The following is a 94,292-nucleotide window of genomic DNA, read 5'->3' on the forward strand; positions in this document are numbered from 1 at the left end:
CGCTCATTCCGGTCAGCCCGGCGGCTGCGACAGCGCCGGCGCCGACGAGCAGGGCGGCCTTGCGGAGGCTTGTGCTGTAGAGGTTCACTGTGTCTTCTCCAAAGTACGACTGCATTTCGGCTCTGTAACCCGGTCGTTACCAAGCCGTTATACACCGTAACGAATCAACTGCCGCATTTGAACCCGAGACCGTGAATTCAGCATCCGAATCGCCTCCGCGCTCTCTGAGCGAAGTGTGAAAAGCAGCGGCTCCCCCGGTCAGGCGGGTCAGGCATTCACATATGCGGCCAGATGTTCGGCGGTCAGCGAACCGTTCGTCTTCTCTCCTGCGACCAGGTCGGCTGGGCTGCCTTCGAACACGATGGAACCTCCGTCGTGTCCGGCACCGGGTCCGAGGTCGATGATGTGATCGGCATGAGCCATCACGGCCTGGTGGTGTTCGATGACGATGACGGTCCGACCTGAGTCGACAAGTCCGTCGAGCAGACGCAGCAGGTTCTCGACATCGGCCAGGTGCAGTCCGGTCGTCGGTTCATCGAGGATGATCACCTGCGCCGCCTCGGCGACCTTCGCCGACAAGTGCACCGCCAGTTTCAGTCTCTGACGCTCTCCCCCGGACAGCGTCGTCAGCGGCTGGCCGAGACTGACATAGCCGAGTCCCACCTCGGCGAGGATCTTCAGAATCTTCACGACCGCCGGAATGCGCGACTCCCCCGCACCGAAATGCGCGATAGCCGAATCCACCGGCAGGTCGAGGACCTCACGGATATTCAGTCCGCCCAAGGTGAATTCGAGCACCTCGGCTTGGAACCCCTTGCCCTCACACTCGTCGCACGGTGCCGACACACCGCCCATGAGCGCCATATCCGAATAGATGATCCCGGCGCCGTTGCACACCGGGCACGCGCCTTCGGAATTCGCGCTGAACAGGGCGGGTTTGACCCCGTTGGCCTTCGCGAACGCCTTCCGGATGGGCTCGAGCATCCCCGTATACGTGGCCGGGTTGCTGCGCCGGGACCCCTTGATCGGTGCCTGGTCGATCATCACGACTCCATCGCGTCCCCGCAGGGACCCTTCGATGAGGCTGCTCTTGCCCGAACCGGCGACTCCGGTGACGACGGTGAGCACGCCGAGGGGCACATCGACATCGACGTCGCGCAGATTGTGCGATCCGGCACCCCGGATCTCCAGTGCCCCCGCCGACTCCCGCACCGTGTCCTTGAGTGCGGCGGTGTATCCGAGGTGGCGACCGGTGAGAGTATCCGATTCCCGGAGACCGTCGACGGTGCCGGTGAAGGTGACCTCTCCCCCGGTGCTGCCCGCGCCGGGACCGAGGTCGACGATGTGGTCGGCGATGAGGATCGTCTCGGGCTTGTGTTCGACGACGAGGACCGTGTTGCCTTTGTCCCGCAGCGCCAGCAGCAGGTCGTTCATCGCTCGGATGTCGTGCGGATGCAGGCCGATCGTCGGTTCGTCGAAGACATAGGTGACGTCCGTAAGCGACGAGCCCAGGTGGCGGACCAGTTTGATCCGCTGCGCCTCTCCCCCGGACAGCGATCCCGCCGATCGGTCCAGGGACAGATATCCGAGGCCGATGTCGTTGAAGGCGCGCACGTCCGCACGCAGTGACTTCAGCAGCGCCGAGGCGGCCCCCGGCGTGATCTGATCGAGCCATTTCGTGATGTCCGAGATCTGCAGGGCACACACATCGGCGATGGACCGACCGGCGATCAGGGAGGACCGCGCGGCCGCATTGAGACGAGTGCCCTCGCAGTCGGGACAGGTGGTGAAGACGACGGCCCGGTTCACGAATTCCCGGATGTGCTTCTGCATCGAGTCACGATCCTTGGACAGGAACGACCGTTGGATCCGCGGGATCAGCCCGTCGAAGGTGATGTTCGTGCCGTTGATCCTGACCTTCTCGCCTTCGGCGTAGAGAAGGTAGTGTCGCTCCTTCTCATCGAAGTCGGCGATGGGTTTGTCCGGGTCGAAGTAGCCGGATTCGGAGAACATGCGCACGGACCAACCGCCGGGTTTGTACCCGGGGACCGTGATGGCTCCGTCGTTCAAGGATTTCGACTCATCGACCACCTCGGCGATGGAGATGTCCGTCGCGGTGCCCATTCCCTCGCATTGCGGGCACATTCCGCCGTTGACGGAGAAGGACCTGCGTTCGACCTGCTTGCCCTCGCCCTTGTCGATACTCACCGCGCCTTTCCCGCTCAGCGTGGCCACGTTGAAGGAGTAGGCGTTGGTCGACCCGAGGTTCGGTTCTGCCAGACGAGCGAAGAGGGTGCGCAGCTTCGCATTGATGTCCGAGACCGTACCCACGGTGGATCGCGGGTTCGCTCCGATCCGCTCCTGATCGACGAGGATGGCCGTCGTCAGTCCTTCGAGGACATCGACTTCGGGTCGGGCCATCGCAGGCATGAAGCCTTGGACGAACGCGGAATAGGTCTCATTGATCATCCGCTGGGACTCGGCGGCGATGGTGTGGAAGACCAGCGAACTCTTGCCGGAACCGGAAACGCCGGTGAAGACCGTCAGGCGACGTTTGGGGATCTCGACGCTTAAGTTCTTGAGATTGTTCTCCCGGGCTCCGCTGACGCGGATGAGGTCATGGCTGTCTGCGGTGTGCACAGGTCTCAGCCTCTCTGCTGGATGCGGATCATGTTTCCGGCGGGATCCCGCAGGGCACAGTCGCGCAGACCATAGGGCTGGTCCATCGGCTCCTGCACGATATCGGCGCCCTTGGCCTCCACCTCGGCGAAGGCCTCATCGACGTTCGGGCTCGCCAGCACGATCGCGGCATAGCTGCCCTTGGCGATGAGACCTTCGATGGTCTCCCGTTCGGTGTCGCTGATCGTCGGGTCGGTCACGGGCGGGGTGAGCACGATCGATGTGTCGGGTTGGCCGACCGGTCCCACCGTCAGCCAGCGCATGCGTCCGGCACCGACGTCGAGGCGCAGCTCGAAGCCGAGGATGTCACGGTAGAAGGTCAGGGATTCGTCCGCATCGATGTGCGGCAGGAAGCTGGCGTTGATCGAGATGTCCATGTCAGCAATCGTAGACTGCTCAGTCAGGTGGGACTTCTCGATTCCTGACCGGTCGCAGGGCATTCTTCACCACGATCGTCGGCAGCCGGTGCTCGCCTGCGGCGACACCGTCGCGGTAGCGCGTCGGTGAGAGTCCGACGAGTTCACTGAAGCGGGTGCTGAAGGTGCCCAGGGAGGAAAAGCCGACGGTGAAGCAGATCTCGGTGATCGTGAGATCACCGCGACGGATGAGGGCCATGGCGCGTTCGATCCTGCGCGTCATGAGATACGAATACGGCGATTCGCCGAAGGCCGCTCTGAACTGACGGCTGAGGTGCCCGGCGGACATGTGCACGCCTGTGGCCAGGGCCTCCACGCTCAAGGGCTGGTCGAACTCGCGGTCGATGCGGTCCCGGACTCGGCGCAGAGCCACTAGTTGCTCATTCACCCCTCGTCGACTCCCTGTTTCAGGGTGTGTCCACGGAAGAAGTCGGGATGGCAGAGAGATTGGATGATCATGATGACCACGCCCAGGGCCAGCACTCCGATGCCGAGGACGAAGACGAGTCCGATGCCGAAGACCGAAGATCCCGATCCGTAGTCGGGATCGAGGGAATCGATCGCGGTGGTGACGAAGATGACCAGCAGGGTCACTCCGCCGATGAGCGGGAACAGGAACCGGAAGAAGAACGTGCGGGTCGAGGCGAACAGGCTGCGGCGGAAGTACCAGATGCAGGCCAGACCCGTGATGCCGTAGTAGAAGCAGACCATGAGTCCCAGAGCGGTGATCGTGTCCCACAGGGCGTTCTCTGACAGCAGACGCATGACGACGTAGAAGATGATCGCCGCTCCCGCCGAGGTGACGGTGGCCACGGACGGCGATTTGTACCGCGGGGAGACACGGCCGTACTTCTCCGGCAGCGCTCCGTAGTGGCCCATCGCCAGGATCGTCCGGGAGGGCGAGACCATCGTCGCCTGCAGCGACGACAGAGACGAGGAGAGCACCGCAATGGATATGAGAACCGCGAAGGGGCCCATGACCGGGCCGGCGAGTGAGGCGAAGATCGATTCCTGGTTGTCCGGATTGCCCGCCCCGAGCCCCTCGGTGCCGATGCCCGCGAACGAGATGACGGCGATCGTGCAGGCGATGTAGATGATGACGATCGCGATGATCGTGAGCATGGCGGCTCGGCCCGGGGTCTTCTCCGGATCCTTCGCCTCTTCGTTCATCGTGATCACCGTGTCCCAGCCCCAGAACAGGAAGATCGACAGTGACACCGCTGCCGCGACGGTGGAGAAGTCGCCGGCCGACAGCGGATTGAACCAGTCGAATGAGACCGGGGTCGGGTCGAAGGCGGTGCCGTTCGCCACCTGCACGATCGCGGCGATGACGAACCATCCCAGCGCCAGCACTTGGAAAGCGACCAGCCACACCTGCAGCTTCTCCGTGGCTTCGACTCCCCGATACGACACCCAGGCTGCGGCGGCGGTGAGAATGATCGTGACGGGGATGTTGATCCACAGAACCCGTGTGAGTTCGGCGATGGACGGATCGGAGAACACCTGCGACAGGAGGAGGAAGAGGAAGTCGACGGCCACGGCCGCGAGATTGGACAGCACGAGGACGGTGGCAGCGACGAGTCCCCAGCCGCCCATCCATCCGAGCCAGGGCCCGAATGCTCTGGTCGCCCAGGTGAAGGTGGTTCCCGAGTCCGGCATCGCCGTGTTCAGTTCCCGGTAGCCGAATACGACCAGGAGCATCGGCACGAAGCCGATGAGCAGCACAGCCGGGGTGTGCACCCCGACCTCGGAGATCGTCGGGCCCAATCCTGAAGTCAGCGTATAGGCCGGGGCGATGCAGGAGATGCCGATGACGGCTCCCCCGATGGCTCCGATCTTGCCGGCGGAGAGCCCCTTGGCGCTCAGTCCGCTCGTGTTCGTCGACGGTGACGGCTGTGTGCTGCTCATGGTCAGGAGATCTCGCCGAGGATCCTCTCGGCGGTGGCGGTGCCGATGCGCACGGCTCCGTCGACGTGCTGGTAGCCTTCGGCGGCGATATCGGAGCTGGCGAAGTGGATCGGTCCGACCGGGTCGTTCTGGAACGGCCCCCACCGGTGCAGACCGCCGAGGTCGTAGCTGGTCGCATAGGCACCGCGGGTCCATTCCTCCGCACCGAAGTCGGAGAGGTAGAACACGCGCGGGTCGAGAGCCTTCGGGCCGAGGAATTCGGCCAGCGCCTCGAGGATCGTCGCCCGGCGGGTCTCCTCGTCCAGGGCCCACATGGCGTCGGCGTTGACATCGGAGATGAACCCGACGAGGGTGCCCTGCTCTTCGCCGTGGTTCGTGTTGTCGTAGACCTCCTGCACGAGACGGGAGGCACCGAACCCGGTTCCGCACAGTCCGTCCTCGCGCCAGAACGGAGTGTCGTAGGTGGCATGGACCTTGATGACGAGCCCCATGGACTGGTGTTGGTGGAAGATCTGCTGGAGCCGCGGCAGAGGTGGGTCGTAGCTGATGCGCGAGTAGAGGTTCGGCGGAACGGCGACGATCGCCTGGTCTGCGCTGACGCTCAGATCGTCGGTCGAGACGTGGACTCCGGTCTCCGACCATTCGATCCGGCGGACCGGCTGCTGCAAGCGCACGATGTCCCCGCCGAGTTGCTCGGCCATCTGCACGGAGACCGACTGCATTCCGCCGACGACGCGACGATCGAGGATGAAATGATCGTCGACGAGGTTCGAGAATGATCCCGCCGAGGCGGCCATGAGGATGGCCTGGAGCGTTGAGAAGGTGGTGGCGGGCTTGGTCAGCATGCCGCCGGCGACGAACAGTCCGATGTTCTCGCAGGCGAGTTCGTCCTCGGACTGCTCTCGCAGCCAGTGGTGGAAGGAGATCGAGTCGAGTTCGGCAGCGTCCTCGGCATCCCAGGGGGTCTTCGGTCCGATTCGGGCGGCGAGCTCGTCGAGGAGGCCGATGAGACGTTCCATCTCGGCCTGGGTCGACTCCCCCACGGGGAACATCTCGCCCGAGTAGACGGTGCGGGTTCCGTCGGGTGCGATGTAGACGCTGTCGCCGTCGCGGTAGCGGGGGTAGGTCTCTTTGCCGAGTTCGTCGAGGAGAGCCAGCAGCGCGGTCTGATCTGGAGAGATCCACTGTCCGCCGAGTTCGAACATCTGCCCGTCGATGTGTTCGGTCCAGGTACGTCCGCCCACACGATCACGAGCTTCGAGGACGATGACGCTGCGTCCGGACTTCCGCAGCCGACGGGCCGCGCTCAGGCCCGATGGGCCTGCTCCGATGATGACGACGTCACGAGCTACTTCGGACACGTGGAACTCCTCGACAGACTGTGTGATGGTGGCTTCAGGTTAGCTACCCCACAGTCGAAAACCAAGGTCGAAGAGACGAATACGAATTTCGCAGCGACAGAGCAATCCGTAGCCCTAGGCTCGAATCAGCGACTGATTACCTTTGCCTATAGGGTCAAAAAGTTCGAAACTCGCATTTGCGTCGCTGAACCTGCGGATTCCGCAATCAGCGGCTGCCGCAGACGGCGTCACTGCACTTCGTACTTGCCGTTGATCTGTCCGGCGCCGACGCCGCCGACTGCCTCCATGGCGGCCTTCGACAGGTCGAAGCAGCGGCTGCCGTGGTAGGGACCGCGATCGTTGACGCGAACGGTCACGGACTTGCCATTGGCGGTGTTCGTGATCTTCACCTTGGAGCCGAACGGCAGAGTCTTGTGGGCGGCGGTGAGCTTATTGGCATCGAAGATCTCGCCGTTGGCAGTCTGCCTGCCGTCGAATCCGTCACCGCCGCCGTAGTAGGACATCGGGCAGCTGCCCGATACGCCGGTCGACTTCCCGGAATTCGACGGTCCGTCGTTCTCGTCCGCGGCTCCGCCGGACGATCCCTCGTCGCCAGAGGATTCTCCGCCGCCGGACGTCTCTCCGCCACCGGGCGATCCTTCGTCCTTCGTCTCGGCAGTCTTCGACGGCTTGGGGCTCGGCGTCTCGATATGAGTGTCGATCGTGACCTCTGCCGGCTTCTCCTTGGCCTGTTTCTTCGCTTTGGCCAGGAATTCGTCGGTGGCCTGCGTCGGCTCGGAGACGGCGACGGCCGGCGCTTCGGCCACGACCTGGCCGCTCGTGGAAGAGTCGTTGGGAACCATTGCGAGGCTCGAGGCGACGACGGCTGCCGTTGCGGCGGTCGGCACGATGAACGCGGAGAGCACCGGGCGGGTGCGGACCGCTGCCAGCACTCCCCCGGCGGTGTTCTGCCGGTCGGCGGGTGCGTGGCGTCCGGTCTTCTTCTTCGCTGACAGCGCAGAGAAGATCGAGCCGGTCTTCTTGGTGTTCGGAGCTGAGTGTCTGCCCACAGTCGTGTTCCTCGTCATCGTCACAGAGTGTCTCGGCAACTCGGAGATGCAGGGGGAAGACCTCTCGCAGCCGTGTGCTTGAGGATTGGCTCCAAGTTATCTGATCGTTATCTCCACAGATTCTAGTTAAGGAACTGTTACAAAAGCAATGTGGCACACCGTTTCGGTGTGCCACATTGCTGAGACTCTGTTCACGGGCAGCGTCGGCCCACTGCCGATTCGCTGATCCGTCGAGCCGGTTCGCGGACGGAACCGATCAGGGACGACGAGGTTTGCGCGTCACCAGTTTCCGGACACCGTCGGCTCCGGTCGTCACGGTCTCCTGTGCTCGGTCGAAGGCCCGTTCGACCTTGCCGCTGCGCACAGCGTCATCGATGGCGTGCGAAATGCTTCCCAATGCGCGGTTGACGCCGTTCTCGCCGACTTCGATGAGGCGAGAGGTCGATGTCGCTTCACGCACATTCCTCACACCGGTGCTCGCTGCACTGTACGCGCGTCCGGCGACCCGGCGTGCGCGTTCGGTCGGAGTCTTCGCGGTTGCGTCGATGACATCGTCGGGTTCGAGGGGTTCGCGGTGTGAGCTCATGACTCCATCCTTGAACAGCGCCTCGGTGAAATCAACACCCTGACTAGGATTGGAGCATGAATTCCCAGCGGGAGGTCATCGCAGACCCAGAGATCATCGCGCACCGAGGCGGACTGTGGCCCGGGATGAGCGAAAACACCCTCGAGGCATTCGCCGCGGCCGCCGCTGCCGGGGTGCGGTGGATGGAGACCGACGTCCACGCCTCCGCGGACGGCATCCTCTTCGCCGCTCATGACGCCGACCTCAACCGCATCGCCGGGATGTCCAGTTCCATCCGCGAACTCCCTGCTGACGAACTCGACGAAGTCGACCTTCTCGCAGGCGGCCGACTCCCTCGTCTCGAGGCTCTGTTGGCCGCGCTGCCCGAGGTGCAGTGGAATATCGATGTCAAGGCCGCTCACAGCATCGGTCCGATGATCCGGTTGGTGCATAATCTCCATGCCGCTGACAGGATCCGCCTCGCGTCCTTCGACTCAGGAACCCTGCGACGGCTGCGCACCGCCCTGCCTGGGGTGCGCACGTCGACAGGCACGACAGAGACAGCGCTGTTCGCCCTCGGTCGACTGCCGGGTCTCCCCGATCACGGGGCCGCTGCCCTGCCTCCGGGAGTCGACGCGCTGCAAGTGCCGGCGTCGTTCAAGAAGATTCCCGTGGTCACTGCCGATTTCGTCGCCCGAGCTCACCGGACGGGCCTGCTCGTTCATGTCTGGACGATCAATGATGCGCCGACGATGCAGTCGCTGCTCGACCTCGGAGTCGACGGAATCGTCACCGATGATGTCGAACTCGGCCTCGAGGTTCTGGCGCATCACCGGGGTTGACTGCCCGTTCCTCCCCGTCGATTGGCGCGTGCCGCCCCGGGGCTGTCGGCGAGGAATATCCGGGCACGGTAGACTGTTGCATTGCGTCCAAGGTGTGCAGTCGAGTCGGAAGGTCTTAGATATGAGCGAACGCAGTCTCCGCGGAACACAGTTGGGCTCGCGCAGCCTCGAAACCGAAGAGGGCGTCGAGCCGGCACCCCGCCAGATGGTCGAATTCGAATGCGAAGACGGGACCCGTTTCAAGGTGCCGTTCTCGATCGAAGCCGAAGTCCCTTCGACCTGGGATTCCGGAATGCACGGCATCGGCGTCCGCGTCGGAGTCAACGAGCCCGACGGCGATCCCGTCAAGCATGTGCGTTCCCACTGGGACATGCTTCTGGAACGCCGGTCCTTCGACGAACTCCAGGTGCTCCTCGACGAACGCCTCGCGATCCGTCGCGGTGAGGTGCCGGCCCAGAGCTGAACCAGCCGCAACAGGGACCCACGAGGGGTGCAGGTCAACGGACCCGCACCCCTTATTGCTACCTGACGGCGGCCTAGCAACCTCGCGCGAGGTTGCTAGGCCGCCGTCAGGTAGCAATTGAGGGGGTTAGGGGGTGCGGGTGAGGAGACGACGCAGCTGATTGCGACGGCGAGTCAGGCCCCAACCGGCGACCTTCGTGAACGCTTCGGTGATGATCGAGCCGCTCATCTTCGATTCGCCGAGCTCGCGTTCGACGAAGACGATGGGCACCTCGGCGACCCGGAACCCGGCCTCGACGGTGCGGTAGGTCATGTCGATCTGGAAGCAGTATCCCTGCGACTGGACGTCGGAGAGATCGAGCGCCTCGAGCACGGGACGTCTGTAGGCACGGAATCCTGCCGTTGCGTCCTTGACTCCCAATCCCATGACCGTGTTGACATAGACGTTCGCGCCGCGGGAGAGGAAGAACCGGGATCTGGGCCAGTCGACGATCTCTCCGCCCGGAACCCACCGGGATCCGATGATGAGGTCTCCTCGCCCCTCCGCGGCAGCGTCGAGCAGCTGCCCCAGGTCGAGGGAACGGTGCGAGCCGTCGGCGTCGAACTCGCAGATGATCTCGTAGTCGCGTTCCAGCGCCCATTGGAATCCGGCGATATAGGCCATGCCGAGTCCGGACTTCTCGGTGCGGTGGAGGACGTTGATCCGGGGATCTGCCGCAGCCTGCTCATCGGCCCACTCCCCCGTTCCGTCCGGGGAGCTGTCATCGACGATGAGAACGTCGATATCAGGCTGCTGTTCGAACAGTCCGGCCAGAGTCACGGGGAGGGCGAGACGTTCGTTGAAGGTGGGGATGACGACAAGAATCTTGGAAAGCACGCACTCCACGATACGCGGTCGTCGCCTCAGACAATGAGTCGACACCCCCGCCTTCGGACCACGCTGCCGTGGCAGCGAGTTATCTATTGACGGGAGTGCCGACTCCATCCCGCATCAAGCGGAATGCTCACCTCGAATCTAGTGGCCCATCGAGACTTCGCAAAATCGCCGTGACCTGGGCTGATACCTGAAACCGCAGGTCACAGGCCCAACCGGAAGAACGAAAATTTCGAGTTATCGGCGTGTCGGCTGGACACGCCTGACCCGGCTGAGGCGTCAGCGGGCCCTCCCGCGTCTGCAGGTCCGGATCAGAGTTCCACCCGGGTGGGCAGAGCCACGTCCGGAGACAGCTCGGGCAGTCCCGGAGTCCCGGACCGCGGATCGGTGCTCCAGGCGGCGACGCGCGGGTCGGCGACCTGGACGACGAGACGGTCGACCTTCCACCGCACGATATCGGCATCGGCTCCGGGCGCGAGCACTCCCCCTTCCGGGTGTCCGGCCGCGCGATGAGCGAAGCGGGTCGCCGCGTTGAACGCAGCGCGGGCACCGATGCCCCCGTCGCCGACGACGGCGCTGCGCACTCCTGCCCAGGGTGAGGTCTCGGAATGGCTGAAGGACACCTGTGCCCCGGCCGAGAGCAGCTGAGCCAGGGGCTGCGGCTGCGCGGGGTCGAGCGTGATGGCGATTCCGCTGCGGCCGAGGGACTGCACCTGCTCGTCCGAAACGGCGAAGTCCAGCCGCAGACGGTAACCGTGACGCTGGGCATGAGCGGCATCGGCACGCAGGACCTCGAGCACGGCGGTGAGCTGGTCGTTCGAATCGACGAGGATGAACAGGCTCAGCGCCGGAAGATCCTCGAGCGTGAGGAGATCGGCCGCGGAGATCGAAGCACGTCCGGCTTCGACGGAGCCGGAGCCCAGCTGCGGGTAGTCGACGATCGACAGACCGTCCGGGGCGTCGGCAGCGAACTGCGCAATCTGCTCGGCGCTGCCGATCGCGTGCACATGGGTGAACCCCTGCGCGTACAGGTCGGCCGCCGTCGGGACTGATTCGTCGACGATCAGACCGGCGTGGACGAACCCGGGTGTGAGGAAGTCCTCACCGAGGTCGATCGCCTCCGGGTCCAGGGCCTTGGCCGCTTCATCGGAACCGATGAACGAGACCTTTCCGTCCGCATGCCCCAGTGCCGTCGCAAAAGGGTCGACACTGCTGTAAACATCTCCACCAAAGTACATAGTCACAGCCGACAGGCTACACCGTCGGCCGTGGCGGCTACACCTGTGTCAGGAGGGTCGGGTATCGTCACCTGATGTGAAGCCCTTGGTTCTGCTCGACACGCCAGCTCTGTACTATCGCGCCTTCTATTCGGTGCCGGATTCGATCGTCAATGCCGACGGTCATCCGGTCAACGCCGTGCGCGGGGTGCTCGACACCGTTGCCCAGATGGTGCGCCGCTTCGGCACCGATCGTGTCATTGCGACGATGGACGCCGATTGGCGTCCGGCCTTCCGCACCGCGATCATGCCCGAATACAAGGCCGCACGCGTCAAAGATGAGGAGGCCGGCACGGAGATCCCTCCCGAGCTGGCAGTGCAGCTGCCGATCATGAATCGCGTCCTCACCGCTGCCGGAATCCCCATCGCCGAGGTGGCCGGAACCGAAGCCGATGACGTCATCGCCACGATGGCCGCCCAATCGACGACCCCCGTGATCATCGTCTCCCCCGATCGGGACCTGCTGGCGCTGCTCGACTCGTCCGCCGACGTCAGTGTTCTGCGGCCCCGCAAGGGCGGCGAGTGGGAGGCCCTGACCCAGGCGGATCTGCCGAACGCCTACGGAGTGCCCGACGGCACCCGCTACCGTGAGCTGGCAGCTCTGCGCGGCGACCCGTCCGACGGGCTGCCCGGAGCCCCCGGGATCGGGGAGAAGACTGCGGCGACCCTGCTGGAGAACTTCGGTTCCCTCGAATCGATCATCAAGGCCGCCAAAGCCGGCGTGAAGACCGGTGGCCTCAGCCCGAAGCGGGCCGCAACGATCATCGAGGTCGAAGAGACCCTGCACAAGACGCTCGAGGTGATGCGCTGTCTGACCGACGTCGACCACGGCATCGACCTCGACAGCGTCCCGAACGGCCTTGACCGCGCCGCGGTCGAGGACGCCGCTGACGGGCAGAACATCCGCCGTTCCGTCGACAACCTCACCAGTGCGCTCGAATCCGTGTCGGGAGCCGACGCTGCCGCAGCCTCGCACGAGGCCGCCTCCCAGGCGGCCGCACAGTCCGACGCGGTCGCGCAGCCCAAGTCGACCGAGTCCGCCGAATCGGCGCCACGGTCGGCCGGGACCGCGTCGTGGGTGCAGTCACGGCTCGTCGGCTTCGACCTCGAGACCACCGGAGTCGAACCGGCCACCGCACGCATCGTCACCGCCGCCTTCGTCGACTCGCCTGCTCAGGTGCGCACATGGCTGGCGGATCCGGGCATCGAGATCCCGGAGTCGGCGCGTGCCGTCCACGGCATCACCACCGAATTCGCACGCGCCAACGGTTCGGCCGCCGCCCAGGTCGTCAGTGAACTGTGTGCAGAATTCGCCGCACTCCGAGAAGAAGGCGCCGTCGTCGTCGGGCACAACGTCGTCTACGACCTCAGTGTGATGGCAGCGGAAGTCGCCCGCCATCGACCGGACATCGATTTCGCCTCGATCATCCCGACGATCGTCGACACATTCGTCGTCGACAAACAGATCGACCCCTATCGCAGGGGAAAACGGACGCTCATCGAGACGGCGAAGACCTACCGCATCGAACTCCTCGACGCCCACGATGCCGCCGCCGACGCCCTGGCCGCTCTGGACATTTCCCGAGCATTGGCCGAAAAGTCCACGGAAATCTCCGCGCTGAGCAACGATGAGATCATGGCCGCACAGGCCGATTGGAAGCGCTCACAGGCGGCAGGACTGCAGGCCTGGCTGCGGAAGAAGGGCAACGCCGAGGCCGTCGTCGACGGTTCGTGGCCCATGTCCTGAACGCTAGACTCGACACCGACGCACCAACGACGAAGGACGACAATGGGATTCTTTTCTCGCCTGCTCAACCGACCCGGCTCTCATGCGGAGAAGACGACAGGTTGGTTCGAGCGCGCCGCCGACGATCTGGACGCGGCCGGGCGCGAATTCTCCGAACTCAGCGATTCCGAACTCACAGAGGCCGCCGGTGAGGTCTTCGCATCGGGCAGCCAGCAGCAGACACTCATCCGCTACTGTGCTCTGGCACGCGAAGCCGGTGAGCGGGTCCTCGACGAACGAGCCTACGACACTCAGCTGCGAGGGCTCGTCGGACTCCTGCAGGGCAGCATCGTGCAGATGGCCACCGGTGAGGGCAAGACCCTCGTCGGCGCGCTGGCGGCAGCCGGCTACGCACTGCAGGGACGACGCGTGCACGTCGTCAGCGTCAACGACTACCTCGCCGTTCGAGACCGCAATTGGATGAAACCGCTGTTCGACCTCCTCGGCGTGAAATCCGCTTCGATCTCGGGCGCACAGGCCGACGATGAACGACGTGGGGCCTACCGTGCCGAAGTCGTCTATGCGTCGGTGACCGAGGTCGGTTTCGATGTCCTCCGCGACCGGTTCCTCACCGAGGATGCCGATCAGCGGGTGCCCGAACGCGACGTCGTCATCGTCGACGAGGCCGATTCCGTGCTCATCGATGAGGCACGTGTGCCGCTGGTCCTCGCCGGTTCGGCCAGCGTCCAGGACACCGATACCGCGATCGCAGCGCTCGTGTCCCGACTCAGCCCGGACACCGACTTCGAAGTCAGTGCCGACCGACATGCCGTCTCACTCACCGATGCCGGAGTCGATAGGGTCGAGGACGAACTCGACGTCGAACTCTTCGGAGAGGATTCCGAGACGCTCGCCGCCGTCAATCTCGCTCTCCACGCCCGGGCGCTGGTCAAACGCGATGTCGATTACCTCGTCGTCGACGGACGCGTCAAACTCATCTCCTCCTCCCGAGGCCGCGTCGCCGAACTCCAGCGCTGGCCCGACGGGCTCCAGGCCGCAGTCGAAGCCAAGGAGAGCCTCGACGCCACCGACAGCGGGGAGATTCTCGACCAGATGACGGTCGAAGAGCTCATCCACGGCTATGAGACCGTGTGCGGTATGACCGGCACCGCCTTGGCCGTCGGTGACGATCTGCGCGAATTCTATGGGCTGGAGATCGTGCCCATCGACACACATCTGCCAGTGATCCGCAGCGACGAACCCGATCGCCTGTTCACTTATCAGGAGTCGAAGGAACGCGCGATCGTCGAAGAAGTCGTCGACAATCACGCCCGCAGACGTCCCGTACTCATCGGCACCTCATCGGTGGCAGAGAGCGAGTCCCTGGCCGAACGGCTCACCGAACGCGGAATCGACGTCGCCGTCCTCAACGCGAAGGACGATTCCCGGGAAGCCGAGATCATCGCGAAGGCCGGCGCGCCGGGCGCCGTGACGGTGTCGACGCAGATGGCCGGTCGCGGCACGGATATCCGACTGGCCGATGACGACGTCGCCGAGGCCGGCGGCCTCCTCGTCATCGGTGCCGGTCGCTATCCGTCATCCCGACTCGATGACCAGCTGCGCGGGCGCGCAGGTCGTCAGGGCGATCCCGGCACGTCCGTGTTCTTCACCAGCCTCGAAGACGAACTGGTCACCAGGGTTCCCGAGATCCAACGCTTCGTCTCCGAGGGAGATGAGACCGGGCTCATCGAATCCAAGCGCGCACTCGGCCTCGTCGAACACGCTCAGCGCATCGCCGAAGGCCAGAACACCGCTCTGCATCGTGACACCTGGCGCTTCAATGAGCTCATGGCCAAACAGCGTGAGCTCGTCCTCGAACGCCGAGCCGAGATCCGCAAGGCCGACGAACCCGTCGAGCAGCTGCGCAAGGAACTCGGCGACCGTGCCGATGAGATCGCGCAGGAGCACTCGGAGGAGCTGCTCGACTCGGTTCTCCGCGAGGTCATGCTCTTCCACCTCGACGCACGCTGGGTCGATCACCTCGCCTTCCTCAACGACCTGCGAGAGGGCATCCACCTGCGCACCTTCGCCAGGGAGAAGCCGCACGAAGCGTTCAACACCGAATCGATCCGCGTCTTCTCATCCTTCTGGTCCGATGTCATCGACGATTCGACGGCGACGATCAAGGAGGCGACGATCACCGAGGAGGGAATCGACCTCGAATCGCACGGGCTGAAGCGTCCGTCGTCGACGTGGACCTACCTGACGACGGAGAACGCCTTCGGCTCCGATATCGAGAACATCGTCAAGAAGGTCCGTCGCTGAGACGATGACGCTCAGGAGTCGGCGACGACTCCGCGCCGGATCGCTTCGACCGTACGACGCACGCGCACCGCGGTCTGCGGGTCGATGACCTCAGCGACCTGACCGAGGAGATCGAGACTCTGCTTGGCCCATCTGACGAAGTCTCCGGCGGCGATATCGCTGCCCCGCAGTGACTCCGACAGCGTTTTGCCTTCGGTCCACCGGTACATCGGTCTGATCAGCCCGCGATCCGGTTCGTCCGTCGTATTCAGTGCGTGCTGCTCTTCCAGGTGGAAGAGTCGACGCCAGATCGTCTCGGACTCATCGCAGACGGCCTTGAGATCGGCGCTCGGCGCCCGATGCGCGGTCAGGGTGTCTCTGCGCGATTGGAAGACGAAGATCGATGCGAACGCTGCGAGCTCCGGCTCATTGAGACTGTCCCACAGCCCGGCCCGGATCGTCAGCGCCACCAGAAGATCCCGTTCGCCGTAGATCCGACGCAACATCGTCGAATGCTCGGGGTCGAACCCGAGTCCCCGCAGCACGTCCTGGACCCGGTCGAAGACCAGAGCGATCGAGGTGGTGCGTCCTTCGATGCGGGCGATGAGCGATTCGTTCTCCCGGATGAGCTTGTCCGCGCGGTTGGCCCAACGGGCGTGGAGCTCCCGATCCGGGCAGTCGTGGCACGGGTGTGCCCGCATCTGCGCCTGGAGCTCGGCCACTGTGGTGCTCTCGCCATGATGCTGTCGGCTCGATTCCCAGTGGGCTTCGGAATCAACTCGGCCATCGTGAATGGCGGACTCGAGGATGGACAGCAGCTGCCTGCGGTCGCCTGCCTGCCGATGGTTGAATTTCTTCGGCACCCGGACTCGCCCCTGCGAGGCGACGGGTTCGGTCACCTCGTGCGGGCGCAGGTGCCACACCTTGCCCTGTTCGGTGAGGACGGTGGGAAGTCGGGAGATACCGTCTTTGTTGCTCATCGGAGCGATGATGACCGCGCGACCACCGACCCGCTTGGCCGGCATCGTCACCACATCGCCGATCTTGAGTGCGGTGAGGGACTCGACGATATCGCGCTGCCTGTTCCGCGATTTCGTCCTGGTCTCCTGCTTCTGCGTGTCCGAGATCGCCCGACGCAGCCCGGCGTATTCCGAGAAGTCACCCAGGTCGCAGTGCATCGATTTCTCATACGCCTCGATCGTGGCTTCGTTCTTGCGCACCTTCCGCGCCAGGCCGACCACGGCCTTATCGGCCTGGAACTGGGCGAACGAGGTCTCGAGCACCTTGGCCGCTTCCTCGGAGCTCATCCGCGACAGCAGATTCGCCGTCATGTTGTACGTCGGTCCGAACGCCGAGTTCAGCGCGTAGGAACGGTTCGACGCCAGGGCCGCCAGCTCGCTGACCTCGATGGTCGGGTGCCACACCACGACGGAATGGCCGATGCGGTCGATTCCGCGGCGACCGGCACGTCCGGTCAGCTGGGTGTACTCCCCCGGAGTGATCATCACATGCGCTTCGCCGTTGAATTTCACGAGCTTCTCGAGCACGACGGTGCGAGCGGGCATGTTGATGCCCAACGCCAGGGTCTCGGTGGCGAAGACGACCTTGATGATTCCCTGCGAGAACAGCTCTTCGACGAGCTGTTTGAACTGCGGGATCATCCCCGCATGGTGCGCGGCCACTCCGAGCAGCAGACCTTCCCGGAAGGTGTGATAGCCGAGGATGCCGAGATCCTCGTCGGCGAGATCATCGCGCAGCGACTCGAGAGCAGCGTTGACGATCGTCTTCTCTTCGCGGGAGTTGAGGTCGGTGCCCGTGCTCAGATACTGTTCGACGGCTTCATCGCAGCCGTTGCGGGAGAAGATGAACATGATCGCCGGCAGCATCGCCGCCTCGGCGAGTGATGCCACCACCTGGGTGCGGCTGGGGCGGCGGAAACGCGCCCGGGTGGCACGTGCCCGTTTCGACCGTGGGCCCCCGTGCGTGCGGGTGGCGTGGTTGAGAGCCGGGTCGATCCGGTCGGAATCGCTGTGCGTGAATAGGTCGTACATCCGGTGGCCGACCAGGACATGGTTGACCAGCGGCACCGGCCGGTGACTCGTCGAGACGATCGTCGTCGGTCCTCTGACCTCACGCAGCCAGGCTCCGAACTCTTCGACATTGGACACCGTCGCCGACAGCGACACCATCTGCACACGGTCGGGAAGATGGATGATGACCTCTTCCCACACCGGCCCACGGAACCGGTCGGCGAGGTAGTGAACTTCGTCGAGGACGACGAAGCCGAGATCCGACAGACCCGCCACGTCATTGTAGAGCATATTGCGCAGCACTTCGGTGGTCATGACGATGATCGGCGCATCGCGGCGGATCGACGTGTCACCGGTGAGCAGCCCGACATTGTCTGCCCCATGGACCTCGGCGAGGTCGTTGAACTTCTGATTGCTCAGCGCCTTGATCGGCGTGGTGTAGAAGACCCGTTTGCCCTCGCCCCGGGCCAGTTCCACGGCGAACTCCGCGATGAGCGTCTTGCCTGCGCCGGTCGGCGCCGTGACCAGCACGTCCTCCCCTTCCTGCAGGTGACTGCAGGCTTCGACCTGGAAGTCGTCGAGGGCGAACTCGGTGCGCTCCATGAACTGTCCCAAGGGGGTGCGGGCGAAATCCGCACGCGCCTTGAAGTCGGCATAGGCGGCGGAGGGACTCAGTGACTCCTCCGCAGGAGTCTCGGTCGAAAGCGGTGTGGGATCAGTCATTCTTCTCTTCGTCGGTCAGTTCGTCCTCGTCGACCCACAGACCCTGCGCGATGAGGCGCTTCTTACGTCGGCGATCATTGAGCACACAGATCACCCAGGCCAGGCAGAACAGGGTCATCATGGGGATGACGAGGAAGAACATGGACATTGCGTCCGGAGTCGGGGTGGCGATCGCGGCGAACAGGAACACGAGCAAGACGATGATCCGCCATGACTTCATGATCCTCTCCGCCGACAGGATTCCGAGCATGTTCAGTCCCACCATGAGCACCGGCAGGACGAAGGCGAGCCCGAAGACCACGATGATGATCATCACGAAGCTCAGGTAGTCCTGCGCCGGGATGATGTTCGTGCCGCCCTCGGGAGTGAACGAGGTCAGAGCCTTCACGGCATTGGGCAATGCGAAGAACGCCATCGTCGACCCTGCCAGGAACAGCGGAATCGCTGCCCCGAGGAAACCGAGGGAGTACAGCTTCTCCTTGCGCTTCAGCCCCGGGACGATGAAGGCCCAGACCTCGTAGAGCCAGATCGGGCAGGAAAGGAAGAGCCCGATGAAGAACGAGAGTTTGATCTTCAGATCGAAGGGTGAGGCGACTCCGGCGAAGTTGATCTCGGCCATCCGTCCGCCGTTGTCGCGGATCGTGCGGATCGGCTCTTGGAGGATGTCGAGGACGGGGTCGTAGAGGAACCAGCCTGCCACCGCACCCAGAGCGATGGCCATTGCGGAGATGATGACGCGGTTGCGCAACTCGACGAGGTGCCCGACGACGGGCATCTTCTTCTCAGGATTGTTCTTCCGTGATCGAGAGGGCTTGCGCTGACGGTTCTCTTTCACTTCTCGTGAGACTGCGGGTCCTGCTTCTCTCGCCGCGACTCCTCGGTGCCGGTGGTCTCACCGGCGGACGTGGAGGAATCGGTCGAGGAGTTCTGGTTGAGCGCTCCCGGCTCGGTGCTCTTGCCGGATTCGTCCTCGTCGCCGCGCAGATCCTTGACCTCGGACTTGAAGATCTTCATCGACTGTCCCAGGCTTCGGGCCAGCTGCGGCAGTTTGGGTGCGCCGAAGATGATCACGATGATGAGGATCACGATCGCGATCTGCACGAAACTTGGTCTCATGGGGAGCTCCTTGGATTGTTGATGCTGTGGAAGAGTCTACGCGCTGCGGCTGAGCCTTTCATCCATGTCCGGACGCGGTCTTCTTCTCAGCCGAGCCTGTTCAGGGCGCCCGCAACGGCTTCGGTGTCGTCGATCTCGGTGATGACATCGGCATGACAGAGCAGGAACCGGCTGAGCCAATCCACAGAATGCACGAGCAGGCGGATGCGCACGCTCGTGTCACCACCGTCGAGGTACTCCCGATTCGTCACGTCGAGTTCATCTGCCAGCCATGCTCCCGCGGCTGCGAGGCCGAGGGTGACCTCATAGGAGTTCGTTGTGGCAACGCTGACCGCCATCGGCGGATGCGCGGCCGACTCCCAGGACCGGATGCGACCCAGCGCGAAACGGCGAGGCGCTCCGGCCGAATAGCACCACGCATCGACGTACCAGTCAGCACCGGGGACGAGCCGGGTCGGGGCGATGGTCCGCGTGGTGAGTTCGTCACGGGAGCCCACATAGTAGTCGATCCGCAGCGCAGTGCCGTCTTCCACCGCTTTTCGCAGAGCGGCCAGAAGCTCTTCGTCGGCGTCGATGGGGCTGACGTCGACCGCGGTGCGCAGGTTCTCTCCTGCCGCTGCGCGTAATTTGGCCGCGGCGGTGGCCACCGCCGCGGAATCGAGCCTTGGCAGGGACGAGAGCATGTCGAGAGCGAGCACGAGGATTCCGGCCTCCTCGGCGCTGAGCCGAACGGGCACGGAAACTTCTTCGGCGTTGGAGATGAAGATCTGCCCGCCCTCCCACGACGCATCGATGAGGTCATCGGGCATATGGCCGGGTCGACCGGTGACGAAGAGCAGCTGGAGATCGTCGATGAGGGTGGCGGAGTCGATGCCGAAATAGGCAGCGGTCTCTTCGAGATCCGCGCCCGGATGGGCGTCGAGGTACGGGACGAGGCTGAGCAGTCGGGTGAGGCGTTCACGCGCTGAGGACACTGGTGCCTCCCAAACGGTTGAGCGATCGGCGAATCGTTTCGCGTCTGCGGTCGACGGCGCGCACGAGTTCGGGCGGATCGACCACGTCCACGGCGTCCCCGAAGCCGACGATCTCGGCGGCGAGGGCATCGACATCGGAATAGCCGATGACCACCTCGTCGCCGTCGCTGCGGATCCGTCGACGGCGCAGCGGATCGGCCCGGTGAGCACGGATGTGCAGCGTCGCCTCGGCGACGACGGCCATCTCGGAACTCGACTGCAGCGCCAGCTGCGGGGAGAAGTCCTCGGGGATCTCATAGTCTCCGGGTTCGCGGCCGCTGAGCTTCGCGATCCCACCCTCGACGCGGGAGAGCCGGAAGGTGCGTCGGGCCTCGCGGTCGAGGTCGAAGCCGAAGAGGTAGACACGGTCGCCGCGGCTGAGCAGCGCATAGGGTTCCAGCTTCACCTTCCGCACGCTCTGACCGGGCTTGTGATACCGGAAGCCGATGGCTTCGCGGGCGTTGATGTGGTGGAGGGCGGTGGCGAAGTTCGCGCTGGCCAGCCGGTGTGCGGCGGTGCCCGGATCGACGTTTCCCGGCCCGTCGGCGGACTGGTCGAGGTCGATGCCGAGTGCGCGCAGCTTCGTCAGCGCCTGAGACGAGGACTCCCCGAGTTCGGTCTCGGACCAGAATGCGGCGGCCACGGTCACAGCGGCCACCTCTGCGGGAGTGAGGTCGACGTCGCCCATCGCATAGTCGGCGGTGGAGATCCGATACCCCGTCTCCCCCGCATCACCGTAGACATCGTGTTCGGCTCGCGTTGCGATGGTGATGCCCATGTGTCGCAGCAGCTCCTTGTCGCGGGAGAATTTGCGATCGAAGGCGACCTCATCGAGCCCGGAATAGCCGTCGATGGCGCTCATCAGCGTCTTGCGCGACACCCAGCCGCGGGAAGCGCGCAGGGCGATCAGCAGATTCATCAGACGTTCGGTCTGCTGTCTCTGTCTGCTGGTGCGGGGTGTATTCACGATTCCACCGTAACCTAGGCCGGGCGATAGTCTTGGGACCATGATTCATTGGCGCAAAGGAATCGTCGCAGCGATTCGCTCCACCCGGCCAGGATACACAGAGCTCGACGTCGACCTGGACGAGGCTGTGCCGGGAACCGATGTGAGATCCATCCGGGCGATCGCCTATACCGATGCCGTCGGGCAGCCGATGGCCCAGGACACCGTCATCGTCAATGTCTCGGCTCTGGCGAAGAGGCTGGGCACCGGCGGCTTCGGGCTCATCGTCGCCCTGCCCGATGCACTGCCGACCGATCCTCCGGAGGGTCCCGGCCATCTCGTCAAGGACCGCTATTCCCCGTTGCAGACGATGGTCCTCGGCGTCGACGATCAGGAATCGCAGCATCACGCCGCCCTCGCCGAGGCGGAGCACCTCGACGGCATGCCCGTGATCGTCGCCGATCTGCATTCGGCTCTGCCCGCGGCGATCGCCGGAATCCGCGCCGTCGACCCGTCGCTGTCGGTGGCGTATGTGCTCAGTGACGGCGCGGCTCTGCCGTCTCCGTTCTCGCAGGCCGTCGCCGGGCTCAAGGACGCCGAATGGCTGACGGGGGTGATCAGCACCGGGCAGGCCTGGGGCGGAGATCTCGAAGCGGTGACGGTCCATACGGGACTGCTCGCGGCCAAGCATGTGATGGACGCCGACATCGCCATCGTCGCGCAGGGACCCGGGAACCTCGGCACCGGCACGAAGTACGGCTATTCGGGTCTGGTCACCGGAGAGCACCTCAACGCCGCAGCCCTGCTCGACGGGCGTCCTGTCGGCCTGCTGCGGATGTCGAATGCCGATGCCCGCGGCCGTCATTTCGGCATCTCCCATCATTCGCTGACGCCGTTGAGTGAGATCGCTCGACCGGGGATGACCGTGCCGGTGCCCGACTTCTCCACCCTCACCGAGGCGGAGCGAACCGAGATGGACCCGGATCCCGAAGTCGTGACCGCGACGGTGGCCGAGCAGCTGTCCCGGCTTGAGATGCATGATCTCGCCGACATCGATCTGACGGGGCTGTGGGATGCCCTGCGCACTTCACCTGTGCGTCTGTCGACGATGGGCAGAAAGCTGCCCGCCGATGCTGCGTCGTTCCTCTCAGCGGCCGCCGCTGGACGCTGCGCCGCCGGGCTCGTCCGCCGCTGACCGCATCGAACTCAGGTAACCGTCTGATCTCAACAGAATCCCCCTCCGCGTCGGGGAAGACAGATGTGGCCGGGTTCCGAAGAACCCGGCCACAGTCGTCTCTGGCAGGATCAGCGCGTGCTGATCATCAAGCTGATTCTCAGCGCACGTTCTCGAGGTCGCAGACGAAGATCAGGGACTCTCCGGGCTGGATGACTCCGCCGGCGCCCTGATCGCCGTACGCCAGGTGCGGCGGGATCTGCAGGGTGCGGCGTCCACCGACCTTCATACCCTGGATGCCCTGGTCCCAGCCGGAGATGACCATTCCGGAGCCGAGACGGAACTCCAGCGGGGTGCCGCGGTTGTACGAGGCGTCGAACTCCTCGCCCGTGGAATGGGCCACTCCGACGTAGTGCACGCTCACGGTGTCGCCGGGTCCCGCCTCGGCGCCGGTGCCGATGACATCATCGGTGATGATGAGCTCGGTCGGGGCGTCTCCGCCGGGGAAGTCGACTTCGGGCTTCTGCTTGCTCATGTGTTCCTCCTGGTGTCGGTTCTGTTGAGTGATCGGATCGGGTCTCAGCCCTGGGCCGAGAGGATGTCGACGACGAAGATCAGGGTCGCATCCCCCGGGATGGACGGTTCGCTGCCCTGTTCGCCGTAGCCCTTGTCCGGCGGGACGACGAGGACGACCTGGTCGCCGACCTTCTGACCGACGAGTCCCTCGTTCCAGCCGTCGATGACCTGAGCCTCGCCGACCGGGGCGACGACGAAGGGCTGTCCGTCCTTCTTCCAGTTCGAGTCGAAGGTCTTCGAGGTGTCGTCCCAGAGCCAGCCGGAGTACTTCACGGCGACGCTCTGGCCCTTCTTGACCTCGTCGCCGTCGCCTTCGATCGTCGTGTAGGTCTCAAGCTCGGTCGGCTTCTTGCCCTTCGGCTTCGAGATCGACGGGGCACCGTCGTCGCCCCACTTCACGGTCACGGGGTTGTCCGACTGATCGGCCTTCTCACCCTCGGCGCGGGTCAACGGCTTCTTCGCGTCCTCGATGTCGATGACGTAGACGAGCGTCTGGGAGGCTTCGCCCTGCTGGGCACTGCCGTTGAGCGACATCATCACGCGTGATCCGACCTTGACGTCGATGAGTGCGTTGTAGAGGTCTTCGGAGATCTGCGACTTGTCCATGGGGAAGCCGGCCGCGGCGTCCGAGTCGTAGCTGGATTCGACGGTTTTGCCGGTCGTGCCGGAGACCAGCGTCATCTGTGCCGTGACCTGTTCGCCGTCGGCGATCTTGTCGCCGGTGCCCTGTTCGAGCACCTTCTTCTCGGTCTTGTCCATGACCAGCGGTGCCTCGAAGCTGACCTCGGGCTTCTTCCCGATCTTGCCGTCGACGGTGATGTCGTCGAGGCTGGTCGACTTCGCATCCTGAGCGGCCACCGACGGCGGAGGTGTGGTCGAGTCCTCGGACTCATCACCCTGCCCGCAGGCCGAGAGCAGCAACAGGCCCGCCGCGATGGCGCTGAGCACTTTGGTGCGCACTGGTTTCCTTTCGTCACGCCGAGGCCGTGCCCGGATAGGGGCCAGACCGGATCACAGGGCGATCTTACAGGCCCGCGATGAGTGTTTCCGCCTGCGGGTGCGTCGTGGCGAACGGGTCCTTGAGTGCGACTGCTCGACCGGATTCGTCGTTGAGACGCAGGTGCACCCAGTCGACGGTGTAGTCGCGTCGGGCGGCATGGGCCGCGCGGACGAATTCGCCGCGGATCGCCGCCCGTGTGCTCGCAGGAGGTGTGTCCTTCGCCCGTTCGACCGCCTCGGCGGGGACGAGGCTCTTCGCCATTCCGGCGGCTTCGAGCTTGGGAAACAGTCCCGTTGCGGGTGTGATGTCGTGGAAGGCGATGTCGAGGCGGTGGATGCGTGCATCGGTGATATCGGTGATTCCGCGCTGCATGGACCGTTCGATGAGGGTGCGTTTCATCACCCAGTCGATCTCCGTGTCCACGGTCGAGAAGTCCTGCGATTCGACGGCGGTGAGCATCCGCGTCCACAGGTCGATGATGTAGTGGGCGAGTTCGTCGTCGCCGAGGCTGTGCTCCCCGGATTCCACGATCCGCTGTGCCCGGTCCCGGTAGTCGGCGAGCAGTCCCAGCGGCGTCGTCGTGGTTCCGTCCGTGCGTTCGAGCACGACCCGTCCCGTGAGATCGCGGGCGACGAGGCGGATATCGCGCACCGGGTGGCGCAGCCCGTTCTCCGGGATCCGCGCCCCCTGTTCGATGAGGTCGAGCATGAGAACGGCGGATCCGATCTTGAGCGCCGAGGTGGCTGTCGACATCGAGGAATCACCGACGATGACGTGCAGCCGCCGGTACTTCTCCGCATCGGCGTGCGGTTCGTCGCGGGCGTTGATGATCGGACGCGACCGCGTCGTCGCCGACGACAGTCCCTCCCACATGACATCGGATCGGGCGGAGAGACCGAACATCATCTCCGACCGGTCGGCTTCCTCATCGGGGGTGAAGGCCGAACGGCGCGGGATCACGGCTCCGGCACCGACGAGCAGCTGCCGGGTGACGAGGAAGGGCAGCAGCACCGTGGTCAGTCGGTTGAAGTCGAGGGTGCGGCGGATGAGGAAGTTCTCGTGCGAGCCGTAGGAGTTCCCTGCCGCATCCGTGTTGTTCTTGACCATGTGCACACGTCCGCCGATGCCGTCGGCGTCGAGGGCGGCCTGCGCCTTGTCCAGCAGGTCGCTCATCAGACCTTCGCCGGCCCGATCCTGGGCGAGCAGGTCGCCCAAGTCATCGCACTCGGCCGTCGCGTACTCCGGGTGGGAGCCGACGTCGAGGTAGAGGCGCGACCCGTTGGGCAGGAATACGTTCGACGACCGACCCCATTCGACGACGGGGCGGAAGAGGTAGCGGGCGATCTCCTCGGGGCCGATGCGCCGCCCCTCGGGATCGGCGGTGTGGGCGAGTCCGTATTCGGTTTCGAGCCCGTAGATGCGTGCCATTCAGTCCTCCCGCAGTTCGCTCATCGCCGCATCGTCGAGGCGGCGGAACGTCCGCTGCTTCGTCGTCGTGCGGTCGAGGACGGCGGCCTCGAGCGCGTCGGTGGCCAGGATCGCCTGGGTTGCGGCACCCAACGCGGTCACTCCGTGGTTGAACACCTCGCGCAGTCCCATCTGCGAGGTGCGCACCCCGGCCAGGGATGCCGTGATCGCATCGGCCTGGCCGCCGATGGCCACATGTTCGGTCTCGTCGATGACAGAACCGTCGTAGCTGAGCCGGTAGAGCTGGTCGGTCTCGGGGGTGAGTCCGAGTTCGGCGACGACCAGTTCGACCTCGAAGGGCTTCGACTCGGTGGTGAAGACCCCGGCCAGGGTCTGCGCGTACGCGTTCGTCAGTCCGCGAGCGGTGACGTCGGTGCGGTCGTAGGAGTATCCCCGCAGGTCGGCGTAGCGGACGCCGGCCTGCCGCAGGGTCTCGAATTCGTTGTATTTGCCGACGGCGGCGAAACCGATCCGGTCGTAGATCTCAGCGATCTTGTGCAACGTCGGTGACGGGTTCTCCGCCAGCAGCAGGATGCCTGCGTCGAAGCGCATGACGACGACGGACCGACCGCGGGCGATGCCCTTGCGGGCGAAGTCCGCCCGGTCCTTCATCAGCTGTTCGGGCGAGACGTAGAACGGTGCCTGACTCATCGACGATCCTTTCGCGGAAACGGTGCCGCAGTCATCACCGGGCGGTGGCCGTGCGGCGGGCGACGACCTCGGTGGCGGTGTCCAAGACGGTGGCCGAATCGACTTCGGTGACCCCGTTGTCGAGGTCGACGGTGAAGATCGTCGGGGCGATCTGGCGGACGAAGTCCGGTCCGCCCGTCGCCGAATCGTCGTCGGAGGCGTCGAAGAGAGCTTCGACGGCCACCCCAATCGCCTGCTCGTGGTCGAGGTCGGCCCGCCACAGCTTCTTCAGTGCCCCGCGGGCGAAGCCGGAACCGGAGCCGATGGAATGGAACCGGTGCTCTTCGTATTTTCCGCCGGTGACGTCGAAGCTGAAGATCTGGCCCTGCGGTGTGGAGTCGTCGACTCCGGCGAACATCGGGACGACGGTGAGTCCCTGCATCGCCAGGCCGAGGTTTCCCCGCAGCATCGCAGCCAGGCGGTTGGCTTTGCCGTTGAGCGAGAGACGGGCGCCTTCGATCTTCTCGTAGTGCTCGAGCTCGAGTTGGAAGAGCCGGATGAGGTCGAGGGCGACCCCGGCGGTGCCGGCGATGCCGATGACGGAGTAGTCGTCGGCGGCTTTGACCTTCTCCATCGAATGCGAGGCGATGAGGTTGCCGATCGTCGCTCTCCGGTCACCGGCCATGAGGATTCCGCCGGCGGTGCGGAAGCAGATGATGGTCGTGCCCTCCGGGGACTGGTCGGCCAGATCCCGGGTTCCGGGGTGCGGCAGCGCTTCGGGCGCCAGGGAGCGGGCGAGTTCGACGAAGGAGTTGCTCGTCGAACTCAGGAATGCAGGAGGGAATCCTGCCATCTCATTGGCCGCCCTTCTGCACGAAGTTCTTGACGAATTCCTCCGCGTTCGATTCGAGCACGCCGTCGATCTCGTCGAGGATGGAATCGACGTTCTGAGTGTTGATCTGTCCCTGCACGGCCTCCGGCGGATCGACGGGGGCGTCTCCCCCACCGGACGATTTGTCTCTCTGGACCTGTTCCTGCGAGCTCATCTCACACTCCTTCAGACGTTCTTCGAATTCAGTCTATCCACTCCGAGTGCCTTCAGCAGGCCCTCGGCGGTCGCGATTCCCTCCACCCGATCGGCGAGCAGCTCCCGGGTGCCCTTGAGGGGTTCATGCATGGGCAGACGCACTACCCCGAAGGATTCCGCGTTGACCACGAGCGAATCCCAGCTGGCGGCCACCAGATCCTCCCCGAGGCGGCTGACCGCCACGGAGCGCAGGAAGGCCCGGGTCCCGTCGGGAGCGTTGACCACGGCGGCTTCGACCTCGGCGTCGGTGGTCATCCGCCGGATGCGTCCGGCTCGTTCGAGCTTGTGGAAGAGCCCCTTCTCCGGGCGCACATCGTGGTATTGGACGTCGATGAGGGCGAGCTTCGGATGGTCCCAGTCGATTCCCTCGCGGGAGCGGTAGCTCTCGAGCAGGACCCATTTGGCGACCCAGTCGATGGAGTCGGCCAGGGTCATCGGGTCGGTCGAGAGTCCGTCGAGGAACCGGCGCCACTCGGCGAGCACCTGACTCGTCTCGGCATCGTCGGGGTCTGCGTGTTCGAGGCAGACGGAATAGAAGCGCTCTTGGATCTCCAATGCCGTGAGCGTCGTTCCGTCGCTCAGCGGCAGCGGCGCGGTCAGGCTGAGGTCGTGGCTGACGTCCCACAGCGACTGCAGAGAGTCGGCGAGTTCGATCCGCGGTGCCAGTCCGGCTTCGATGAGGCCGAGGACGAGGGAGGTCGAGCCGAAGCGGACGAACGTGGCGGGCTCCGCCAACGTGGCGTCGCCGATGATGACGTGCAGCCGACGGTACTTCGCGGGATCGGCGTGCGGTTCGTCACGAGTGTTGACGATCGGACGCCGCAGGGTCGTCTCGAGTCCCACCTCGGCTTCGAAGAAGTCCGCACGGGATGAGATCTGAAACCCCTTGCCCTCGCCCTCGCGGCCGATGCCGACCCGTCCCGATCCGCACAGGATCTGCCGGGTGACGAAGAAGGGGACGAGGCCGGCCACGAGGTCGTCGAAATCCGTGGACCGGTCGACGAGGTAGTTCTCATGGGTGCCGTAGGAGGCTCCCTTGGAGTCCGTGTTGTTCTTGTACAGATTGACCGGTTCCGCGCTCTTCTCCAGGGTCCGCACCGACTCGAGGGCGACGAGGTCGCCGGCCCGGTCGAAGGTGACGATATCGCGTGGGGTGAGCACTTCCGGGGAGGAGTATTCGGGATGGGCGTGGTCGACGTAGTAGCGGGCGCCGTTCTCCGTGACGACGTTGGCCAGGTACTGGGCTTCGACATCGTCCTGCGGGAGATGGGTCAGCTGCGAGACGTCCGCATCGGCGATGTTCATGAAGAAGCCGCGAGCGTCGGCCAGCGGAGACTCGGTGGCGAAGTCCCAGAAGTTCTGGGACGACTTCAGTCCGCGCGGACCGGCATAGGCGTCGACGACACGAGCCGAGTCCCGCATCGGGTTCGCCCGCGGGTTGCCCGGCTGGCTGAGGCCGAACTCCGTCTCGGCTCCCATGACGCGTCCGACTCTGAGCATCTGCTTCTCCTCCACGGTCTAGACTCGGGGACGTGGCAACGAAGAAATCTCATCTCCCCATCGCCCTGATCGTCGACCTCGTTCTCGTGGTTCTGTTCACGATCGTCGGTCATTACACACATTCTCACAATTTCGATCCGCAGGGGCTGATGACCACAACGTGGCCGTTCGTGGCAGCCCTCGTCATCGCCTGGCTGCTCACGGCCGTCTGGGATCGACCGATCGCTCCGCTGGCCACGGGCACCGGCGTCTGGGCGATCACGGTCCTCGTCGGACTCGTTCTGCGCGGAATCACCGGTGCCGGCGGCGATCCGGGTTCGGTGCCGGTGAGCTTCATGATCGTCGCGACCTCGCTCAATCTCATCACCCTGGTCGGCTGGCGTCTCATCGCCACGGCCGTCTCCGGCGGTTCCGGCCGCCGCAGACGCGGCCGCTGAGCGCTGCTCCCGATTCAGACGAGATCGGAATTCGGCCGCACCTCGGCGATCTCGGTCTCGTACGGCACGGTCGGGGCTCCCCTCGTCGTGTCGAGGTGCATCATCCGCAGATGGGTGACGCGCTCTCCCTTTCGCCCGGAGATCCGTGCCCATTCGTCGGGGTTCGTCGTGTTCGGCAGGTCTTCGTGTTCGCTGAACTCTTCGGCGATCGCATCCTCGAAATGCCCGGGGTGCAGACCGCGTTCGCCGGTGTCGAGCAGCGACTTGATCGCCGCCTTCTTCGCCCGGTCGACGATGTTGTGGATCATCGCCCCGGAGGCGAACGCAGAGAAGTGGAGGACTTCCTTCGAACCGTCGGCGTAGCTGACCTCGACGAACTCGTTCTCCGGGGTCTCGGCGAACATCCGTTCGACGCAGCTGTCGATGAGTGCCGAGACCGCCTCGGCGGGGGTATCGTGGCCGGCGAGCACGCTCGAGTGCAGCGGCAGCTCGGCGGTCAGATACTTCTCGAAGATGTCGCGGGCCGCCTCGGCGTCGGGGCGTTCGATGCGGATCTTCACATCGAGTCGGCCAGGGCGCAGGATCGCGGGGTCGATGAGATCCTCACGGTTCGAGGCGCCGATGACGATGACGTTGTCGAGCTGCTCGACGCCGTCGATCTCGGTGAGCAGCTGTGGGACGATCGTCGTCTCCACGTCCGAGGACTTGCCGGTGCCGCGTGTGCGGAACAGTGATTCCATCTCGTCGAAGAACACCACGACGGGGAACCCGGCTGAGGCTTTCTCTCGCGCTCGGGCGAAGATCAGGCGCAGCTGGCGTTCGGTCTCGCCGACGTATTTGTCTAGCAGCTCCGGACCTTTGATGTTGAGGAAGTAGGTCTTGCTCGTGCGGACCGTCCCCGTGCGATCGGCCAGGGAATTCGCCACGGCCTTCGCGATGAGCGTCTTTCCGCAGCCGGGCGGCCCGTAGAGCAGGATGCCCTTGGGCGGTTTGAGTCCGTGCTCGGTGTAGAGCTCGGGATGTTCGAAGGGCAGTTCGACGGCATCCTTGATCTGCTCGATCTGGTCGGCCAGTCCGCCGATGTCCGAGTAGGTGATGTCGGGGACCTCTTCGAGCAGCAGCGAGGAGACCTCGGGCTTCTCGACGACCTGCAGGGCGTAATGGGTGCGGGTGTCGACGACGACGGCGTCACCGACGCGCAGACCTGCGTCGACGAGATCGGCGGCGAGGGTGAAGACCTGTTCGTCATCGCCGGGGGCTCCGACGAGGATCCGCTGGGAATCGACGAATTCGCGGACGTTGACGACCGATCCCACGGGTGGGAAGTCGCCGGTGCCGATGATGACGAGGCCTTCGGACAGCAGAACGTCGGCTCCGGCTCGCAGACTCTCGGGCTCGACCTCGGGGGCGACGGCCACACGCATCCGGCGGCCGCCGACGATGACATCGGCAGTCACCGCGTTCTCGCCGAGCGCGATGAGTGTGCCCCAGTTGTTCGGCGGCTCGGTCAGGCGCCTGGCCTCCTCCTTGATCCTGCCGAGCTCATCACGGGCCGTGCGCAGAGTCTTCGACAGTGCCTCGTTGCGTTTGCCCGCGGTGTAGAGCTGCTGACGCAGGGACGCGGTGTCCTCGCGCAGCTTCTTCACTTCGGTCGTGGTCTCTGTCATCGATCCTCCTTCGGCCCTGTGCCGGTGCCGGTCGGGCTGTCTGTGACATCTGTGGACTGCGCATCTGCGGAGCCTTCGGGCTCGGTGCGCAGGCGTCTGCCGGCCTCTCGCATCACCCGGCGCAGCTTCTTCCCGTGTGCGGTGCGGGTGCCGATGGCCGCCTCGGTGACTTCCGGTTCCGTCCACGCCGCCACATCCTCGGCGGCCGCGGTGGCCCCCTGAGGACGTTTCTTCTTCTCCAGCGGGCTGATGCCGTCGGCCATCCGGCGGGCCATGATGAGGAACCCGGTGTGGGCGATCATCCGGTGGTCGGGGCGGACGGCGAGTCCGTCGACGTGCCAACCGCGGACCATGGCCTCCATGGACTCGGGTTCGGCGAACCTGCCGGTGGCGCGCAGGGCTTCGACGAAGCGGGAGAGCTGCGGGACGGTGGCGACGTAGGCGATGACGATTCCCCCGGGTGTCAGGGCTTCGCTGACCGCCTCGAGCGTGTTCCAGGGGGTGAGCATGTCGAGGACGACGCGGTCGACGCTGCCGGGGCCGAACGTCTGCGGCAGGGTCTGCGCGAGATCGCCGACGGTGACCGCCCAGTTGTCCGGTTCGCCGTCGAAGAAGTCGGCGATGTTGCCGGCCGCGATCGTCGCGAACTCCTCACGCAGTTCAAATGAGTGGACGGACCCGTTCGGGCCCACGGCTCGCAGCAGCGCCATCGACAGGGCGCCGGATCCGACGCCGGCTTCGACGACCGTGGCCCCGGGGAAGATATCGCCGAGGGTGACGATGAGTCCCGAATCCTTCGGGTAGACGACTGCGGCGCCACGGGGCATCGAGAGCACGAAGTCTTCGTAGCGTGGGCGGAAGACCTGGAAGTCGATTCCCCCGGCGTTCGCGACGATGATTCCCTCAGTGCGCCCGATGATGTCATCGTGGCTGATGAGGCCCTTGTTCGTGTGGAAGTGCTCACCCGGGGCGAGCACGAAGGTGTGCATCCGCCCCTTGGGGTCGGTGAGTTGGACCTTCTCTCCGGCGCCCAGAACGCGCGGGGGCCGGGAATGGAGTGGCTGAGTCATGATGTGTCCACTCTACGCTGGTGAGGATTGCCTCACACAACCGGTTCAGGCTGCGAGCAGCTCGTCGAAGAACTCCTGCAGGTCGATGACTCCGATCAGGGTGTTGCCGTCCATGACCAGGCTGAACTGCGCCTTGGGTCGATGTGTAAGCGATTCGAGCAGGTGCGGGGCGGTGATGTCCTTCGGCACGCCGATCCATCCGGCCAGGGGCCGGGCGACCTCACCGGCGGGAACGGCGTCCAGGGTCTCGGCGAGCCGGCCCGCTGCGGCGTGTCGGTCGACGAGACCGTACGGCAGGCCCTTCTGGTCGAGGACGACGATGAGTGTGCGCTCCTTCGCGTTCCCGAGCGTGTTCGCATAGTCGAGGGTGTCGGCCAGGTCGGCGTCCCAGGTGGCCGCGATCGCCGGTTGGATGACCTGGGAGAGGTCGTAGGTCTCCATCTTCCGGGCCCGTTTGGCGTGGGTCGCGGCATCTCCGGCGGAGAACCACAGCATGATCGCGATGAGTGACATCCAGGCGACGGTCAGCGGGTCGGGTCGTTCGCCGGCCAGCAGCGGGGTGATCACCGACCAGCCGATGAAGCCGACGGCGATGATGCGGCCGACCCAGCTGGCCACGATCGTGCCCAGAAACTGTGACCCGGTGATGCGCCACATGATCGCCTGCAGCGCCCAGCCGCCGTCGAGCGGGATGCCCGGCAGCAGGTTGATGGCGCCGAGGGCGACGTTGGCGAAGGTGACGGCGATGAGCAGCAGCCACGGCACCGAGGTGGGGCTGGCGGCACTGAGGCACCACCATCCCAGCAGGGCCAGAACGATGTTGACGATGGGGCCCACGATCGAGATGACGAAGCTCGTCATCGCCGCTTTGTCACGCGGGTTGTCCATCTGCGGTTCGAACCGGGTGAACCCGCCCCAGATGTTCAGCTCGATCGCGGCGACCTTCTGCCCGTAGAACTGGCCGGCGACGCCGTGAGCGAGTTCGTGGAGGAAGACGGAGGCGAAGAGGAGCACGGCATAGGCGAAGGCGACGAACCAGGCCCCGATGCCCAGATCCGGTCGGACCTGGTTGAGCCACGGTGTGAAGAGGATGGTGATCACGATGGCGGCGAGGAACCACGACCACGCCAGAATCACCGGAGCGCCGAGGACGGTGCCCAAGCGCAGACCCGATGACGCACCGGGGTGGTGGTTTTTCGCGGCCATTGAAGGGGTTCCTCCGGTCGATGTCGTGGTCAGCGGACCACTGAGGGTCGGTTACTCAGCCTAACAGCGACGACGCTCCGACCGCTGGTCGCCACGTCGTGTCCGTGCAGGTCGTTACAGTGGAGTTATGGCCGAGCTCACCAGTCTCTCGCCCTCGCGGGCCAACGACTTCATCCAATGCCCTCTGAAGTTCCGTTTCCGCAGCATCGACAAGCTGCCGGAGCCGCCCTCTCAGGCCGCGTTCCGCGGCACGGTGGTCCATTCGGTGCTCGAGAAGCTGTTCACCGCACCGGCAGGCGAACGCACGGCCGAACTCGCGCAGACGATGCTCGTGCCGGCGTGGGAGGAACTCGTCGAGAAGGATCCGGAGGTGCTCGAGATCTTCGGGGACGACGCCGAGAAGGAGACGTTCTTCACATCGGCGCGTCGGCTCATCGATTCCTACTTCGTGCTCGAGTATCCGGAACATCTCGAACCGGAGGAGACGGAGAAGTTCGTGCGGACGACACTCGACAACGGTCTCGAACTGCGCGGCTTCATCGACCGGGTCGACGTCGCCCCGGGTGGCGAGCGGCGGCTCGTCGACTACAAGACGGGCAAGCAGCCGAAGCCTCAGTACGGGCGGGAGGCGAAGTTCCAGATGGGCTTCTACGCTCTCGTCGTCTACCGGCTCTCCGGCGAACTCGTCCACACTCTGCAGCTGATGTACCTGGGTTCGCGCAGTGTGCTGAAATCCCACCCGACGATGGCCGAGGTCGAACAGACGCAGTTCGAGATCGATGCCATCTGGAACGACATCATCGCCTCGGCCGAGTCGGATCGGTGGCGGCCGAAGAAGTCACCGCTGTGCAATTGGTGCACGTTCAAGCCGCTGTGCCCGGCCTGGGGCAATACCGCTCCCCCGACCCCGGAGATCACGAAGATCGTCGGGGCTTAGGGTTCAGGCGCTCTGCTGAGCACGCAGGCGTCGCAGGTCGGCGACTCCGCGGCCTTCGAGGCTGTCCCACAGGATCCGGCCCGGACGGGGCTCGAGGTCGACGAAATGCGGGATCCCGATGGCAATGGTTCCCGCCGCCTCGGCACTGGCCAGGCCCGGCTTCGAATCCTCCAGGGCCACGCAGTCGGCCGGGTCGAGGCCGAGCAGGGCGGCTCCGCGCAGATACGGCTCGGGGTGCGGTTTGCCGGCGGAGACCTCATCGCCGGAGACGAGACCGGCGAAGCTGTTCGGCGGACAGCTGGAGATGACCGCCTCGGCCAGTGGTCGGTAGGACATCGTGACCATGACGTTCGGGATGCCCTCGGCCTTGAGTTCGGCCAGCAGCTCCAGCGCACCGGGACGGAACGGCACGGATGCTCGGATCTGTCCGATGACATTGCCCATCAGGGTCTCGACGATCTCCTCGGCGGGCAGGTCGAGACCGGCCTCGCGCATCATTCGGGCGGAGACGATCAGCTCGTTGCCGACGAATTCGAGCCCCTGCTCCTCCGACCAGGACAGCCCGTGGGCGTTCATGAGTTCGGTCTCGGCGCGGATCCAGTACGGCTCGGTGTCGACGAGGGTTCCGTCCATGTCCCACAGGACGGCGGAAGGGTCGGCTGATGCGTGGTTCGTCATAGGCCCAGCGTAGTCTGGAACCATGAGTATTCTTCCATCCGGGTCCGGGGCACTCGTCTTCATCGCCTTCGAAGGTCAGGATGCCGATGCTTCCGAAGCGGCGAGTTCGCTGGCCAAGGATCTCATCGAGGTCTGGCACCTGGACGATTCCGAAATCCTCGACACCGATGGGTTCTACGAATTCCGTTTCTCCGAACCCGAGATCATCCGCGATGAGGCCGGAACGGCGGCGATCGCCTGGCCGGGTGTCGCGGTGCATCGGGGCCGCCTCGGCGAGTTGCCGATCACGGTCATCCAGGGGCACGAACCGGGGCTGAAATGGCGGGAGTTCCTCACCCTCGTCCTCGCGCACGTCGGTGACGACGATACCGTCGTCCTCCTCGGTGGGCTCCATGCCGAGGTTCCGCATACGCGGCCCCTGCCAGTCGTGGCCAACACGGAGGACGCTGAGCTCGCGTCCGGGCTCGGCATCGACGTCAACGGCTATGAGGGGCCCATCGGCATTCTCGGACTTCTCGCAGTCGCCTGCCGCTGGCGCGGAATCAGGGCGATCAACCTGTGGGTGGGCGTGCCGGACTATCTCGCAGAGTCTCCGTCGCCGAAGGCCGAGCTCGCCCTGGCGAAGGCGGTCGAACGCTATGTCGGCATCGAGATCGACATCCATGTGCTCGAGGAGGAGAGCCGGGCCTGGGAACTCGGTGCCGACGAACTCGTCTCCTTCAACCCGCGGCTGGCAGAGCTCGTCAAGGCGTTGGAGAAGCAGAACGATTCGGCGGACCTGCCGGAGGCCAGCGGAGACGCCATCGCGGCCGAGTTCGAACGCTATCTGCGCAAACGCGGCCGCGATAAGTGAACCACGCTCATTCGGCGGTCAGGCGGTGAGGGCCGAGCGATGTCGGTCGAGTGATATCAGTCCAGCAGGCGGATGCCCAGGAGGGCATCGACGGCGTCGGCGACGCGGTCTCCGCTGAGCGCCGCGGTCTCCGAGGGTTCGGAGTCCGCATAGTGTTCGGCCCATTCGTCGAGGATCCCCAGAGCTCGCGGGCTGTCGAGGTCATCGGTGAGTGCTTCCCGCAGCAGACCGATGATGTGCTCGCGCAGACCCTGGCGACATTCGGATTCGCATTTGGCCGCATGCCTCCATGATCGCAGGCGCGCCTCGGCGATGGACAGCTGCTCGTCGGTGAAGCTCCAGTCGCTGCGATAGTGGTTGGACAGGATCACGGTGCGGATGGCCATGGGGTCGACTCCGCGTTCACGCAGCTTCGAGACGAGGACGAGGTTGCCCTTGGACTTGCTCATCTTCTCGCCGTCGAGGCCGACCATCCCGGTGTGCATATAGGTCTTCGCCATCGGCGTGTCCCGCCAAGCCGAGGCGTGGGCGGCGCTCATCTCGTGGTGCGGGAAGATGAGGTCGCTGCCGCCTCCCTGCACATCGACGGGGAAGCCGAGGTACCGATCGGCGATGACTGTGCATTCGATATGCCAACCCGGACGTCCCCGGCCCAGTGCTCCGCCGTCCCAGGACGGTTCGCCTTCGCGTTCGGCCCTCCACAGCAGCGGGTCGATGGGATCCTCTTTGCCCGGGGTCTCGGGGTCTCCGCCGCGTTCGGCCGACAGTGCGGCCATGGTCTCGGCATCATCATGGCTGACGGTGCCGAACGGCGGAGTGATCTGTGTCGACACCCGATAGTAGACGTCACCGTTGTCGAGGGTGTAGGCGGCTCCCCTGTCCACGAGGTCGCGGACTCCGGCGGCGATCTCGTCGACGGATTCGACGACGCCGATGAAGCTGGCCGGCGGGATCACCCGCAGGGCTTCCATGTCTTCACGGAAGAGCTGGATCTGGGAGGCAGCGAGTTCGCGCCAGTCGGCTCCCGTGGCGTCGGCGCGCTCCAGCAGAGGGTCGTCGACATCAGTGGTGTTCTGGGCGTAGTCGACCTCGAGGCCCGCGTCGCGCCAAATCCGGTTGAGCAGATCGAAGGCCACATAGGTGGCGGCGTGCCCGAGGTGCGTCGCATCGTAGGGGGTGATGCCGCAGACGTAGAGTCGAGCGGTCTGCTCGGATCCGCGCAGTCGGCGCGGGCTGCGGGTGCTCGTATCGAACACCGTGGGCACCTTGCCGGTGCTGGTCAGACGGGGCAGTTGAGGTTCGGGCCATGACTTCACGGCACCCAGCCTAACCGAGAGGCAGGCGTTCGGCACTTCCGGGTTGACGTGATACCGCTTTCAGATCGGCGGCCAGGGAATGACGGTGCGATCGTCAGGTGCTTCGGGGAAGAACTCGGCGGCGAGGAGCCGGTTCGCCCGGTCTTCCAGGGCCTGGATCTCGTCGGCCGACAGGCAGTCGTTCAGCTGCGTCCGCAGCGTTTCGCCCATGGCGGCGACTTCCTGCAGAGCATCGATCTCTTCGGCCCAGAACGAGGTGCGAGAGAAACCCCACAGCACGGTGCGCAGCTTCTCCTCCCGGTGGAAGGTCAGCCCGTTGTCGATGCCGAAGACGCCGATGTCGGACGCGGCGGTGCTCGGCAGCGTGCTGCCGGTGATGACATGGCCGGCTTTGCGGTCGGCGTTGTTGGCCAGCAGGTCGAAGAAGGCGATGGTGCGCAGGGCACCGTCGACGGAGTGGGAGAGCACGAGGTCGCGGCCGTCTTCGGTGCGCAGGGCGAAGATCGGGGTGTGGTCGACGGGGATCGCGCTGACCGTCGACAGGGTCACCGCTTCGTCATCGTCAGAGGCTTCGACGTAGGCCTGCAGGGATCCGCGGCCGGCCGGCAGATCGTCGCGCAGCACCGTCGGCGGGACCACTCCCAGATCGAGCGCGGACGACAGCCGGTAGGAAGCGACCTCGCGCAGAGCCAGGGTCTGCTCCGGGAAGTCGATCAGGGGCCGTTCGCCGGAGATCGGTTTGTAGACGGCCTTGATCGCCCGGCCCGCGTGTTCGAGCACGAGCAGACGAGTGTCATTGCTGGCGCGTGGGATCGCGCCCATCTCCGTCCACTCCCCCGCAGCCAGTGCGTCGAGGACAAACCCGTGGTCCATCACCGATCAGGCGCGCGGGATCCCGTTGGCCCGGGGGCACAGGTGGCCGTCGGGTTCGAGCGGGAGGGAGCAGAACGGGCAGTCTCCGCGTCCGGCACTGACGACCTGTTCGCCGCGCCGGGCGAACTCGCGGGCGGCGGCGGCGTCGAGGACGATGCGCAGGACCTCTCGTTCGACCTCGTCGTCATCGGGGTCGGCAGAGGTTCCGGCTTGGGCGTCCGCCTCGGTGAGTTCGAAGCACTCGATGACGAGTTCGTGTTTGACGGTGTCCCAGCCCAGGCTCATCGTGCCGACACGGAACTCGGGTTCGATGGGAACGTTGAGTCCCGCGTTGTCGATGAGATCGTCGAGCGCCGTCTGCGGCACCCGAGCGGCCGGGTCCTTGATCATCACCATGTCGAGCAGTTCGGTGATCCGGTCGGAGAGGATCTCGACCTGTTCCTTCTCGACGACCACCGTCGTGAGCGCGGTGCCGGACTTCGCTTGGAGGAGGAACGTCCTCTCGCCGGGAAGTCCGATTGTGCCGACGACGAAACGATCGGGTGTGGGGTGGTCGTACAGAGCTGCCATGTCTTCAGCCTAGTTCAAAGACTTACATGTCGGTCCGGCCTGGGATACATTTGAGTCATGAGCACTGATCCTCGTGAGGCCCTGGACGCATTCCTCGAAGCAGTGAGAGAGCACTACGCTGCATCCGCACACCGCAACGGTGACCAAGACCCCCGAGTCGAAGCCGCTTATATGGCTTTGGCCGATGCCTTCGAAATCTACGAAGACGCGATCTACACCGCGTTCGACGAAGTCACCCCGTTCGAGCTCTTCGATGACGTCGAGGATGCCAAGGACGATGACGAGTTCCTCCTCGACGATGACGACGAGGACGACTGAGCGCTTCGTGCGCTGAGCGCTTCGCGGAGGTTTCCGTAAAAGCGTGGCACGAGTGCGCCTTGTTGCCGTGACGGCACATGCCCCGCCTGCGACACCCGTGAAGCCGATCAGAGCAGCGAGAGCGCATTGCCGAATTGTCCCGTATAGACGTCAATGAGAATCCCGAGCAGGCCGAGGCTTGACGAAATCGCGCCCATCGCCACCGCGGCCGTGGCCATCCTCGAGGCACCTGCAACTTGCAGAGCGCGGCGTCTGCCGATGAGGCCGAGAACGAACGCAAGGCCGCCAATCGCGAATGGCACGACGCTCGTGAGCACGAGACCTGGCAGCCAGTACCGGTCATCAAAGGGAGGTCCGTTCTCCGACGTGGCCGCGAGACCGGACAGACCGTTGAGAACCTCGAACACGGCCCCTGCGAACCAGGCCACTACTGCCGCAGTTCCGAAAAGCAGCGCGGCGATGTTCAACGGTCGATCATTCGCCCGGGGAGGAGTCACTTCTGTCGTCCGCCTCATCATGCACCCTGTCCCCCACTCTGAAAATCGCTCTAGGCAGACGGGCTCCATGAGATCTGGTCGAGCACCTCGGCGATCTCATCGGCCAGTTCGACCTCGCTGCCGGTGACCTCGGCCAGCTGTGCCGGAGTGCGGGGCGAGACCAGGGTGCTCGCGATTCCGTGCTGGCGATTGAAGGCCAACGCGATGTCGACTGTCGACACGCCCAGCGCGGTCGCGGCGCGACGGACGCCGGCCAGAACACGGTTCGAGAGTTCGTCGAGGTAGGCACCGGCGTATTCGCTCAGCTCCCCCGCCAGGCGCGAATCCTGCGGAGTCGCGTTCCGGTATTTGTCGGTGAGCACTCCGCGGCCCAGTCCCGCTCCGGCGATGACTGAGACTCCCGCATAGTCGGCGGCGGGCATGAGCTCTGCTTCGGCCTCGCGGTTGAGCAGCGAGTATTCGGCGACGGCGCAGGCGATCGGAATCCCGGCTCCGCGCATCTCCGCCAGCTGCCACCCGGTGTGGTGGGACACCCCGACGTAACGGATCTTCCCCAGCGTGAGCAGCGTCTCAACGGCCGAGGCGGTCTCGGCGCGGTCGACTTCGGCATCGAAGACATCGAGGACGAGCACGTCGAGGTGATCGCGTCCCACCGTGTTCAGGAGCGAGTCGACCTGGCTGAGGATTCTCGAGCGCCCGAGCCCGACCTCGATGTGGTCGGGATCACTCATGGACACGCCCACGCGGGACAGCAGCAGAATCTCTTCGGGAAGTCTCAGCCGCCCGAGCACCTCTGCGGAGGCTGTGGCCGAGCTGGGCAGCTCGATGAGGTTGCCACCTGCGTCGTTGTAGCTATCGACGAGGAGCTGGGCGACCTGGTCATCGACCCGGTGCCCCCACTCGAAGGTCCCGAGACCCACATCGCTGATTTCCAGACCGGTGGTGCCGAGGCGTTGGTGCTTCATGCTTCTTGAGGTTACCTGATGCTGCGACTACCGTGGTTTCGTTCCCATCTCGTCATCTCAAGGAGTCGTATGTACGACTGGCTGGTCGCCGCCGTGCTCGGAATCGTTCAGGCACTCACGGAGTTCCTCCCGATCTCGTCGTCGGCGCATGTGCGCATCGTCGGCGAGCTCATGCTCCCGGGGTCCGATCCGGGCGCGTTCTTCACCGCTATCATCCAGATCGGCACCGAGGCGGCCGTCGTCGTCTACTTCTGGCGCGATATCGTCACGATCATCTCGAAATGGTGCAAGGCACTCGTCGGCAAGCATGACCGCAAGGACCCCGAGGTGCGCCTGGGTTGGCTCATCATCGTCGGTTCGATCCCCATCGTCATCATCGGTCTGCTCTTCCAGGACTACATCGAGGGTGCTCTGCGCAGCCTCTGGATCACGGCGACGATGCTCATCGTCTTCGGCCTCATCATCGGCATCGCCGACTGGGCAGGGAAACGCGAACGCACCCTCGAGGATATGAACTGGGGTCAGGGCATCCTGTTCGGCTTGGCCCAGGCGCTCGCTGTCATTCCCGGCGTGTCACGCTCGGGCGGGACGATCATGGCCGGCCGTTTCATGGGCTTCGATCGTCCTTCCGCCGCGCGTTATTCGTTCCTGCTCGCCATTCCCGCCGTCGTCGGCTCGGGCCTCTACGGCGTGGCGCAGACGCTCGGTCGCAGTGAGGCCATGGTGCTCGGCTGGGGACCGACGATACTGGCCACAGTGATTTCGTTCGCTCTCGGCCTCGTCGTCATCCACTGGTTCCTCAAGTATGTGGAGACGAAGTCGTTCGCCATCTTCGTCTGGTACCGCGTGGCTTTGGGCACCGTCCTCTACATCCTGCTCGGCACGGGAGTCCTCGCAGCGGTCTGAGCCCGCGCATTTCATTTCGAGCTGACGGTCCGACACTCCAGCATCATCTGATCCCGGCATTCGCCCACGAATGCCGGGATCAGCGCATTCCGCCGCCGCCGACGGCGGCCGACTGGGCGAGTCCGGCGGCTGTCACCGACATCGCGGCGAGCACCGGCTTGTCACCGGCGAAGTCGATGACCGTGAACGACCCAGGAGCCACACTCAGCCGTTGGAAATCGTCCAGCGGCATCCCCAGCGCATCGGCGATGATCGCCTTGATGATGTCTCCATGGGAGACGATCATCGCCCACCGAGGCGGCGCCGACTTCCCCGCGTCCGTTCCGGAATCCGCGGCGGATTCGAGTTCCGCATCGGCACGCTCCTCTTCGCGCAGCTGAGCCACGAGGTCACGGACGCGGGCCGTCGCACGCTCGGCCGCCTCGGTGATGGATTCCCCTCCGGGGAACCTGGCCTGCGAGGCCGTCTTCACCACGGTCGCCCACAGGGGCTCCTCCCCCAACTCTGTGAGCGATCGGCCCGTCCACTCGCCGTAGTCGAGTTCGATGACGGCATCGTCGGCATCGATGCGTTCGAACCGGGCTGCCTCCGCCGCGATGGTCGCGGTCTGTTCGCAGCGCTGCAGGGGCGAATGCAGAAGCTGGGCGAAGTGCCGGTGCGGCAGCAGCTCGAGGTTGGCCCGCAGCGCCCGGGTTCCCTCCTCGGTGAGGGACACGCCGGGCGCGCGTCCGGCCAGGATTCCGGAGACGTTGGCGCTGGAGAGGCCGTGCCGCAGCAGAACGATGACGGGCATACCGTCAAGATTAGCCCAGATCGTCTAGGGTGAGGCTATGAAACGTCAGCGTCCACGTATGACCTACGAGTTCCGGAAGGTCTCGTTCTCCAGGGATGTGCCGCGGTCGGTCAGCCTGCAGGAACTCAACGACCAGGCGGAATACGGACAGTGGGAGCTCGCCCGCACCCGCATCTCCGTCGGCGGAGTCCGCACCGTGTGGCTGCGCCGCAAGATCATGCCGCTGGCGGTCAGCAGCTGATCGGTTGAGGTCTCCGTCCCTCGTCCCCGTCCTCACCGCCGGCCTCGTCACGATCGCTGCGGGTGCGGCGATGTCCCTGCAGGGTCGGGCGAACGGGCTGCTCGGTCTGGTGCTCGGCCACGCCGTCTTCGCCGCACTCATCTCGTTCGTCGTCGGACTCCTCTGCGTCGGCATCGCCTTGGCGGTCTCGGCCCGCTCTCGAACCTCCGCCCGCCGCCTCGTCGGACTGCTGCGTGACCGCAGTCTTCCGTGGTGGATGCTCCTCGGGGGCCTGAGCGGCGGACTCGTCGTCATCGCGCAGGCCACGACCATTCCCCTGATGGGAGTGGCGATGTTCACGATGGCCTTCGTCTCCGGTCAGGTCACCGGCGGACTCATCGTCGATTCCACCGAGCTGCCGCCGAGAGGGCGACAGCGCCTGAATGTGCTGCGCATCCTCGGCGTGCTCATCGTGCTCGCGTCCCTGGCCTTCGCCGCCGGCGACCGCCTGCAGTCGGGCATACCGCTGTGGACTCCCCTGCTTCCGTTCGTCTCCGGGGCGCTGACCAGTGTGCAGCAGGCCTTCAACGGCCATATCCGCGCCGCCACCGAATCGGCGGTGGTCGCGACCACGGTGAACTTCACCGTCGGCTTCGCAGCGCTCGTCATCGGCACGGTCGTCCTGCTCATGACCGGCGTTGCCTGGCGCGGATTCCCGACCGCACCGGATCAGTGGTGGATCCTCCTCGGCGGGGCCTTCGGCGTGGTCTTCATCGCTCTGACCACGGTGACCGTGGCCAGGCTGGGCGTGCTGCTGCTCAGCCTGTTCGCGCTCTTCGGCAACCTGGTCGGGGCACTGGCACTCGATGCGCTGCTGCCGATTCCCGGGCTCCGAGGTCACACTGATCACGGTGGTCAGTGCCGTCGGAGTGCTCATCGGGATCGTCGTGACGATTCTGCCGGTGCCGGTCAGGCCTTCATCAGGAAATCGCCGAGGACCCGCGTCCCGAACTTGAGCGCCGAGATCGGCACCCTCTCGTCGACGCCGTGGAACATGGCCGGGAAGTCGAGGTCACCGGTGAGCTGGAGCGGGGCGAAACCGTAGCCGGTGATGCCGAGTTCAGCCATCGACTTGTTGTCCGTGCCACCGGAGAGAGTGTAGGGCAGGACGTTCGCACTCGGATCATCGGCGAGGAGGCTCTTGCGCATCTGCTCAACCAGCGGGGTGTCGAACGGCGATTCGAGGGCCTCGCCCTCATCCTCGGCGGAGATGTCGATGCCCTCTCCCGCGAGTTCCTTGATTGTGAGCATGACGTCCTCGTGCTGACCCGGCAGAGTGCGGCAGTCGACATAAGCGGTCGCGGTGCCGGGAATGACGTTGTGTTTGTAACCGGCGTCGAGGAACGACGGGTTGGAGGTGTTCTGCAGGGTCGGTGCCACGAACTTCTCGACCGAACCGAGTTCGGCGAGCAGCTGCGGGATCGTCTCTGCCGTGAATTCGATTCCCGTGAGCTCGGAGACGCCCTCGAGCAGCTTCCGCGTGGCCAGGGGGATCTCCTGGGGCCACGGGTGGTTGCCGATCCGGGTGATCGCTGCGGCAAGACGGGTGACCGGGTTGTCGTCATTGCGCTGGGATCCGTGTCCGGCTGTGCCGTGGGCGATGAGGTTGAGCCAGGCCAAGCCCTTCTCGGCGGTCTGGATGAGGTAGACGCGCTGCCCGCGGACATCCACGGAGTAGCCTCCGACCTCCGAGATCGCCTCGGTGGCTCCGGAGAACAGCTCGGGACGATTGCGCACCATATGGCGGGCGCCGTAATTGCCTCCGGCCTCCTCGTCGGCGAAGAAGGCGATCACGAGGTCCCGACGAGGGGTGAGCCCTTGGGCCAGCATGGCACGGACGGAGGCGACGATCATCGCGTCCATGTCCTTCATGTCCACCGCACCGCGGCCCCACAGAAGCCCGTCCTTGATGACGCCCTCGAAGGGGTCGACGCTCCAGTCCTCGGCCGCGGCCGGAACGACGTCCGTGTGACCGTGGACGACGAGTGCCGGAGCATTCGGGTCGGAGCCTTTCACACGGGTGACGAGGTTGGCCCTTCCCGGCGACGATTCGACGATTTCGGACTTCAGGTCCACCTCGGCGAGCCAGGACGCGATGAGTTCGGCCGCCGGCAGCTCCGGGTTCGCCTTGTTTCCGCCCCAGTTCTGGGTGTCGATGCGGATGAGCTGACGGCACAGTTCGGTGACTTCGTCCTCTGCGGCGCTGAAATCAAACACGGGGGCTCCCCTCGATGGTGGTTCGATCACGCGGCGGTGCTGTGATCGGTCTGACAACCACCACCGTATCCCACCGGCGGACGACTCCGACTCCTGAATGCGAAAACGGCCCCCGGATCGAAATCCGGAGGCCGTCTCCTCGTTGTGCGCGAAGGGGGACTTGAACCCCCACGCCCGATAAGTTGGGCACTAGCACCTCAAGCTAGCGCGTCTACCAATTCCGCCACTCGCGCTGGCAACAGAGATAACTCTACATGCGCGAAACGGTGTCGCAAAATCGAAATCGGCTTTTGTGACGCACTGCACTTATCACGCCATCAGTCGAGGTGTGCCACCCGCGAGAGGACGTGGGGTTTGCCGTTCTTCAGGTCGAAGACGGCCGACTGCGCAGCCTCGTGGCGACGTCCCTCGGTCAGCGCATAGCCGACCGTGCCGGGCAGCAGGATCGGCTTCGCGAAGGACACATCCCAGCGGTAGGACTCGAGCCGCGGATCCATCGCCGAGAACGCCCGGGAGGCGCTGTACATCCCATGGGCGATCTGCCGCGGAAATCCGAATCCCTTCGCGGCCAGACCGTTGAGGTGGATCGGGTTGTAGTCACCGGAGACCTTCGCATAGCGCTGACCGATGATCGGATCCAGACGCCACAGGGCACTGGGCTGCGGCGCCGTGAACTCGAGGTGCGGAACCTGTGCCTTCGGCTTGGCTCCGGAGAGCTTGCGCCCCTTGGCCAGATACGTGGACACCTCGTCCATCACGGGACGACCGTCGACCTTCGCCTCGAGCCGAACCTCGATCGTCGTGCCCTTCGTGTGCTCGAAGGGACCGGCCAGCTCGAGGTGGAAATCCACGACCTCGCCGAGGCGGGCCTGCGAATGCATGTCGACGCGGTTGTGGATGTGGACCATCCCCATCATCGGCAGCGGCACTTCGGGGTCGGCCAGCAGCTGCATGCTCAGCGGGAAGCCGAGGATGTGCAGATAGCCGGGGTGGACGATATCGCTCAAGCCGTAACCGACGACATGGGCGAAGCCCGCATAGGCGACCGATTCGAGCGGAATGCTGCGATCGATCGCATGGTCCGGCAGCTCCGGACCGGTGCGCGGTCCCACCGGCAGCGTCTTGAGCAGGGCACGGGCATAGATGGGAAGCATCGAATCCGCCATCATGCACCCACCATGTTCTGACCGCAGACGCGCAGGGTCTGCCCGTTGATGCCGCGGGCACCGCTGGAGGCGAGGAAGCCGATGGCTTCGGCGACGTCGACCGGCTGACCGCCCTGCTGCAGGCTGGAGAGCCGGCGCGCGACCTGGCGTGTGAGGGTGGGCATCTTCGCGGTCATATCCGTTTCGATGAACCCGGGCGCCACCGCGTTGATCGCTCCCCCGCGGGCGCCGAAGTCCTCCGCCGAAGCGGCCGTGAGTCCGATGACTCCGGCCTTCGAAGTCGCGTAGTTCGTCTGGCCGCGGTTGCCCGCGATTCCCGAGGTCGAGGCCAGGGAGACGACCTGGGCGCCGTCGGCGAAGAGTCCCTTCTCCGAGAGGCGCGCATTGATCATCGTCTGCGCGGCGATGTTGACGGCGATGACCGAATCCCATTTGGCCGCGTCCATGTTCGCCAGCATCTTGTCGCGGGTGATGCCGGCGTTGTGGACGAGGATGTCCACGGGCGCTCCGAGCGCCTCGACGATCTTGTCCGGGGCATCGGCTGCGGTGATGTCGAGCTGCAGCGACTTGCCGCCGATCCGATTCATCACCTGCGCCAGCGCCTGCCCGGCCTGCGGCATGTCCACGCCGATGACGTAGGCGCCGTCGCGGGCGAGGTTCTCGGCGATCGCGGCTCCGATTCCGCGTGCGGCACCGGTGACCACGGCGGTGCGTCCGGCCAGCGGGCCGGCGTCACCGGTGGACATGAATTCGTCTAGGCTCAGCCGCTGACCGGCGTCCGACGACACCGTGAGGAACTGGCCGGAGACATAAGCGGATTTGCCCGAGAGCAGGAACCACAGCGCCGCGTTCACCGAGGGTGCGGTGAGGTTGACGCCGTCGAGCAGGATTCCGTTGGCGGTCGCGCCGGCGCGCATCTCATGGGCGACCGACCGGGTGAAGCCGGTGATGCCCTGGGCGGTGGCGGCCTGCTCCGGTGTCTGGCTCTGCGCATCCGGTGCCGTCGAGATTGTGATCACTCGACCACAGGCGGCCAGTGAACGCAGGGCGGCGCCGATCTCGAGGACGACCGGTGACAGGTCGGCCGGGGACTGCGCGTCGTCGAGGACGGCGATGACGGCCCGCAGCTTCTCCCCGGTCTGGGCGTTGCGGCGGACCTCGAGTCCGTTCTCCAGCAGCTGATCGGCCAGCCCCTGGGCTCCCGGACCGGTGCCGAGGACGAGGACCGGCTTGTTCTCATAGGACGCCGGGGTGGAGCCGAAGCGGTTGAGTTCCACCGGCTGCGGCAGGCCGAGGGTTTTGGCCACCTGCTTCAGCGGTCCGTTGACGAGGGAGAGATAGGTGTCTTTCATGCTGCCTCCACAATCGCAGTGAGTCCCTGTCCGCCTGCGGCGCAGATCGAGACCAGGGAGCGCTTCTTGCCGGTGGTATTCAGGTGCTTGGCGGTGCTGGCGATGATCCGCCCGCCGGTGGCGGCGAAGGGGTGACCTGCGGCCAGGCTCGAGCCCAGCGGGTTGAGCTTGTCGCGGTCGATGGTGCCCAGTGCCGCATCGAGTCCAGCCTTGTCCTTGCAGAACTCTTCGGATTCCCAGGCGGCCAGGTGCGAGAGCACGGTGGAGGCGAATGCTTCGTGGATCTCGAAGACATCGAAGTCGTCGAAGGTCAGCCCGTTGCGGGCCAGCAGCCGCGGGACTGCATAGGCGGGGGCCATGAGCAGACCTTCGTCGCCGTCGACGAAATCGACGGCGGCTGCTTCGGCATCGACGAGGCGCGCCAACGGGGTGAATCCGTGTTCGGCGGCCCAGTCCTCACTGCCCAGCAGCACCGAGGAGGCGCCGTCGGTCAGCGGAGTCGAGTTGCCGGCGGTCATGGTCGCCTCGGCGGCGAGCTTCCTGCCGAAGACGGGGTTGAGCTTCGCCAGGGATTCCACGGTCGAGTCGGCACGCATGTTCGTATCGCGGCTGACCCCGAGGTACGGGGTGGTGAGGTCATCGAAGAAGCCGGATTCCCATGCCGCGGCGAGGTTTTTGTGGGAGGCCACGGCCAGTTCGTCCTGAGCCTGCCGGCTGATGCCCCAGGCGGCGGTGGTGATCGCCTGGTGCTCGCCCATGCTCAAGCCCGTGCGCGGTTCGCCCGTGCTCGGAGCCTGCGGTGCAAGGTAGGCGGGGCGGATCTGGGAGGCGATCTTCGCCTTCTGCACCATCGTCTTCGCTCGGGTGAGCTCGAGGAGGATCTCGCGCATCGAATCGTTGATGACGATCGGAGCGTCGGACGTCGAATCCACGCCCGAGGCGATTCCGGATTCGATCTGCCCGGCGTTGATCTTGTTGTTGAGGCTGACCACGGCTTCGAGGCCGGTGGCGCAGGCCTGACCAAGATCGAAGGCTGGCGTCGTCGGCGCCAGGGCGGAGCCGAGCACGGCTTCCCGGGTGAGGTTGAAGTCCTTCGAATGCTTGAGGACTGCACCTCCGGCGACCTCGCCGATGTTCTCTCCGGCCAGTCCGAAGCGGGCAACGAGCCCGTCGATGGCCGAGGTGAGCATATCGAGGTTCGTGGCCTTCGCGTACTGCTTGTTCGAGCGGGCGAAGGGAATTCGATTGCCGCCGAGGATGACGGCGCGGTTGTTGGGAGCGGACATGTGCACCTCCGAGTGGTTGATTTAGCCGATACCGACAGTACCTGATACTGTCGGTTACATGAAATCGATCACAGACGGTCGCTCGACGAGATGGCAGAAGCATCGCAATGAGCGTCGTCGCGAACTTCTGCGTTCCGTGCGGCTCGTCGTCGAGGAGTACGGCGACGACATGTCGATGGACCAGATCTCGGACGCGACCGGGACGTCGAAGTCGGTGCTCTACCGATACTTCACCGACCGGGCAGGTCTGCAGGCGGCCATGGGCGAATGGGCGATGGGCGTCATCGTCCGGTCTCTCGACGAGGCCGCGGCCTCCTCGGCGAAGGGCGAGGGCTCAGCCTCGGCGCAGCAGTCCCTGACCGCGATGATCCGCGCATTCGTCACGCTCGCCGCGAATTCTCCGAACGTGTATCGCTTCTGCGACACCGCGGTCAACCGGTTCGCGCCCGAGGAGACCGGCGGTTTCTTCAATTCCGTTGCCGGGCAGCTGGCCGAACGCCTCGGCCTGAGCGGGGAGCAGGCTCGGCTGTGGTCGGCCGGAGCGATCGGTTTCGTCCGCGCCGCCACCGAGACGTGGCTGTCCCGACCGGACCGGCCCGAGGAATTCGCCACCACCATCACCCATTGGCTCTGGGCAACCCTGCCCGAACAACGAGGAGTAGAACAATGAAGCTGTCTCTTGACCCGAAAGCCATCAACGACGTCCTCGACGGACATTGGGCAGAAGCTCGCCGACTCGGGCGGACCCTGGCCGAAGCGTCGTCGACCCATGACGATCCGGCCGATGATCTCGACACCGCACGGGCGAAGACCCTCGACGGGGTCATGATGATGGCCGAGACCGGACTGCCGATGACAGGGCTGTCACCAGAGATGGGCGGAAAGAACGAACACGCCACGAACGTCGCCGGGTTCGAAGAGACCGTGACCGCAAACCCCAGCCTCCAGATCAAGGCCGGCGTCCAGTTCGGACTCTTCGGCGGCGCGATCCTCCACCTCGGGAATAAGGAGCAGCATCAGAAATGGCTTCTCGACGCTCAGTCCGGCCGGCTGCTGGGTTCGTTCGCGATGACTGAGATCGGGCACGGCTCCGATGTGGCGAACGTGGCGACCACCGCCACCTACGATGAGGCGACCGAAGAGTTCGTCATCGAGACCCCCTTCCGGGCCGCAACGAAGGAGTACATCGGCAACGCCGCCCGCGATGCTCGGGCCGCCGTCGTCTTCGCTCAGCTCATCACCAAGGGTGTCAAGCACGGGGTGCATGCCTTCTTCGTGCCCGTCCGCGACGAGGCCGGTGATCCGATGCCGCGAGTCTCGATCGAAGACGACGGCTACAAGGGCGGGCTCAAGGGAGTCGACAATGGTCGCCTCGCCTTCGACTCCGTGCGAATCCCACGCACCAACCTGCTCAATCGCTATGGAGACGTCACCGCCGACGGCACGTACTCCTCCCCCATCGAATCGCCGGGACGCCGCTTCTTCACGATGCTCGGCACCCTGGTCCAGGGCCGGGTCTCGCTCGACGGCGCCTCCGTGGTCGCATCGAAGATCGCCCTCGACATCGCCGTGCGCTACGGACTCGAACGCAAACAGTTCACCGGCGGCGACGACTTCGCCGAGACGACCCTGCTCGACTACGGCCAGCATCAGCGTCGCCTCATGCCTGCCCTCGCCTCCGTCTACGCCTCAGCGTTCGCACACGAGAAGCTGCTGACCTCCTTCGAGGAGGTCTTCGCCGGAGCCGATGACTCCGAGGAGAACCGGGCTCTGCTCGAGACCCGGGCCGCAGCCTTCAAGGCCGATTCGACCTGGATGGCGCTCGACGTCATCCAGGAATGCCGCGAGGCCTGCGGCGGTGCCGGGTTCATGGCAGAGAACCGCCTCGTGGGACTGCGCGCCGATCTCGACGTCTACGTCACCTTCGAAGGCGACAACACGGTGCTGCTGCAGCTCGTGGCCAAGCGTCTCCTCGGCGACTATGCCAAGGAGTTCGCGAATCTCGATGTCGGCGGTGCCGCCCGCTTCATCGGCACCCAGGCCGCAGAGCACACGCTCTACCGCACCGGTCTGGCCAACGCCGGACGGGCGATCTCGGATGCGCTGACCCCGAACCTCGGCGACAAGCGGATCCGGTCGGGACGCCTGCAGCGGACCCTGCTCGAGACTCGTCTGGAGGTCATGGTCGCCGGAGTCGCTCAGGCGCTGCGTCCGGCGACGAAGATGCCGGCCGCGCAGGCGGCCGATCTGTTCAACGTCCACCAACATGAGCTCATCGAGATGGCACGCGCCTATGTCGAGCTCGAGAAGTGGAAGGCGCTGGACGAGAAGATGAAGGCGCAGACCGACGCCGATCAGGCCAAGGCCTTCCGTCGTCTGCGTGACACCTACGGTCTCGGACTGATCGAGAAGCACATGGCCTGGCACCTCATGTACGGTCGCCTGCCGATGTCGCGTGCACGCCAGATCAACGAGACGCTGAACCGTCTGTGCACGAAGCTCGCGGCCAATGCCCTCGACCTCGTCGAGGCATTCGGCTACTCGGATGTCCACCGTCGGGCCACCATCGCCTCCGGCGTCGAAGCCGAGCGTCAGGCCGAGGCCGCTGAATACTACCGGCGGGCGCGGGCTCGTCAGGACTTCCCGGTCGACGAGAAGCAGCTGCGCAAGGCCGCGAAGAAGAAAGCGAAGGCCGCCGCACGGTGACCGCAGGCCCGTGCTCCGGGCACACACACCGGAAGACCCCCGCAGCGAACGGTCTGCGGGGGGTCTTCTGATACTTGGGGTGAACGGTGTCTGCGGCCGCCGGTGGACCTGTCAGACGCCTGTGATCGTCTGAGAACCCCCTCGGCCTCAGTCGGCGAGGAAGTCGGCGAGTACCGCGGAGATCTTCTCGGTCTCGGTGAGGAACCCGTCGTGGCCGACCGGGGAGTCGATGATGTGGTGCCGGACTCTCCCGGGCAGCGCCTCGGCGAGGATGCCCACCTGCTCCGGCGGGAACAGCCGGTCCGAGGACACGGAGACGACGAGGTTGTCGGTGCAGGCATCGGCCAGTGCGGTCGTGAGGTCGGAGGAGCGACCTCGACGCACGTCGTGATCGCGCAGGGCACGTGTGAGCACGATGTAGCTGTGCGGGTCGAACCGTGCGGTGAGCTTCTTGGCCTGGTGGTCCAGGTACGAGGTCACCTCGTAGTAGTCCTCCGAACGCAGCCGACGGGAGAAGCGTTCGTTGAGATCGGCATCATTGCGATACGTCAGATGCGCGATCTGCCGGGCCAGGCCGAGGCCGTGGCTGGGAAAGCTGCCGACGGCCGAATAGTCACCGGAATAGTAGTCGGCGTCGAGTTCGATCGCACGTTCCTGCATCATCGCCCAGGCAATCTGGTCGGCTTCGCAGAAAGCCGGTGCGGCGATGACCGCACATTTGCGGACCTTCCTCTTGTCCAGCAGAGCGAACTCCAGCGCTCTGGCACCTCCCATGGATCCGCCGATGACGGCGACCCAGGAGTCGATGCCGAGGATCTGAGCGAGGTTGTGCTCCAGGCGTGCCATATCGCGGATCGAGACCCGAGGGAATCGGGAGCCGTAGGCCAGGCCGTCATCGTAGGTCGACTGCGGCCCGGTCGTGCCCGAGCAGCCCCCGAGGGAGTTCGCGCACACCACGAAGTACTTGTCGGTGTCCACGGCCTCCCCGGGGCCGACGACACCCGCCCACCATTCGGTGACGCGGGTGTCGCCGGTCAGAGCATGCTCGATGAGGATCGCATTGGACCGGTCGGCGTTGAGGGCGCCGAAGGTCTCATAGGCGATCTCGACCGTGCCGAAGGTGTGCCCCGAGTCCGTGCCGAAGCCCAGGATCCGTTCGACGGAAGTGCTCTGGATGGTCATCTCAGGCCGCGGTCTGCGCCTTCGCCGCTGCTGCCGCGAAGCCCTTGTCGAGGTCGCCGATGATGTCGTCGACGCCTTCGATGCCCACGGACAGGCGGATTAGTGCCGGGTTCACTCCGGCGGCTTTCTGGGCTTCTTCGTCCAGCTGTGCGTGCGTGGTCGAGGCCGGGTGGATGACGAGCGAACGAACGTCACCGATGTTCGCCACCAGGGAGTGCAGTTCGAGGGCGTCGACGAAAGCCACAGCCGCGTCGTATCCGCCGGCGATGTCGAAGGCGAGCACCGAACCCACACCGTTGGGCAGGTACTTCTTGGCCAGATGGTTCCAGGGGCTCGACTCGAGTCCGGCGTAGGCGACGCGGTCGACCTGGCTGTGTGCCTCAAGGTAGGAAGCGACCTTGTTCGCATTCTCCACGTGGCGTTCGATGCGCAGGCTCAGGGTCTCGATGCCCTGGGCCAGCAGGAACGCGTTCGTCGGGCTGAGCGAGGGTCCGAGGTCGCGCAGGCCCTGCACGCGGGCCTTGAGTCCGAAGGACACGTTGGCTCCGAAGGGTCCGTCGGCGCCGAGGTCACGGGCGAAGACGAGTCCGTTGTAGGAAGCGTCGGGTTCGTTGAAGCCGGGGAATTTCTCCGGCTGTGCGCCGTAGTCGAAGTTGCCGCTGTCGACGAGGACTCCGGCAACGGAGTTGCCGTGGCCGCCGAGGTACTTCGTAGCGGAGTGGAGCACGACGTCGGCACCGAATTCGATCGGACGCACGAGGTAGGGGCTGGCGAGTGTGTTGTCGACGAAGAGCGGCACACCGGCTTCGTGGGCGATTCCGGCGATCGCCTCGATGTCGAGGATGTCCGAGCGCGGGTTCGACACGACCTCGCCGAAGAGGAGCTTCGTGTTGTCCTGGATCGCGTTCTTCCAGGCTGCGTGGTCGTCGACGTCGACAAAGGTGGTTTCGATGCCGAGCTTGCGCAGGGTGACATCGAAGAGGTTGACGGTTCCGCCGTAGAGGCTGGAGCTGGCCACGATGTGGTCACCGGCTCCGGCGACGTTCGTAATCGCGAGGAAAGCCGCAGACTGGCCCGAGGCGGTGAGGACGGCGTGGACGCCGCCTTCGAGATCGGCGATGCGGTTCTCGACGACTTCGTTCGTCGGGTTCGTCAGGCGGCTGTAGACGGGGCCGACGTCGGTCAGCGCAAAGCGCGCCGCGGCGTGGTCGACGTCGTTGAACACGAACGAGGTGGTCTGGTGGATGGGCAGGGCGCGCGAACCGGTGACCGGGTCGGGTGCCTGTCCGGCATGGATCTGACGGGTTTCGAATGCCTGGGTCATGGTGACTCTCCTCTGTGAGTGCGGTGGCGGTGTCGCTGGTTGAGGCGATGTGATGTGTCTACTGTCATCGTTTTCGCCGGCTGGCACCCGCCTGTGTGTCATGTTGGCGTCATCATGTGTCATGTTTCGTCACACCGTGTCGTGCCGCTGTCACGTGTGTGGCACCGACGATCAGCGGAAGTTCCGCGCCTTCGTCGGCAGCTGCACTTCGAGGGGGATGAGTTTGTGCGCGTAGAGGCTGACCACGTCTCCCCCGCGCTGGATGAGCCCGGTGACGACGAGGGCGTTGCGGGAGGTCGCGACCGTACGGAAGCGTTTCATCAGCCCCGCCGTGGCCACCACATTGAGCATCCCGAATTCGTCTTCGAGGTTGATGAAGGTGATCCCCGAGGCGGTCGCCGGGCGCTGCCGGTGGGTGACGATCGCGGCCACCGTCATCCGGGTTCCGTCCGCCGCACGCGCCGCATCCGCGGTCGATGAGTATCCGCGGGCGCTCAGCGTCTCGCGCATCATCTGTGTGGGGTAGCCGTCGACGGTGATTCCGGTGGAGAAGAGTTCGGCCAGGGTCGTATCGAAGGCGTCCATGGCCGGCAGGCTCGGGGCCGAGTCCACGCTCGCCGTTCCCGGCAGCAGTCCCGGATGGGCCCCGGCGACTCCCCCGGCCAGCCACAGCGCCTGCCGTCGGTCGAGGTCGAATCCGGACAGGGCTCCGGCCGTGGCCAGCGATTCCAGGGCCTGCTTGCCGATTCCGGTGCGTTCGGCCAGATCCGCCACCGAGGTGAACGGTGCGTTGTCACGTTCGGTCACGATCACCTCGGCGAAGGAGCCGACATGGGCGACCGTGTCCAGTCCCAAGCGGATCCCCAGCTCCCCCGCCGAGGCGGTGCCACCTTCCCCCGCCTCGGCGATGGTGTGCCCCGGCCTTCCGGGGTCGACCCGTTCGAGATCCGTGGCCGCCTGCGACCACCGGATGTCGACGGGCAGGATCGGCACCCCGTGCCGGCGGGCGTCGGCGATGAGCGACTGCGGGGAGTAGAAGCCCATCGGCTGGCTGCGCAGCAGTCCGGCGGTGAAGGCCGCGTGGTGGTGGTATTTGAACCAAGCGGACTGATAGACGAGGTTCGCGAAGCTGATGGCATGCGATTCGGGGAACCCGTAGTTCGCGAAGGCCGCGATGGTCGCGAAGATCGCCTCGGCAGTGTCCTCAGCGACCCCGCGGGCCAGGGCACCTGTCCGGAACTTCTCCGCGAGTTCGGCCATCCGCTTCTCAGACCGGCGTGAGCCCATGGCCTGCCGCAGCCGGTCGGCATCGGCCCCGGTGAACCCGCCGACGTCGATGGCCATCTGCATCAGCTGCTCCTGGAACAGCGGCACCCCACAGGTCTTGGCCAAGGACTTCTCCAACAGCGGATGGAGGTATTCGACCTCGTCGAGGCCCTGCCTGCGACGGATGTAGGGATGGACGGAGCCGCCCTGGATGGGGCCGGGGCGGATGAGCGCGACCTGCACGGCCAGATCGTAGAACGTCTCCGGCCGCAGTCGGGGCAGAGTCGCCAGCTGGGCGCGGGATTCGACCTGGAAGACCCCGACGGCATCGGCACGGCAGAGCATCTCGTAGACGGCTGCGTCGTCGTCATCGATCTCCGCTCGGTCGATGAGGACCCCGGTGTGGCGGTGAACGAGGCCGACCATCTCGTGCAGGGCGGTGAGCATGCCCAGACCGAGCAGATCGAACTTGACCAGGTCCATGGCCGCGCAGTCGTCCTTGTCCCATTGGACGACGGTGCGGTGGCCCATCGTCGCCTTCTCGATCGGCACGACTTCGCCGATGGCACGGTCGGCCAGGATCATCCCACCGGAGTGGATGCCCAGATGGCGCGGTGAGCCGAGCAGATCTTCGGCGACCTTGAGCACCGGGGCGGGCACCGGGGAGTCCTCGGCATCGGGCAGGCTCGACCACCGGTTGCTCGACTTCGAGAACGCATCCTGCTGGCCGGGGGCGTAGCCGAGGCTGAAAGCGGCGTCCCGGATGGCCGATTTCGCCCGGTAGGTGATGACATTGGCAACCTGGGCGGCGCGGTCGCGGCCGAAATGGTCGTAGACGTATTGGATGACCTCTTCGCGGCGGCCGGATTCGATGTCGATGTCGATGTCCGGGTACCCCTTCCGGTCCGGGGACAGGAACCGGTCGAAGAGCAGCCCGTGTTTGACGGCGTCGACGGCGGTGATGCCCAGAACGAAGCAGACCGCGGAGTTCGCCGCCGATCCCCGCCCTTGGCAGAAGATGCCCATATGGCGGCAGAATTCGGTGATGTCGAAGACGATGAGGAAGTATCCGCAGAACCCCAGCTGCGCGATCATGTCCATCTCCCGGTCCAGCTGCTTCCAGGCTCGGGGGTTCTCGGCTCTCGTTCCGTAGCGATGCCGTCCGCGTTCGGCGATGAGGCCGCGCAGATAGGTCTCCCCTTCGGTCTCATCGGGCATCGGCGCCTTCGGCAGGTCGGGGCGGGCCGAGGAGAGGACGAAGGAGCAGTCCCGACCGATCCGCGCCGCATTGTCCAGAGCCTGCCGCGGGAAGCGTGCGAGCATCTCCTCGCCGGTGTGGATGCGTGCGCTCGCCGTCGCCGGCAGCCATCCGGCCAGTTCATCGAGCGAGAGCCGCGACCGCACCGAGGCCCTCACCTGCGCGGACTTCCATTGGGCGCGAGTGGCGAAGTGGACGGCGTTGCTGGCCACGATCGGCAGTCCCGTCCGCTGGGCCAGATCGCCGAGGTGGCGCAGCCTCTCGTCGTCATCCGGGGTTCCGTCCCGGCTGAGTTCGACGGCGACCCGGTCGGGTCCGAAGAGTGCGGTGAGTTCGCGCAGAGCGCTGAGCCCGCCGTCGTCGTCGCCCAACGCTCGTCGCAGCGGTCCTTTGCGGCAACCGGTCAGTATCATCCAGTCTCCGTCCTCGGCCGCGAGTTCGGCGAGGTCGAAGAGCGGACGGTTCTTCTCACCGCGCAGGTTCGCCTCGGTGATGATCTGAGAGAGCTGGTGGTAGCCCTCGACGCTGCGGGCGAGGACGAGCAGGTGGGTGGCATCGGGGTCGGTCTGGCCGGGGATCTTCTCGGCCAACCCCACGGACAGTTCGGAGCCGAACACGGTGTTCAGCCCCACCTCGGCGGCGGCATGGGCGAAGCGGACGGCTCCGTAGAGCCCGTTGTGGTCGGTCAGCGCCAGGGAGCTCAGCCCGGCGGCGGCACCGGCGGCGACGAGCTCCTCGGGGTCGGAGGCTCCGTCGAGGAAGCTGAACTGGGAATGCACATGCAGCTCCGCCCAGTCCACGCTGCTCTGACGCAGCAGCGGTCCGAGGTTCGGTCCCTGAGCGCTGCCGGCGCCTGTCGGGCCCTGATAGCGGCCGCGGCCGTCCGAACCGCCGGGGCCGACCGAGACCTGGTAGCGGTCGGGACGGGAGAACGCCGGGGCATCGGAGCCGTCGGCGTGCTTGTCGACAGGCTGTTTTCCTGCCGGGTTCTCGCCAGCAGGCTGTTTGTCCGCCGGGGAGGATGGAGTGTCCTTGCCTTCGAGGCGGCGCGCCAGCTTCGACCACGGTGTGCGCGGGTTCGAGAATCCCATCGGGTCTCCTCCTCTCAGGTGGGGTCGTTGGTCAGCAGGTTGCCGGTCAGCGGTAACGGCCGGTGAGGTACCACTGACCGTGCTCTTTGCTCAGCAGGAAGGCACGGCCGGCATCGGTGACCACCTGCAGCCGGGTGCGGTAGACGGCTCGGTTCGGATCCCACCATCCGGATTCGATGGGCCAGGAACCGGAGTAGTCGGTGATGGCCTCGGTCTGCCCGGTGGGGAATCTGATCGTCGCCGGCACCGCCCCCAGCCCCGAGGGGCGAGCCTCCACCGGTGAGCCGTCCGCGGCGAGCACGTCGACGGCGGAGTGCTCGACGGTCGTCGGACGGGGTGCGTGCAGGGCCCCGGGCCAGGGTGCGGCAGGGCTGCGTTCGGGGACGGCCGCCTGCTGCCACGGGGTCCACAGGTTCGTCTCGGCGGGGTCCCACCCGCCCTGGAGGCCCGGAACCAGGACGGCATCGGGACCGAACAGCCCCTGCAGACGCTCGAGCGTATGGGTGATCTGCCCGGTGTTCTCGTCGAACAGACTGCGCGTGGCACCGATCGGGGTGGTCAGTTCGGCTGCGATGAGACGCAGCGCGATGATGCCGTCGTCGGAGAAGTCCTCGGCGTCGGGAGCCGGCTCGTCGACGATGTCGAGTGCCTGCGGGTCGGGCTGTGCCGTGCGGGGATCCTGTCCCGGACGAGAACCCCGGCCCACTCCTGCCAGCCAGCCTTCGGCCTGCCACCGCAGACGGTCGGCGATCGCGTTCTCCTGCATGTCCTCGATCCGCCAGGTCCGGGACGAGGACTGGCCGGCTGCGGCATCGAGTTCGATCGTGATCTGGGTGCAGACCAGCCCCTGTCTGCGCACCTTGGCCAGCAGATCGGCACCGAGCTGGCGGGCGAGGAAGCCGAGGGTGTCGCTGCGGGTCGTCGGGGCATCGAGATCGAGTTCGACGTCGAGCTGTTCGCCGCGGACATGATCGGCGAGCGGGGCTCCTGCCCGCCCGGAGGCCAGCTCGTGCAGATGTCGACCGAAGGCACCGAAGCGTGCGTTCACGTCTGTGGTCTGCAGGCGAGCGAGGTCACCGAGGGTGCGCAGCCCCAGCTGCCAGAAGACCTCGATCAGCGCGGTCGCCTCGGCGCCGGCGTATTCCAGGGTGGTGATCGGCTGGGCGGAGAGGAAGTCCACGGTCTGCCCAGGTTCGACCCGGCGCGCCTGCCCGGCGGCGAGGACCGCGGCGAAGACGGTGCCGGCGATTCCGGGGAAGAACTCCCACCCTGTGTCATCGACGAGAGCCGAGACCAGTGTCTCGACGGCATCGGCTTCGTCGGTGTAGCCGTGCCTGAGCGAGTCAAGAGGAATCGCCAATGTTCCCGGGCTGAGCAGGGTGAACCGGGCGACGAGGTTGTCGAGGGCACCGACCCCGGCACTGAAATGTCGGTTGTCCGCCTCTTCGTCCCAGACCGCGACGTGGGCTTCCGGACAGCGGTATCCCACGGCGCGTTTGTTGTTCCCGGCGGTGATTCCGGCGGAACGGGCCGGAGCATTGGCTGCGATGACCTTGCCGGCGTGGAGGACCGCGACAGGGCGGCCCGGTGCGATGTCGTGTTCGACCGCAGCGGCCACCGCCGGCCAGTCGGGCACGGTGAGCACGAGGGTGCGGCCGGACTCATCCGACATGGCTGATCACCTGCCGCAGCTGTGTGATCGTCGACCACCGAGGATCGTCGGCTGTATCCGTGCCCGGGTCTGTCCCCATGTCCGGATCCGTGTCCATGTCCGGATCTGTGTCCGGGCTTGTGGCCGGGGCAGTGCGTGCTTCGGCTGCAGCGTTCGCAGTCCCCGCGGGGACGCCGCCTGTCACGACTTCCAGCGTCCCTGCGGGGACGCTGGCGGGAGTTCCCGACGGTCCGGGCAGCAGGAACCGGTGGCTTCCCGTCTGCGACCGGGCACGCACGAGGCAGGACTGCAGGCGTCCGCGGCCGTGCTCGGCACCCGACCAGCGGGTGTCGGCGATCTCGATCTGCTCTGTGCTGCCGGACATGGGACGGAGGCTGATGAGGCTCATCCGGCGTTCGCGGATCTTCGCCAGGAGTCGGGCCCGTTCCGAAGCGCTCGGGGCGAAGCCGGGGTCGACGAGGACGATGTCGAAGGATTCGATGAGGATCGAAGCCACCCGCAGCCAGTCCTCGCCGGGGGTCGCGAGGTTGACGAAATGGTCGAGGTCGACGCCGAGGTCGGCGATCGAGGACACGGCCGGTTCGCCGAGCCCGATGCCGGCGCACCACTTCTGCTCCCGGGTCGCCGCAGCGATCGTCGCCAGACCGCAGCTCAGCGACAGCTCACCGGTGACGGTGACGAGTTCGCCGCGCGGCAGACCGCCGCGCCGGAACAGCGGAGAGAGCACAGGATCCACCGGATGGGGTGGGATTTTATCGAACAGCGCCGCAGCCGTGGAGATCCCCGTCTCCCGACTGAGCTGTTCGATGACCGGTGCTGCTGACATGACATCCATTATCGAACTGGTGTTCTAAATTGGCAAGATTCAGACAACAGCTCAGACAACAGCTTTGCCCTCCCGGGCGTGTCGCCATTCGGCTTCGAACATCCATGCGATACAGAGGCCGAGGTCAAAGCCGTAACCGCCGCCGACGGTGCCGGGATCGGCCGCTTCCGTGATCTTCTTGACCTGGGCGACGCGAACCGCTGTATTGAACATCATCCGCCCCCTCGCTCGACTCTCCAGAGGAAGCAGCTGGGAACCGTCGGGCAGGGAGAAGGCAAAGGCAGCGGGACCGCGCATCGCTCCGGCGAAGTCCGCTCCGGTGCGTTCGATGCGCAGCTGATATTTGTGCACCACAGTGTGATGTCGGCGACAGAGCAGGATGAGATTGTCCATATCGGTCCTCCCGCCCTGCGACCAGGGGCGGATATGGTGAGCCTCGCATCGCCTGCGGGCTCGGCAGCCGGGGAATTGGCAGCAGACATCACGCACACTCAGCGCCATTCGCTGTCGCCTGCTCACCAGACGCTTCGAGCGCCCGAGCATGAGGACGTCGCCTCCGGCATCCTTGATCACCCCGCTGATCAGCGCCTCACAGCTCAGGCGCTCCGCCGTCGCCGCGGTGATGCCGCCGAACCCTTCGAGCCGACAGGTCGTATCCGCCCGACAGGTCGTATCCGCCCGTCCGCCCGACGTCCCCGCGGGGACGTTTCCCTCGGCTCCTGCCGGACGGTCCGACCCAATTCCCTCTTCCGCCGGACCGTCCGGTCCGCCTTTCGTCCCCGCGGGGACGCCGGTGTCGGCTGCTGGCCTTGCGGGGATACTGAGCAGAGGGGGCTTGAACGCGGGCGCGGCTTCCACCGTGGCGCCGCTGCGAGTGATCACCTCGGCGGAGGCATGGACGAGCAGTCGGGCACGATCGGCGTCGATCGAACCCGCGGGTTCGGCACGGGGGAAGGCGTGGATGATCTCCATCAGGCACATGACCTGGGAGACCGGCTCATAAGGAGGCTCGTCCTCTTTACCACCTTCGCCCGCAGCCCCCTCCTCATCGGAACTGCCGTCATGGACGGGACGTTCGAGAACCTGGCGGGCGGCGTCGAGCATCGCGGCGACCTCTGCGGCATCGTCTTCCTCGAGTTCGATCGTGATCCGGGTCCGACCGGGTGCCACCTGACGCATGCTCACACTGTCCTCAGCCAGGTACAGCGGGAACGGGCCGTTGTCGATCTTGTCGGCCAGCTGCTGGTAGTTCTGCGAGATCCGGCTGATCTGGCTGCCGGTGGCAAGGGTGGCCAGACGCAGCGCCTCATCGTCGCCGATCCGCTCCCCCAGTCGGGTCACTTCCCTCACCTTTGAGAAGCTGACATCACCGCCCGCCAGACTCTTCTTCACCTTCGGCATCTCCCGCAGCGCCCTCATCACGCGCACATACTCGCGAGCCGTGTGCATGCTCACCGAGGCCACATGCATCACCCACTCGGTCAGGGTCTTCACACCGACCCACTCCGCCCACAGTCCCCGCCTCTCGACCTCGTCGATGAGGGTGATCACGCGAGCGTGGCAGAAGGAGATGCATGAGATGTTGCGCCGGATATCCGTCACGATCTGCTCACAGGTGAGGGTGCTGGGGTCCGCGTCGGCGTCAGCCCCTCCATAGTCCTTCGGATCGACACTCAGCCCTGCGAGGTCGGCCGCCTCCGCTGCAATCGGCTCATCGTCTCTCATGGTGCTCCCCTCCCGCGGCCCGTCGGCCCTCCGGTCCGGCGATCCCCATGACCACCAACCGTGCCTCCACTCTAGGATTCGGCACTGACACGAGAATTCGGGCGAAGGCAATCGTCAGAAATGAATCACCGCTGAGGTTCGATTGAGTTTCGTTTCTGCGGTGACCGAGCCTGATCACGTATGTCCCGAAGATTGCCGAACTGGCCCTTGCCTGCCATGTCAGTGCCGACGGGTAGGGTGACGTCATGACTGACGAACCCCGCACCCGCGAGGCGGCCACGCGTGATTCCTATGATGCGATCGCCCGGACCTACACGGACTGGGTCGCCGATGAGCTCACTGCGAAACCTCATGACCGAGCCGTGCTCGGGGCGTTCTCCGAGCACGTCCTCGGCACCGGCTCGGCGGAGGTCCTCGATATCGGCTGCGGGCCCGGTCGCATCACCACGTTCCTCGGCGCCCTCGGGCTGGAACCGCGCGGACTCGACCTCTCCCCTGCCATGATCGAACTCGCGAAGGGCCTCTATCCGACGCATCAGTTCGATGTCGGGTCGATGACCGCTCTGCCCTATGCCGATGAGTCCTTCTCCGGTCTCGTCGCCTGGTACTCGATTATCCACGTCCCCGGGGACGCGCTTGCCCTCGCCTTCGCCGAGGCGGCCCGTGTCCTGCGTCCGGGCGGCTGGTTCCAGCTGGCGTTTCAGCTCGGCGACCGGGTCGATCACTTCTCCGATCTCGCCGGCTTCGACGTCGACCTCGACTTCCACCGCCGTTCGATCGATGACGTTCTCACCGCCCTCGAACCGCATGGTTTCATCCCTGCCGTCCGTCTCGAACGAGAACCCGACCGGGCCGGCCGCTTCCCGGAGGCGACCAGGCAGGGCTACGTCCTCGTCCGCCGGGACGGCCGATGAGGTCCTTCCCTGGAAGGAGGTGAGAAGATGAGAGGGATATGAATATCGACATCGTCTTCCACACTCCCGAGATCCCCGGCAACACCGGAAACGCCATCCGGCTCGCCGCGGTCACCGGAGCCCATCTCCATCTCGTCGAGCCCCTCGGCTTCGACCTCTCCGACGCGAAGCTGCGCCGAGCCGGTCTCGACTACCACGACCTCGCTCATGTCACCGTCCATCCATCGATCGATGAGTTGTGGAGCCGCCTCGGTGAGCGTCGGGTGATCGCGTTCAGCACGCATACGGACAATTCCTTCGCCGAGGTGGAGTACCAAGACGGAGACGTCCTCCTCTTCGGACGCGAGTCGACGGGACTGCCCGATGAGGTCGTCACCGACGACCATGTGGATATGACGGTGCGGATCCCGATGCTGCCGGCACGCCGTTCGCTCAACCTGGCGAATTCGGCATCCATCGCCATCTACGAAGCCTGGCGCCAACACGGCTACACGGGCGCCTGAACCCGCGTAGAATTCTTCGCGAACGCTTTACCTGAAAGGACCACTATGACCGCAAAGGTGCTCACCGTCGCCGGATCCGATGTCTCCGGAGGAGCCGGACTCGAAGCCGATCTGAAGATGTTCGACGAATACGGTGCCTTCGGCACTGCCGTCGTCACCTGCATCGTCACTTTCGATCCCAATGACGGATTCGCCCACGTCCTCGAATTCATCGAACCCGAGGTCGTCAACCGCCAGCTCGAGTCGACGTTGGCCGTGCACGAATTCACCGCCATCAAGTCCGGAATGCTCGGCTCCGTCGACTCGGCACTGGTCCTCGCCGAAGAGCTGAAGACCAATGATCTGCCGTACGTCTTCGATCCTGTGCTCGTGTGCAAGGGCGCAGGCACCATGGTCGATCTCAAGGATCTCTTCGTCGAGAACCTCGTGCCCCTGGCCACCGTCGTCACCCCGAATCTCGAAGAGGCCGCCACTCTGGCCGGGGTCGACCCCATCGACTCCGTCGAGGGCATGATCGAGGCCGCGAAGATCATCCATGGGCAGGGTGCGAAGAACGTCGTCGTCAAGGGCGGGGCGCGCCTCGCCGGGGACGATGCCATCGACATCCTCTTCGACGGTGAGACCGTGACGACTCTGCGCTCGCGCAAGGTCAATGACAAGCTCGTCAACGGGGCAGGCTGCTCGTTCGCCTCCTCGATCGCGGCGGGCATCGCCACCGGCCTGGACATCAAGGACGCCGTCGTCTCCGCCAAGGAGAAGGTCGCACACGGAATCGCGAACTGCCTCGACAATGCCACCGGAGTCGCCTCGCTCTACCACCCGGCCGCCCGAGTCAGCCCTTCCCCCGATGTTGTAGTCACCGTCGACTGATCATGGCCGTGCTGTGACTGGCTGCGTCCCCGCGGGGACGCAGCCAGTCACAGTCGGGACGTCGCATCAGAGCCAGTCGACCTGCAGACAGCAGATTGCCCCGCACACCGATTCGGTGTGCGGGGCAATCTGTATGAAGCTGTTGGGAGAACGCCCGAGGTCAGCGCTTGCCGAAGCCCTTGTAGCGGTCCTTGAACTTCTCCACGCGGCCGGCGGAGTCGAGGATGCGCTGCTTGCCCGTGTAGAACGGGTGTGAAGCGGACGAGATCTCGACGTCGATCACGGGGTAGGTGTTGCCGTCTTCCCACTCGATGGTCTTGTCGCTCTTAGCGGTGGAGCGGGTGAGGAACTTGGTGCCGGAAGCCAGATCGTTGAACACGATCGGGGCGTATTCCGGGTGGATGTCCTTCTTCATTTTCTTACCTCTGCTGAATTCTTTCAGGCGCCTGATATGAGTTGAACTCATCTGCCAGTGCCCGAATTCGTCTGCTGGACACGCTCCGAACCGTAGGAACCGGACACGGAGCGACATTCGATTCTAACTGATGAGCCCGGACAAAGCGATTCGACACGGATCTCCTAAACTGTGGCCATGACCACGAAGCAACGACTCTCCGCTCAGTTCACTCTCCAGCCCGCCGCCACCGCTCCGGAGCTCATGGCCGAATCGACGGCCGCCGCCCTGTCGACGGTCTCCGGCGAGGTCGACGTCTTCGCCATCGATCCCCAGATCGCGGACACTGCGGCTCTCCTCGATGCCACGGATCTGCCCCCGGCCACCTCGGCGAACTGCGTCCTCGTTGCCGGTTCCCGCGGCGGTGAGGAGCGCATCGCCGCATGCATGGTGCTGGCGAACACCCGCGCCGACGTCAACAAACGGGTCAAGAAACTCCTCGATGTCCGCAAGGCCTCGTTCCTGCCGCTCGAGCGGGCCGTAGACGAATCCGGGATGGAGTACGGCGGCATCGGGCCGATCGGCTTGCCGGAGAACTACCGGGTGCTCATCGATTCCCGCGTCGCCGCGGCCGAGGAGCTCATCATCGGTTCCGGTATCCGCGGTTCCAAGCTGATTCTCTCCGGTTCCGCACTCGCGTCCCTGCCCGGCGCCGAGGTGATCGAGGACCTGGCCACCGAGATCGGCTGACCGAGTCGCTCGGTCCGGCATCGACAGTCGGTCCAGCACCGCCTGTCGGTCCGATGCTCCCCGTCTGCCGAGCGCCGTCGGTCAGTTCAGTCCCGCACGCTCGATGACGTAGTCGATGAGTGGGGCGTAGAGGTTCGGGACGACGTCATCGTCGAGCGGGATGGTCGCTTCGATCTGACCCTGCGCCTCTGCGACGAAGAGCGCCGGATCGTTGCAGTCGGCGTAGCCGATGGTTCGCAATCCCCTGCTCGACGCGGCTCCGGACCACCCGTGGTCGGCAACGACGAGGTCTGGGGCGTTGCCGCCGCGGGCTGCGAAATCGTCGAGCAGCGCATGCATCGGTTCGGCCAGGTGCGTGTGCGGACTTCCGCCGTGCAGGTGCCAGGTCCACACGTTGTTGATCTGTCGGACGTCCCCGCCGATCTCCGGGACCGGGATGAAGTGATCACGGGTGTCGATGACGGCGTCGGCGTCCTTTGCTGCGGCGGCAATTGCCATATGCACGGGCAGAAGCCCTGCGGGGTGGCCGGTGGCGAAGAGGATCCGGCCTCGGGCGTGCGCGACCTCGCCGACCGCCTCGGCGAGCTTCTCGAGCGCGTCGATGCAGGCGTCGGTGGAGATCGTGTCCACGCCCTCGACGAACTCGGGATCGGGCCGCAGGCCGCAGCGCTCAACCATGAGCGCGAACACCGAGTCATAGTCCCAGTCATGGGTGAGTTCGACACCGAAGTCGAACTGCCGCTCCTGGTCGAGGAACCGGTGGATGTGAGAGAGGTTGTTCTCCCTGGGGGTGGCAACCTCTCCGGTGATCCGTCCGGCTTCAAGAGCATGGGCTAGGGTGCTGCGGTCCACTGGGGTCCTCTCCGTCATGACTGCGGGAATGATCACTGTCTTTCCGAGACGATCATACGGATGATGAGCGCGATCATCAGTTCCTTCTCGGAATGTTCACTCATCGCGACCAGCAGCGTCATCGCTGCCAGCGCATTGTTGTCGACTCGCCTGTTGCCATCGGAGTCGATCAGCGCGCCGTTGCGGTCAAGGAAGGTGACGAACAGCGCCGCGGCGCTGCGCTTTTGTTGCCGTCGGAGAGGGGGTGGTCTTTGACGACGAAGTAGAGCAAGTGGGCCGCCTTACAGCCCCTAGAGCATCGCCTCGTTCCCTCCCCAGCAATTTATCGTCGGGAAATGCCGATGACAGTCCGCCGATGATTCTGCGTGCTTCTTCCAGGGTCAATTCCCATCCAGGCACGGAGCTCGATTTCGACGACAAGTTTCCTTCGTCATAATCTCTGAGCACGGTGAGACTTGGCAGGTACGTTGACAGTACGTCGGCAACCCCCGCAACCAATTCGTCCTGCGACCTCGTCAGCACGCTGACGATCTTTCCCAATTCTGACAACCGCCGTTGGTTGACGGTGGCTCCTTCGATCGCATAGCGACGAAGGACATCGTTTGCCCAACGGGGAAATCGCACTCCTTCCGACGACTTCACTCGAAATCCCACCGACAGGACCATGTCGAGGCTGTAGTGCTCAACCATACGTGTGACGGTTCGGGCGCCTTCTTTTTGAACTGTCGCAAATTTTGCGACAGTTGGCTCACCGTCGAGTTCCTCCCGCAGAGCGTTGTTGATATGTTTGCCGATCGTCTTCACATCACGTCCGAACAGATGCGAAAACTGATGCCGTGTCAGCCAAACGGTATCAGAATCAGTGCGCACCTCGAGCGCGGTGTCACCGTCAGCGGTCGTATACAGCTCAATCGAATTGCTCATAATCAAACGTTGAAGTGCGCCACTGACACGACTCACTCGTCCTGCAGGGCGAAGCAGGTGACCGCCGAGGCGGCCGCGACGTTGAGGGAGTCCACTCCCCCGCTCATGGGGATCATCACGGTCGAGTCACAGGCGGCGATCGTCGATCTCTTCAGTCCGTCGCCTTCGGTGCCGAACACGACAGCGGTGCGCTCGGGTGCGGTGGCGGCGAACTCGCGCAGGCTCACCGAATCATCATCGAGCGCCAGAGCCGCCACATGGAATCCGGCGTCCTGGAGTTCAGCGATCCCGGCGGGCCAGGACTCGACGCGGGTCCATGGGACTTGGAAGACCGTGCCCATCGACACGCGGATCGACCGGCGGTAGAGCGGATCGGCACAGCGCGGGGTCACGAGCACGGCATCGGCGCCGAATGCTGCCGCAGAGCGGAAGATGGCACCGACGTTCGTATGATCGACGATGTCCTCGATGACGACGAGGCGCCTGGCATCGGCGATCAGGGAGACGACCGGGGCAAGGACAGGTCGGGCCATCGCGGCCAGCGCACCTCGGTGGAGGTGGAATCCGGTCAGTGTTTCGACCGCGGAATCCGTGCCGATGAAGATCGGCACATCGCTTTCAGAAATGATGTCGGCTAAGTCGAACAGCCATTTCGGGCTGGTCAGGAACGACCGGGGCGACATTCCGACGGCATGAGCGCGGCGGATGATCTTCGAGGATTCGGCGATGAACAGCCCCTCGGCCGGTTCGCGCACGCTGCGCAGGGCGACATCGGTCAGCTGCGTATAGTCGCGCATCTCATCCAAGCCGCCGACGGCCAGATCTGCTTCGTCGAAGAAGCGCAGACGTTCGACGGCGATCCCGAATTCAGCGGACCGATCGATGACCTGCTGCCGAGTCAGGGGAGCCTTGGCCGGAGTATTCACAGCGCACGTCCGTTCACAGTGTGAGGATCCTCCAGATCGCCACGAGGCCGAGGGCCACGATGACGGCGCGCAGCAGCACCGGCGAGAACTTCCGCCCGATACGGGCGCCGTAGTACCCGCCGATGAGGGAGCCGATGGCGATGCAGACGACGGCGATCCAGTTGATCCGGTCGTGGCCGACGATGATGTACGTGCTCGCCGAAACCGTATTGACGACGAGGACGAGGACGTTCTTCAGCCCATTGAGTCGCTGCAGATCATCGGGCAGCAGCAGACCGAGCAGGGCGATGAGGATGATGCCCTGGGCGGCCGCGAAGTAGCCGCCGTAGATTGCGGTGAGGAAGACGACGGTGAGCACGGCGATGTACCGGCCGGTGGACAGGCGATCCCCCGCCGAGGCGGCCCGATGTTCGACCCCGGAGGCCTCGGCACGGCGCAGGGACCGGCTCTTCAGGTAGCGGGAGAGATACGGCTGCCCCACGACCATGATCAGAGCCACGACGAGGAGGACCGGCACGATCGTCTCGAACGCGTCCTCGGGCAGGTGCAGCAGCAGATACGCCCCGGTCAGCGACCCGAGCAGAGAGGCGGGAACGAATCCGAGGATCCGCTTCCACTGCCCCCGCAGCTCTTCACGGTATCCGAACGAGGAGGCGATATTGCCGGGGATGAGCCCCACCGCGTTGCTCATCGTCGACACCACCGGCGGTACTCCGAAGGCGACGAGCGCCGGGAAGGTGATGAGCGTTCCGGAGCCGACGACGGCGTTGATGCCTCCCGCAGCGATTCCGGCGACGATGACCAGGAGGATCTGCCACGGTTCAAGGCTCAGATTCGCCAGGAACTCCATGCTCAGAGGGCGGAACGTGCGTGGTAGCGCTGACCGTCCCGGGTGAGCTTGACGTCGATGCCGAAGGTCGCCGCAAGGTTCTCCGCCGTCAGGGTCTCCTCGATCGGACCAGCGGCCAGATCGGTGCCCTCGGACAGCAGGAGCACATGCGTGATGCCCTCCGGGATCTCCTCGACATGATGGGTGACCATGATCGTGGCCGGCGCCCATTTCGACGAGAGGATCTCCGAGAGCGCACCGAGCAGCTCCTCACGCCCGCCGAAGTCGAGTCCGGAGGCCGGCTCGTCGAGCAGCAGCAGCTCCGGGTCGGTCATGAGCGCACGCGCGATCTGCACTCGCTTGCGTTCGCCCTCGGACAGTGTGCCGAAGGTGCGATCGGCCAGATGTGTGATGTGGAACGCGGCCAGCAGATCGCGGGCGCGGTCGATGTCGTCCTGCTCGTATTCCTCCACCCAGCGTCCGGTGACGCCGTACGCGGCGGTGAGCACGGTGTCGAGGACCGCTTCTGAACTGGGAATGCGGTTGGCCAGAATCGTCGAAGCATAGCCGATGCGCGGCCGCAGTTCGAACACGTCGACGCGCCCGAGCTGCTCCTCGAGGATGCTGACGGTCCCCTTCGTCGGATGCATACGACCGGCCGCGAGTTCGAGCAGGGTCGTCTTGCCCGCACCGTTGGGTCCGAGCACCGCCCAGTGCTCGCCTTCGGCGACGGTCAGCGAGAAATCGTCGAGGAGGAAATTGGTCCCCCGGCGCACGGACACAGAATCCAGATTCAGGACTTCACTCATATCCTCAGACTCTATCGCAGTCGAGCCGTCTATCCTGGTTCGACATGGACCTGACGACCGACTCACTGCTGCTGACCCTGGCACTCAACCACCGACTGCGCTCGACCCTGCCCCCTGACGAGGTGACCTCTGCCTTCCTCGACGATGGCCGTGATGTTCCTCTCATCGTCGCCGATGAGGTCTTCGCCTCGTCCGTCCCCACCGGCCTGCTCCTGTTCATCGCCGAGGCGGCCGCCGCCGGAATCACCCATGCGCGCTTGGCGCTCCACCACCCATCCCTGCCGCACACGACTCCCCCGGTCGATCGCGCCGCCCGGACGAAGGTCGGACGCCACACCGCCCCCGTCGTCCTCCACCGCGGCGACGAACAGGCGGCGATCGCCCTCATCGGCGCCGAGGCGAACGTCGAGATCCTCGCGTGTGCGCCCACCGTCTTCCGCCCCGTCACGGTCGGAACCGCTCCGGAGGCGCTGCGGCGGCTGCGGCTGCTGGTGATGGAAGGGCTGCGCCTCATCGAGACCATCGACGTCCCCGAGGACTGGCGGCAGGGACCGTGGCGCGACTGGCAGGAGGAGCTGTCGACGCTGCATCCGATCTCCCGACTCATCCCCACCGAGGCGGATTCCCGAGCGATCTACGCCGCCCTCGACATCCACCACCGGATGCGCAGCGTGCTCGCCCCTGCGACGGTCGCGCCGGCCGAGTTCGGGGCGCTGCTGTCTCAGCTGCACCCCGCTGCCGCGGACTACATCATGGCTGTGGCTACGATGAAGGGGTGAATGAGACGCCTGAAGCCACCGCCTCCCAGATTCCCGTCCAGCTGCTCGTCATGGACGTCGACTCGACGTTCATCAACGAAGAGGTCATCGACCTCATCGCCGCCCATGCCGGGGTCGGAGACCAGGTCGCCGACATCACCGAACGCGCCATGGCCGGTGAGCTCGACTTCGCCGAATCCCTGGCCGAACGAGTCGCCCTGCTGACCGGGCTGCCGGAGACCGTGCTCGATGAGGTGCGGGAGCAGATCACCCTCACCGAGGGGGCCGCCGACCTGGTCTCGGCGGTGCACACCTCAGGTGGTCAGGTGGCCTTGGTCTCCGGCGGCTTCACCGCCATCATCGCTCCCGTCGCCGCACAGCTGGGCATCACCGACGTCTTCGCCAACGGACTCGACATCGATGACGGGAAGCTGACCGGGCGGACGAACGGCCGTGTCATCGACCCGAGCGCCAAGGCCGAGATCTTCGAGGATCTGCTCGCTGCCGGCGGATACGATCGTGCCGCCTCGGTGGCGGTCGGGGACGGCGCCAATGACATCGGCATGATCGAGGCCGCCGGTCTCGGAGTCGCCTTCTGTGCGAAGCCGGCTCTCATCGCCGCAGCAGACGCGTCCGTGGAGATACGTGACCTGCGAGCCGTGATCGATCTTGTGGCTGCCCGTGCAGACGGGTGAGCGATCCCGTCGAGGGCGTGGCACCGGTGCCATAGACCGCTGACTGACCGAAGACGCCTGTGGCGCTGACGAATGTTTCGTCAGCGCCACAGGTGTCTTGGATCGCGTCGGTCAGTCGGAGTGCTCAGACTCCGTGGAAGACTCTGATCTGCGGGGCAGGATAGTGTCCCGGCTCCACGTCCCAGCTCTCGAGGTCGAAGACCGCGATCGAGGAGGGACGGAACGCATCCGGAACCCCGCCTAGCGGATTGAGGTGGCCGACCACCTCGGCGACGGTCGGCTGGTGGCCCACGATATACGCGCACTGCGCATCCGCGGGAATCGAATTGATCGCATCCAGCCAGTCGTCGACGGACCCGGCGTAGAGCGAGGGATCCTCACGCAGGGTCAGCTCACCCGGTTCGTCAAGGTTTCGGCCATAAGCGCGGTTGACCGCTTCGACGACGGCCTGACCGGTCTGCACGGTGCGCCGGGCTGCCGAGGCGATGGCCACATCGGGTGACCAGCGCTCGGCGATCTCGGCTCCGGCTTCGACCGCTTGAGCCAGGCCCTTCGCATCCAGGGACCGTTCGAAGTCGGTGGGACCATGCGCTTCCGCCTTGGCGTGGCGGGCGAGGATGAGCACAGGCATGGGCTGTCTCAGGCTCCGGTGGAGTGGAATCCGCCGTCGACGTGGATCATCTCGCCGGTGGTGGCGGGGAACCAGTCGGAGAGCAGGGCGACGATGGCCTTGCCGGCAGGGGTGGTGTCCTTCTGGTCCCAACCCAGGGGTGCGCGGTCGCCCCACATGTCTTCGAGCGTTCCGAAACCGGGGATGGAGGTGGCGGCGGTGGTCTTCAGCGGTCCCGCCGAGACGAGGTTGACGCGCACACCGTCTTCGCCGACGTACTTCGCGAGGTAGCGGGCGGTCGATTCGAAGGCGGCCTTGGCCACACCCATCCAGTCGTAGACCGGCCAGGAGATCGTCGCATCGAAGGTCAGCCCGACGATTCCGGCGCCCTTGTTGAGCACGGGCTTCGCGGCCACGGCGATGGCCTTGAGCGAGTACGCGGAGACGTGGATGGCCGCGGACACGGAGTCCCACGGGGTGTCGAGGAAGACCCCGCCGAGGGCGTCCTTCGGGGCGAAGGCGATGGCGTGGACGATACCGTCGATGTTGCCGCCGAGGCGCTCGGGCAGGGCGTTCAGATCCTCTTCGTTCGTGGCGTCGAGTTCGATGACCTGCGGAGTCTGCGGCAGACGTTCGGCGATCACCTGAGTGATCTTCATCTGGCGGCCGAAGCTCGAGAGGATGACCTCGGCTCCCTGCTCCTGGGCGATGCGAGCAGCGGCGAAGGCGATCGACGCCTCGGTGAGCACGCCGGTGACGAGAATGCGCTTTCCGTCAAGAATTCCCATGGTGGTCCTTTCGAAAGGAAGGTGGTTGCGTGTGCATGACGCCGCCTCGGGCGGTGTCTCTGTATCGAAGTCTACGGGTTGTGGCCCGGCCAGGCCGCATCGTCTGCGGCCCAGGATCCGGTTGTGGCCGGCCCGGCACCGTCTGGATCAGTGGCCCATTCCCAGTCCGCCGTCGACGGGGATGACGGCACCGGAGATGTAGGCGGCTTCATCGGAGGCCACCCAGCAAACGACCTTGGCGACCTCGTCGGCCTCGGCGAAGCGCTTGGCCGGAATCGTCGAGAGGTATTCCTTCTGCTGCTTCTCGCTGAGTTCGTCTGTCATATCCGTGCGGATGAAGCCCGGGGCGACGACATTGGCGGTGATTCCGCGGGAGCCGACCTCGCGGGTGATGGAGCGGGCGAAGCCGACGAGTCCGGCTTTCGACGCCGAGTAGTTCGCCTGGCCGGGGACGCCGTAGAGTCCCGACACCGACGAGATGAGGACGATGCGGCCCTTCTTCGCTCGGATCATCCCGGTGATTCCGCGCTTGACCGTGCGGAAGGCACCGGTGAGATTCGTGTCGATGACGGATTCGAATTCGTCATCGTTCATCCGCATGAGCAGATTGTCGGCGGTGATTCCGGCATTGGCCACGACGACCTCGACAGGCCCGAGCTTCTCCTCGATCTCGGTGAACGCCCGATCGATCGATTCGCTGTCGGTGACATCGGCGGCCACGGCGAGAGCACCTTCGGGGGCCTGACCGTTGCGGGAGGTGACGGCCACCTTGTCCCCCTGGGCGAGGAATTCCTCGGCAATGGTGCGGCCGATTCCGCGGTTGCCGCCGGTGACGAGGACTGTGCGTGGTTCTGACACGTTGGTCTCCTGTTGATCGACTGTGTTCTTCACATCTGTCGTGGACAAACCTATCCTGTTCTTCGGCCGATGGATACGACTCTCACAAAGGACGAGTATCATGTTTGGCAGTCAGCGATCGAAGAAGGATATGGTCAGACACGCTCAGCAGATCACAACGGCAGACACCGCCCTTGATGACGATATGCGGTCCCGGATCATCAAGTATTCGATCACCATGGGCATCAGGACGGTCTGCTTCGTGGCCGCCTATTTCGCTTTCGTCGCCGATCTGCACATCCTCATGTGGATCTGCGTGGCAGGGGCGGTCGTCCTCCCCTACCCTGCGGTGATCTTCGCCAATGCGGGCCGCGAACGCACCAGCGATGATCGCTCCGCACTGCTTGATCAGGCCCCGCTGGCGGAGCTGCCGCCGGCGCGCGGTGAGACGATCTCCGGCGACACCCTCGGCGGAGAGACGGTCGGTGACGAGACGGTCGACGACCCAGATCCCCGAGGCGGCTCCCCTGACGAGACCGATCCAGGCGCGGATCACCAGCACGAAACGATCCGGGGCGAGACCATCCCGGGCGAAACCGTCCGAGGTGAGGCCGTCGATGACAATGACAAGGACAGGAGGGACCAGGTTTGAGCGAGCAGCTGCAGTGTTCGGCGAAGGAATGCCGGGCGTTCGCGACCCGGGCCCTGCTGTGGAACAACCCCCGCGTCCACACCCCGGAGAGGAAGAAGACGTGGTTGGCCTGTGATGAGCATCTCGTCTATCTGCGTGACTTCCTGACGCTGCGCGACTTCTTCATCACCGACGTCTCCGTCGACGAGATTCCAGAGGATGCAGGTTGAGCCGCTATTCCTTCCTCTTCTCCGCACGCTGGCTCAAATACATCGCCATGGCGATCATCGTCATCATCGCCTGCGTGTTCCTCGCCCTGTGGCAGAAGGACCGCCGCGATCAGCGCGAGCAGGAGATCGCGACGATCACCGCGAACTACTCCGCCGAACCCGTCGACATCACCTCGGTGCTCTCGACACCGGATTCCACGCTGGGCACCACCGATGAGTGGACTCAGGTGGAACTGACCGGTCAGTTCTCCGACTCCGACACCGTCCTCGCGCGCAACCGCACAGTCGGAGACGAACCCGGCTTCTATGTGGTGACCCCGTTCGAGATCAGCGGCGGTTCGACGATCGCCGTTGTCCGCGGGTTCACCGCCGAACAGGATTCCGTGCCGCCGGCGCCGCAGGGTGAGCAGACCGTGGTCGCCCATCTGCGTCCCGCTCAGGACGGATCCGAAGATGAGAACCCGAAGGGCCTCATCCGTGCCATCGATCCCGCGCGCATTCCCGGAATGGACGATGCCTATTCGCACGTCTACGTCGAGGCCGCACCGGCCGAGACCGGCGGCTCCCCGGAAGAGGGACTGACCCCGCTGCCGATGCCCGAGCTCGATCCCGGCAACCACCTGTCCTATATGCTCCAGTGGTTCGCCTTCGGAATCATGATCATCATCGCCGTGATCATCTCTGCCCGTCGTGAGCGCAAGGCCGCCGCAGAGGCGGTCGAACACGGCACTGCCGCCGAGAATGACATGGTCGTCATCGACAAGGCCGCGCTCGACGCGGGTGCGAAGATCAGTCAGCCCGGCAGCCGCTATGGCCGCAACCGCTGGGCCTCGCCAACCGTGCGCGGGCAGGCAGAAGCCGATGAGGATGCCCTGTTCGAGGAGCGCTTCCGCACTCAGTGAGCCGATCAGCCGAGTGAGGCCGACCGGCTCAGCCGAGCGTGATGAGCCGGCTCAGGCGAGCGTGACGAGATCGAGGTACGTGTCGTTCCACAGATCCTCGTCGCCGTCGGGCAGCAGGAGCACGCGGTCGGGATCGAGCGCGGACACCGCACCTTCATCGTGGGTGACGAGCACGATCGCACCTTCGTAGCGGCGGATGGCTGAGAGGATCTCCTCGCGGGAGGCGGGATCGAGGTTGTTCGTCGGTTCGTCGAGCAGCAGCACGTTCGCACTCGAGACCACGAGCGTGGCCAGCGCCAGACGTGTCTTCTCTCCACCGGAGAGCACTCCGGCAGGCTTGTGCACATCGTCACCGCTGAACAGGAACGAACCGAGCACATTGCGCACCGCGGTGTCATCGAGATGCGGAGAGTTCCGCGACATGTTCTCCAGCACTGTGCGTTCGAGGTCGAGGGTCTCATGCTCCTGCGCGTAGTAGCCGAGCTTGAGGCCGTGTCCGGGCACGACTTCTCCGGAGTCGGGGTCGTCGAGTCCGGCGAGCAGTCGCAGCAGCGTCGTCTTTCCGGCACCGTTGTAGCCGAGTACGACGACTCGTGTGCCCTTGTCGATGGCGAGATCGACACCGGTGAACACCTCGGTCGAACCGAAGCTGCGAGAGAGTCCCTCGGCCGTCAGCGGCACACGTCCGCAGTCGGCCGGGGCCGGGAAGCGCAGATTCGCGACCTTCTCTGTGGCGCGTTCGTCCTCGAGACCGGCGAGCAGACGGTCGGCGCGCTTGGCCATCTGCTGGGCGGCGACAGTCTTCGTCGCCTTCGCCATCATCTTGTTCGCCTGAGCGTTGAGCGCCGCGGCCTTCTTCTCGGCATTGGCACGTTCGCGGCGGCGACGCCGCTCATCGTCCTCACGCTGTTTGAGGTAGAGCCGGTAGCCCATCGAATAGATGTCGATGGTCTGACGGGTGGCATCGAGGAAGAAGACCTTGTTGACCACTTCGTCGATGAGATCGAGGTCGTGGCTGATGATGATCAGACCACCGGAGTAGGCCTTGAGGTGGTCGCGCAGCCACAGCACGGATTCGGCGTCGAGGTGGTTCGTCGGCTCGTCGAGGATCATCGTATCCGGGGCCGAGAACAGGATCCGGGCGAGTTCCACACGGCGACGCTGACCGCCGGAAAGCGTCCCGATCTCCTGGCTGATCAGTGCCTCGTCGAGGCCGAGGTTCGCAGCGATCGCGAAGGCCTCGGATTCGGCGGCATAACCACCGGCCGCGATGAACTCCGCTTCGATGCGCGGGTAGCGGTCGATGGCCTTCGTCGCCACCTTCTCGTCCGGTGAGGCCATCTGCCGTTCGGCCTTGCGCAGACGCTTGACGAGGACGTCGAGGTCACGCACCGAGAGGATGCGTTCCATGCCGGTGGCAGTGAGGTCACCGCTGCGCGGATCCTGGGGCAGATAGCCGACGGTGCCGGAGATCGACACGGATCCGGATTGGGCCGGGTGTCCGCCCATGATCACCTTGGTCAGAGTCGTCTTGCCGGCGCCGTTGCGGCCGACGAGGCCGACCCGGTCGCCCTTGTCGACGCGGAAGGACACCTCGGACATGAGGGTGCGGGCGCCGACGGCGACTTCGAGGCCTGAGGCCTGAATCATTCTGTCTCCAAACTGCGGCCGATGAGTTCGGCCAGAAATTCTTGGGGGTGTATGCCGCGGGCCTGGGCCCGGGCGACGAGTTCATCTGCGACTGAGGACGGCACACGGCAGGACACGACAGTGGTGTCCGGCCCGGCTGCTGCGGCCACGGGCGCGACGGAAACGTCGTCCTGAGCAACAGGTTCCGCCGGGTTGTCTGCCTGTTCGCCCGCCGTCGCGGTCGACGTCCCCGCGGGGACGTATCCGGGGCCTTCCGGCACGGGCGTGCCCTTCTGGAAGGCGGTGGCTGCCGCGCGGGCGCGAACGTCGGCAGCCTCATTGAGTTCGTGGTGGTTGTGTCCTTTGACCCACTCGAACTCGACCGTCCGCCCGCTCAGTTCCTCATCGAGAGACGCTAAGAGGTCCTTGTTGAGGACTTCTTTTCCATCGGCCTTCTTCCACCCTTTGCGTTTCCACCCCGGCATCCATTTGGTCAGGGCGTTGATGACGTACTGCGAATCACAGTATATCTTGAGCTCGTCGTCGCTGTCCGCGGTCGACCGGAGCAGGTCGAGGACGGCCATGAGCTCACCGCGGTTGTTCGTCGCGTTCTTCCACCCGCCGGCGTGCCAGGAGGTGTCGTCGATGTACCAGGCCCACCCGGCGGGTCCGGGGTTGCCGAGCGCAGATCCGTCGGCGGCAGCGATGATCGTCAATGGTTCTCCTTGGAAAGTCGGATTCCATTCTTTCACGCCGCTGCCTGGTTCTCGGTCCGCGGGGCGGTGATCTCCGCGACCGTCGGCTCGAAGAGTCACTCGCCGCTCCGGTGACTCTGAGAGTCGGTGCTATCGTCATACGATGGCGAAATTGAGGAAGGCGAAACTGCCCGATGCTCCTGCGGTCCCATTGACGGTCCCAGCAGACCTCACTCGGTATCGACAGAAGTTCGGGGCTCTGCGGATTCTCGTACTGGCCGGTCTCATCGCCGTCGCATTCTTCTCGTTCGGCGTCGAGACAGTGCTGGTATGCATCGTCGTTGCCTTCGTGTTCGTGGTTGCCGGCCTCATCGGTATGAAAAGCAGCCGGATCGTGTTCACCGGATCGGGCGTCGAATACCGCAACTGGTACGGCCGATCCATCACGCTCGGACGCGACGATATCGAAGGTGTCATCGTGTTCACGGACTTCCATGATGCGAGTTTCGGACGGGCCCTGCGGATCTCGATCGCACGCCGGGCGTTCAAGTCGGCGATCAGTCTGAATGGGCTGTACTGGCCTGCCGACCAGCTGTTGGGCGGCGTCTCCGTCATGGAAGACCACGGGATCAGCGTGAAGCAGTGCGACGATCGGCTGAACTTCGTCGAAGTCGCGAAGAGGTTCCCAAAGCATTCCACGTTCCTCGAACGCAACTGGGTGAAGGTCGGGCTCGGCATCGCGTTCTTCGGCGTCATAGTGCCATCGGCCATTGCGCTGGTCCACGACGCGATCGTCTAGTTTCGCGTGCTGCCAGTTCCGGAATGGTCATGTGCTTCCGAGAATCGGGTATGGCGATTGACCGGCATCATCGCGATCCGAGCAGCCGAGGCATACCACTCACGTTCCGGCCCTCCTCCGGGCACGCGCAATGGCCCGCTCGCGCCCAGATATCCTCGACGATTCGGTGCAGCCCGCCGCGGCTCTTGGCGGTTTGTGGTCACTCCGCCGAGCCGAGCACGGTGATTCTGCAGATTCGCCTCTGTGCAGCATCCACAAACGGCAACAGTCCCTCTGGCCCGCAGTCGAACGGGCCTGAGGGACTGTGTCTTTCCTCGCCGACTCAGAGTCCTTGCGATGACTCAGATGTTGAATCCGAGGGCGCGCATCTGTTCGCGGCCGTCCTCGGTGATCTTCTCCGGACCCCATGGCGGCATCCAGACCCAGTTGATCCGGTAGGCCGGCACGATTCCCTCGAGCGACTGTGCGGTCTGGTCCTCGATGACGTCGGTCAGCGGGCAGGCCGCCGAGGTCAGGGTCATCTCGATCACGGCGGTGCCGTCGTCTTCGACCGAGAGTCCGTACACGAGGCCGAGATCGACGATGTTGACACCGAGCTCGGGATCGACGACGTCCATCATCGCCTCGCGCACTTCGTCGACGCTGGCATTCTGCGGTGCGTCAATGACTTCAGGCATTGTGTTTCTCCTCACGAGCTGCTTGTGCTTGGTTGAGTGCGTCCTTGAACGCCATCCATGCCAGGAGAGCGCATTTGATCCTGGCCGGGAACTTCGATACTCCGGTGAACGCCGCGGCGTCCCCGAGAATCGACTCATCCGCGACCATTGTCCCACGGGAATGCATGAGTTCGTGGAACGCGCCTTCGATCTCGAGCATCTGCGACACGGAGGATTCGGCGGCCAGTTCGGACAGCACCGAGGCCGATGCCATCGAGATCGAACAGCCGTCGCCGGTCCACCGCACCGCGATCGTGCCGTCGTCGAGGAGTTCGGTTTCGAGTTCGATCTCATCGCCGCACGTCGGGTTCACCTGATGCGAATGTCCGTGCGGTGACGCTGCGGCGTCACGGAGCAGTTCGGTGTTGCCGATGCGTGCCCGCGACTGGTCGAGGATGACCTGCTGGTAGAGCTGCTGCATCTGTGTGCTCATCGCTTCGCTCCCCTCCTCAGGCGACTCCGAAGAAGGGCCGCACTTCCGCCAGAGCAGAAAGGAAGCGGGTGCAGTCTTCGACGTTGTTGTACAGGTACGTGCTCGCCCGCGTCGAGGCGGTGACCCCGAAGCGGCGGTGCAGCGGCTGAGCGCAGTGGTGGCCCACCCGCACGGCGATGCCCTGCGAGTCGAGATACTGTCCGACGTCGTGGGCGTGCACGCCGTCGACGTCGAAGGCCACCGTCCCGATCCGGTCCTCGGCCTCGCCGAGGATGCGGATTCCGGGGATCTGGCCGATCCCGTCGAGGAGGACGCGGGCGAGCTCCTTCTCGTGCTCGAGAACATTGTCCAGCCCCACCTCGGTGAGGTAGCCGATCGCGGTCGCGAAGGCCGCCACCTCGGCGACCGGCTGAGTGCCGGCCTCGAACCGCTGCGGAGCGGGCATGAACGCGGTCTCCTCCATGGTCACCGTGGTGATCATGGATCCGCCCGTGAGCACCGGCGGCAGAGCGTCGAGCAGCTCCGGCTTGCCCCACAGCGCACCCAGACCGGTGGGTCCGAGCGCCTTGTGCGCGGAGATGGCGGCGAAATCGACGTCGAGGTCGACGAAGTCCACGGGCATATGCGGCACGGACTGGCAGGCGTCGAGCACGACGTAGGCTCCGACGGCGTGGGCCCGTTCGACGAGGCGGTCGACCGGGTTGATCGTGCCGAGGACGTTGGAGACGTGCGTGAACGCGAGCACCTTCGTCGATTCGTCGACGATCGCGTCGAGGTCGGTCAGATCGAGTTCACCGGAATCGGTGACCGGCAGCCAGCGCAGCTGTGCTCCCGTGGAGGCGGCCAGCTGCTGCCACGGCACGAGATTCGCGTGATGTTCCATCTCGGTCACCACGATCGAGTCACCGGGGACGAGAGCGAAGCGCTCTGCGTCGTCTCCCCCGAAGCCGTGGCTGGCCCGATCCATGCCGAGAGCCACGATGTTGAGCGCCTCGGTGGCGTTCTTCGTCCAGCACACCTGCTCCGGTGTCCCCCCGACGAGTCCGGCAGCCGCGATCCGACCGTTCTCGAAGGCGTCCGTGGCCTCGACGGCCAGGGAGTGTGCGCCCCGGTGGACGGCGGCGTTGCGCTGCTGGAAGTACTCGACGAAGGTGTCGATGACGCACTGCGGCTTCTGCGATGTCGCGCCCGAGTCGAGATACGACAGCGGCGACTCCCCGACCCTCACATCGAGGATCGGGAAGTCGCCCCTCAGACGTGAGAACATCAGGCCTTCTGGAAGAAGCGGTCGTAGCCTTCGTTCTCGAGGCGTTCGGCCAGTTCCGGTCCGCCTTCCTCGGCCACCTTGCCCTCGATGATCACGTGGACGTGATCGGGCTTGATGTAGTTGAGGATGCGCGTGTAGTGGGTGATGAGCATGATGCCGACGTCGGTGGCCTCCTTGACGCGGTTGACGCCTTCGGACACGATGCGCAGGGCGTCGACGTCGAGGCCGGAGTCGGTTTCGTCGAGGACGGCGAACTTCGGCTTGAGCATCTCGAGCTGCAGGATCTCGTGACGCTTCTTCTCACCGCCGGAGAAGCCTTCGTTGACGTTGCGCGAAGCGAAGGCGGGATCGACGCGGAGGTTCTCCATGGCCTGCTTGAGGTCCTTGGTCCAGTTGCGCAGCTTCGGAGCTTCACCGTCGATGGCGGTCTTGGCCGAACGGAGGAAGTTCGTCACGGTCACGCCGGGAACCTCGACGGGATACTGCATGGCCAAGAACAGTCCGGCCTTGGCACGCTCGTCGACGGACATCTCGAGGACGTCCTCACCGTCGAGGGTGACCGAACCGGAAGTCACTTCGTACTTGGGGTGGCCGGCCAGGGCGTAGGCCAGGGTCGACTTGCCGGAGCCGTTGGGGCCCATGATGGCGTGGGTCTCGTTCGTGTTGATGACGAGGTTGATGCCGTTGAGGATGGGCTTGAGACCGGTATCGGTGTTGACACCGACGTGCAGGTCTTCGATTGTGAGAGTGGACATAATGATCCTTCTTCTTCGGTCTTGAGGTCAGTTCAGGGTGGTGTTCGGGTCGACGAGGATGCGGCCGGCGATCTCTTTGCAGTCATAGACCGCGACGGGTTCGAACGCCGGCGGATTCACCGGCTTGCCGGTCGTCAGGTCGAACTGCGAGCCGTGCAGCCAGCATTCGATGGTGCAGTCCTCGACGTCCCCTTCGGCCAACGACACCTCACCGTGGGTGCACAGGTCGTCGATGGCGTGGATCGTGCCGTCGGAGTCGCGAGCGATGCAGATCTCGTACTCGCCGACCTCGATGCGCATGGTGCCGCCGGGAGCCACCTCGTCGGCGGCCGCCACGTCGATCATGGTCACAGAACGCTCCGGGACAGTTCGTCTTCGATGCGTTCGTTGAGCACGTCCTCGATCTCGGGCACCTGGATCTTCTGGATCACTTCGTTGAAGAATCCGCGGACCACGAGCTGACGGGCGACGTCCTCGGGGATGCCGCGGCTCATCAGGTAGAACAGGTGCTCCTCATCGAAGCGTCCCACCGAGGAGGCGTGACCGGCACCGGCGATGTCGCCGGTCTCGATCTCGAGGTTCGGCACCGAGTCGGCCCGGGCGCCATCGGTGAGGATGAGGTTCCGGTTGAGCTCGTAGGTGTCGATGTCGAGAGCTTCGGGACGGATGAGCACATCGCCGATCCACACGCTGCGCGCGTCCTTGCCCTGCAGAGCGCCCTTGTAGTGGACGTTCGACTGGGCCTTCGGCGTGTTGTGGTCGATGTAGGTGCGGTGCTCGAGGTGCTGACCGGCATCGGCGAAGTAGAGTCCGAGCAGTTCGGCCTCTCCCCCGGCTGCCGAGTAGCGCACGTTCGTGTTCAGGCGCACCACGTCGCCGCCGAGGGTGATGTGGATGTGCTTGAACTTCGCGTCCTTGCCCACGATCGCATCGTGCTGACCGAGGTGCTGAGAGCCGTCGTCCCACAGCTGCAGCGATACGAAGGTCACGTCCGCACCATCGCCGATGACGAGGGAGACGAGCTCGGAGTACCGGGCCAGTCCCTCGTGTTCGACGACGATGGTCGCCTTCGAGTTCGCTCCGACCGTGATGACGACATGGCCGTGGCCGAGTGCCTCACCGGTGCCGTCGGCGTGGATGATCGCGGCCCGGTCGAGTTCGGTGTCCGCGGGGATCGAATAGTGCGTCACCGCGGAAGCGCGGTTGGCGGCGACGGCCGCGGCGCGGTCCTCGGGTTCGAGGATGCCCAGTTCCTGAGCCGACTCGAGCGAGATCTCCTCGACGGACAGGCCCGCGGGCAGATCCGACTCGAACGTCAGTGTCGCCTCGGTGGCGGTGTCCTCGAAGAACTCGCTGAACTTGCGGACTGGAGAGAAGCGCCATTCCTCCTCCCGGCCGGTGGGCACGGGGAAGTCGGCGACATCGAAGCTGCGTGTGCGCGCATCGCGCTTCGAATCGGGCACCTGGACCTCGGAACCGTGCGAGTGCTCCGAAAGGCCAAGCGGATTGGTGGTATCAGTCACAGATTTACTCCTTTGAGTGCAGTGGGCGCTGGATCGGGTCTCAGCCGACCGCGCCTTCCATCTGCAGTTCGATGAGGCGGTTGAGTTCGAGGGCGTACTCCATCGGGAGCTCGCGTGCGATGGGCTCGACGAAGCCGCGCACGATCATCGCCATCGCCTCGGTCTCCTCCATGCCGCGGGACATGAGGTAGAAGAGCTGATCCTCACTGACCTTCGACACGGTGGCCTCATGGCCGAGTGTGACGTCGTCTTCGCGGATGTCGATGTAGGGGTACGTGTCCGAACGGGAGACGTTGTCGACGAGCAGAGCGTCGCAGAGGACGTTGTTCGACGAGCCTTCGGCGCCCGGGTGCACGTGGACGAGTCCGCGGTAGCCGGCACGTCCGCCGCCGCGGGCCACGGACTTCGACACGATCGACGAATGGGTGTGCGGAGCGGCGTGGACCATCTTCGCACCGGTGTCCTGGTGCTGTCCCTCGCCGGCGAAGGCCACGGACAGCGTCTCACCGCGGGCGTGCTCGCCGGTGAGCCAGATGGCCGGGTACTTCATGGTCACCTTCGAGCCGATATTGCCGTCGACCCATTCCATGGAGGCGCCCTCTTCGGCGATGGCGCGCTTGGTGACGAGGTTGTACACGTTGTTCGACCAGTTCTGGATCGTCGTGTAGCGGACCTTCGCATCCTTCTTCGCGATGATCTCGACGACGGCCGAGTGCAGCGAGTCGGTCTTGTAGATCGGAGCGGTGCAGCCCTCGACGTAGTGGACCGAGGAACCCTCGTCGGCGATGATGAGCGTGCGCTCGAACTGGCCCATGTTCTCCGTGTTGATGCGGAAGTAGGCCTGCAGCGGGATCTCGACGTGGACGCCCTTGGGGACGTAGACGAACGAGCCGCCGGACCAGACAGCGGTGTTGAGTGCGGCGAACTTGTTGTCGCCGGAGGGAATGATCGACCCGAAGTACTCTTCGAAGATCTCCGGGTGCTCGCGCAGGCCGGTGTCCGTGTCCATGAAGATGACGCCCTGAGCCTCGAGCTCTTCGTTGATCTGGTGGTAGACGACCTCGGACTCGTACTGTGCGGCGACACCGGCGACGAGGCGCTGCTTCTCCGCCTCGGGGATGCCGAGCTTGTCATAGGTGTTGCGGATGTCCTCGGGCAGGTCCTCCCAGGACGTCGCCTGCCCCTCGGTGGAGCGGACGAAGTACTTGATGTCGGCGAAGTCGATTCCGGTGAGGTCGGCACCCCAGTTCGGCATCGGCTTCTTGTCGAACAGACGCAGAGCCTTGAGCCGACGCTTGAGCATCCACTCGGGTTCGTCCTTGAGCTTCGAGATGTTGCGGACGACTTCCTCGCTCAGGCCGCGTTCCGCGGTCGCGCCGGCGTCGTTCTCGTCGTGCCAACCGTATGCGTACTGCCCGAGGTCTTTGAGCTCGGGATTCGCATCGATGATCCGATTTCCTGTGTCAGTCATCGTGAACCTCCTTGAGGTCGATCATTGCTGTGGATGAGTGGTCTGGTCAGTTCCGAAGTCGGAATGTGGGTGGTGCACACGTGGTCGCCCTGCGCCAACGAGGACAGCCGGCGCACGTCGACGCCGAGGTAGTCGGAGAACATCGCGAGTTCCGCTTCGCAGATCTCCGGGTACTCCGCCGCCACGGCCTGGATCGGGCAGTGCCCCTGGCACAGCTGCATCGCCTCCAACGGGGTCCCGGCCGCAACCGGTGTCGCCGAGGCGGCGTACCCTTCCCGTGTCAGCGCCGCGGCGAGAGCGCGTGAGCGCGACGCCACTGTGGTGCCGCCGCGCTTGCCGAGTTCCGGTCCGAGGCGGTCCCGCAGACGGCCGACGAGGTCTTCGGTGAATTCCTCCACAGCCGACTTGCCGTGCTTGTCCTCCATGAAGCGCAGAATGTTCACGGCCAACTCGTCGTAGGAATGACTGACCGAATCGTGTCCGGCCGTCGTGACCACATAGTGCCGGGCTGGTCGGCCCCTGCCCGCCTGCTTGCCGGCGAGTTCACGGACCTCGATGAGGCCTTCGCTCTCCAGCGCGTCCAGGTGACGACGGATCGCCGCGGGAGTCAGCTCGAGGGCTTTGGCCAAAGACGAAGCAGTGATCGGCCCTTCGTCGAGCACCGACTGGAAGACCCTCTGCCGGGTGCGGCGATCTTCCGTGTCGTTTGCAGCCATAATCCACCTCCTTGACTAACACAACAATATTGTTGCGTAATTTGTTTCGTAAAACTAGGTGAGCCTAACCACCGCTCGCGCCGCGCGCGGACGCCTGCGGTTTCGACACCCGTTTCGACGCGTCGTAGAATAGCCTGGTGTCATCTCCGGCCCTGACCATCCGCGGTCTCCAATACTCCTACGGCACCCACCGTGTCGTCGACGGAATCGACCTCACGGCCGAGACCGGGTCCGTCCTCGGTGTCCTCGGACCCAATGGCGCGGGCAAATCCACGACCATCTCCCTGGCGGTGGGCACCCGCCGCCCCGATGCGGGCACGGTGGAGATCTTCGGCCACGACCCCGTCGCCGCCCACGCCACGACCTCGCAGCTGGCCGGGGTGATGCTCCAGGACGGCGGACTGCCGATGAGCTCGAAGCCGCTGCAGGTGCTTCGCCATCTCTCCTCGCTCTACGAGAACCCCCTGCCGGTCGACGAACTCGCCGAACCCCTGGGCCTCCACGATTTCGCCGGACGCACGATGCGCCGGCTCTCCGGCGGACAGAAGCAGCGGGTGGCGCTGGCTGCGGCCCTCATCGGTCGACCTCGTCTGGTCTTCCTCGACGAACCCTGCGCCGGCCTCGACCCCCAGGCTCGTGAGGTCGTCCACAGCTTCATCCGAGATCTCGCCGACAGTGGGGTCGCCGTCGTACTCACCACCCACGACCTGACCGAGGCCGAGGAGCTCTCCGACGAGGTCGTCGTCATCGATCGGGGACGGATCATCGCTCAGGGAGCGCCCGAGGAGCTGCGCAGCGCCTCCGCCGGGTCGCGGGCGCTGACGATCCGACTCGACTCCCCCGCCCCCGCGAATCTCGTCGATCGACTCACCGGGCTCGGTCCCGCCTCGGCGCAGGGCTCCCTGATCATCATCGACGGAGCACCAACGGCAAGCCGGATCGCGGCCGCGTGCACAGCCATCGCCGAGGCGGGGGGCCAGATCACGGACATCGGCATGCAGAGACAGTCCCTGTCCGATGTGTTCTTCGAGCTGACCGGGAGGCCGCTGCGATGACCGCCGCACGCATCGTCTCGCAGGCGAAGTTCGAGACCCTGTCCGTTCTGCGCAACGGCGAACAGCTGCTGCTCTCGGTCATCTTCCCTCTGGGTCTGCTCGTCTTCCTCGCGAAGACTCCCCTGCTCACCGGCCTCGGAGTCATCGACGCCGGGGCCGACCCGCTGTCGATCGCCGTCCCCGGAGCGCTGAGCCTGAGCCTGGCCTCCAGCGCATTCACCGGTCAGGCGATCGCGACCGCCTTCGACCGCCGTTACGGAGTGCTGCGGCAGCTGGCGACGACTCCGCTGGGCACGAACGGACTCATCCTCGGCAAACTCGGCGCCGTCATCGTCGTCGTCCTCATCCAGTACGCGCTCGTCTTCGCCACGGCGGCGGTTCTCGGCTTCCGCGGTCCCGTCGACGTCCTCGGGCTCATCCTGGCCACACTGCTGGGCACCGCAGCGCTGCTCTCACTCGGTCTGCTCATGGCCGGCACCGTCCGCGCCGAGGCGACCCTGGCGGCGACGAACCTCATCTGGGTGCTCATGGCAGGCGTCGGTGGCCTCGTCATCGCACATCCGGGAGAATGGGGAACGGTTGTGGGCTACCTGCCCTCCGGTGCGCTCGGCGACGCCATGCGGTCCGCCATCGGAGACGGCGGCACAGACGTCAAGGCAATCATCGTGCTCCTGGTATGGGGGCTTGTGGGAACGCTTGCGGCACGCAGGTGGTTCCGTTTCGAATGAGGAGTGAAGTGGTCACGAAGAAGATCCGCATCGCCGCTTGGGCCATGCTCATCGCCCAGGCAGGGATCATCCTGACCGGCGGAATCGTCCGGCTCACCGGCTCGGGGCTCGGCTGTACGGACTGGCCGAAGTGCACCCCGGATTCCCTGGTGTCCACCAGCGAGATGGGCATCCACGGCGCCATCGAGTTCGGCAACCGCCTGTTGGCTGTGGCGCTGGCGCTCCTCGGCGTATGCATTGCGCTCATGCTGTGGAGGGTTCGGAAGCAGCGCCCGGATCTGTTCTGGCTCAATATCGGACTGCTGGCCATCGTGCCGGTCCAGGCCGTCGTCGGCGGAATCACCGTGTGGACGAAGCTCAACCCCTGGGTCGTCGCCGGACACTTCGTCCCCTCGGCCGTCGCCGTCGGCGTTGCCGCCTACTTCGTCCGCCGCACCTACGACACCGGCGTGCGGCTGGGCACGAAGGCCCCGGCTCCGCTGCCGACATTGGGCTGGATCATCCTCGGCCTCACCGCGATCATCGTCGTCTTCGGCGTGCTCACCACCGGGGCCGGGCCCCATTCGGGTTCGACGATCTCGACCCGCAACAACCTCGACAACATCTGGGTCACCCGTTTGCATGCCGCGCCGGTGTGGCTGCTCGTCGTCGCCACGCTCTCTGCGCTCGTCGTCGCGCGGAAGAAGGCACAATCGGCGATGGTCGCTCCGCTGATCGTGCTCCTCATCGTCGAGATCGTCCAGGGAGTCATCGGCTACGTCCAGTACTTCCTCGGTGTTCCCGAACTGCTCGTGGCCTTACACATGGTCGGGCTGTCGGCTACGATTGCGGCAAGCGTTGCCGTTCTCGACAGCGCATACCCGAGGAGCACCGATGTCAGTCCCGATCGTTCCGTGTCTGTGGTTTCCTGACTGCGCCGAGGAGGCCATGGAGTACTACTGCTCCGTCTTCCCCGACTCTTCCATCCTGTCCATCGAACGCTATCCCGACGAATCCCTCGACGAACACTTCGAGGGGATGAGCGGGAAGGTCATCAACGGCCGGTTCGTCCTCGACGGCACAGAGTTCATCTGCCTCGACGGCGGACCGGTGTTCACGTTCAACGAAGCGATCTCACTGACCGTCGAATGCGCCGACCAGGCCGAGATCGACCACTACTGGTCACATCTGTCGGCCTCTCCCGAGCACGAACAGTGCGGCTGGCTCAAGGACCGCTACGGAGTCAGCTGGCAGATCATTCCCGCGAACCTCGGCGAGCTGATGACCGGTCCGGCACAGACTCAGGCACTCATGCAGATGAAGAAGATCGTCATCGACGACCTCGTCAACGCCGGCTGAGAATTTGCGTTCCGACCCGAAGCGCAAGGCACAGACGTACAACGGCCCAGCTTGAGCTGGATAGCACTGTTTCAAATCTGTGCTATCCAGCTCAGACTGGGCCGATTGGATCAGCGGGTTCTTCGGCGAGTCACCAGATCCCGGGGATCAGGGTGGGCACGAACGGGTCGATGGCCACTGCCAGGAAGAGCAGCGACAGGTACGTGATCGACCCGTGGAAGACCTTCATCGCCTTGAGAGACGTGCCGTCCTTGCCCTGCTTGGCCCGGGAGACCAGCGAGTAGCACGACCACAGGAACCAGACGCCGGCGCCCACGGCCACGATCGTGTAGACCGGACCCATCGGCGCCACGGGAATGAGTGCGAGCGAGCAGGCGATCATCGCCCACGTGTAGAGGATCATCTGCCGGCCGACGGATGTCGGCGGGACCTTCGACGGCAGCATGGGCACGTCGGCGGCGTCGTAGTCGGCCTTGTACTTGATCGCCAGCGGCCAGTAGTGCGGCGGGGTCCAGAAGAAGACGACGAGGAAGAGCAGCACGGGCTCCCAGGCGACTCCCCCGGTCACGGCCGACCAGCCGATGAGCACCGGCATGCAGCCTGCGGCGCCGCCCCAGACGATGTTCTGTGAGGTGCGGCGCTTGAGGACGAGGGTGTAGAAGACTGCGTAGAGCAGAATCGCCGAGGCGGTCAGTCCCGCCGTGACCCAATTCGTGAATCCGCCGAGCCAGAAGATCGAGCCGATGCCCAGCACGAAAGCGAAGATGAGTGCAGAACGGGGGCTGATCTCACCGGTGACGAGGGGACGGTCCTTCGTCCGCTCCATCTTCGCGTCGATGTCGCGGTCGACGTAGCAGTTGAAGACCGAGGCCGAGGCCGCAGCGGCGGCTCCGCCGATGAGGGTGTTGATGACCAGCCAGATGTTCGGCATTCCCTGAGCGGCCAGGAACATCACGGGCGCGGTCGTGACGAGGAGCAGCTCGATGACGCGCGGTTTGGTCAGCGCGATATAGGCACTGATGATCGAACGCGGTCGGGTGGAGAGGCTCTGCTCGTCGATGGCCCTCTGCAGAGGTCGTTCACTCTGCTCTTCCCGGTTCTGACGAAGTTTGCTCACGCCCTAGATTCTACCTGTTGTCGAAGTTTTTGCCAGTCGCGCGCAGGCGAGTCGAGTCACTGACGATGCGGATGAGGAAGGCCACTGCGGCACACACGGGAGCAAGCACGACGACCTGTACGACGAGCATTGAGATGAAGCTCAGCGAGGCCGACTGCGAATCCGTGCGGAGGAGATTCACATCGACGCACAGGCCGATGATTCCGGCGATGAAGGTATAGACGAGGGCGGTCGTCCACACCAGTCCGCCGCGCCGCGCATTGAGCATCACGGCCAGCGCTGCTGCGAAGGGGGTGAGCAGAACGAGAGTGCCCAGCGTCCACAGACCGAGCTGTCCGATGTCGACGCCGCCACGCAGCGGCTGTGCGATCGTCGACGACACGGACACGGTCACCACGGCGAAGAACACCGGGCACGCCGTGCCGATCCGGGAGATCAGCCGACGGAGTCCTCTTGTCTGTTCGGCTACCTCGGCGAGGTCGGGTCGCCTGCCCGTCAGCCACCCGGGTCGACGGTCTCCGCTGTCTGCGACGGCGGCATCGATCATGGGATCAGCCTCTTTGCTCACCCTGTCATCCCTCCAGTCAGGCACGGCCCATTCTCACTCCCTTCGGCACACCGCAGTTGTTGAATGTCGAACCACAGCTGTGCGCGAGACCACACTTTACCCGTCGGTAGCCGAAATGTCTCGCTCCCTGTCGGCACGGCAGGTGAACAGGGGCGGCGCTTCAAGCGTCCGACGGGTAGAGTTTGAATGCACGCTCTTCAGACGAACGAAGGATCGCTCGACGACATGACAACTCTGTCCTGGACTGAACTCGACAATCGCGCAGTCGACACTGCCCGCCTCCTCGCCGCGGATGCGGTGCAGAAGACAGGGAACGGGCACCCGGGCACCGCCATGAGCCTGGCGCCCATCGCCCATTACCTGTATCAGCACGGACTCACTCACGACCCGGCCGACCCGACTTGGGTCGGCCGTGATCGTTTCGTCCTCTCCTGCGGTCACAGTTCGCTCACCCAGTACGTCCAGCTCTACCTCGCCGGATTCGGGCTCGAGCTCGACGATCTGAAGGCCCTGCGCACATGGGGTTCACTCACCCCGGGCCACCCCGAGGTCGGTCACACCGCCGGCGTCGAGATCACCACGGGCCCGCTCGGCTCAGGATTGGCCTCGGCCGTGGGCATGGCCATGGCCGCTCGCCGCGAACGCGGACTCTTCGACCCCGAGGCGGCTGCCGGCACCTCACCGTTCGACCACAACATCGTCGTGCTCGCCTCCGACGGCGACCTCGAAGAGGGCGTGTCCGGTGAGGCCTCCTCGCTGGCCGGCACACAGGAGCTGTCGAATCTGCTGGTGATCTGGGACGACAACAAGATCTCCATCGAAGACGACACCGCGATCGCCTTCGGTGAGGACACCGCCGCCCGCTACGCCGCCTACGGCTGGCACGTCCAGCACGTCGACTTCACCGCCGGTGACGACTACCACGAGGACATCGAAGCCTTCCACGCCGCCGTCGAGGCCGCTCGCGCGGATTCCCGTCCGTCGTTCATCCGCCTGTCGACGATCATCGCCTGGCCGGCGCCCAACGCCCAGAACACCGGCGGATCCCACGGTGCCGCCCTCGGCGAGGACGAGATCCGGGCGACCAAGGAGGTCCTCGGCTTCGACCCGGAATCGACCTTCGCCGTCGCCGACGAGGTCCTCGCCCACACCCGTCAGGCACTCGACCGGGGTCGTGCCGCTCACCTCGAATGGGACAAGTCCTTCGCCGATTGGCGCAGCGCCAACCCGGACAACGCCGCACTCTTCGACCGCCTGTCCAAGCGCGAACTGCCCGCCGGACTCGATGCGGCCTTCCCGGTCTTCGAGGCCAGCGAGAAGGGCATCGCCACACGTGCGGCCTCCGGCCAGGTGCTCAACGCGATCGCCGAGACCATGCCCGAACTCTGGGGCGGCTCCGCCGACCTCGCCGGTTCGAACAACACCCTGGTCAAGGGTGAGCCGAGCTTCCTGCCCGCGCACCGATCCACCGGCGCCTTCTCCGGACATGAGTACGGACGCAATATCCACTTCGGCGTCCGTGAGTTCTCCGCCGGTCTCATCGGCAACGGCATCGCCCTCCACGGCGGAACCCGCCCGTACAACGGCACGTTCCTCGTCTTCAGCGACTACCAGCGTCCCGCCGTTCGTCTGGCCGCCCTCCAGCAGCTGCCGAATCTGTTCGTGTGGACCCACGATTCGATCGGCCTCGGCGAGGACGGACCGACCCATCAGCCGATCGAGCACCTCTCCGCCCTGCGCGCCATCCCCGGCCTCGACGTCGTCCGACCGGCCGATGCGAACGAAACCGCGGTCGCATGGCGGACGATCCTCGACCGCACTGACGGGCCCAGCGGACTCGTGCTCACCCGCCAGGCCGTGCCGGTCCTCGACCGTGAGAAGTATGCTCCCGCCTCCGAAACCGCACGCGGCGGCTATGTGCTCACCGATACCGGCGACCAGCCCGAGGTGGCCATCATCGCCAGCGGTTCCGAGGTCGCCATCGCCCTCGAAGCCGCCGAGTCTCTGCAGGCATCGGGCACAGCCGCACGCGTGATCTCCATGCCGTGCCAGGAATGGTTCGACGCACAGCCGGAGGACTACCGGGCCACGGTGCTGCCGCGTACGCTGAGGGCACGCGTGAGCATCGAAGCCGCCTCGGCGATGAGCTGGCACAAGTACCTCGGCGATGCCGGACGTGCCGTGTCCATCGAACACTTCGGTGCCTCCGCGGACTACCAGACCCTGTACGAGAAGTTCGGCATCACGGCCTCGGCCGTCGTCGACGCAGCCAAGGAATCCATCAACGCAGCAAAGGCGGAAGCATGAGTGAACGTCTCCAGCAGCTCAGCGCGGCCGGAGTCTCGATCTGGCTCGACGACCTCTCCCGCACCCGACTCGAATCCGGGGATCTCGCGCGGCTCATCGAGGAATCCTCCGTCACGGGTGTGACGACGAATCCGACGATCTTCGCGAACGCGATCGCCAGTTCCGACGACTACGATTTCGCGGTCGCCGAGCTCGGTGCCTCCGGTGCCGATGTGGATGAGGCCATCGAGGCGCTGACCACCGCGGATGTCGCCGAGGCGGCGCGCCTGTTCCGTCCGGTCTTCGAATCCACGGATGGTCAGGACGGTCGCGTGTCCATCGAGGTCGCTCCCCCGCTGGCCCACGATTCGCAGGGGACCGTCGCCTCGGCGAAGGCCCTGTGGGAGCGCGTCGGCGAACCGAATGCGATGATCAAGATCCCCGCCACCGAGGCAGGGCTGACCGCGATCTCCGAGACGATCGCCGCCGGGATCAGCGTCAACGTCACCCTCGTGTTCTCCCTGACCCGCTACCGCCACGTCGTCGAAGCCTTCCTCCAGGGCCTGGAGAAGGCCCGCGCCGCCGGCCACGACCTCTCGACGATCCGGTCGGTCGCCTCGGTGTTCGTCTCCCGGGTGGATTCGGAGATCGATTCCCGTCTCGATTCCGTCGAAGACCCGAAGGCGGTCGAGCTCAAGGGCAAGGCGGGCATCGCCAACTGCGTGCTCGCCCACGAGATCCACTCGCAGCTGTTCACCTCCGAACGCTTCCGGGTCCTCGAACTCGCCGGTGCACGTCCGCAGCGTCTGCTGTGGGCCTCGACCGGAGTGAAGAACCCCGACTATGCCGACACGATGTACGTGGCCGGACTCGTCGCGCCGAACACCGTGAACACGATGCCCGAACCCACCCTGGAGGCCTTCGCCGACCACGGTGAGGTCACCGGCCGGATCACGTCCGAGCACTACCGTGCCGCCGACGAGGTCTTCGACGCCCTGGCTCGACTGGGCATCGACTACGCCGAGGTCATGACCGTGCTCGAAGAGCAGGGCCTGGAGAAGTTCGATGTCAGCTGGACCGAACTCCAGGACACGATCCGGACGGCTCTGGAGCGCTCATGAGGCTTTCACTCTCTGCTCCCGTCGGCGAGGAATTCGATGCCGAGGCCGCGCGACTCATCGACGCCGGTCTGGCCTCCCGACTGAGTGACAAGGATGCCGAACTGTTCGACGGAGCCGCCGACGCCGCGGACCGGATGGGCTGGGTGGACCTTCCGCAGCAGGCTGCTGAGCTGCTCGATGAGATCGAGTCCCTGCGGGCAGAACTGCAGGAACAGGGTCTGCGCACGATCAGCCTGGCTGGAATGGGCGGATCCTCGCTTGCTCCCGAGGTGATGGCTCAGACCGCCGGTGTCCGACTCGAGATCGTCGATTCGACGGATCCGAATCAGGTCGCCGAGGCGATCGGCACCGACCTCGAGCACACTGTCCTCGTCATCGCATCGAAGTCCGGAACCACGGTGGAGACGGATTCGATCCGACGCAGCTTCGCCGCGGCTTTCGAATCGATCGGCGTCGATGCGGCATCCCGGATGATCGCGATCACCGATCCGGGGACGGAGCTCGAGGCTTTGGCCGCCGATCAGGGCTTCCTCGCGACGTTCCTCGCCGACCCCACTGTCGGCGGACGTTTCAGTGCGCTTTCGGCCTTCGGGCTCGTTCCCGCAGGTCTGGCCGGTGCCGATGTGCGCGAAATCGTCGCAGAAGCCGCTGCGGCAACCGCGGAACTGTCCGCGGACAACCTGGACAACCCGGCACTGCGGTTCGGCGCTTGGCTGAGCATCGCGCACGCCAGGACGACGGAGAAGCTCGTCCTCGCCGAGACATCCGGGCAGCTGGCCGGGCTCGGCGCCTGGGTCGAGCAGCTCATCGCCGAATCCCTCGGCAAGGACGGTCAGGGCATCCTTCCCGTCGTCGTCGACTCCCCCGCCGACATCGGGTTCTCCGACGCCCGCGCGGACGCTCTCCTGTGCCTGCTCGGGCCGGCAGCCGAAGGCTCAGAGCTGGGTGCACCGTCCGGATTCGACGCGAACATCACGGGTGGGTTGGGCGAGCTGTTCCTGTTCTGGGAATACGCCACGGCCATCGCCGGATACAGCATCGGGGTCAACCCCTTCGACCAGCCCGATGTGGAAGCGGCGAAGGCACGGGCCAGGCATCTGCTCGACGGACCGGACTCGGCAGCCACAGGACAGCCGCAGTTCCGTGAGGGAGACATCGACGTCCTCGAGGTCGTCGACGAGGCCACGGATCTCGTCGGAGCCCTGGAGGAGCTCTTCTCCTGGGTCGACGAGTACGGGTATGTCGGCATCCAGGCGTACCTCGATCGGATCGCCGATGCCGAGGCCGAGGATCTGCGACCGCTCGTGTCCACACACGCCGGAGTGCAGACGACCTTCGGCTTCGGACCCCGCTACCTGCATTCGACCGGTCAGTACCACAAGGGCGGTCACCCCAACGGCGTGTTCCTCCAGATCACCGGTGAGGCTCGCACGGATCTGCTGGTGCCGGGAAGCGACTTCGGCTTCGCCCAGCTGCAGCGCGCCCAGGCCGCCGGAGATGCAGCAGTGCTGACCGAGAAGGGGCGGCCCGTGCTGCGCCTGCACCTGCTTGATCGTGCTCGCGGCCTCTCGCAGCTGCGAGAGGCGATCGGATCGATCAGCCCCCGCCACCACTTCGGCCACGACTGATCGGCCCGAAGCGGCACTGATCCGCCGGCACGACGGACAGACCACGAATGAGAAGGACCCCGA

At 65.3% G+C, this 94,292-nt stretch carries 93 protein-coding genes, 1 tRNA gene and 1 pseudogene (1 of these 95 cut by a window edge); 31 read left to right on the forward strand and 64 right to left on the reverse strand.

What is annotated here, in order from left to right; translation table 11 throughout:
* From AD89_RS0109400 to AD89_RS0109435, 8 genes are all read right to left on the reverse strand, one after another.
* Positions 1–88, reverse strand: the 5' portion of a protein-coding gene (locus AD89_RS0109400; RefSeq protein WP_269320682.1) for a transglycosylase family protein. The gene continues 365 nt to the left of window position 1, outside the view; 88 of the gene's 453 nt are visible here — the first part of the coding sequence; its start codon is at positions 86–88; its stop codon lies off the left edge, out of view.
* 179 nt (positions 89–267) lie between these two features.
* Positions 268–2,640: an ATP-binding cassette domain-containing protein gene (locus AD89_RS0109405; RefSeq protein ID WP_025778348.1), complete on the reverse strand. Its 2,373-nt coding sequence runs from the start codon at positions 2,638–2,640 to the stop codon at positions 268–270.
* Between the two features lie 5 nt (positions 2,641–2,645).
* Positions 2,646–3,056, reverse strand: coding sequence for a VOC family protein (locus AD89_RS0109410; RefSeq protein ID WP_025778349.1), 411 nt, complete (start codon positions 3,054–3,056; stop codon positions 2,646–2,648).
* Between the two features lie 19 nt (positions 3,057–3,075).
* The gene (locus AD89_RS18390; RefSeq protein WP_035320339.1) at positions 3,076–3,483 is read right to left on the reverse strand and encodes a helix-turn-helix transcriptional regulator; all 408 of its coding nucleotides are present in this window, start codon (positions 3,481–3,483) and stop codon (positions 3,076–3,078) included.
* Positions 3,480–5,003 carry an APC family permease gene (locus AD89_RS0109420; protein WP_025778350.1) on the reverse strand — a complete coding sequence of 508 codons (1,524 nt, stop codon included), beginning with the start codon at positions 5,001–5,003 and terminating at the stop codon, positions 3,480–3,482. The genes AD89_RS18390 and AD89_RS0109420 overlap by 4 nt, the downstream gene beginning before the upstream one ends.
* Before the next feature lie 2 nt (positions 5,004–5,005).
* The gene (locus AD89_RS0109425) at positions 5,006–6,391 is read right to left on the reverse strand and encodes a flavin monoamine oxidase family protein (RefSeq protein ID WP_331279720.1); all 1,386 of its coding nucleotides are present in this window, start codon (positions 6,389–6,391) and stop codon (positions 5,006–5,008) included.
* A gap of 200 nt (positions 6,392–6,591) precedes the next feature.
* Positions 6,592–7,413: a septal ring lytic transglycosylase RlpA family protein gene (locus tag AD89_RS20475; protein WP_025778352.1), complete on the reverse strand. Its 822-nt coding sequence runs from the start codon at positions 7,411–7,413 to the stop codon at positions 6,592–6,594.
* Positions 7,414–7,669: 256 nt separating this feature from the next.
* The gene (locus AD89_RS0109435) at positions 7,670–7,999 is read right to left on the reverse strand and encodes a hypothetical protein (protein ID WP_025778353.1); all 330 of its coding nucleotides are present in this window, start codon (positions 7,997–7,999) and stop codon (positions 7,670–7,672) included.
* Between the two features lie 56 nt (positions 8,000–8,055).
* Between AD89_RS0109435 and AD89_RS0109440 the strand changes: the two genes are divergently transcribed.
* Both AD89_RS0109440 and AD89_RS0109445 read left to right on the forward strand, forming a co-directional pair.
* On the forward strand, positions 8,056–8,820 hold the full coding sequence (locus AD89_RS0109440; protein ID WP_025778354.1) for a glycerophosphodiester phosphodiesterase family protein: 765 nt from the start codon (positions 8,056–8,058) through the stop codon (positions 8,818–8,820).
* A gap of 121 nt (positions 8,821–8,941) precedes the next feature.
* Entirely contained in the window at positions 8,942–9,283 is a 342-nt protein-coding gene (locus AD89_RS0109445) for an RNA polymerase-binding protein RbpA (RefSeq protein WP_025778355.1), read from the forward strand.
* A gap of 126 nt (positions 9,284–9,409) precedes the next feature.
* Here AD89_RS0109445 and AD89_RS0109450 read toward each other — a convergent pair whose 3' ends face one another.
* Together AD89_RS0109450 and AD89_RS0109455 are read right to left on the reverse strand one after the other, a co-directional pair.
* Complete coding sequence (locus AD89_RS0109450) at positions 9,410–10,159, reverse strand: polyprenol monophosphomannose synthase (protein WP_231488547.1); 750 nt, start codon at positions 10,157–10,159, stop codon at positions 9,410–9,412.
* 308 nt (positions 10,160–10,467) lie between these two features.
* A complete protein-coding gene (locus AD89_RS0109455; protein ID WP_025778357.1) occupies positions 10,468–11,394 on the reverse strand; it encodes a metal-dependent hydrolase in 927 nt (308 codons plus the stop codon).
* A gap of 76 nt (positions 11,395–11,470) precedes the next feature.
* Between AD89_RS0109455 and AD89_RS19310 the strand changes: the two genes are divergently transcribed.
* Positions 11,471–13,180 (forward strand): 5'-3' exonuclease H3TH domain-containing protein, encoded by a 1,710-nt coding sequence (locus AD89_RS19310; RefSeq protein ID WP_231488556.1) that lies wholly within the window; start codon positions 11,471–11,473, stop codon positions 13,178–13,180.
* A 42-nt stretch (positions 13,181–13,222) separates the two neighbouring features.
* Positions 13,223–15,484 (forward strand): accessory Sec system translocase SecA2, encoded by a 2,262-nt coding sequence (secA2, locus tag AD89_RS0109465; RefSeq protein ID WP_025778359.1) that lies wholly within the window; start codon positions 13,223–13,225, stop codon positions 15,482–15,484.
* Positions 15,485–15,495: 11 nt separating this feature from the next.
* On the opposite strand, the gene AD89_RS0109470 is transcribed toward secA2, so the two are convergent.
* The 5 genes from AD89_RS0109470 to AD89_RS0109490 form a co-directional block, all read right to left on the reverse strand.
* Positions 15,496–18,216 carry a DEAD/DEAH box helicase gene (locus AD89_RS0109470; protein ID WP_025778360.1) on the reverse strand — a complete coding sequence of 907 codons (2,721 nt, stop codon included), beginning with the start codon at positions 18,214–18,216 and terminating at the stop codon, positions 15,496–15,498.
* Positions 18,209–19,051: a twin-arginine translocase subunit TatC gene (tatC, locus tag AD89_RS0109475; protein ID WP_035320340.1), complete on the reverse strand. Its 843-nt coding sequence runs from the start codon at positions 19,049–19,051 to the stop codon at positions 18,209–18,211. The genes AD89_RS0109470 and tatC overlap by 8 nt, the downstream gene beginning before the upstream one ends.
* Positions 19,048–19,332 carry a twin-arginine translocase TatA/TatE family subunit gene (tatA, locus tag AD89_RS0109480; protein ID WP_025778362.1) on the reverse strand — a complete coding sequence of 95 codons (285 nt, stop codon included), beginning with the start codon at positions 19,330–19,332 and terminating at the stop codon, positions 19,048–19,050. The genes tatC and tatA overlap by 4 nt, the downstream gene beginning before the upstream one ends.
* 86 nt (positions 19,333–19,418) lie before the next feature.
* Positions 19,419–20,306: a WYL domain-containing protein gene (locus AD89_RS0109485; protein ID WP_025778363.1), complete on the reverse strand. Its 888-nt coding sequence runs from the start codon at positions 20,304–20,306 to the stop codon at positions 19,419–19,421.
* The gene (locus tag AD89_RS0109490; protein WP_231488558.1) at positions 20,290–21,312 is read right to left on the reverse strand and encodes a helix-turn-helix transcriptional regulator; all 1,023 of its coding nucleotides are present in this window, start codon (positions 21,310–21,312) and stop codon (positions 20,290–20,292) included. The genes AD89_RS0109485 and AD89_RS0109490 overlap by 17 nt, the downstream gene beginning before the upstream one ends.
* A 40-nt stretch (positions 21,313–21,352) precedes the next feature.
* On the opposite strand from AD89_RS0109490, the gene AD89_RS0109495 reads away from it, so the two are divergent.
* Positions 21,353–22,486, forward strand: a complete 1,134-nt coding sequence (locus AD89_RS0109495) for a DUF3866 family protein (protein WP_025778365.1) — start codon at positions 21,353–21,355, stop codon at positions 22,484–22,486.
* 139 nt (positions 22,487–22,625) lie between these two features.
* Here AD89_RS0109495 and AD89_RS0109500 read toward each other — a convergent pair whose 3' ends face one another.
* From AD89_RS0109500 to dop, 7 genes are all read right to left on the reverse strand, one after another.
* Positions 22,626–23,000 (reverse strand): FKBP-type peptidyl-prolyl cis-trans isomerase, encoded by a 375-nt coding sequence (locus AD89_RS0109500; RefSeq protein WP_025778366.1) that lies wholly within the window; start codon positions 22,998–23,000, stop codon positions 22,626–22,628.
* Positions 23,001–23,044: 44 nt separating this feature from the next.
* Positions 23,045–24,001 carry an FKBP-type peptidyl-prolyl cis-trans isomerase gene (locus AD89_RS0109505; RefSeq protein WP_231488560.1) on the reverse strand — a complete coding sequence of 319 codons (957 nt, stop codon included), beginning with the start codon at positions 23,999–24,001 and terminating at the stop codon, positions 23,045–23,047.
* A 64-nt stretch (positions 24,002–24,065) separates the two neighbouring features.
* Complete coding sequence (pafA, locus tag AD89_RS0109510; RefSeq protein WP_025778368.1) at positions 24,066–25,469, reverse strand: Pup--protein ligase; 1,404 nt, start codon at positions 25,467–25,469, stop codon at positions 24,066–24,068.
* Positions 25,470–26,159 (reverse strand): proteasome subunit alpha, encoded by a 690-nt coding sequence (gene prcA, locus AD89_RS0109515; RefSeq protein ID WP_025778369.1) that lies wholly within the window; start codon positions 26,157–26,159, stop codon positions 25,470–25,472.
* Positions 26,160–26,193: 34 nt separating this feature from the next.
* Complete coding sequence (gene prcB, locus AD89_RS0109520) at positions 26,194–26,991, reverse strand: proteasome subunit beta (protein WP_025778370.1); 798 nt, start codon at positions 26,989–26,991, stop codon at positions 26,194–26,196.
* A gap of 1 nt (position 26,992) precedes the next feature.
* Positions 26,993–27,184, reverse strand: a complete 192-nt coding sequence (locus AD89_RS0109525) for a ubiquitin-like protein Pup (protein WP_025778371.1) — start codon at positions 27,182–27,184, stop codon at positions 26,993–26,995.
* A gap of 11 nt (positions 27,185–27,195) precedes the next feature.
* Positions 27,196–28,725 (reverse strand): depupylase/deamidase Dop, encoded by a 1,530-nt coding sequence (gene dop / locus AD89_RS0109530; RefSeq protein WP_025778372.1) that lies wholly within the window; start codon positions 28,723–28,725, stop codon positions 27,196–27,198.
* Between the two features lie 32 nt (positions 28,726–28,757).
* On the opposite strand from dop, the gene AD89_RS0109535 reads away from it, so the two are divergent.
* Positions 28,758–29,162 carry a DUF3054 domain-containing protein gene (locus AD89_RS0109535; protein WP_025778373.1) on the forward strand — a complete coding sequence of 135 codons (405 nt, stop codon included), beginning with the start codon at positions 28,758–28,760 and terminating at the stop codon, positions 29,160–29,162.
* 14 nt (positions 29,163–29,176) lie between these two features.
* On the opposite strand, the gene arc is transcribed toward AD89_RS0109535, so the two are convergent.
* The 3 genes from arc to AD89_RS0109550 are packed head-to-tail and all read right to left on the reverse strand — an operon-like array spanning position 29,177 to position 33,105.
* On the reverse strand, positions 29,177–30,829 hold the full coding sequence (gene arc / locus AD89_RS0109540) for a proteasome ATPase (RefSeq protein WP_025778374.1): 1,653 nt from the start codon (positions 30,827–30,829) through the stop codon (positions 29,177–29,179).
* Positions 30,826–31,899 (reverse strand): tRNA (adenine-N1)-methyltransferase, encoded by a 1,074-nt coding sequence (locus tag AD89_RS0109545; protein ID WP_025778375.1) that lies wholly within the window; start codon positions 31,897–31,899, stop codon positions 30,826–30,828. Before AD89_RS0109545 ends, arc begins: the two co-directional genes overlap by 4 nt.
* Positions 31,900–31,944: 45 nt before the next feature.
* Positions 31,945–33,105, reverse strand: coding sequence for a site-2 protease family protein (locus AD89_RS0109550; protein ID WP_025778376.1), 1,161 nt, complete (start codon positions 33,103–33,105; stop codon positions 31,945–31,947).
* Between the two features lie 127 nt (positions 33,106–33,232).
* On the opposite strand from AD89_RS0109550, the gene AD89_RS0109555 reads away from it, so the two are divergent.
* Positions 33,233–34,042 (forward strand): RecB family exonuclease, encoded by an 810-nt coding sequence (locus AD89_RS0109555; protein WP_025778377.1) that lies wholly within the window; start codon positions 33,233–33,235, stop codon positions 34,040–34,042.
* 3 nt (positions 34,043–34,045) lie between these two features.
* On the opposite strand, the gene AD89_RS0109560 is transcribed toward AD89_RS0109555, so the two are convergent.
* Positions 34,046–34,720, reverse strand: coding sequence for an HAD family hydrolase (locus AD89_RS0109560; protein ID WP_025778378.1), 675 nt, complete (start codon positions 34,718–34,720; stop codon positions 34,046–34,048).
* Positions 34,721–34,742: 22 nt separating this feature from the next.
* Between AD89_RS0109560 and AD89_RS0109565 the strand changes: the two genes are divergently transcribed.
* Positions 34,743–35,573 (forward strand): proteasome assembly chaperone family protein, encoded by an 831-nt coding sequence (locus AD89_RS0109565; RefSeq protein ID WP_025778379.1) that lies wholly within the window; start codon positions 34,743–34,745, stop codon positions 35,571–35,573.
* 56 nt (positions 35,574–35,629) lie between these two features.
* On the opposite strand, the gene mshC is transcribed toward AD89_RS0109565, so the two are convergent.
* Genes mshC through AD89_RS0109580 form a run of 3 tightly spaced genes read right to left on the reverse strand, consistent with a single transcriptional unit; the run spans position 35,630 to position 38,332 of the window.
* A complete protein-coding gene (gene mshC, locus AD89_RS0109570) occupies positions 35,630–36,889 on the reverse strand; it encodes a cysteine--1-D-myo-inosityl 2-amino-2-deoxy-alpha-D-glucopyranoside ligase (protein WP_025778380.1) in 1,260 nt (419 codons plus the stop codon).
* Between the two features lie 60 nt (positions 36,890–36,949).
* Positions 36,950–37,762, reverse strand: coding sequence for an SCO1664 family protein (locus tag AD89_RS0109575; protein WP_025778381.1), 813 nt, complete (start codon positions 37,760–37,762; stop codon positions 36,950–36,952).
* A 6-nt stretch (positions 37,763–37,768) separates the two neighbouring features.
* On the reverse strand, positions 37,769–38,332 hold the full coding sequence (locus tag AD89_RS0109580) for a DUF3090 family protein (RefSeq protein WP_025778382.1): 564 nt from the start codon (positions 38,330–38,332) through the stop codon (positions 37,769–37,771).
* Between the two features lie 57 nt (positions 38,333–38,389).
* Between AD89_RS0109580 and AD89_RS0109585 the strand changes: the two genes are divergently transcribed.
* Positions 38,390–38,650, forward strand: coding sequence for a hypothetical protein (locus AD89_RS0109585; RefSeq protein ID WP_025778383.1), 261 nt, complete (start codon positions 38,390–38,392; stop codon positions 38,648–38,650).
* 107 nt (positions 38,651–38,757) lie between these two features.
* Here the strand turns inward: AD89_RS0109585 and AD89_RS0109590 are convergent, their stop codons facing one another.
* Together AD89_RS0109590 and AD89_RS0109595 are read right to left on the reverse strand one after the other, a co-directional pair.
* Positions 38,758–39,117, reverse strand: coding sequence for a hypothetical protein (locus AD89_RS0109590; protein ID WP_025778384.1), 360 nt, complete (start codon positions 39,115–39,117; stop codon positions 38,758–38,760).
* Positions 39,118–39,197: 80 nt separating this feature from the next.
* Positions 39,198–40,112: an aldo/keto reductase gene (locus AD89_RS0109595; protein WP_025778385.1), complete on the reverse strand. Its 915-nt coding sequence runs from the start codon at positions 40,110–40,112 to the stop codon at positions 39,198–39,200.
* A gap of 69 nt (positions 40,113–40,181) precedes the next feature.
* Here AD89_RS0109595 and AD89_RS0109600 point away from each other — a divergent pair, with 69 nt between their 5' ends.
* Positions 40,182–41,018, forward strand: a complete 837-nt coding sequence (locus tag AD89_RS0109600; RefSeq protein ID WP_025778386.1) for an undecaprenyl-diphosphate phosphatase — start codon at positions 40,182–40,184, stop codon at positions 41,016–41,018.
* Positions 41,019–41,097: 79 nt separating this feature from the next.
* Here the strand turns inward: AD89_RS0109600 and AD89_RS0109605 are convergent, their stop codons facing one another.
* Positions 41,098–41,811 (reverse strand): histidine phosphatase family protein, encoded by a 714-nt coding sequence (locus AD89_RS0109605; RefSeq protein ID WP_025778387.1) that lies wholly within the window; start codon positions 41,809–41,811, stop codon positions 41,098–41,100.
* A gap of 58 nt (positions 41,812–41,869) precedes the next feature.
* Here AD89_RS0109605 and AD89_RS0109610 point away from each other — a divergent pair, with 58 nt between their 5' ends.
* On the forward strand, positions 41,870–42,052 hold the full coding sequence (locus AD89_RS0109610; RefSeq protein WP_051505184.1) for a DUF5703 family protein: 183 nt from the start codon (positions 41,870–41,872) through the stop codon (positions 42,050–42,052).
* A 70-nt stretch (positions 42,053–42,122) separates the two neighbouring features.
* Positions 42,123–42,842: pseudogene (locus tag AD89_RS19675) on the forward strand (DMT family transporter); the annotation flags it as partial.
* A gap of 158 nt (positions 42,843–43,000) precedes the next feature.
* Here the strand turns inward: AD89_RS19675 and AD89_RS0109620 are convergent.
* From AD89_RS0109620 to AD89_RS0109640, 5 genes are all read right to left on the reverse strand, one after another.
* Positions 43,001–44,308: a M20/M25/M40 family metallo-hydrolase gene (locus AD89_RS0109620; RefSeq protein ID WP_025778390.1), complete on the reverse strand. Its 1,308-nt coding sequence runs from the start codon at positions 44,306–44,308 to the stop codon at positions 43,001–43,003.
* A gap of 145 nt (positions 44,309–44,453) precedes the next feature.
* Positions 44,454–44,541, reverse strand: a tRNA-Leu gene (locus AD89_RS0109625).
* Between the two features lie 84 nt (positions 44,542–44,625).
* The gene (locus tag AD89_RS0109630) at positions 44,626–45,477 is read right to left on the reverse strand and encodes a MaoC family dehydratase (RefSeq protein WP_025778391.1); all 852 of its coding nucleotides are present in this window, start codon (positions 45,475–45,477) and stop codon (positions 44,626–44,628) included.
* A complete protein-coding gene (locus AD89_RS0109635; protein WP_025778392.1) occupies positions 45,474–46,826 on the reverse strand; it encodes a 3-oxoacyl-ACP reductase in 1,353 nt (450 codons plus the stop codon). The genes AD89_RS0109630 and AD89_RS0109635 overlap by 4 nt, the downstream gene beginning before the upstream one ends.
* The gene (locus tag AD89_RS0109640) at positions 46,823–48,112 is read right to left on the reverse strand and encodes an acetyl-CoA C-acetyltransferase (protein WP_025778393.1); all 1,290 of its coding nucleotides are present in this window, start codon (positions 48,110–48,112) and stop codon (positions 46,823–46,825) included. Before AD89_RS0109640 ends, AD89_RS0109635 begins: the two co-directional genes overlap by 4 nt.
* A 58-nt stretch (positions 48,113–48,170) precedes the next feature.
* On the opposite strand from AD89_RS0109640, the gene AD89_RS0109645 reads away from it, so the two are divergent.
* Together AD89_RS0109645 and AD89_RS0109650 are read left to right on the forward strand one after the other, a co-directional pair.
* Entirely contained in the window at positions 48,171–48,782 is a 612-nt protein-coding gene (locus AD89_RS0109645; RefSeq protein ID WP_025778394.1) for a TetR/AcrR family transcriptional regulator, read from the forward strand.
* Entirely contained in the window at positions 48,779–50,818 is a 2,040-nt protein-coding gene (locus tag AD89_RS0109650) for an acyl-CoA dehydrogenase family protein (protein ID WP_025778395.1), read from the forward strand. Before AD89_RS0109645 ends, AD89_RS0109650 begins: the two co-directional genes overlap by 4 nt.
* A gap of 147 nt (positions 50,819–50,965) precedes the next feature.
* Here the strand turns inward: AD89_RS0109650 and metX are convergent, their stop codons facing one another.
* The 6 genes from metX to AD89_RS0109680 form a co-directional block, all read right to left on the reverse strand.
* Positions 50,966–52,000: a homoserine O-acetyltransferase MetX gene (gene metX / locus AD89_RS0109655; RefSeq protein WP_025778396.1), complete on the reverse strand. Its 1,035-nt coding sequence runs from the start codon at positions 51,998–52,000 to the stop codon at positions 50,966–50,968.
* A 1-nt stretch (position 52,001) separates the two neighbouring features.
* On the reverse strand, positions 52,002–53,324 hold the full coding sequence (locus AD89_RS0109660) for an O-acetylhomoserine aminocarboxypropyltransferase/cysteine synthase family protein (protein ID WP_025778397.1): 1,323 nt from the start codon (positions 53,322–53,324) through the stop codon (positions 52,002–52,004).
* A 171-nt stretch (positions 53,325–53,495) separates the two neighbouring features.
* The gene (locus AD89_RS0109665; protein WP_025778398.1) at positions 53,496–56,939 is read right to left on the reverse strand and encodes an error-prone DNA polymerase; all 3,444 of its coding nucleotides are present in this window, start codon (positions 56,937–56,939) and stop codon (positions 53,496–53,498) included.
* A 46-nt stretch (positions 56,940–56,985) separates the two neighbouring features.
* On the reverse strand, positions 56,986–58,611 hold the full coding sequence (locus AD89_RS0109670; protein WP_025778399.1) for a DNA polymerase Y family protein: 1,626 nt from the start codon (positions 58,609–58,611) through the stop codon (positions 56,986–56,988).
* On the reverse strand, positions 58,601–59,437 hold the full coding sequence (locus AD89_RS19315; protein WP_025778400.1) for a hypothetical protein: 837 nt from the start codon (positions 59,435–59,437) through the stop codon (positions 58,601–58,603). Before AD89_RS19315 ends, AD89_RS0109670 begins: the two co-directional genes overlap by 11 nt.
* Positions 59,438–59,488: 51 nt before the next feature.
* Positions 59,489–61,162: an HNH endonuclease signature motif containing protein gene (locus AD89_RS0109680; RefSeq protein WP_025778401.1), complete on the reverse strand. Its 1,674-nt coding sequence runs from the start codon at positions 61,160–61,162 to the stop codon at positions 59,489–59,491.
* A 245-nt stretch (positions 61,163–61,407) separates the two neighbouring features.
* On the opposite strand from AD89_RS0109680, the gene AD89_RS0109685 reads away from it, so the two are divergent.
* Genes AD89_RS0109685 through AD89_RS0109695 form a run of 3 tightly spaced genes read left to right on the forward strand, consistent with a single transcriptional unit; the run spans position 61,408 to position 63,449 of the window.
* Positions 61,408–62,076, forward strand: a complete 669-nt coding sequence (locus AD89_RS0109685) for a class I SAM-dependent DNA methyltransferase (RefSeq protein WP_025778402.1) — start codon at positions 61,408–61,410, stop codon at positions 62,074–62,076.
* A gap of 38 nt (positions 62,077–62,114) precedes the next feature.
* Complete coding sequence (locus AD89_RS0109690; protein ID WP_025778403.1) at positions 62,115–62,579, forward strand: tRNA (cytidine(34)-2'-O)-methyltransferase; 465 nt, start codon at positions 62,115–62,117, stop codon at positions 62,577–62,579.
* Positions 62,580–62,624: 45 nt separating this feature from the next.
* Positions 62,625–63,449: a PfkB family carbohydrate kinase gene (locus AD89_RS0109695; protein WP_025778404.1), complete on the forward strand. Its 825-nt coding sequence runs from the start codon at positions 62,625–62,627 to the stop codon at positions 63,447–63,449.
* A gap of 160 nt (positions 63,450–63,609) precedes the next feature.
* Here AD89_RS0109695 and AD89_RS0109700 read toward each other — a convergent pair whose 3' ends face one another.
* Positions 63,610–63,864: a type B 50S ribosomal protein L31 gene (locus AD89_RS0109700; RefSeq protein WP_009375892.1), complete on the reverse strand. Its 255-nt coding sequence runs from the start codon at positions 63,862–63,864 to the stop codon at positions 63,610–63,612.
* Between the two features lie 177 nt (positions 63,865–64,041).
* On the opposite strand from AD89_RS0109700, the gene AD89_RS0109705 reads away from it, so the two are divergent.
* Positions 64,042–64,593, forward strand: coding sequence for a YbaK/EbsC family protein (locus tag AD89_RS0109705; protein WP_025778405.1), 552 nt, complete (start codon positions 64,042–64,044; stop codon positions 64,591–64,593).
* An 81-nt stretch (positions 64,594–64,674) separates the two neighbouring features.
* Here the strand turns inward: AD89_RS0109705 and AD89_RS0109710 are convergent, their stop codons facing one another.
* The 5 genes from AD89_RS0109710 to AD89_RS0109730 all read right to left on the reverse strand — a co-directional run bounded on the left by AD89_RS0109710 (position 64,675) and on the right by AD89_RS0109730 (position 68,933).
* Positions 64,675–65,445 carry a phosphatase gene (locus tag AD89_RS0109710; RefSeq protein WP_035320341.1) on the reverse strand — a complete coding sequence of 257 codons (771 nt, stop codon included), beginning with the start codon at positions 65,443–65,445 and terminating at the stop codon, positions 64,675–64,677.
* A 186-nt stretch (positions 65,446–65,631) separates the two neighbouring features.
* On the reverse strand, positions 65,632–66,369 hold the full coding sequence (locus tag AD89_RS19680) for a virulence RhuM family protein (protein WP_197021735.1): 738 nt from the start codon (positions 66,367–66,369) through the stop codon (positions 65,632–65,634).
* 32 nt (positions 66,370–66,401) lie between these two features.
* Positions 66,402–67,295 carry a TrmH family RNA methyltransferase gene (locus tag AD89_RS0109720; protein ID WP_025778407.1) on the reverse strand — a complete coding sequence of 298 codons (894 nt, stop codon included), beginning with the start codon at positions 67,293–67,295 and terminating at the stop codon, positions 66,402–66,404.
* A 13-nt stretch (positions 67,296–67,308) separates the two neighbouring features.
* Positions 67,309–68,145: a sulfite exporter TauE/SafE family protein gene (locus tag AD89_RS0109725; RefSeq protein ID WP_025778408.1), complete on the reverse strand. Its 837-nt coding sequence runs from the start codon at positions 68,143–68,145 to the stop codon at positions 67,309–67,311.
* A gap of 2 nt (positions 68,146–68,147) precedes the next feature.
* Entirely contained in the window at positions 68,148–68,933 is a 786-nt protein-coding gene (locus AD89_RS0109730; RefSeq protein ID WP_025778409.1) for an ABC transporter ATP-binding protein, read from the reverse strand.
* Positions 68,934–68,977: 44 nt separating this feature from the next.
* Here AD89_RS0109730 and AD89_RS0109735 point away from each other — a divergent pair, with 44 nt between their 5' ends.
* Both AD89_RS0109735 and serB read left to right on the forward strand, forming a co-directional pair.
* Entirely contained in the window at positions 68,978–69,712 is a 735-nt protein-coding gene (locus AD89_RS0109735; RefSeq protein WP_025778410.1) for a hypothetical protein, read from the forward strand.
* On the forward strand, positions 69,709–70,386 hold the full coding sequence (gene serB / locus AD89_RS0109740) for a phosphoserine phosphatase SerB (RefSeq protein ID WP_025778411.1): 678 nt from the start codon (positions 69,709–69,711) through the stop codon (positions 70,384–70,386). Before AD89_RS0109735 ends, serB begins: the two co-directional genes overlap by 4 nt.
* Before the next feature lie 124 nt (positions 70,387–70,510).
* Here the strand turns inward: serB and AD89_RS0109745 are convergent, their stop codons facing one another.
* The 3 genes from AD89_RS0109745 to AD89_RS0109755 form a co-directional block, all read right to left on the reverse strand.
* Positions 70,511–71,017, reverse strand: a complete 507-nt coding sequence (locus AD89_RS0109745) for a SixA phosphatase family protein (RefSeq protein WP_025778412.1) — start codon at positions 71,015–71,017, stop codon at positions 70,511–70,513.
* Positions 71,018–71,025: 8 nt separating this feature from the next.
* On the reverse strand, positions 71,026–71,784 hold the full coding sequence (gene fabI, locus AD89_RS0109750; protein ID WP_025778413.1) for an enoyl-ACP reductase FabI: 759 nt from the start codon (positions 71,782–71,784) through the stop codon (positions 71,026–71,028).
* A gap of 147 nt (positions 71,785–71,931) precedes the next feature.
* Positions 71,932–72,642, reverse strand: a complete 711-nt coding sequence (locus AD89_RS0109755; protein ID WP_025778414.1) for a beta-ketoacyl-ACP reductase — start codon at positions 72,640–72,642, stop codon at positions 71,932–71,934.
* A 130-nt stretch (positions 72,643–72,772) separates the two neighbouring features.
* Between AD89_RS0109755 and AD89_RS18405 the strand changes: the two genes are divergently transcribed.
* The 3 genes from AD89_RS18405 to AD89_RS0109770 are packed head-to-tail and all read left to right on the forward strand — an operon-like array spanning position 72,773 to position 74,384.
* Positions 72,773–73,273, forward strand: a complete 501-nt coding sequence (locus AD89_RS18405) for a DUF3099 domain-containing protein (RefSeq protein ID WP_025778415.1) — start codon at positions 72,773–72,775, stop codon at positions 73,271–73,273.
* Complete coding sequence (locus AD89_RS0109765) at positions 73,270–73,482, forward strand: hypothetical protein (RefSeq protein ID WP_025778416.1); 213 nt, start codon at positions 73,270–73,272, stop codon at positions 73,480–73,482. The genes AD89_RS18405 and AD89_RS0109765 overlap by 4 nt, the downstream gene beginning before the upstream one ends.
* Positions 73,479–74,384: an SURF1 family cytochrome oxidase biogenesis protein gene (locus AD89_RS0109770; protein WP_025778417.1), complete on the forward strand. Its 906-nt coding sequence runs from the start codon at positions 73,479–73,481 to the stop codon at positions 74,382–74,384. Before AD89_RS0109765 ends, AD89_RS0109770 begins: the two co-directional genes overlap by 4 nt.
* Positions 74,385–74,435: 51 nt before the next feature.
* Here the strand turns inward: AD89_RS0109770 and AD89_RS0109775 are convergent, their stop codons facing one another.
* Positions 74,436–76,034, reverse strand: a complete 1,599-nt coding sequence (locus AD89_RS0109775) for an ABC-F family ATP-binding cassette domain-containing protein (RefSeq protein ID WP_025778418.1) — start codon at positions 76,032–76,034, stop codon at positions 74,436–74,438.
* Complete coding sequence (locus tag AD89_RS0109780; RefSeq protein ID WP_025778419.1) at positions 76,031–76,729, reverse strand: ribonuclease H family protein; 699 nt, start codon at positions 76,727–76,729, stop codon at positions 76,031–76,033. Before AD89_RS0109780 ends, AD89_RS0109775 begins: the two co-directional genes overlap by 4 nt.
* 142 nt (positions 76,730–76,871) lie before the next feature.
* On the opposite strand from AD89_RS0109780, the gene AD89_RS0109785 reads away from it, so the two are divergent.
* On the forward strand, positions 76,872–77,507 hold the full coding sequence (locus AD89_RS0109785; RefSeq protein WP_155807404.1) for a hypothetical protein: 636 nt from the start codon (positions 76,872–76,874) through the stop codon (positions 77,505–77,507).
* A 341-nt stretch (positions 77,508–77,848) separates the two neighbouring features.
* Here AD89_RS0109785 and AD89_RS0109790 read toward each other — a convergent pair whose 3' ends face one another.
* The 8 genes from AD89_RS0109790 to AD89_RS0109825 are packed head-to-tail and all read right to left on the reverse strand — an operon-like array spanning position 77,849 to position 84,388.
* Complete coding sequence (locus AD89_RS0109790; RefSeq protein WP_025778421.1) at positions 77,849–78,184, reverse strand: metal-sulfur cluster assembly factor; 336 nt, start codon at positions 78,182–78,184, stop codon at positions 77,849–77,851.
* Positions 78,177–78,656: a Fe-S cluster assembly sulfur transfer protein SufU gene (gene sufU, locus AD89_RS0109795; RefSeq protein ID WP_025778422.1), complete on the reverse strand. Its 480-nt coding sequence runs from the start codon at positions 78,654–78,656 to the stop codon at positions 78,177–78,179. The genes AD89_RS0109790 and sufU overlap by 8 nt, the downstream gene beginning before the upstream one ends.
* 16 nt (positions 78,657–78,672) lie before the next feature.
* Complete coding sequence (locus tag AD89_RS0109800; protein WP_025778423.1) at positions 78,673–79,923, reverse strand: SufS family cysteine desulfurase; 1,251 nt, start codon at positions 79,921–79,923, stop codon at positions 78,673–78,675.
* A complete protein-coding gene (gene sufC / locus AD89_RS0109805) occupies positions 79,923–80,678 on the reverse strand; it encodes a Fe-S cluster assembly ATPase SufC (RefSeq protein WP_025778424.1) in 756 nt (251 codons plus the stop codon). The genes AD89_RS0109800 and sufC overlap by 1 nt, the downstream gene beginning before the upstream one ends.
* Positions 80,679–80,705: 27 nt before the next feature.
* Positions 80,706–81,029, reverse strand: coding sequence for a Rieske 2Fe-2S domain-containing protein (locus tag AD89_RS0109810; RefSeq protein WP_025778425.1), 324 nt, complete (start codon positions 81,027–81,029; stop codon positions 80,706–80,708).
* Positions 81,026–82,201, reverse strand: a complete 1,176-nt coding sequence (sufD, locus tag AD89_RS0109815; RefSeq protein ID WP_025778426.1) for a Fe-S cluster assembly protein SufD — start codon at positions 82,199–82,201, stop codon at positions 81,026–81,028. Before sufD ends, AD89_RS0109810 begins: the two co-directional genes overlap by 4 nt.
* 40 nt (positions 82,202–82,241) lie before the next feature.
* Positions 82,242–83,672, reverse strand: coding sequence for a Fe-S cluster assembly protein SufB (gene sufB, locus AD89_RS0109820; RefSeq protein WP_025778427.1), 1,431 nt, complete (start codon positions 83,670–83,672; stop codon positions 82,242–82,244).
* Positions 83,669–84,388 (reverse strand): helix-turn-helix transcriptional regulator, encoded by a 720-nt coding sequence (locus AD89_RS0109825; RefSeq protein WP_025778428.1) that lies wholly within the window; start codon positions 84,386–84,388, stop codon positions 83,669–83,671. The genes sufB and AD89_RS0109825 overlap by 4 nt, the downstream gene beginning before the upstream one ends.
* A gap of 137 nt (positions 84,389–84,525) precedes the next feature.
* On the opposite strand from AD89_RS0109825, the gene AD89_RS0109830 reads away from it, so the two are divergent.
* The 4 genes from AD89_RS0109830 to AD89_RS0109845 are packed head-to-tail and all read left to right on the forward strand — an operon-like array spanning position 84,526 to position 87,509.
* Positions 84,526–85,443: an ABC transporter ATP-binding protein gene (locus tag AD89_RS0109830; protein ID WP_051505186.1), complete on the forward strand. Its 918-nt coding sequence runs from the start codon at positions 84,526–84,528 to the stop codon at positions 85,441–85,443.
* Entirely contained in the window at positions 85,440–86,171 is a 732-nt protein-coding gene (locus AD89_RS0109835) for an ABC transporter permease (protein ID WP_025778430.1), read from the forward strand. The genes AD89_RS0109830 and AD89_RS0109835 overlap by 4 nt, the downstream gene beginning before the upstream one ends.
* Before the next feature lie 8 nt (positions 86,172–86,179).
* Entirely contained in the window at positions 86,180–87,082 is a 903-nt protein-coding gene (locus AD89_RS0109840; protein WP_025778431.1) for a COX15/CtaA family protein, read from the forward strand.
* Entirely contained in the window at positions 87,045–87,509 is a 465-nt protein-coding gene (locus AD89_RS0109845; protein ID WP_025778432.1) for a VOC family protein, read from the forward strand. The genes AD89_RS0109840 and AD89_RS0109845 overlap by 38 nt, the downstream gene beginning before the upstream one ends.
* A gap of 130 nt (positions 87,510–87,639) precedes the next feature.
* Here the strand turns inward: AD89_RS0109845 and AD89_RS0109850 are convergent, their stop codons facing one another.
* Positions 87,640–88,626 carry a heme o synthase gene (locus AD89_RS0109850; protein ID WP_025778433.1) on the reverse strand — a complete coding sequence of 329 codons (987 nt, stop codon included), beginning with the start codon at positions 88,624–88,626 and terminating at the stop codon, positions 87,640–87,642.
* Between the two features lie 10 nt (positions 88,627–88,636).
* Positions 88,637–89,173: a hypothetical protein gene (locus AD89_RS0109855; RefSeq protein WP_025778434.1), complete on the reverse strand. Its 537-nt coding sequence runs from the start codon at positions 89,171–89,173 to the stop codon at positions 88,637–88,639.
* A gap of 246 nt (positions 89,174–89,419) precedes the next feature.
* On the opposite strand from AD89_RS0109855, the gene tkt reads away from it, so the two are divergent.
* From tkt to AD89_RS0109870, 3 genes are read left to right on the forward strand one after another with little or no spacing between them, the layout of a single operon-like run.
* Positions 89,420–91,501, forward strand: a complete 2,082-nt coding sequence (tkt, locus tag AD89_RS0109860; RefSeq protein ID WP_025778435.1) for a transketolase — start codon at positions 89,420–89,422, stop codon at positions 91,499–91,501.
* Positions 91,498–92,601: a transaldolase gene (gene tal, locus AD89_RS0109865; RefSeq protein ID WP_025778436.1), complete on the forward strand. Its 1,104-nt coding sequence runs from the start codon at positions 91,498–91,500 to the stop codon at positions 92,599–92,601. Before tkt ends, tal begins: the two co-directional genes overlap by 4 nt.
* Entirely contained in the window at positions 92,598–94,229 is a 1,632-nt protein-coding gene (locus tag AD89_RS0109870) for a glucose-6-phosphate isomerase (protein WP_025778437.1), read from the forward strand. The genes tal and AD89_RS0109870 overlap by 4 nt, the downstream gene beginning before the upstream one ends.
* The last annotated feature ends 63 nt before the right edge of the window (positions 94,230–94,292 follow it).

Source organism: Brevibacterium sp. VCM10 (assembly GCF_000583215.1).
Taxonomy (GTDB): Bacteria; Actinomycetota; Actinomycetes; order Actinomycetales; family Brevibacteriaceae; genus Brevibacterium; species Brevibacterium linens.

Excerpts from the sequence above, each read along its gene's own strand:
- AD89_RS0109410 (WP_025778349.1), bottom strand. The coding sequence starts at position 3,056 with ATGGACATCTCGATCAACGCCAGCTTCCTGCCGCACATCGATGCGGAC.
- AD89_RS0109420 (WP_025778350.1), bottom strand. The coding sequence starts at position 5,003 with ATGAGCAGCACACAGCCGTCACCGTCGACGAACACGAGCGGACTGAGC.
- AD89_RS0109435 (WP_025778353.1), bottom strand. The coding sequence starts at position 7,999 with ATGAGCTCACACCGCGAACCCCTCGAACCCGACGATGTCATCGACGCA.
- AD89_RS0109440 (WP_025778354.1), top strand. The coding sequence starts at position 8,056 with ATGAATTCCCAGCGGGAGGTCATCGCAGACCCAGAGATCATCGCGCAC.
- AD89_RS0109445 (WP_025778355.1), top strand. The coding sequence starts at position 8,942 with ATGAGCGAACGCAGTCTCCGCGGAACACAGTTGGGCTCGCGCAGCCTC.
- AD89_RS0109455 (WP_025778357.1), bottom strand. The coding sequence starts at position 11,394 with ATGTACTTTGGTGGAGATGTTTACAGCAGTGTCGACCCTTTTGCGACG.
- secA2 (WP_025778359.1), top strand. The coding sequence starts at position 13,223 with ATGGGATTCTTTTCTCGCCTGCTCAACCGACCCGGCTCTCATGCGGAG.
- AD89_RS0109470 (WP_025778360.1), bottom strand. The coding sequence starts at position 18,216 with ATGACTGATCCCACACCGCTTTCGACCGAGACTCCTGCGGAGGAGTCA.
- tatA (WP_025778362.1), bottom strand. The coding sequence starts at position 19,332 with ATGAGACCAAGTTTCGTGCAGATCGCGATCGTGATCCTCATCATCGTG.
- AD89_RS0109495 (WP_025778365.1), top strand. The coding sequence starts at position 21,353 with ATGATTCATTGGCGCAAAGGAATCGTCGCAGCGATTCGCTCCACCCGG.
- AD89_RS0109500 (WP_025778366.1), bottom strand. The coding sequence starts at position 23,000 with ATGAGCAAGCAGAAGCCCGAAGTCGACTTCCCCGGCGGAGACGCCCCG.
- pafA (WP_025778368.1), bottom strand. The coding sequence starts at position 25,469 with ATGGCACGCATCTACGGGCTCGAAACCGAATACGGACTCGCCCACACC.
- prcA (WP_025778369.1), bottom strand. The coding sequence starts at position 26,159 with ATGAGTCAGGCACCGTTCTACGTCTCGCCCGAACAGCTGATGAAGGAC.
- prcB (WP_025778370.1), bottom strand. The coding sequence starts at position 26,991 with ATGGCAGGATTCCCTCCTGCATTCCTGAGTTCGACGAGCAACTCCTTC.
- AD89_RS0109525 (WP_025778371.1), bottom strand. The coding sequence starts at position 27,184 with ATGAGCTCGCAGGAACAGGTCCAGAGAGACAAATCGTCCGGTGGGGGA.
- dop (WP_025778372.1), bottom strand. The coding sequence starts at position 28,725 with ATGCTCAGAGTCGGACGCGTCATGGGAGCCGAGACGGAGTTCGGCCTC.
- arc (WP_025778374.1), bottom strand. The coding sequence starts at position 30,829 with ATGACAGAGACCACGACCGAAGTGAAGAAGCTGCGCGAGGACACCGCG.
- AD89_RS0109545 (WP_025778375.1), bottom strand. The coding sequence starts at position 31,899 with ATGACTCAGCCACTCCATTCCCGGCCCCCGCGCGTTCTGGGCGCCGGA.
- AD89_RS0109550 (WP_025778376.1), bottom strand. The coding sequence starts at position 33,105 with ATGGCCGCGAAAAACCACCACCCCGGTGCGTCATCGGGTCTGCGCTTG.
- AD89_RS0109555 (WP_025778377.1), top strand. The coding sequence starts at position 33,233 with ATGGCCGAGCTCACCAGTCTCTCGCCCTCGCGGGCCAACGACTTCATC.
- AD89_RS0109560 (WP_025778378.1), bottom strand. The coding sequence starts at position 34,720 with ATGACGAACCACGCATCAGCCGACCCTTCCGCCGTCCTGTGGGACATG.
- AD89_RS0109565 (WP_025778379.1), top strand. The coding sequence starts at position 34,743 with ATGAGTATTCTTCCATCCGGGTCCGGGGCACTCGTCTTCATCGCCTTC.
- AD89_RS0109575 (WP_025778381.1), bottom strand. The coding sequence starts at position 37,762 with ATGGACCACGGGTTTGTCCTCGACGCACTGGCTGCGGGGGAGTGGACG.
- AD89_RS0109580 (WP_025778382.1), bottom strand. The coding sequence starts at position 38,332 with ATGGCAGCTCTGTACGACCACCCCACACCCGATCGTTTCGTCGTCGGC.
- AD89_RS0109585 (WP_025778383.1), top strand. The coding sequence starts at position 38,390 with ATGAGCACTGATCCTCGTGAGGCCCTGGACGCATTCCTCGAAGCAGTG.
- AD89_RS0109595 (WP_025778385.1), bottom strand. The coding sequence starts at position 40,112 with ATGAAGCACCAACGCCTCGGCACCACCGGTCTGGAAATCAGCGATGTG.
- AD89_RS0109600 (WP_025778386.1), top strand. The coding sequence starts at position 40,182 with ATGTACGACTGGCTGGTCGCCGCCGTGCTCGGAATCGTTCAGGCACTC.
- AD89_RS0109605 (WP_025778387.1), bottom strand. The coding sequence starts at position 41,811 with ATGCCCGTCATCGTTCTGCTGCGGCACGGCCTCTCCAGCGCCAACGTC.
- AD89_RS0109610 (WP_051505184.1), top strand. The coding sequence starts at position 41,870 with ATGACCTACGAGTTCCGGAAGGTCTCGTTCTCCAGGGATGTGCCGCGG.
- AD89_RS0109630 (WP_025778391.1), bottom strand. The coding sequence starts at position 45,477 with ATGATGGCGGATTCGATGCTTCCCATCTATGCCCGTGCCCTGCTCAAG.
- AD89_RS0109635 (WP_025778392.1), bottom strand. The coding sequence starts at position 46,826 with ATGAAAGACACCTATCTCTCCCTCGTCAACGGACCGCTGAAGCAGGTG.
- AD89_RS0109640 (WP_025778393.1), bottom strand. The coding sequence starts at position 48,112 with ATGTCCGCTCCCAACAACCGCGCCGTCATCCTCGGCGGCAATCGAATT.
- AD89_RS0109645 (WP_025778394.1), top strand. The coding sequence starts at position 48,171 with ATGAAATCGATCACAGACGGTCGCTCGACGAGATGGCAGAAGCATCGC.
- AD89_RS0109650 (WP_025778395.1), top strand. The coding sequence starts at position 48,779 with ATGAAGCTGTCTCTTGACCCGAAAGCCATCAACGACGTCCTCGACGGA.
- metX (WP_025778396.1), bottom strand. The coding sequence starts at position 52,000 with ATGACCATCCAGAGCACTTCCGTCGAACGGATCCTGGGCTTCGGCACG.
- AD89_RS0109660 (WP_025778397.1), bottom strand. The coding sequence starts at position 53,324 with ATGACCCAGGCATTCGAAACCCGTCAGATCCATGCCGGACAGGCACCC.
- AD89_RS0109665 (WP_025778398.1), bottom strand. The coding sequence starts at position 56,939 with ATGGGATTCTCGAACCCGCGCACACCGTGGTCGAAGCTGGCGCGCCGC.
- AD89_RS0109670 (WP_025778399.1), bottom strand. The coding sequence starts at position 58,611 with ATGTCGGATGAGTCCGGCCGCACCCTCGTGCTCACCGTGCCCGACTGG.
- AD89_RS19315 (WP_025778400.1), bottom strand. The coding sequence starts at position 59,437 with ATGTCAGCAGCACCGGTCATCGAACAGCTCAGTCGGGAGACGGGGATC.
- AD89_RS0109680 (WP_025778401.1), bottom strand. The coding sequence starts at position 61,162 with ATGAGAGACGATGAGCCGATTGCAGCGGAGGCGGCCGACCTCGCAGGG.
- AD89_RS0109685 (WP_025778402.1), top strand. The coding sequence starts at position 61,408 with ATGACTGACGAACCCCGCACCCGCGAGGCGGCCACGCGTGATTCCTAT.
- AD89_RS0109690 (WP_025778403.1), top strand. The coding sequence starts at position 62,115 with ATGAATATCGACATCGTCTTCCACACTCCCGAGATCCCCGGCAACACC.
- AD89_RS0109695 (WP_025778404.1), top strand. The coding sequence starts at position 62,625 with ATGACCGCAAAGGTGCTCACCGTCGCCGGATCCGATGTCTCCGGAGGA.
- AD89_RS0109700 (WP_009375892.1), bottom strand. The coding sequence starts at position 63,864 with ATGAAGAAGGACATCCACCCGGAATACGCCCCGATCGTGTTCAACGAT.
- AD89_RS0109705 (WP_025778405.1), top strand. The coding sequence starts at position 64,042 with ATGACCACGAAGCAACGACTCTCCGCTCAGTTCACTCTCCAGCCCGCC.
- AD89_RS19680 (WP_197021735.1), bottom strand. The coding sequence starts at position 66,369 with ATGAGCAATTCGATTGAGCTGTATACGACCGCTGACGGTGACACCGCG.
- AD89_RS0109725 (WP_025778408.1), bottom strand. The coding sequence starts at position 68,145 with ATGGAGTTCCTGGCGAATCTGAGCCTTGAACCGTGGCAGATCCTCCTG.
- AD89_RS0109730 (WP_025778409.1), bottom strand. The coding sequence starts at position 68,933 with ATGAGTGAAGTCCTGAATCTGGATTCTGTGTCCGTGCGCCGGGGGACC.
- AD89_RS0109735 (WP_025778410.1), top strand. The coding sequence starts at position 68,978 with ATGGACCTGACGACCGACTCACTGCTGCTGACCCTGGCACTCAACCAC.
- AD89_RS0109745 (WP_025778412.1), bottom strand. The coding sequence starts at position 71,017 with ATGCCTGTGCTCATCCTCGCCCGCCACGCCAAGGCGGAAGCGCATGGT.
- fabI (WP_025778413.1), bottom strand. The coding sequence starts at position 71,784 with ATGGGAATTCTTGACGGAAAGCGCATTCTCGTCACCGGCGTGCTCACC.
- AD89_RS18405 (WP_025778415.1), top strand. The coding sequence starts at position 72,773 with ATGGTCAGACACGCTCAGCAGATCACAACGGCAGACACCGCCCTTGAT.
- AD89_RS0109775 (WP_025778418.1), bottom strand. The coding sequence starts at position 76,034 with ATGATTCAGGCCTCAGGCCTCGAAGTCGCCGTCGGCGCCCGCACCCTC.
- AD89_RS0109785 (WP_155807404.1), top strand. The coding sequence starts at position 76,872 with ATGGCGAAATTGAGGAAGGCGAAACTGCCCGATGCTCCTGCGGTCCCA.
- AD89_RS0109790 (WP_025778421.1), bottom strand. The coding sequence starts at position 78,184 with ATGCCTGAAGTCATTGACGCACCGCAGAATGCCAGCGTCGACGAAGTG.
- sufU (WP_025778422.1), bottom strand. The coding sequence starts at position 78,656 with ATGAGCACACAGATGCAGCAGCTCTACCAGCAGGTCATCCTCGACCAG.
- AD89_RS0109800 (WP_025778423.1), bottom strand. The coding sequence starts at position 79,923 with ATGTTCTCACGTCTGAGGGGCGACTTCCCGATCCTCGATGTGAGGGTC.
- sufC (WP_025778424.1), bottom strand. The coding sequence starts at position 80,678 with ATGTCCACTCTCACAATCGAAGACCTGCACGTCGGTGTCAACACCGAT.
- sufB (WP_025778427.1), bottom strand. The coding sequence starts at position 83,672 with ATGACTGACACAGGAAATCGGATCATCGATGCGAATCCCGAGCTCAAA.
- AD89_RS0109825 (WP_025778428.1), bottom strand. The coding sequence starts at position 84,388 with ATGGCTGCAAACGACACGGAAGATCGCCGCACCCGGCAGAGGGTCTTC.
- AD89_RS0109835 (WP_025778430.1), top strand. The coding sequence starts at position 85,440 with ATGACCGCCGCACGCATCGTCTCGCAGGCGAAGTTCGAGACCCTGTCC.
- AD89_RS0109845 (WP_025778432.1), top strand. The coding sequence starts at position 87,045 with ATGTCAGTCCCGATCGTTCCGTGTCTGTGGTTTCCTGACTGCGCCGAG.
- AD89_RS0109855 (WP_025778434.1), bottom strand. The coding sequence starts at position 89,173 with ATGATCGATGCCGCCGTCGCAGACAGCGGAGACCGTCGACCCGGGTGG.
- tkt (WP_025778435.1), top strand. The coding sequence starts at position 89,420 with ATGACAACTCTGTCCTGGACTGAACTCGACAATCGCGCAGTCGACACT.
- tal (WP_025778436.1), top strand. The coding sequence starts at position 91,498 with ATGAGTGAACGTCTCCAGCAGCTCAGCGCGGCCGGAGTCTCGATCTGG.
- AD89_RS0109870 (WP_025778437.1), top strand. The coding sequence starts at position 92,598 with ATGAGGCTTTCACTCTCTGCTCCCGTCGGCGAGGAATTCGATGCCGAG.